Origin of the sequence: Niastella caeni (genome assembly GCF_004834005.1) — a bacterium.
Taxonomy (GTDB): Bacteria; Bacteroidota; Bacteroidia; order Chitinophagales; family Chitinophagaceae; genus Niastella; species Niastella caeni.
The window spans coordinates 593,375-708,717 of sequence record NZ_STFF01000001.1; the positions used below are offsets into that span (position 1 = coordinate 593,375).

A 115,343-nucleotide genomic window follows, 5' to 3' on the forward strand; every position below is an offset into this window, starting at 1 on the left:
CTGCCACCAGATCTGAAAGCGACGGTTTCACCAACGTAGCAGCCGTTAACACCACCGTAACTACTGAATCTGCATTAAAAACTGCTATTGCCAATGCCAAGGCAGGTGATATTATAACTGTTAGTGGTACTATCAGATTAACCAGCACCCTGCAGTTGCTGAATAGCGGCACCTCCAGTTCAAAGATCAATTTTACCGGCGGCACGCTCGATTGCTCGGGCATTTCATCGGGCTGGGGTGTAAAATGTAATGGCAGTTACTGGAACATTACCAATATGACCATTAAAAATGCACCGGATTGCGGATTGGTATTCCAGTCTGGCGGTTACAATTATGTGTCTAATATAACAGCAACCGGTAATGATGATTCCGGTATCCAGATCTACAACGGTTCGCATCACAACAATGTTGTAAACTGCAAATCAAATGAAAACTACGATGCTGCCAATGGCGGAGAAAACGCCGATGGTTTTGCGTGCAAATTATCTGGCGGCGCCGGCAACAAGTTCACCAGCTGCACAGCCAATCACAACTCCGATGATGGCTGGGACCTGTATGGACAACCTTATTCTGTTACTATTACAGGTTGCGTAGCTACCAACCATGGCTATGGAAGTAATGGCGATGGGAATGGTTTCAAACTGGGCAGCGCCGGTCAAAACGTACCGCACACTGTAACCAATTGCACAGCCAACAATAACAAAGCATGGGGCTACGATGGTAATGGAAATACCGGTCACATAACAATCACCGGAAGCGGCGGCTCTGGTAATGGATCAGGATTAATGACACGGATCTATTGATCAACCGTCGGCTATAAAGGATATATTCAAAAAAATAAACCCCGGGACGGCGGGGTTTATTTTTTGTTGCAGGTTACAAGTTTCACGTTACAGGTTGGGATTCCCGATTTTTTTTTCCTTGCAACCTGAAACCTGCAACTTATAACTTGAATTTTGTGTTAGCAATTGTGCCTTATTGTGCCCCTGCCTCTTTTAATAATGCAACGATCTCCTGCGCTCCGGCCCTCTTTGCATGATCTAATGCCGTTTCACCATTCTCATCTTTGATTGTAGGATCAGCATTTGCAGTTATCAATACTTTCACCACCTCGGTATGCCGGTTGCGGCAGGCCGCCATTAAAGCTGTGGACTTGTAAGTTGTTTGGGCATTCACCAACGCGCCATTATCTATTAACAATTTGGCAAGATCGGCATAGCCCTTAATAGCAAGTATCATCAGTATGGTTTCCTGGTCCTGCATACTGAAATTCACATCGGCTTTGCTGGCTATCAGCAAACGGGCTTCCTCTATATGATTATTCAGGCAGGCGTATACCAATGGCGTTAATTTTTCCTTGCTAACTGCATTCACCGTAGCATTATGTTGCAATAATAAGGATAGAATAGGTTGATACCCATACGTGGCGCTGTACATCAACGGTGTTACGCTGTCGATATTTACGGCATTTACATCAGCCTTATTGTCGATCAGGATGCGCGCAACATCTGTATGTCCTTTTGTAGCAACTATTGATAAAGGCGTTTCACCAAACTTATTCTTGTCTTCGGTATGAGCGCCATTTTTGATCAGCAGACGCACAATGTCTTTTTCACCCAGGATAGCAGCCTGGAACAAGGGTGTACGGCCTTCCGTATCTTTCTTATTCACGTCAATGCCTTGCTTCAGCAAATGATCAACACTGGCAATGTCGTTTTTGGTTATGGCGTCAAACAGGTCATTATCAAAATGACTGCAACCAAAAAATAAGAGACAAATAAAAGCAATTATGGATGTGATTATTTTCATTATACGTACGTTGTACATCACCCCAGTAATCTACAAAACAATTCCTATTCGAACAATCGGAATTGCCAACAACGATCAGGAAAAACCAGCGCTTAAAACAATTAATCTCCGTTAAAATAGTATAAATTTGGTTTAGCATCTTTTTGTAACTTCCAATATATCTCCCTGTAAAAGCTATACCCTCACAAAGATCTACCCGAAGTACCTGGTGAACGGGTCATATAGAAGGTTCCTGCAGTATTGATTTCAGTATTATGCCATTATGAGGTATTGGTTTTAACTAATATCAAAACAACGCCATGAAACAGTATATCAACATCACCACATGCTTCTTTGCAGCCTTTCTTTTTTTTACCTGCAGCACTGGTTGCCACAACTATTATGAATCGCTGTTAATAGCGCCATCAGACAAACAGGCTATGAAAAAGATCGATAGCCTGAGGTTTGCATACAGGTCTTTTATTTTACGCAACGTAAATGAAGCGTATTTCATGAAAAACCTTCAGATCAAAGCCGATCATACCGCAATGACCTGTACTTTAGATACACTACCGCCCGAACACAAGCTGCATCTCCGGAACGGTATACGCAACAACAGAAGGTATAAAAGATCTGACCCAACCCATCGGAGTGTTTTAAACGAAGTGCACTTTTTCATTGAGCGCGATAATGCTGCAAAACCTGGACCCTATACGCTTGCACTCAACCAGGTATACAGGATTGAAGTAATACAAAAAGACAGGGAACGCACTACCGGCAGCTATGCAATAGGTGCCATTGGTTATACGCTTGGCGCCATGGCCCTGGTTGCCGCCATTGTAGTTGCCACAAAAAGTTCCTGTCCTTTTGTAAGTGCTTATGATGGCAACCAGTTCACGCTACAGGGCGAAACATATGGCGGGGCTATTTACCCACAACTGGCCCGACACGATTACCTGCCGTTAAAAATGGCGCCAACTCCCAATGGCAACTTACAACTGAAAATAAGTAACGAATTGCAGGAACGGCAGTATACCGATATCGCTAATCTGCTGGTGATCACCCATAACAAACACTCAAGGATCCTGGCAGATGAAACAGGCCATCTATACAGCATTGAAAAACCCCAATTACCAGTCAAGGCATTGTTGAACAATAAACCAATAAATACAATTGCATTGAAGCAACATAACGACCAGGTTTTGCAATTTATGGATGACACTACATTCACCAACGGGCAAAATGAATTGGAGTTGCAGTTCAATAAGCAGGCAGGCATAGGCAATGCAAAGCTGGTACTCTCACTCAAGAACTCGTATTGGCTCGACTACTTATACGGCGAACTGGCCAAAGGCTTTGGCCGGTATTATTCCATTTATATGAAACAACAAAACAAGAAAACGCCCGATGAGTTATTACAATGGGTAAAAGCACAACGAATACCATTGCACATTTCAATTAAAACCAATTCGGGCTGGAAAGACATTACCCATCTTACCACCATTGGTCCGGTAGCTACCCGCGAAATTGTAGTGCCGTTGCCTGATATCACACCAACAGAAACATCGCTGACCGTAAAACTTTCCAGCGGGTTTATGTTCTGGGAAATTGATTACGCAGCCATCGATTATACACCCAATGACCAATTTACTACGAACGAGTACACGCCAGTTAGCGCAATTGATGAATTAAACAGGAACGTACTGCCGGTGCTGCAAAAAGAAGATGGACTGTATTGTGAACAACCAGTTCCAGGTAATGTAGCCACGTTAACATACAACTATATCCCGGTGCAGGACACCACGCAAATGCAAACTTTTATTCTGCATACAAAAGGATATTACACCCATGTTCGGCATTTCAAGGGTGGCATCAATAAACCATTCTTACAACAGTTTAAGCAACCAGACGCCTTTACTGCATTCAGCAGGCAACGCTATAACCAGATCAACCGTGCGCAACTGGTAGCTTTCTCCAAACAATAAAACCCCTGTTATGCAAACAATCACTGTTGATAAAACCATCACAACCATAACAGCAGGCGCCGGGTATAATTTAAAAAACAAAGTAAGCAATGGAGCGCCAGGTATGGTGAAACGGTTATTGATCAACTGGGCCATAAAATGTAATATCTTCTGGCTGGCCATATTATGGTTGCGGCGCCCAGGTACCATATGGAAAGTTTATCGCAAGATGATCAAAACCAGGAACGCCATCTGGGATGGCAATATGACTAAAATATACAAAGTTGACGGCCGGTATCATTACAGTCTTTACGCACCGGGCTGGCCCTCGAAAGCCTACAATAATGTAATTAAAAGAGAACTGCTCCGGCATACGCATCCCGATCTCTCTGCAGAAAAGCCTTCCTTTATCTTTCTCGCCATTACCCGTAAATGTCCCATGCGCTGCGAGCATTGCTTTGAATGGGATAACTTGAACCAGAAAGAATCGTTTACCAAAGAAGATCTGCTGCAAACGGTGAAACTATACCAGCAACAGGAAGTACTACAGATCCACTTCAGTGGCGGTGAACCGATGGTACGCATTAAAGACCTGCTCGACATCATTGCTTTTACCAGTAAAAAAAGCGAATGCTGGGTGCTTACCTCCGGCTTTAACATGACAGCTCAAAATGCCCGGCTGCTGAAACAAGCCGGGTGCCGCGGTGTGGTGGTAAGCATCGATCACTACATACCTGAATTGCACAACCTGTTCAGAGGGCACGCCCATTCTTTTAGCATGGCCGTACAAGCCGTAGACGTGGCTAAACGCGCAGGCCTGGTTACCGCATTAAGCGTATGCGGTACCAGGCAATTTATTACCCAGGGAAGCCTGTTACCATATATGGATTTTGCGCGGCAACTCGGTGTTCAATTTGTGCAGGTATTGGAACCGGTACAAATTGGCCATTACGAAAACCAGCAGGTGCTGCTGGAAGAAACCCATATACAGCAATTGGAACAGTTATTCCTGCAGGTAAATCACGCGCCGGAATACAGGAAATATCCCACCTTACTGTATCATGGATTTCATCAACGGCGAATAGGTTGCTTCTCTGGCAGTCGTAGTGTGTATATCGATTCAGCCGGCGATGTGCATGCCTGTCCGTTTTGCCATACCAGATCATTCAACATCATCGATCATATCCGCAGCGGGCAACATGCATTACCACAGAAAGAAAATCAATGCCCGCGTTTTGGAAGAATAGCGTAACTATCTGACCACCGCTATCGCTTATCCATGAACCCGTTACCTGGAAAGCAGGGATGCAGTAACCGGCCGGGTTGTCATTGGTATAATTGAAAATCGGTCTTTCATTTGGATAATTCCAGTATTTGATGCGATTACCTGAGGCGCCGCTTTTATTCAGCAGGGTAACGTATGCCCAGATGCTCGAATACTGTGCAATCTGCGCGATGGTCATTACGTACTTACCTGCATATATAATAGACTTTAACTTATTTTATAAAGAAACTACCCGTTTGCCTGATATCACTTGAAGACGCCCCCACCATCACACTGAACTCTCCGGGCTCTAACACAAACTTCATTTCACGGTTATATAATTTCAACTCGTCGCGGGGAATGGAAAAAGACAGGGTTTTGGTTTCGCCGGGTTGCAGGTGCACCCGTTCAAAACCTTTCAACAGTTTTTCATACGTAGTCACCGAGCTCAATACATCGCGAATGTATAGCTGCACTACTTCATCGCCGGCCAGCTTGCCGGTGTTGGTGATATCAACCGTTACGGCAATTGGCTCGTTGGCTGTTTTGCCGGTATTTATTTTCAAATTGCTATATTCAAAGCTGGTGTAGCTTAATCCAAAACCAAAAGGATACAACAAGCCTTTGATCCTGGCATGCTCGCCTTCATCTGATTGTGCATTGGGTTTGGAAGGGAAGTTCAAAGGAATTTGTCCAACCGATTTGGGAAAGGTCAGCGTGAGCTTGCCACCGGGGTTGTAATCGCCAAACAACACATCAGCAATGGCAGTACCTCCTTTTCCGCCGGGGTAACCTGCATAAATAATACCATCCATATACTTGTCGATCCAGTTAATGGTCATGGGTTGTGAACCGATCAACACCACCACTACCGGTTTGCCGGTTGCCCTGATGGCTTTAACCAGGTTGAGCTGGTAACCGGGCAGGTCAAGGCTGGTGCGGCTTTTGCTCTCGCCACCTGTTTTGGTATTTCCGCCTAGAACGACAATGGCGAGCTGCGCCTGCTTTGCAACCTGAACAGCAGAGTCGAGCATAGCCTGCTCCGCAGCATCCATCGGTTCGGGCAATATTTCACTTTCGGGCCAGCGTTTGTCAACCAGGTCAACGCCTTTGGCATATAACACTTTATCAGCACCCAGCTTTGCCTGTATGCCCTGCAGCACATTTACGCTGGGCGTATGCGATGGACCGTAATGCGTATGTGCATAATCGTCGTTGGTGGCATTGGGACCTACCACCGCTACTTTCTCTAATCCTTTTGACAGCGGTAAAATATTATTCGCATTTTTCAGCAACACGAGGCTTTCACGTGATGCCTGTAAAGCCACCTGCTGGCTGGCCTCGTTATTGACCAGCTTTCTTGTTTCGGCGGCACTTTCTATATAAGGATGATCGAACAGGCCAAGCCTGAACTTCACCTTCAATACATCGCCTACGCGACGATTGAGGGTATCTATAGGTATACGACCTTCTTTCACCAGTTGTCGCAGGCAAATGATAATGCTATCGGGCGGACGGAATGTAGTGCGTACATTCATACCAGCCATAAAGGCCTGGTAAACGGCTTCTTTTAAATTAGCGGCCACATGGTGTTTGCTGCTCAGGTATTCGAGGGCTTCGCTGTCGCTGACCACATAGCCGGTAAAACCCATTTCAATCCGCAGCCTTTGTATCAACCAGTAATTACTGCCCGAAACAGGAATACCATCGTAATCGTTATAAGAGCTCATCACACCCATGATGCCGGCTTCCCTGATCACCTTTTTGAAAGGATACAACAGGATGTTTTCTACTTCCCGTGGCGCTACCTGCGGATCTGTGCGGGCCTGTCCTTCCCGCGCTCCTTTATTGGCGCTGTACACCGCAAAATGCTTGGCGGTAGACGCCACCTTTCCATTATGCTGAATGCCTTTCGCCATGGCAACACCCAAAGCGGCAACAAGGAAAGGATCTTCGCCAAACGTTTCTTCGAGGCGACCCCAGCGTTGGTCACGCGCCACATCGAGAATGGGCGCATACACGTTGGTGTAACCCAGGGCACGGGCTTCGCGGCCGGTTATTAATCCTTCCTGATACACCAGGTCTTTGTTCCAGGTCATACCCATATTGAGCTGTGTAGGAAAACCGGTTGCCTCATAGGCTTCAATACCACGAATGCCTTCATTGGTAAAATCAACCGGGATACCGAGCCGGGTTTGTTCAATAAAAAAACGTTGGGTCTCATTCATTGCCCAAACATGCTTTTCCATATCCGTTGCCAGGTCCAACGTCACCGTCTTGTTAGAACCAATATATCCGTTCAGGTGCTCGTCGATATTGGCAATGCCGTCTTTCCAGATGGCGTTTTTCCATTCAGGTGTTGGCAGGGAATCTTTCAGCACCCGGCGCCAGCCATACAGCGTAGCCATCTGGCAGGTCTTTTCTTCCACTGTCATTTTCGACAACAGATCGGCTGTTCGGGCATTTACTGGTTTGGAGGGATCTTCATAAATATCTTTTTTCCCGTTCTTATTCAGGTCTATCCATCCATTCTTGTAAATGGAGGCAAGTGGTTTAAATGATACAATGCCGATAAGAACCAGGCAGGCAATAAACGTTTGTTTTCCAGCTTTCATAATATGACGATGTGGGAAAACAAATATATGTACAAAGCACCCGCACAAGCATATTATGTTACGCTAACGTTTGCGTATGCAAGTAACCAGTAATAAAATGCAAATAGAACTTATAATTTATTTAACCAATGTTACCGTTCCCCGGGCCACCTTTACATCCTCCCCTTCCAACTGGTATTTACACATCCAAACAAACACGCTGGCGCCCTGGGTATTGGGTCCGTTGCGGCCATCCCAACCCTTTTTCGGATCAGTAGAATAATACAGTCGCTGTCCCCACCGGTTGTAAATGGAAAACTCGTATGCTTTTATATTGCCCAATAATGTTGGCTTGAACACATCATTCTTCCCATCGCCATTAGGCGTAAAACCTGATGGCACATACAAGCCCATAAGGCAATCCTTAGGTTGAATAAGTACGGTATCGATGCCTGTACAGTTATGTACATCTGTTACCTGCAACCAATACATACCGGTCGGGCTCACTGTTATAACGGGAGAAATAGCGCCATTGCTCCATAAGTATTTATTGAATGACCGGAAAGGTTTTACATCCAATTTTACATAAGAGCAGATAATGGTATCGGCAGGAAGAAATTTTGACGGCGAAGCTAATAAGCGGTTAATCTCTAATGTATCGCTGTCAATGCAACGATTATTATCGGTAACCCTTACATAGTACTTGCCCAGACCGGTCACGGTTATGGAAGAAGCGGTTTCGCCATTCTGCCATAAATAAGAAGCGAAATTACCGGCCTGCAAAGTGCGCGTACTGCCTTCACAAAGCGTATTATTATTTCCCAACTCAACATCCGGATTATTAAATACATTTATCCTGATGGTATCTCCCGATTTACATCCTTCGTTTGTTGTTGCAATTACAGCATAATTTCCTGTGGCGCCAACTGCAAGCGTTTGGGCGCTGGTTCCGCCGCTCCATTGATATTGAGCAAAACCTGCACCGGCATCCAATACCACGTTATTACCCATACAGATACCCGTATCACGGCCCAGGTTCACAGGCAACGAATGATATACCGAAATATTTATAGTGTCATACGCAAAACAGCCTGGTGTTTTTTCAGCCATTATCGTGTAGGTAGTATCGGTGAGCGGATTAACTATAGCCACCTGTGTATTGGCGCCACTGATATTATAAGCAGGGCCCCAGCTATAATTTATAAACCCGGCAGGCGCCTGCAGGCGCAGCGTATCATTATTACATTTTGTTCTATCGGGCCCAACATAAAAAGGAATAGGAGGCGCCTGTGTAACATAGATCGTATCGCTCAATATATTGCTGCACGAATCAGTTACTTCCACCCAATATTTCCCCGGCTGGATTACCTGTAGCAATGAGTCGGTGCTGCCATCCTGCCATTTGTAAGTAAAGAATTTCGGACCGGCACGCAGGGTAGTTGTATTCTGCGGACAGATCTGCTGATCAGGGCCAAGGTTCAACGGCGGCGTTTTGCTTGCGGCAATAACCACAATAGAGTCCTGCACCGGGGTACAGCTTAAAGGATTGGTTGCATAGATCACATACCTGCCAAAAGCCGGAAAGCGAACAGTGACCGAAGTACCGGTTTGCGAAAGCGTTTGTACGTTTGACGGGATCGTCCATTGAGTAGGTTGCCCGCAGGACTTGTTCTTATGCGTTACATACGTATAGGTATTGGTCAAATTACAGATAGACCGCTGACCGCTTAGCTTCAAATAGCTGCACGAATCAACGTAATCAGGACATTTAAAACGCATTTCCGGAAAGAAGGGCTCCCAGGGAATGTTGATGCCTGAAACGGTGAAAGCAGCATTCCTGTCAATCGTCCATTGAGTAGGTTGAACTGTAACAGGTATGGCAGGCGATACAAACTGCTGCCTGGTAAACCAGCAATTGGTGGTCGTATTGCTACCGGATGAATCTATTACTTTCAGTGACATCAACCAACCGAGACCATTTGCATTTAATGCGCTTCCTATTTCATCGCCGCCTAATGCATAACCGTCTTTAGGCGCTGATGCGTTAAAATAAAACCTCGGCGCGCCGGCGCCGCCATGTGTTTCTACCCATTCCGCTTTATAGGTAGAATCAAATTTCACCATTCGGTTACCATAAGAGATATAAGGTTGCAGACTTAACGAGTGCGTACCGGAAGAAAGCAGGTAAAATGTTTTACCGGAGCGAACGAGATGGCTGCCACTTGAATTGTAAGGCCCGACAAGAGAATTGGGCGCATATGATTCGCCAACCGCCTTTGCCAATAGTACCTGACCCGACGTATCGATGCGCATCAAACCTCCCAATGAAGGCGTATTAACCAGGTTGGTGCCAACGCCAAGATTAATGATCAGGGTTGAATCGACACTTATTATTTCCCGCAGGTTCATGGTACCGGAAGATTGCTCATACTTTTTCGTCCATACAGTTTGGCCATTATTGTAATCCATCTTGGTAAGCAATCCGTCATAATGATAAGAGTCTGACCCAATAGTACCACCTATGTACAGGAAGTTATCCTTTATGGCTATATCCTGAAATATGCCGTTTACATTTTGAAAATAGGCAATCTCTTTTTGCCAGATGATCCCTCCTGCACTGTTTAACCTGATCACTGCCCATTGAGCGCCGCCATAGGGAATGCCAGTCACCACTACGCCGCCATCGGGCATCGCTTCCATGCCGCGACTGAATAAAGCAGTGCCGTTTGCATCCATCAACATTTCGGCCCATAGCAGATTTCCGTTTGCATCAATTTTGGCAATAAACCGTTTATAGTCAACTTCACCCATTAGAAAAAACCCGCCACCAGCCGCCTCCTTTACCATATTAATTACCGATGAGTACATCGTATTGGAGGGCATTTTCCGGCTCCATTCAACGCAACCTTCCTGCTTTGTTCTGATCAACATAGCCTGTTGCATTTCGTTATAATACCAGTAATAGTACCGGAAGCCCGCCATTAAATAGCCACCGCCATTTACAGCAATCAGGCCGGTTATATCATGGGTACGCTCCCCATAACCGTATAGCCTTCTTGAATTATCTGCAGCGGTGGGGAAAGTGCCGGGATAGAAATAATAAGCAACAGCCGTATCGGTACAGGTGCCATTATAAGCAACCAGTTTCACCGTGGTAAGCCCTGGCGCAAATCCCGTAGTAACGGGCGTGTTCATGGGATACTGGTAAGGTTCAAAAATCAGGCGATAATCGGTGGCATTGATGCTGGCGCTGGAAAAACTGACGCCGGTAGGAACTGTAATAACGGAGTCATTGCCCGGTACAAGCACCGCTTTTACACCACATGGATTGGTGTTTTGTCCGTAAATAGCAACTGTAAAAACCAGGAAAAAATATAGAATGCAGGCAATTATTTTTCTACACATAACAAGGGATAGCAGGCTTTGGGTTTTTGGTTATGTAAAAATATACAATGAGGACAGATTATACAAAAGACCGCAATTAACCACCCATACATCAATGTTAAAAAATATTCACCCCTCAAAGCCCTGGTACAACAAATTGATATTTAAAATAATAAAAGTCCCCCATCGCTGCTTTTGACATATTGGTACATGCTAGATTATACTATTCTCTAAGGGTAAACGTTTATTATATGGATCACCGCTGCTATTGTTAACTTAAAAGCCAACGTCGCATCATGAAAAATTTATTCTACCCAGGTGAAAGTTGATCATTCACCAAGCCGCCCACCTAAAACTAGTCTTCATTTTAGCTTTTATCACAACCCGTGTAAGTTGATCTTATTCGCCTGTAAGTAAACTTACATCCAATTCGCATGCTCTGTCATTAGCCCCCTGATGAAAATGGCGCGGCTGGGACTGTTGGAAAGAATTACGGAGCTGGATATTAGTGTTAACCTGAGAAGCCAGACAAACCCTCAAACTGCCAACTTCGTTATTTCACCAACCATGTTGCCGCAACAGGCAGCTAAATTTAAATATGTGGCAGAGTCAACCATCCGCAATGTGCCCGAAGCACAACGGTACGGTATAACTATATGGGGGGTGAGCGACGCAGATTCGTGGTTACGCAACCGGTTGCCGTTTCACACGAAAGATTATCCGCTGTATGGGATGAGAACTATAACAAGAAAGAAGCATACACAGAATTCAATGCCGGCTTACAATTGAAATAATTATAGCAGATGGTGTACATACGGTAGGGGTTAAATATAGCCGGCCTTTGAGGGAGTTGACAACATTAAAGGCAGCTATAATCAGGGGTGTACCAGATTTGGTACACCCTCTTTTTTTATGGCACCTGATGATGAAGTTGGGGGTATTCCGGAGCTTACCTGCATTCCTTTCGGCTTACAACTTACAGCTTTTGGTTTACAATCACTTATTATTTCAAGAGGCATAATTTCAAATTAATTATTGTTTTACGATAATTAATTATACATTTACAGCATAAAATTAAATTCTGCAATGAATTCTGTTAAGGTCGTTTCCAAAATATTGTACTATATCGCCCGGGTTTTATCCTTTTTTTACTTTGTCTGCGTTGCGCTTTCGCTGCTGGCATTAACCACTACCTGGGGATTGCACATCAGGGAAGGCGGAAAATATTTTTCAGTAAACTATCCTTTTACAAATACGCATTTTTTAAATGGCGACTATAATATTATCTATATCATCTTTTTCTTTTTGCTGCCAATAAGTTTGTATGGGTTGTTCTTCTTATTACTTGGTAACGTGTTTAAAGTGTTTTTTCAACCACGGCTGTTCACCAGTTATGGCGTACAAAAATTGCGTTTGTTTTATCTGGCCAATTGCATCATTCCTGGCCTGATGGTGTTAGTCACCAGTTTCTTTGCGGAGTTCGAATCAGAAGCGATGGTGCTGGTGGTGTTGCATTTCACATTGGGTGTGTTTGCTTACTTTTTAGCCGCCATTTTCAAACAGGGAGTAAAATTGCAAAACGAACAAGACCTATACATATAGCCATGCCAATAGTAGTAAATATAGATGTAATGCTGGCAAAGCGAAAAATGCAAAGCAAGGAATTGGCTGAAACACTCGGCATTACACAAGCGAATTTATCCATCTTAAAAACGGGAAAAGCAAAAGGCATCCGCTTTGATACATTAGAGGCGATCTGCAAAGCGCTGGATTGCCAACCGGGCGACATCCTGGAGTTTGTGCCCGACAAAGAATAAATCACGTACATAAAAACTGGTCTTAAAAAAACGCCATTAAATGGCGAAGGGAAAGCTATTGCCTGAAAAAAAGAAAACATCATGAACACATTACAAATTAAAAATCTTTCTAAAACCTACGCCAACGGTGTAAAGGCGCTCGATAACCTTTCGCTGGAAATTGGCAATGGGATGTTTGGCTTGTTAGGGCCGAATGGAGCGGGCAAATCAACCCTGATGAAAACGATTGCCGGCTTGCAGTCGGCCGATCATGGCGAAATCATTTTCAATGGAGAAAATATTTTGCAGAACCCGCTGTTCATCAAAAAACAATTAGGTTACCTGCCGCAGGATTTTGGCGTGTACCCAAAACTTTCTGCCTTTCAATTGCTGGAACATCTTGCCGTGTTGAAAGGCGTACCTAAAAACGAAAGAAAGGAACAGATTCTCGCGCTGTTGCAAAAAGTAAATCTATACGAGCACCGCAACAGTGAAGTGCATAGTTTTTCCGGTGGTATGCGCCAGCGCTTTGGCATTGCACAGGTATTACTGGGCAATCCGCAGATCATTATTGTAGATGAACCCACTGCCGGTCTTGACCCCGAAGAAAGAAACCGCTTTAATAACCTGTTGAGCGAAATAGGAGAACAGTTAATTGTTATCCTCTCCACCCATTTGGTGGAAGATGTGCGGAGCCTTTGTTCACAAATGGCTATTATCAATAAAGGTTGTTTAATTGCCAGTGGCGCGCCTGCGCAATTCATCGAACAATTAGCCGGAACCATCTGGAGCAAAACCATTGATAAAAAAGACTGGCAACGGTATGCAGACAATTACCGCATCATTACTTCGCAGTTAAATGCCGGCCGGTTGAACATCCATGTTCATGCAACTACCCAACCAGGTAACGGTTTTACAGCAGTAGTTCCCGCGCTTGAAGATGTTTATTTCACTCAACTTGTAAATGCGCCACAACATGTTTAAAGAATACTTTTTTTCAGAATCCCGGTTTTACTTCCGCAAATGGTGGTTCTATGGCCTGTTGTTAGCCTTTTTGTCATTGGGATTATTAACCAGCCAGGTGGCTAATTTTTCATTCCCGGGTCTTTATGTCAACTCGCCCTGGGTGTTAATGTATATCATAGGGCTTTTATCACTCCTTAATATTTTCATCATTACCATTCTCGCTGCACAAATCTTATTCAGGGAGAAAGACAGCCAGTTCGACGCCATTCTATATGCAACGCCCATGTGTAAAAGCCATTTCCTATTCAGTCGCTTTACACTCATTGTAGTTGTTACGTTGTTATGCTTTCTACTCTTACTTTCCGGACTAATGATGGGCCACCTGTTACGTGGAAATGATCCAGAAAAGTATACGTCCTTTCACCTGCTGAATTACCTGCATCCGTTTGTGGTATTGGTGTTGCCGAATGCATTCCTTTGCGCAGCGATTGTTTGTACAGTGGCCTGGCTAACCCGGAACAAGCTCATTATGTATTTGTCAGGATTAGCTATTTATATTTTCTACATGGTGGGATCTTTGTTTTCCAACTCACCGTTATTTGCCGGCGCCTCCCCACCCTCATCAACAGCAATGGCACTGGCCGCTAAATTAGATCCTTTTGGTTTGGCTGCCTTTTTAGAACAAACACAGTATTGGCCAGTGCAGCTTCGTAATACACAATTGATTGAAGGGAAAGGCAATTTCTTATTCAATCGCTTATGGGTAATTATTTTTTCCCTGATTGTACTTTTTATTAGCTACAGCAGTTATCGTTTCAGGGAAGGGAAAAAAGAAAAAGCAAAAAAGAAGGTTATAGCAAACGAGAAAAGCACAATAGCCATTGACTACAAACCAGTAGCCAGCAGTTATTCAAACACCGCCTATAGCCTTACAACCTTTTTGAGTTTTGTAAAACTGGATATCCGTTTCATAGTAAAAAGCATCTCATTTATCCTGATGCTCATTTTATGGGCTTTCTTTTTAGGTATGGAAATATACAGCGACATTGATGGCGGCATCCGATTACCGCAGCGATATGCCACCTCGGGCTTAATGGTAAAAAACATCATTGGTACTTTTCCATTCTTTAGTATAGTGGTATTATTATTTTATAGTGTGGAAATGCTTTGGCGCAGCCGCCAGGTTAAAGTAGCGCCAATGGAACGAACCACACCGGTTAGCGAAGCCATTATCCTTGGCGCCAAGTGGACAGCTTTGGCTATAGTACCGATCTTATTAATTGTTTTCTGCATCCTGATCGGTATAGCCTTTCAATTGTTATATCACTATCCGTTTATAGACTTTGGCGCATACGCTTCTTTATTTTTTGTATTGGGCGTACCGGCATTATTGTATGCAAGTATCATCGTGAGCATACAGGCAATGGTAAGAAAAAAGTATGCAGGACTGGTAGTAGCCGCATTATTCCTGTTGATCACCAATTCACCTGTAGGAAGTAAGCTGGGACTGGCTCATCCCCTGTTTCGCTTTGCCAGATCATTTGTGGGGTATTATTCAGATATGAATGGGTATGGCGCTTACCTGCAGGCATTTGGCATAAAGATGTTGTATTGGCTGGCATTTACAATTATAGTGGGTATGGTGGCAGCCAGGTTGTGGGGAAATACCCGAAAAACTTCATGGATCAAAAGCAAGAAGCTGTTAAAACCTGTTGGCAAATTTGTATTTGGGTCCTGTGTTGTGTTGATGTTTATCACCGGAACAATTATCTACAATAAAACAACAATAACAACTGATGAAGATGAACTGAACTGGCAGGCGCAATACGAGCAGTGGTATAGGAAATACCAGCACATTGCTCAGCCCACGATCAGCCGTGTTCATACCAGGATAGATTTATATCCAGAGAACAATAATTATATGGTTACGGGTGAGTATACCCTGGTAAATAAGAACCCGCAACCATTGGATAGCTTGTTATTGTATTGCAACCCGGATGTTGTTTTGCAGGATGTAAAAATTGAAAAGGCCACACTGGTGAAGAAGGACAGTGTATTTGGACATTACAGTTTTCGGTTGGCAACATCCCTGCACCCCGGAGATTCCATTACAATGCAGTTTGCGATGCATTACCGTTGGTCGCCGTTTAACCGGCATGCCGCCTTCAACGCCATTGTAGAAAATGGCGCCTTTATGCGTATTAGTCGTTATTACCCGGTATTCGGTTATCAGCCAGGCAATGAAATTGAAAACGGAACAGAGCGCAAAATAAGACAGTTAGCGGCAGCTACGCCTTTAAAAAAGCTGGAAGAAAAAGACAGCGCAGCCTACAATTATGGCTTTATACAATTCGACGCGGTCATTTCAACCAGTGGCAATCAAACGGCCATTGGTACCGGCGAGCTGAAGCGAAGCTGGAAAGAAAAAGGCAGGAACTACGTTCACTACCAATCGCCTGTTGCCATACCATTCCGCTTTGCCGTTTCATCTGCGGAATATGCCGTTAAAAAAGCCACCCAAAACGGCATTGCCATTGAAGTGTATTATCATCCTGGTCACCATGAGAATGTTGATCATTTAATAGAAGAAGCCAAAAACACAATTGTTTATTGTGAGAAGAATTTTGGCAAATACCCTTTTAAGACCATACGCTTTGCGGAGATCTCCAGGTTTACGGAAGGCTTTAATGCTACGGCCTACCCTGCTGTCATTTTTATGAATGAGGGCGTAACCTTTCATGCAGACTTAAGAAAAGAGAAACTGCGGGATGTGATCAATGAACTGGCAGCACATGAACTGGCGCATGAATGGTGGGGAACGGCACAGATAGCGCCGGAAGAGCGGGAAGGTTCAGTTATGCTTACCGAAACCCTGGCCATGTACACAGAACTGATGCTCTATAAAAATACACACGGCATAGAAGCGATGAAAGAAGTAGTGCATATGCATAAAGACCTTTACGAAAAAGGGAAGCCATTCGGCACTGAAGAACCATTGTACAAAGTAAAGCCAGGCAATATTTACCTTTCCTACAATAAAGGGCTTGTAGCCATGCACCAGTTATACGAGTTGATAGGCGAAGAAAAACTTAACCTGGCATTGAAGAACTTTATTACAAAGTATGCTTACCCTAACCATCCACCCACTACCATTGATCTGATAAATGAGTTTTTATTGGTAAGCGACCCGGCGGTGCATAGGAAAATCAAGGGGGTGTTTATGTGATGAGGGAAAAGTTTTTATTTTATTAATTTACAGTATGTTCCTATTCAAAGTAGAAGAAAGATTTATGCTGACAGGACGTGAACTTATTTTAGTATCCGGTCTTGGTGATCAAAAAGCGCACTAATACTTTTTAACTGCGTTAACGACAAGTGGCAGGCAAGAGATATCAAATGTAACAAACGTTGTTTCGATCGGATTTGTATAAAAGAAAGTCTTTTTTGGAGAAGTTGCACAAATGCTGTTGGGGTTAATTTTGATTTCAGTAGAATGATTATCACTGCCTGGTAACTATGGTGATTTCTAACATTGTTTGACCTAATTAAGAAAAAATGAATTTTGTTTTTCGATTTATTGTATTTGTATGTCCGGTCTTTTGTTTCGGACAATCTGTAAAAAATTTTGAAAGGCTGGCAGACAGGGTGAATGTTCATTTTCAAGATGGCACACTAAGTATTCAACCACTAACCGAAAATGCTGTCAGGGTAAAATTCTACAAGCAGGTATCAGATTCTCTTGAAGAACTGGTATTCATTCCGAGGTCAGATGAAACAAAATACCAGCTAACGGAAACGGCATCTGCCATTAAGATAAAGACGAAGGACATTATTATAACAGTTGACAGGAAAAACGGCCACCTCACCTATGCCGATAAGCAAGGCAAAGTGTTTCTTGCAGAAAAAGCCGGCACTCGGAAACTCATACCCGGTACGGTCTCAGGTGAGCCTTGTTATCAGGCGGAACAGAGTTTTGTGTCACCCGATGGGGAATACATTTATGGGCTGGGACAGTTCCAGGATGGGCATTTCAACCTGAAAGGGATTACACGCCGCCTTACCCAGGTAAACACCCAGATCTCTATTCCGTTCATTTATTCCAGTAAAGGTTATGGATTGCTTTGGCATCAATACGGACTAACAGATTTTAATCCTGCGGATAATTTTGTTAGTCTCACAAAACAAGCAGCTTCCCCAGATAGCAGCAACATGATAGAAGTAACTACTGATGCGGGAACGCAAAGGGTACAGCAAAGTCAGTCTGCATATAAAGGAACTTTTTCAGTAACAGAGCCGGGAGAATATGTTATCATGCTCGATTTGGGCGGCATGGGTAACCGTCATTTTGTGATTGTAGATGGCAAACCCTGCATTGACCAAACAAACCTGTGGTTGCCGCCAACCGTAAGCGCTAAAGTATTTTTGAAAGCAGGAACACACTCGATACAGGTCATTTGTAAATCTGACAATGAACCTACCATCTCCTGGAAGAAAATTGATAACCTCACTGGTTTCCGTTCACCTAATGCCAAATTAGTAGATTATGTGGTTTTTTACGGAACCGGGGCAGACAGTGTAATCAGCACCTACCGGAAGTTATCGGGCCAGGTGCCGATGCTGCCGCTTTGGGCCTATGGGTTCTGGCAATGCCGCGAACGTTATACCTCTGGTGATCATCTGGTGCGAACTGTAAAGGAATTCCGGAAAAGACAACTTCCCATGGATGTGATTGTGCAGGATTGGCAATATTGGGGCAAGTATGGCTGGGGCGTACCAAAGTTTGATGAAACCAATTATCCTGAACCTGCAAAATTCATTAGGGAGCTTCATTCCCTGAATGCTCATTTCAATATATCGGTATGGGAGAATATTGATAAGGCCTCTTCGACTGGCAAGGAGTATGTAGCCGGCGACCTTTACATCCCCGGTAGCAGTTGGATTGACATGTTAAATCCCAGGGCTCGTATTAAACATTGGAATACGATGAACCAGAACCTGTTTTCCCAAGGCGTAGATTCGTGGTGGATGGATGCCGTTGAACCGGAGAACGACGCTTTAAAAGGTAAAAAGACTTTTTTGGGATGGGGAGATTTTTACCGGCTTACATACCCTTTGTTTGTAAGTAAAGCGATATATGATGGGCAACGTAGTACAACTGCTGATAAAAGAGTGTGTATTTTAACCCGTTCGGCCTTTCCGGGTCAGCAGCGATATGGGATCATCAACTGGTCGGGCGACATTGGGAGTGACTGGGATGCCTACAAACGGCAGATTGTGGCCGGGTTGAACTACACGATCACCGGCTTTCCTTATTGGACAACCGATATCGGCGGTTTTTTCCGCCCCGAAAAAACGCAATACACCGATACCAGTTACCACGACCTGTTAACCCGCTGGTTTCAGTGGGGAGCACTTAATCCTGTATTCAGGATTCACGGTTATAAAACTGAGACAGAGCCCTGGAAGTTCGGAGAAGCAGTTGAAAGCAATATGAGAAAGGCCATGAATTTGCGTTATCGGTTACTACCCTACATATACTCCGAAGCCTGGCAGGTTTCAAAGAAGGGTTCTACAATTATGAGGCCACTGGTGATGGACTTTAATGATGATACAGCCGCACTCAATCAGTCATTTGAATTTATGTTTGGTAAATCATTGCTGGTAGCCCCAATCACGGCACCTGATGTTTCCCAGTGGAATGTATACCTTCCAAAATCAAATGGGTGGTTCGACTTCTGGACCGGCAAACGTTACCCCGGCGGCCAGACGGTAAAAGCCACTGTACTTAAAGACAGAAGCCCGTTATTTGTGAGGGCTGGTTCAATAATTCCATTAGGCAAGCCTGTTCAGTTCTCGGGCCAGTTGCCGGCCGATACAGTGGAAATTCGTATATACAAAGGAACTGATGGTACATTTGACCTGTATGAAGACGAGGGAGATAATTACAATTACGAAAAAGGAAACTATACAGTAATACCTTTTGCATGGAATGATAAAAGCCAAACACTCACCATATCAAAAAGACAGGGGAGTTATCCCGGTTCCATAGATAACCGGGTTTTCCAGATAGTTCTTGTAAGTGAATCGAATGGAACCGGTATAGAAAGCAGCAAAATAAAAAAACAGATCAGCTATATTGGAAATAAAGTTATGATTCGTTTGAAATAAAGCATTCAATTATCGCTACAATAAGCCCCTTCAAATCCAATGATATGAAGGGGCTTTTTTCGCTAAGTAACTTAAAAATAATAATTTGGTTTGCAAAAATGGTTTCCTGCTAAAAGTAGCGGATAATAGCCGTAATTGCTGATGAGCAAGTAATTTTCACTATGCGTTCCCGATCCCAATAGATTTGATATCTGACAGGAAGATTTAATATTTTTACGATTCAACGGGAAAACATGATAAACTGGTGGGCCATTGTAATGTTACTGGCGCCTGTGCAGGGTATTTTATTGAGTGTAGCTCTGCTTATCCAGGCAAAAAAGAGAGAGGTTTCCAATATCTTTCTGGCATTAATGCTGTTTATAATTTCACTGGAGCTACTTACTGCCTTAAGTATTCAAATGCATTACATGCCATTTCCTTTCTGGCTGCTGGAATCCTACCTGGTTTTACCTCCATCGGTGCTGCTATTTATTCAAGCCAATGCCAACCCCAATTTTCAGCTTAACAGGAAACAATTGTTGCTGTACGTTCCGGCTTTAATTGAAATAGTGGTAGAAACAACAAACTATATCCGTTACCGTATGACGGGTAAATTTACTGCACTGCTTGAGATAAAAGCATGGTTCATCATTACTGAACTTTTACCCATACTATGTATGGTAATCGTATTGTTTATTTATGTGCGCAAGTTAAGTGTCATCACCAAACAAACCCGTTCGATCTAAAAAGTAAGCTTCCCTCCAACCAGGTTATTCCGGCTATGGAACAATTTTACCGGCAATCGTTTGACGAATATATTTTAATACCTGGCCTCACCATTCCCAGTGGAATGGCATTTGCTTCAGGCTATACAACTGCCCATGGAAAAACGAGGATATTTAACACATTTGGTCCGTTTGCACTGCAACAATTTACAGCTGCCGAAGCCATCAATATGGGCTATGCGGATGAAAAACATTTGCGGGAACTGACCATTCATGAATTTGGCCATTCATTTACAAACCCGGTATTGGATAAAATACCCCGCCAACAGATCGCTGAAACAAAATCATTATACGATACCATAAAAACGGCGATGGAAAATCAGGGGTACAACACCTGGAAAAGTTGTCTGTATGAACATTTTGTAAGGGCAGGGGAGATCATCATTGCCCTCAACCTGGGAAAGAAAGAAGATGCTGAAAAATTAAAGGTGTATTACATGCAGGATCGGCAATTTATTTATCTGCCGGTAATCCTGGCTAGACTGGAACAGTATAAAAACAACCTCAATATAACATACCAGGATGCGGTCAACGCCACGATGGAAAAACTAAAAGCACTTGTTAACAGCAAACCGATTTATTAAGCGATACCTGTGTGAAGTGGGCCATAATTGGTTGCTAATTGTAGCAATAAGAGAATGGTTAACTTTCACATGGTGCGGTTTTAATTAGGGTGGAATCTGGAGCAATATATACTCTTTTTTGAAAAGTTTGATTTCATTAATTTTGGATCATGGCCATCAAAGTGGTATCTCAAATTCCAGGTTTAGATATTGAAGACCTGAAATTGAAAGGGTTTAAAGTTCACGAACTGCCTGCATCCGTAAATGTCCCTGTTTCATCTGGCAGGCGTGATTTTTATAAAATGGGCCTGGTAAACGGCGATATGACAATTTCTTATGGTGATAAGATACTAGAAATAAATGATACAGTTCTATTTTTCGTAAACCCCAATGTACCTCATTCTGTAGTCCGGCGTTCTAAAAAGACAAATGGCTACGCCTGTCTCTTTACCGAAGTTTTTATGACCAGCAGAGAACGAACGGAGGTATTGAAAAGATCTCCATTATTCCAGATTGGCGATACGCCAGTTATTCCGCTCAATAGCGAACAGGCCGCGTTTATGACAGGCATTTTTAAGAAAATGCTGGCCGTACACAATGGCAACTATACTTACAAGGGAGAACTGATCAAGAGCTGTATAGAACTGATCATTCACGAAGCATTGAGGATACAGCCTTCGCACAACGCTCCACAATTCAAAAATGCAGCTACCCGGATCTCTCATTTGTTTATAGATCTGCTGGAAAGGCAATTCCCGATAGAGCGTGCCGATGAACCTCTCCAACTGAGAACTGCGCATGACTTTGCTTCAAATCTTTCTGTACATATAAACTACCTTAACCGCTCGGTAAAGGAAGTTACCGGCAAGCCTACTTCTGTACACATTGCAGAGCGTATAACCGCCGAAGCGAAAGCCTTATTGCAGCATACTGACTGGAGCGTGGCAGACATCGCCTACGCGCTCGGCTTCGAATATCCCACCTACTTCAATAACTATTTCAAGCGGGTGACTGGTACTACCCCCCAATCGCTCAGAAAGAAATAGGTTTGAAAATCATACTTATTGGTTTGATTGTCATTAGCTGTATGTGCTGATTTGCCGGAACTTTGCAGTATAATTTTAATAATTACTGTATGAAAATTTTAGTCACAGGTGCTACCGGAAAGGTCGGCAGCAGATTTGTTCCACGCCTATTGGCAAACGGTTATCAGGTCCGCATCCTTGCGCGTGATGCAGCTAAAGCATCGGTATTTACTGAGTTGGGTGCTGAAGTTGTTACGGGTGATTTAAATGACGCAACAACTTTGCCACCTGCCGTTAAGGATATCGATGCGGTTATACACATAGCAGCATTCTTCCGGAGCTTTACTGATAACGAAGGTATTATAAAGACAAATCATGCAGGAACCGTAGCGCTTGCAAGTGCATCGGTTGCAGCAGGCGTAAAAAGATTTGTTTTCACGAGTACAAGCAACGTATATGGATCAGAGAACTACCGTCCTGCAAAGGAGGATGATTTACTCAATATAAATGATCCCAGAGCGTACTCGAATAGCAAAATCGCTGCAGAGAAAGAACTTATGTCTTTCTATAAAAACAAAGGCCTGGATGTACGCATATTGCGCTTAGGTTTTGTATACGGCGATAGAGATCCGCATATAGAAGAAATAATACCTGTTTTGAAAAAGTGGAAACGAAACCGGGCATATAGAATGCACATGGTCCATCATTTAGATGTTGCTCAGGCTTTACTTATACTGCTTCGTACCGACGGGCTAAATGGTGAAATTTTCAATCTGGCAGATGATGCGCCGATCAGTTTGTATGAATTGGTCGATTCTTTTGGAATGATAGCCGATACTTTTGACTCAACGGAAGCGTCATTGGGTAATCCATTTGAAGGGATAATGGATATCTCAAAGCTCAGGAATAAGACGGGATTCAGGCCGCTTGTGCCAAGTTATTATGTGGCATGTGATCTGGATATATTGTAAAAGTAAGGTAGCACACGTTCCTTTCAGTCAGATGCCTGCCTGCTGAATAGCTTTTTACTCTCCATTATGCCCTAAAATCGCTAAAAATCGTAAAAATCGGTCGAACCGGACAAATTTTCAGACTATTAAATAGTCAAACTTAAATTGATCCTTCAAATAATGAAGTTCATCAGGAAAAGTCACGCGATTTATTATACATCTCTATGTAAAATCTACTTTTGAATCATGATTCTCACTAAAGGATACTATGTAAAACATATTCTTATTTTTTTCTTCGCCACATTGCTTTATGCTTTGTGTCAAATGCTTTTCAGTAACATGCTGATGAAGGAAGAATTGTGGAATCGTTTTCATATCCAGTTTTCTGCTCATTACCTGGTAGTTCTTACTATGTGTATAGCAGATTATGTATTATTACTTTTCCTGAACAGATATTTGCCCTATTCTAAAAGTATATTCTACCGTATCCTTGCAGGTGTTTTGGGGCAAATTGTAATTTGCCTTATTCTATTAGCATTATTCAATTATTTCATATACAAAATACTTCTAATTCCAGAAGAAGGGTTGCCATCTTTCTCTGTTAAATTTGCATTTGGAATGGTAACCAATATGCCCATTCTCCTGATTTTTGAATTGATCTATTATTTCCGGTCTGAACAAAAGGCAATAGCCGATTCAGAAAAAGCAAAACGTGAAGCATTATTATTCCAGCATGAAACATTAAGATCGCAGATCAACCCGCATTTTCTATTTAATTCATTGAATGTATTGTCTTCATTAATTTATATGAATCCGGAGAATGCTAATAAGTTTACGAAAGCACTCTCAAAAACCTACCGGTATGTGCTTTCTCTTAGCCGCCAACCGATAGTTTCCGTTGCAGAAGAACTGGAAGCATTGAACTCATATATATTTTTGATGAAGATGCGATTTGAAAACTCTTTTACTTTTACGGTAAACAAAATAGCTGATCCGGAAAAGAATAGTATTATTCCGCTGACCCTGCAATTATTATTGGAGAACGCGTTCAAGCACAATGTAGCAACTGAGGACAGGTTATTGGAAATAGAAATTACGATTGGTAGAGAATATTTGACAGTAGAAAACAATATCCAGCTATCGAACGATGTGGAAAAAGGCGGGATCGGTCTGAAATATCTTGCGAAGCAGTATACATTATATGCCAAAGAGCTTATTGTTGAGCATACGAACCACCTGTTTATTGTAAAAGTACCATATATTGAATCATGAAGTATCTGATAGTAGAAGATGAGCGGTTTGCATACGAGGAATTAAAACGTATGATGACGGACTTACGTCCCGGCTATTCGCTGGTGAAACGAACTAATACCGTTATTGATACTATCGGATTTCTGAAAACATCTGTAGTCGATTTAATCCTTATGGATATCCGTCTTGCTGATGGCACCTGCTTCGAGATCTTCAACCACGTGGAAGTTACTACACCTGTTATATTTACAACTGCTTACGATGAACATGCGATCAAAGCCTTTAAGCTGAACAGTATTGATTATTTGTTAAAACCCTTCGATGAAAAGGAATTAGAAAAAGCATTAAGTAAATATGAAAACTTCTTTCATAGTAATACCCATAAAGCAAATGCTAAGCTTATTGAGCAGATATTACCCGTCAAAACGAGAAACCGCTTCCTGATATCAAAGGGGGAAAATTATCATTATATAGAAACGGTTGATATAGCTCATTTTTATAGCGAAGAAAAAGTAGTGTTCCTGCACACCTTCCATAACAAAAGGTACATCATCAATTATACGTTAGACCAGCTGGAACAACAGTTGGATAATCATTTGTTTTTCCGCGTATCGCGTAACTGTATCGGAAATGTGAAAGCCATCAAAAATGTAGCTAAATACTTTAACAGCCGGTTAAAACTTTCCTTTTCACCAGAATGCCCACATGAAGTGGTGGTAAGCCGCATACGTGTACCCGATTTCCTGAAATGGATGGACGGAATATCTTAAAGCCTGCTGCAAAAATTCCATTCTCTCCCTGCTGCATTTTATCCAGCCGATCCTTAAGTCTGTAGTTTATAACTTTCAGTTTTACACTGTTCATATTTCCTTTGTACAAACAATAAAAAAAGAAAATGAATTTTTGTAAAACGAATAAGAAACTATTCTTTTCCGCATTTCTGATTGTTGTTAGCTTAAGTGTAAACGCCCAGGTTGTATTTAAAACTGAATATTTGGGACAATCAGGCTATCGCGTATCGGATGGCGAAACGAACGAAAGAGTGGGAAACAGTAAAGGTTCGGCAATGGTTTACCAGGGGGGTGTAAATATTCCGCTGTCTGTAAAGCTTAATGATAATAACCGGCCAACAAGATGGTCATTAAATATGGGTGGCGCCTATGTAAAACTCAACAATAAAGATTTTACCGATCCTTTAGTGATTGATGAGATCCTGAATTTTGGCGTAAGCCTGAATCACCTGAGACCATTGAATGATAAATGGTCGATGATGGCTTTTGTTGGTGGTGGAATTTACATGCCGGGTACGAACTTCTCCAAAATGGGTATTGAAAATATATTAGGTAGTGCTGGTGTTATATTTATCCGGCACCTAAGACCCAATCTTGACCTCGGTGGTGGACTAGCAATAAATAACTCCTTTGGTATCCCAATGCTATTTCCTGCAGTTTATCTGAACTGGAAAACACACGGTAAATACACCGTTAAGGTATCCATGATCAGAGGATTGGAAGTGTCTGCAGGATATGATGTCAACAAAAACCTGGGGTTATATCTCATTGCCGAAATGAATGGACAAGCTGCATTGCTGGAGCAGGATGGAAAGAAAAAGATCTTCTCGCATGCCTATTTGGTAACAGGATTTCGTCCGGAAATAAAGCTGGGGAATAAATTATCTATCCCCGTTACCGTGGGGCTTAACGCCTGGCGACCTGCAGGAATAACAGACAGAAAGCTTAAAAGCATGTTCCAGAAGAATAAAGAATATTATTTCCAGGCATCACTTTATGCATCGATGGGTTTAAAAATGGGCTTTTAATTGGTGACGATGAAAAAGATGATACAAACCATTGCGTACAGGATCTTGTATGCGCTTTGCTATGCCGTAAGTATGATTCCGATGTCATTGCTCTATGTAATAGCGTCTTGTGCATTTTTCTTTACCTATTATATTTTTGGATACAGGAAAACAGTTGTCATACAAAACATGGCGCGTTCCTTTCCCGATAAGCGATATGCAGAAATTCATTGTATGGTGAAGAAGTTCTACAGCTGCTTTGCCGACTATTTTGCCGAGATCACAAAAAGCATATCTACCCCGGCAGTTGTTCTCGAAAAGAAGATCATATTTGAAAACCTGGAACTGGTTAACAGGCACGTGAGGGCCGGACGAAATGTAATTGCCTGCCTGGGGCATTGCGGTAACTGGGAGATGTTGAATTTTATGCCTTACAAACTTCCCCACGATATGTATGCCATTTACAAGCCCTTGCGGTCGGGGGTAATGAACAGGCTGATGATAAAACTTCGATCGCGTTTTGGCATGCAGCTGATACCTGATATGTCAGTAGTGCGTCATATGCTGAATAAAAAATCAACACCTGGCGTTTACTTGTTTCTGGCTGATCAATGCCCACGTATACAAGACGTGAAATACAAATTTGAGTTGCTGAACCAGGAGTCATACATCTTTTCAGGTATGGAGAAGCTGGCCCGAATAAGCGGATCGGCTGTCATTTACCTGCATATTACAAAGCTATCGAAAGGAAATTACAATATAACCTGCGTACCAGTATGCTCCGACGCAGCCTCTACGAATGAAGGCGAAATAACAAAAATCTATGTTGATTTACTCACAGAAAATGTCAAAGAAGAACCATATGGCTGGCTATGGACTCACAAACGGTGGAAACGGTAAAACAATGATCTATTTAATCTCAATCATATCAATAGTAGTAGCATTAATATTAATTGTTTGCACAATCTTCTTTTATGTTTTCCTGAAAGCATTTCATGAAGAAGACTAATTATATTGGTGCTGCTTTATACCGTAATTACCAATAAAACAGCCAAAGGTCAGCGAGGCGCTATTGTAGCCATGATCAAAGGTACCCAGGCAGACAAGGTTATTGAGGTATTACAGCGAATCAGCAAGCGATTGAGGCAAAGAGTGCAGGAAGTAACCCTGGATATGGCGGCTGGTATGCACCTGATCGTCAAACGCTGTTTCCCTTACGCACACCGGGTGGTAGACCGTTTCCATGTGCAACAACTGGCCTCTGAAGCAGTGCAGGAAATACGTATCAAGCATCGCTGGCAGGCTATTGATGAAGAAAATGAACAGATTGGGCTGGCTAAAAAGCAGGGAATTACCTATGTCCCACAGCTATTACCCAATGGCGACTCTCCCAAACAATTACTGGCACGCAGCCGCTACCTGCTTTTTAAGCACAAAGAACATTGGACATATTCTCAAAAACAGCGGGCTGAACTAATGTTTGAGCGCTATCCGGCAATCAGGATCGCTTATGATCTATCAATAAACCTCACGGGTATTTTTAACCATTGCAAGTGCAAAGAAGAGGCATTTAAAAAATTGGCTTTATGGTATAATGAAGTAGAAGCTGCAGGCATTGACTCTTTTAGATCCGTTGCCAGATCAATAGAAACGCACTATTTGACTATACTCAACTACTTCAACAACATAAGCACCAACGCTTCGGCTGAAGCTTTTAATGCCAAAATCAAGGCTTTCAGAGCCTCGGCAAGGGGTGTTCGAGATATTAATTTCTTCTTATTCAGACTCCAGAAAATCTATGCCTAAACAAATCAATCCCCCAATTTTTTCACTTGATCCAAAATTCCTCGCCTGAACAGCATTCCAGAAGATGATAAAAATAAACAAGGCAGCATTTCTGCTGCCTTGTCCAATTTAGTCGGGAGGACAGGATTCGAACCTGCGACCCCGTGGTCCCAAACCACGTATTCTACCGGGCTGAACTACCTCCCGAAACCGCGCTATTCCCTCTCAAAACCAAGGAAATATCGCTTTCCGTATTAATAGGGTTGCAAAAGTAAACATTCTACACTTTCCTTCCAAATTAAAGAAGGAATAGCGGACAAATTCCTATAAAACAATAATCTATGGCACCACAGTGATTTTTTTACCTGTTGTAATATCCGGTACCGGCAATAACACCCGGTACACAACCGGGGCATCAATCGTATATAAACCTGTTTGCAGCCTTAATGAATAATAACCGGTATCAATAGAAGCAGGTATGGTGAATTCTATCCCCTGTTCTGTAATAGTGTTTATTTTAACAGGATCATTTACCCGTGTTCTTCTGTTTCCCAGGAAAATGATCTAAAATAACCTGAGCCGTATTTGCGCTACCCAGCGATGAATGTAACTTTTATGCCTACCTGTTCGTAGAGGAAAACATAACAGAAATGAATTATGAAAAGAAAAATTTTTAGCATCCTCAAATGGACATTTTTGATACTCTTAGGCATATTTTTTTTCAAGGCTTGTATTCCTTCAAAACAGGATATCCAATCTATTAAACCAAGGCAATCAACTAAATATTGGAATCTAAAAACAGGTTCTAAAATTGCATACACTTTTATTGAAGGGAAGGGAAATAAAAAACCTTACCCTGTTATTTACTTACATGGAGGACCGGGTGGATATGTGCATTCAAAAGTTATAGAAGTTCTTGGGCAACTTTCGGAAGATGGATTTGATATTTATTTATATGACCAAATTGGGTGCGGTCTATCTGACAGGCTCAAAAACGTAAATGAATATACGGCAACTCGTCATCAAAAAGACCTTGAGGCTATTGTAGAGCTTTTAAAAGCAGAAAAAGTAATTTTAGTAGGACAATCCTGGGGAAGTGCTTTAGCAACTCTATTTACAGCGGACAATCTTAACAAAGTTGATAAAATAATACTTACCTGTCCGGGTGCCGTAAAACCAGTGCGTGATTCTGTGGAAAAATTGAAGGCCCCGGATAGTTTAAATCTCAAAGATCCATTAGATGTCAACAGCAGTGCGATTTCATTTGCATTGAAACCAAGATATATTGCAATTCGTGTTTGGGCATTTTTGGGAAAGAAAATAGCTACCGACGAAGAGGCTGATAGTTATCTCAACAAGATGGCAGCCGGTTTTACTAAAGGACTTGTTTACGACCCCTCAAAGACATTGCCTGAAGAAGGTGGTGGCGGCGGTTACTGCAACATTAAAACACCAACAAGTTATAGCAGGCTTGCAGACCCAAGACCCAAACTTATTAATAACAATATTCCTGTTTTGATAATAAAAGGTCAGTACGATAATATTCCCTGGGGCAACACAAATGAGTATAAAAACATCTTTAAAAACAGTCAATTAAAAATAATTGAGAAGGCAGGACACGATGTTTATATTGAAAAGCCTGACGAATACTTACAAACAATGAAATTATTTTTGAACATAAGTTCATGATAATAACAATAGCCAGGAGGAGATAATTTGCATTTGTTCGCTTTGGCAGGCAAGCTTGCCTCGCTTCCGGAAATCAGAAATGCCCCGCCAGTTGGCGGGGCATTTCTGTTACTTTGTTTGCGGAGAGGGAGGGATTCGAACCCTCGGTACAAGTTTAAGCTCGTACAACGGTTTAGCAAACCGGCCCTTTCGGCCACTCAGGCACCTCTCCGTTTCTGACGGGACGGCAAAATTAAGTGGAATTTCCCAATTAAAATCAATTGAATAGCGAAAAAATTCAGAAGTTTTTGACCGGCAGCCCCAGGCTGGATTGCCCCGGGTAGGCATTGAGTTTTCCAGAAGTCGCGCGGGAAACCTTATTATTCATTCAAACCCTGCTAACCGAAACGACCATTATACGCAGGCAGCCCCAATACCCCACCCTGGCTTAATTGTACTTTCACCTCTTCAAAATAAAAATCCTGCCCCGGCTTAATCGCAAGCCCCGCCCTATAGTACTTTCCCCTTCCCCAAAACAAAAATCCCTCCCGGCTAGCCGGAAGGGACCTCCTTCTATGGTATATCAGTATATTTACTACATAGCAGCGAGCTGAACCTTCTGCTGCAATTCCATTACGCTCTCGCGAAATGTACTGTCAGTATCCATCAGATCCTTTACCGTTTGGCAGGAGTGGATCACCGTGGTATGGTCACGGCCACCGAAATGCTCGCCGATGGTTTTTAATGAGTTTTTGGTAAACGCTTTAGCCAGGTACATAGTAATTTGTCTGGCCTGCACGATTTCTCGTTTGCGGGTTTTCTGAAGCAGTTTATCGTAAGGAACATCGAAGTATTCACATACCATTTTTTGTATGGTTTCGATGGTGATTTCCTTGCTGCTAGTTTTCACGAAATTACGGAGGACTCTTTTTGCCAAGTCTAGGTCTATTTCCCGCTTGTTAAGCGAAGATTGTGCCAATAATGAAATCAGCGCCCCTTCTAGCTCCCGTACATTGCTATTGATATTATAAGCCAAATACTTAATTACTTCTTTCGGCATTTCCAACCCGTCATTTTTCATCTTCCGCTCCAGGATCTCGATGCGGGTTTCATAGTCTGGCACCTGCAGGTCGGCACTTAACCCCCAACGGAACCGGCTCAACAACCTTTCCTGCACCCCTTCCAGGTCTTTGGGTGGTTTATCTGACGTTAATATCAACTGCTTGCCGCTTTGATGCAAATGATTAAAGATGGCAAAGAAAGCATCCTGCGACTTCTCAGCCCTGTTAAAGAACTGTACATCGTCAATGATCAATACATCTATTAATTGATAGAAATGTATGAAGTCGTTGATAGCATTGTTACGGCTATGGTCCTGGAACTGGTTAATGAATTTTTCAGAGCTTACATACAACACCACTTTGTTTGGATGCAGCCTTTTTGTTTCATTACCTATACTTTGGGCCAGGTGGGTTTTACCCAAACCAACACTACCATATATTACTAATGGATTGAATGAACTGGCGCCTGGTTTTTCGGCTACGGTTTTTCCGGCCCTCCGCGCCACACGATTGCTGTCGCCTTCAATAAAGTTCTCAAATGTATAAATGGGATTGAGCTGCGGATCAATCTGCATTTTTTTCAAACCCGGGATCACGAACGGATTCTTGACCGGATTATTTATAATGAGTGGAAAATCCATCTCATTACTTGAAAACGTTTTGTAGCCGTGTGTAGGAACATCCATAGTTAGCGGTTTGTTATTATGATTACCACTATCAACCATTATCCGATATTCTAGTCTGGCGTCCTTACCAAGTACTCGTCTTAATGTTTTTGCCAACAGATTAACATAATGCTCTTCCAAATATTCATAAAAGAATTGACTCGGAACTTGAATGATAAGTATATTGTCTCTTAGCTCAACTGGTTTAATAGGTTCAAACCATGTTTTGAAATGTTGCCACTCAACAATATCCTTTATTATTTCCAAACAATTACTCCAAACTTTTTCGGACGTCTTAGCCATTATACAAGAAGCAGTTTTATTATGTTGAGTTAAGTTCGTATTCATAATCATCATTGCGCACTCGTGTCTACTTCACAGGACAGTTGGGGAATCTCAAAAAGTTAAAAAGGGCGACGAATATCAAAATTTTTATTCGAAAAAAAAATTTTTTATTCACTAGTTTTTGACAATTCTACACTCTGTCTATTTATTAATTTATTTTATTTTTTACTGTCAAAATAATTCCCATCAATAATCTTCCTATGCAATTATTATGCGCAGACTTTAGTTACTGTTCCAACCTGTGAGAACCGGGTAATGCAAGCAATGAAGCGCAAAAAGCAGCAGATCTTATGTTCAACATTTCATCTCCTATGCTACCTGCTTTTGCGTCACTACTATTCTTAGCAGCGCTCATCTTTTTATTATATGCCCGGGAAAATTGGTTGTGCGGGCGTGCCGACCGTGAAGCACCTGGTTTACATTGAACGGATTTTATTGTGGTTTTGCAGGGAATGCGGATGAAGAAAGACAACAACGCAGTAGTATCAAAAAATGCTTTCTTCATATTATTTATTGGATGCTCTTGAAGGTACAAATTATTTGAAATGGAGGAAATATAAATCAGGTTTTTTTTATTTCTTGATCAAAATAATAAAACAATTAACAACATAGTATTAGTTGAAAAAAAGTTATAGATTAATTTTTTACCGCATTAGCCTTAAAATACACCTATATTGGTTAACACTTGTAAGCATAACATTAAACGGCCCAAGGTATTCAGGTATTTTATATAAAACAATAACACATACTGGTATAATTTAAAACGCTGCAAATACAAGTCTGTTCATTTATAAATCTTTACAACCAATACTTATAGATCATGGTAAAAAAACATGTCATTACACATTACAAACCGCTAAACAAATACACTGCTTTAGCACCCTTATATAATAATAAAGAACGTATCTTTTACCTTACTTTTACTTCCTGCCAATCGTGGAACACTTTTGTGATTTAGAACTTGTTACCTTTGCACTGTTCAATAATTTTTTAGGTTAACTACCTAACAATATGCAACAACGAATCACTTTAAAATTGCTTCCTTCCGAAGCAGCCGTAGCATCCATCGTACAACAATACGCTGCACAAACGATTGGAGTTCCCACATCCGCTATTACCGGCTATCACGTTATTAAACAATCTATTGACGCCAGAGGCAGGCAAACCTGGATCATGATGACCATCCTCGCCTTTGTAAATGAGCCATACCACGAGCGAACCATTAAGAAACTGCTATTGCAGAATGTGTCTAAAGCTACCCGCCAGGTGATCATTGTTGGCGCAGGCCCTGCCGGCTTGTTTGCTGCTTTAAAGTTGATAGAACAAGGTATTAAACCCATATTGCTGGAAAGAGGTAAGGATGTTCGCTCCCGTCGCAGAGATCTTGCAGTATTAAATAAACAAGGTATTGTAAATAGTGAAAGCAATTATTGCTTTGGTGAAGGTGGCGCCGGTACATATAGCGATGGTAAATTATATACCCGTAGTACCAAACGCGGCGATGTGGAACGGATATTAAATATACTGGTTCAATTTGGCGCCCATGAAAAGATCCTGTACGAAGCACATCCGCATATTGGCACCAATAAATTGCCTGAGATCATTACAGCTATCAGAGAACAGATTATATCATGCGGCGGAGAGTTTTTATTTGAACAAAAAGTAACCGATCTCTTAATACAGAACGATACTATTCATGGCGTTAAAACAGCCAGTGGTAATATTTTCAATGCAGATGCGGTGATCCTGGCAACCGGCCACTCTGCCAGAGATATTTTTGAACTTCTGTATAATAAAAATATCCTTATAGAAGCAAAACCCTTTGCGCTGGGAGTTCGTGTAGAGCATCCGCAAAGCATAATTGATAGCATACAATATCATTGTAGCACCCGCAACGAATTGCTGCCGCCTGCTTCTTATAGCCTGGTGCAACAGGTACACGAACGAGGCGTATTCTCGTTCTGTATGTGCCCAGGCGGAATTATCGCACCTGCATCTACCAGTGAGGGTGAACTTGTTGTGAACGGATGGTCGCCTTCCAAACGCAATAACCCGTTTGCTAATTCCGGAATCGTTTCCGCCGTTGAGTTGAAGGATATAATGAATTTTCAGAAAGCCCCCTCTTCTTTATCCCGCATAAAGGAAATGGGGCCTTTATGCGGGATGTATTTTCAACAAGCTGTTGAACGAAAAGCCTTTCAGTATGGCGGTGGGAAGTTTGTAGCGCCGGCTCAACGGATGGCTGATTTTACCCAGAAGAAACAATCCTCTTCCCTACCCGATTGCTCTTATTTACCAGGCATTGCATCTGCGCCGTTGAATGAAGTGCTGCCGCCTTTTATTTATTCATCACTGCAACAGGCCTTTATAGAGTTTGGCAAGAAAATGAAGGGCTATTTTACCAATGAAGCTGTACTCGTGGCCACTGAATCAAGAACATCATCTCCTGTTCGTATCCCCCGCGATGCAACAACGCAACATCCACAGATCAAAAAATTATTTCCCTGTGGCGAAGGCGCCGGTTACGCCGGTGGTATTGTTAGTGCTGCTATGGATGGAGAACGGGTTGCAATAAACGCCGAACGCATAATGCTTAACGCTTAACACACCTTCCTGCGATGGATGCTGACCGAATAAACTCAGATAGCCCGATATTCGGGTAAGCGTTCTGCGCTACGTGTACGGCGTCTTATATAGTGTGATTTCAACATTTGTTAATTGGGGAATGTTTTCTCAAACTGGGGAAATATCAATATTGAGGTCCAATGTCGAATGTCGAAGTATTTTCACTTCAACATTCGATATTCAATATTCGTTATTCATCTGTTTCCTTGTCCTGCTTAGCCATTAACAATTTCTTCTCTATTAGTTGGTTCTTTTTAAACGCCTCCATTTCTTCCTGCAGATCTCTTTTCACTTTTTTCTTTTCAGGTGATTGCACTCCCTTGTTCAAATTCGGACAACCGGCATCTACCCAACTGGTATACCAGAAGTCTGCCACCAGATTCGCTGAACTAATGAGCTGCTGATTAATGGTGTTGCCCAATCGCTCACTATATGCTTTTGCAAATGAAGATGTATAATTCTTATACTCCCTGCCATTCCGCATTTGCACCCGGTATTTTTCAGTGTCGCTAAATGACTTAGTGACTGCCTTTTCCTGTGCAAATACGTCTTTTAATAATTTATTCGACTGCCGGATAGCCCGCCAGATGTCTCTTTCAGGATGCTTCAGGTAACGCGCCTTGTGCCGGCTGCGCAAATCGTATTCCTTTAATTCAATCTCCGGCACCATCGTTTCCCATAAACTGTGCAAACCTTTCTGTCCGCTCAATTGTCCATCGTAATTTTCAGTAACATGCAATGGCACATGTGCATCACTAATATAATGGCCCAGGTCGGTTGCATAAAAAAGAATACTGTCTTTATTGCCACTGCGGAAAGCGGCCGTCAGCCGTTCTTTCATGGTAACTACATAATAAGGTAAATACCCGCATTGCGCTAAACTGTCCTTCCCATATTTCTTTACAGCTTCCGCCCAGCGCAAAGGCATTTTCCATGCTGCGCTATCGCCATACAATTCCAGGTCAATATAATGTTTAGGCGCCTCGGTTTTGTCTTTATTCCTTCGCTGGTCGGGCCGTACCGAATTCTTTACCACCTCATTCATATTACGATGGAAAAAATACCGCATCGCCGGCGGTAATTCATATATGGCCAGTTGATGAATGGTACGGTGCACCAGGAAACCCCAACTGCTACAAACAATGCCTGCCACTATTAATACACTACCCGTTACTATCAATCTTTTCATACGGATTAATTTGGGCGAAGTTGCATAAATAAAATGCGCGCCTGTAATAAATCTGTTTTTTTTGCTACTAATTAACTGTTTCGTTACCTTTTGCATGGCCACCGAAGCCTTAGCGAAGGTGACAAAGCACTTGTTTCAGCACACAACTTCAACCTGTTAGAGCTTGCCTCGAAATACCGGGGGCTATGCAATGTATGTTTGTTGCACTAACAAGCGACCTTACAGGTTTTAGATATGTATATTATCAAAAAGCTTGCATGCAATGAACAGACTGGAAGTTAAACATCTAAAAAAATATTATACTTCGCAGAAAGCGGTAGATGATATTAGTTTCTCCCTGGCGCCCGGCAGTATCTTTGGTTTATTAGGTCCCAATGGAGCCGGCAAAACTACTCTCTTAAGAATGATCACCGGTATTTTGTTCCCCGATGAAGGAGAGATCATATTCGATGGGAAAAAATTTGATCCTGATACTGACATCGCCTATATAGGTTATATGCCCGAAGAAAAAGGGTTATATAAAAAAATGCAGATCGGCGACCAGGCCATTTACCTGGCGCAGTTAAAAGGACTGAGCAAGGCAGCCGCCCTGGAAAGCGTAAAACACTGGTTCGTTAAATTTGAAATGCAAAGCTGGTGGAACAAGAAAGTGGAAGACCTGAGCAAAGGCATGCAGCAAAAACTTCAGTTCGTTACTACTGTACTGAACGATCCCAAACTCATAATTCTTGACGAACCTTTCAGCGGCCTCGACCCTGTTAATACCAACCTCATCAAGGATGAAATTTATAAGCTCGCCCAAAATGGCAGCAGCATAATTTTCAGTACCCACCGCATGGAGCAGGTGGAAGAAATTTGCGACCACATCATCCTCGTCAATAAAGGGCAAAAGATACTCGATGGAACGGTAAACGGCGTTAAACAACAATTCAAGGAAAACATGTTTGCCATCGGTCTTGAGAGCATACCGGAAAACATCAGCACACCGGCTTTTGAAGTTATTAGTAATAACAGGGACCATCAACTGTTATTGAAGATCCATGAAGGATATAAACCCAATGATGTGCTGCATTATTTTCTGCAACAACAGGTTGGCATTAATTCCTTTCATGAAATACTCCCTTCGCTGAGCGAAATATTTATAAAACTGGTAGAAGGCACGCCGCTTACCCGGCAATTTCAAACTGTAACTGCTTAATACGATATTGGAATGAATAAGATATTACTTGTCATACAACGTGAATACCTGGTACGGGTTAAGAAAAAATCTTTTCTGTTTACGACCATCGGCGTACCCATCATCATCATTGGGTTTTATGCTGTCATGATTGCAGTTGGCGTGAGCGGCGGGCCTGAAACAAATAAAATTGCCGTGATCGATGAGGCCAATTTGTTTAATGGTAATATTGATAAGGCAAAAGACGATGGCTCGGAATATGTTTTCATTAGCAATCAATCACCCGACTCGCTTAAAGTAAAGTATAAAAAACTGGGCTATGATTATTTTTTATACATCCCGCCCATAGAAGATTTTACCAAAAATGTCAGCAACATTCAATTGTTCAGCAAGTCGCCGGTTGCGATGAAGCAAAAAAGAAAAATTGAAAAAACGATCAATAGTATTATAGAACAAAAAAGACTGCAATCGGCCAATATTTCACGTGAGCAGTACCGTTCCATCAAATCAGATGTATCTATAGACAATAAAATTGTAGATGGTAAGGAAGAAAAGAAAGGGGTAGCTGCTGTTGCAACCATTGTATCATTCGTCTGCGGTATTCTTATTTACATGCTCATGTTGATCTATGGAACCATGGTAATGCGAGGGGTTATGGAAGAAAAATTAAACCGCATTGCGGAAGTAATGGTAAGCTCCGTAAAACCATTTCAATTGATGTTGGGCAAGATCATTGGCATTGGCGCCGTAGGGCTAACCCAATTTGCCATTTGGATTGTTCTGATCGTTGGCTTGCAGTTCATCCTGTCAATCTTTATTCCTTCATTTGATTTGAGCACGCTCCCCCAGACCGGTCAGGGCGCCGGCGCTATGGCAGAAAACGTAAGCAAAATGGACGCTTTCCGCATCGGATTTCATTCAGTTCCCTGGGGCCTGATCATCTTCAGTTTCATCTTTTATTTTATTGGCGGCTATTTGTTGTATGCCTCTTTATTTGCAGCCATTGGCAGCGTAGTGAGTGAAGATCAGAATGAAGCGCAGGCAATGGTATTTCCGGTAATGATGCCGATCGTTCTGGGCTTTGTAATTATGACGAAAGCCATTACCGAGCCCAATACTCCACTCGCAATTTTTGGCAGCATATTTCCGCTTACGTCGCCTGTTGTCATGATGGGACGTCTCATGTACAACGTGCCCATAAGCCAGGTGATCATTTCCATGCTGTTGCTGGTGTTAAACTTTATATTCTTTGCCTGGTTATCCGGAAAAATTTACCGCACCGGCATTTTAATGTATGGGAAGAAAGTTACCTGGAAAGAGATGATCAGGTGGACGGTGAGAAAGAGTTAGTAAGTTCCTGAGTTATTTAGTTATTGAGTTCTTCAGTTACTGGAATTCAAGAACTCAATAACATATGAACTGAATAACTCACGAACTTTGCAGCTATGCTTTACTTCATAGCTATAGTAACACCTGAAACCATCAACCAGCAGGTACTGGAATGGAAAAATTATATGCTGCAGCAGTTCAACTGTAAAGTGGCTTTGAAATCACCCGCGCATATAACCCTTATTCCACCTTTTCAAATGCCCGATAGCGCACAACAGGAAATGAAGGATCACCTGCAGTCGTTTGCTGCCGGCAAAGAAAGCTTTTCTATTCAATTAAAAAATTTTGCCGCGTTTAAGCCCCGGGTCATTTATGTAAACGTGCTGCCCAATGACCCCTTAAAAGAATTGAGAACCCAATTGGAAACAACCCTGCTGAAAAGCAGGCGCTTCCCTGTAAAAAAAGAAGATCGACCTTTTCATCCCCACGTTACCATTGCCAACCGCGATCTTACCAAGGAAGATTTTCCGCAAGCCTGGCAACATTTTCAATCAATAGCTTACGAAGCAACTTTTACCGCCGATGCCATTTCACTGTTGCGGCATAACGGTAAAATTTGGGAAATAGTCGCAAGCTTCCCTATTCTTAGTTCATATAGTTCTGAAGTTCATTAGTTATTGAGTTCCTTAATTATCCAGTCTGAACACACCTAATGAACTTACTAACTTAAGAACTCACAAACTTTTTGTGTGTTAAAAAAATCTTCTCTTTTAAAAAATCTTCCCGCCCCGTGCAACAATTTACGAAAAGCATCGTATTTTTATACGAAAGGCATCGTAATTAACTATTATTAAAATTAACAACCATGAAATTGCAATCACCATTTACCCGCTGGGGTACCTTGTCCATCCTTGCGCTGGCGGGCATTATCACCCTGCTGGCTTTTGAGGGCGGTCCGCTCCAACACCGCGTTATGGCTAACCAGGGAGCCGATACTTTACCGCAAAAAAGAAATAAAGTAACCCGCGATGATGCCAACCGCCGCGACCTGGATAAAGAATTACAAAACCTGGACAATGCCAGGGAAAACCTCGACAAGTTGAAAGAAAAGGACTGGAACGAAATAGAGCGCAAAGTGGAAGAGTCGATCCGCAAGATAGATCTCGAAAAAATTCAACAACAGGTTGAGAACGCCGTTCGCAATATTGATTATGAAAAGATCAATCGACAGGTGCAGGAAGCATTGCAAAAGATCGACTTCGACAAAATTCAACGTGACATCGACAAATCATTGGCTGATGTAAAAAACATTGATAGAGAAGAGATCAAGCGCGAAATAGAAAAAGCAAAACAACAGGTGAAAGAAGCCCTGGAAAAAGAAGATTGGAAAGAAGAAATGAAAGAAGCGCAAAAACATAGTAAGGAAGAAGTGAAGAAAGAACTGGAAAACGCCAAAAAGGAAATGGCGCGGGTAAAGGAAGACCTAAAACTCCAGAAATTAGATCTTAAGAAAGAACTGGATAAAGCCAGAGCAGACATCGATAAATCAAAAGCAGCATTGAAAGACTACCAGGAAATGATCTATGCTATGGAGAAAGATGGCTTACTGAACACTAAAGAAGATTACTCCATTCTATACAAAAACGGCGAACTGTTCATCAACGATAAAAAACAATCGCCCGAAGTTGCCGATAAATACAAAAAGTATATTAAGCCTAAGACGATAGCCATAAAAAAAGAAGATGGTGAAATGAAGATCAACTAATTCAACGTTTCGGATACACATTTTGATTAGTACCAGTTGCCAGCTACCAGGTACCGGGGCGCAATCCAATAGCAGTCTGATTATTGGCGGGCATTCTGCGCTAAGGTCCCGGCAACCGGAAACTGGCAACCGGTAACCAATTCACCATTGATCATTCACCATAGAACCCAATTAAACGAAAAGACCGTCCGGTAAACCTGGACGGTCTTTTATTAATGATTCTTTTATATTTTCATCATCCTTCCATCATGCGCAGGAAAGGATGAAATACATCGCTTTCATCATCATCAAGCTTTATATTCGTAATATCGAAATTCATTTTGAGGGAAACGCCTTCTTTAATGATGATCCCTTCGCGGCGGGTAGTTTTATATCCTTTCTTCTCCAATATTATTATCACCTCACCTGCCGGCATTTGGGGAACTTTGAAGTTTCCCGCCGCATCGGTGGTAACTTCTTTTTTCTCCTGGCCTTTTGGCGTGGAAATAGAAATGGTTACCCCCTGTACAGGCTTTTTCGTTGAAGCATCCGCTACACATCCTTGTATAACAGGCTCTGTCGATTTACGATTACCGTTATCGCCATTCGCTTTGGTTAACAAAGAAAGAGGCAATAACACTGCAAGCAACAGGTAAGTTTTTTTACCTCTCATAAAATTAGTGTTTAAAAGGTGGGTTTTCATCGAGACCAAATCTAAAGACATTATGCACGTACATAATGTTGCATTCCCTGCCTGAAGGTAATTAAAATATAAAGAATTTACCCAGTTAAGTCAGCTTTTGCCCCGGAATTATTTATTAAGATTCACCCAGATCGATCTCCGTATTATCGCCGATATTCAAACTGCGGCTTTCCCCTTTTACTTCGGTATCGCTACCAATGAGAGAATTAGTTAATACAATATCATAGAGATCTGCAAATGAGCCAATAATAGAATCTTTAATTATTGAATAATTGATAGTGGTTTGTTCGCCAATGGTAACGTTGGGACCCACAATGGAATTCTTGATATCACAGCCTTCCGCAACGCTAACGGGCGGAATGATGATCGTATTCTCAAAATTGTGATCGGGAGAAATGATGCCGCCAAACTTTTTTAGCAAAGTAGCGTTCGATTCCAGCAGGGTATCCTTCTTACCGCAATCGAACCAGTTCTGCACCTTAAATGGCTGAAAGCGGGCGCCATGCTGTATCATACATTCCAGGGCATCGGTTATACTGAATTCGCCCCGGCTCATAACCTGGTTGCGTATATTGCTTTCAAGGCAGTTGAATAAGAAGGAAGTTTCTTTGATGCGATAGATACCTACCAGGGCCATATTCGACTTGGGGATCTGTGGTTTTTCCACCACCCGGTTAATATACCCGTCTTCGCCCATTTCTACCACGCCAAAGTCCCGGGGATCATCAACCCGCTTTACACCGAGGGCCGAGCAGGGCATATCCAACAATTCTTTAATGTCATACTCACAAATGGTATCGCCCAGTACAATGAAGATCTCATCGTCGCCCACAATGTCTTTGGTAAGTTGAATAGCATGGCCAATACCGTGGCGTTCGCCCTGGGTTACAAACCAGGCTTTCAGCTCGGGGTATTTTTCTTTTACGTAGTCCTGAATTTTATCACCGAGATATCCTACTATAAAAACAAATTCATTTATACCGCCTTCGCGAAGCTGGTCAACAATAATACTAAGGATTGTTTTGCCGGCCAGGGGTATAAGTGCCTTTGGTTGCGTATACGTATGCGGTCGCAGTTTAGTACCTGCACCAGCTACGGGAATGATTGCTTTCATTTGAAAAATATTTGTTCTTCAGCCATCCCCGTCCGCCAGCTGGCGGAGGGAAACATCCAGGCTTTGTTTAATGCTACTGCCACTTTCTTTTTTACAAGCCCTCTGAAGCACTGGTTGTTTCTTGAAAAACAAGTGGTTTGTTTTTTCAAAGCCGTGAAAATAGTAAAAAATATTTTACCAGCGTTTGTTAGTTATAAAAAGGCATAAAGGCACAGAGGCATCGAGGCAACGAGGAATACAGGATAACATGCCCTATTTACTGCTGGTTGCCTTGCAGCCCCCTTGTTGCCTTTTTGCCTTGTTGCCTCGTTGCCTTGCCTTATATTTGCGCCATGCAAAAAGATACGCTTGTTTTTGACCTTCTGAGAAAAGAACTTGAACGTCAAAGAAATGGAATAGAACTCATTGCTTCCGAAAATTTTACTTCCTACCAAACCATGCAGGCCATGGGCACTGTACCCACCAATAAATATGCGGAAGGGTATCCCGGCAAACGCTATTATGGTGGTTGTGAAGTAGTGGATGAAATTGAGACACTGGCCATAGACCGCCTGAAAAAGATCTTCAATGCCAGTTGGGCCAACGTGCAACCCCATGCAGGCGCCCAGGCGAATGTTGCGGTATTTTTAGCGTGCCTGAAACCAGGCGATAAGATCCTGGGACTCGATCTGAGCATGGGTGGTCACCTTACCCATGGCAGCCCTGCCAACTTCAGTGGTAAAAACTACCAGGCATTGCATTATGGGGTTAATAAAGAAACCGGTTTGGTTGATTATGATCAACTGGAAGCCACTGCCAAAAAGGAAAAGCCCAAAATGATCATTTGCGGCGCATCTGCCTATAGCCGTGACTGGGATTATAAACGCATCCGGGCCGTAGCTGATGAAATCGGCGCCCTGGTGATGGCCGATATCGCCCACCCTGCCGGCTTAATTGCTAAAGGTTTGCTGAACGATCCGTTCGATCATTGTCATATAGTAACTTCTACTACACATAAAACATTGCGCGGTCCCCGCGGCGGTATCATCATGCTGCGCCATGATTTCGATAACCCGCTGGGCATTAAAGACCCGAAAGGGAATATCCGCCCAATGAGCGCGCTACTCGACCTGGCCGTTTTCCCCGGTATGCAGGGTGGACCGCTGGAGCATGTGATTGCCGCTAAAGCTGTAGCTTTTGGCGAGATCCTTACCGATGAGTTCAAAACATACGGTGAGCAGATCATTAAAAATGCCCAGGCCATGGCTGCTTCGTTTGTTAAACGCGGCTATAACCTCATTAGCAATGGTACCGATAACCATTTAATGTTGATTGACCTGCGTAACAAGAACATTACCGGTAAAAAAGCCCAGGAAACCCTCGATAAAGCACACATTACCCTCAACAAGAATGCCGTGCCTTTCGACGATAAGAGCCCATTTGTTACCAGTGGTATCCGCGTAGGGGTTCCTGCCGTTACTACCAGGGGCATGAATGAAGGACACATGGAAACAGTGGTAAGCCTGATCGATAAAATATTAATGGATACTGATAATGAAGCCACCATCACTGCTGTGAAGCATGATGTGCATGCCTTCATGAAACAGTTTCCGCTGTACCCGGAACTGGGGTAAGAGTATCAATGATGAATAGCACTTATGAAGAACTTAGTGCTATTATGTTACAGGTTACCAGTTACCGGGGAATACAATTTTCGCCGGCTTACTGCAGTAAGGCCCCGGCAACCGGCTACTGGTAACCGGTAACAATGCTTAATTCGAAGACCATAAGTTACATTGTCAAAATCATTGGCTACTACGACTAACAAATAATTAACCCATGATCCAACGTCTACAATCAGTTTGGTTATTGCTGGCCGCCGCTGCCGCATTTTGCAGTTTGAAATTCTCCTTTTACAGCGGTAATATGATCGCGGAAAATCAAAGCAAAACGTTTGCTTCGTTAACGGCCCAAAGCAATTTGCTGTTGCTGATCTTAACAGCAGGTGTAGGCATTGCATCGCTCATCGCTATCTTTTTGTTCAAGAACAGAAAGATGCAATTACGCATCGTTTTATTAACACTGCTGGTATCCATCATCAACCTGGTCATCTTCTTTACAGAAACAAAAAAGTTTGTAGCTAACGAAGGCGCATTCGATCTCACCGCCATATTCGCCATCTTCATTCCCGTTTTATTGTTCTTCGCTATCAGGGGTATTCGCAGAGATGAGAAGCTGGTGAAGAGTTTAGATAGGTTGAGATAGTTGCCGGTTACCAGGCACCGGTTGCCAGTTACAGGTTACATGTTTCAGGTTTCAGGGATCTTACTTCAAACCTCATGACTGCCTTTTTGCCTTTTCACGACTAACGAACTTAATAACTTAATAACTCAATAACTGAATAACTACTGCCTATTTCCCCAACTCCAGTTCATAAGCAATATACTTCCTCCCATCCTTCAACCGGGTAGTGATCACTTTTACGCGGATCGTTACCGTACCATTACTATATATAGTATGCTTCGCTTCTTTAAAATCGTACCTCGCCGTGGCATGGTAGTTATTCTCTAACAGCCAGCCGGCAATCTGTTGATATTCTTCCTTATTATAAGTACGGTACGTGATCAACCTGCTCGATAAGTTCCTGACTTTTGCTTCCATCAGCACAAAAGAGCGCACTACGGCATTGCCATCATCCTGCTTGTCGAACCAGGAATACTGGTATAAAGAACTGGTAGAATCAATATCTTTTTCCATTAACAAATACCCATCTTTCTTCAGGGTGGTATCAATGTGGTTAGGCGTCCAATGGAGCATATTGATGAGCGTGGGTACCGCCACCGATTGAGGAAAAGCACTAAAACCAGTGATTATCAACAACAAAGAAATTATGATTTTATACATTAGTTTGCTATAATTTTTGCAAAGTAATGCTTCTAATGCTTTTATAGTGTTAAAAGACAGTTGCCCCCCTATCAGTGAAAATCGGTTAAACCCGCTCGTAAAACTCCCAACGCACTCACAATCACAATTTAATCTCGCAAATGATTTTGAAATTTAACTATTTTTATTACCTTCGATTTCGCGTTCATCCCATCCCGTAGAAAATATAAAGAGATTTATACGTACAAACCATCTGATTGGTTTTCCCCCCTGACGCTGTAGCCATTTCCAATATCATTAGAATTTCCTACCTGTTGCATTTTCCCTGTTTGAAACATCTTGTTTTAATCCATATCCTATTTGAATCCCACCGGTTTAGGTATTTGATTATTCCCTGTTCCATTATCTGTCTAAAGCCCTAATGGTCCAACATCGTTGGTACTAACCGTTACCCGTATGTTCATCAAACATCGGAATAGCAATGTATTTTATTTTCTGAACCTAATAAATGTATGTATGAAAAAGTTTTACCTCTCAATCATGGCCTTAGTGGGCTTGGCCAGCACTACAAAAGCTCAAAACCCTGCTATATGTCCAACTGCAGTTGAAGCAAAATATTACACTGTTCCCGTAACACCTGCTTATTGCAAACTGTTCATTGGCGGCGGGCCTGCCGCAACGCCTGCCGATACTCCAGTAGTATCATTAATAGAACCCAGCGTGTTGGGTGGTCAGCCAATTCCCGATTTAAATGGTAACAATTTTACTAAGCTGTCTAATACCGGCGGAGCAACAGTTGCTTACAATTGCCAAACTATCGATCATATTGAAATAGATTTTAACGTTGGTGGTGTGCACTACACTTGTTCTTATCCCGTTGCTGCAGGTGGTGCGCTGCCCATCAAATTGTCTGCTTTCACGGGTCGCCTGGCTACCGAAACAGAAGCAACTCTTAGCTGGACTTCATCAATAGAAGAAAACAGCTTCCAATACGAAGTACAAAGAAGCGCTGATGGTAAGAATTTCGTAACGGTTGGTACCGTAAAAGCTGCGGGTACTTCTCTGGAATCTATTAAATATGCATTTAATGATCCGCTCCCTGGCGCAGGCGCTTATTTCTATCGTCTTAACATGATCGATATAGATGGTAAAAAAGAACTGTCGAAAGTAGTATACGTAAACAGCAAAAAAGGTGCAGGCATTGTTACTAAAGTGTTCCCGAATCCATTCAACAGCGAAATTCAACTGATCGGCGCTACTTCTGCTGATCTGAATACGCAAGGTAATGTTAGAGTGTTCAACACCAGCGGTCAACAGATCAACTTCCGCATAGTTGGTGCTAATGCAATCACTATCGATCCATCTGCACCTAAAGGCATGTATTTCCTGAAATTCAGAAACAGTACCAATACTTCTGAGCAGATCTTTAAACTGGTTAAACAATAAGTGGCGCAAGATTTGTAATGAGTAGAATCAGGGAGTCATTACACGACTAATAAATACCAAGTACAAACGTTTTTTTGTTACTATAGAGTAGCATTATTCCATGAAAAAAATCCCTCCGGTTGAACCGGGGGGATTTTTTATTTTTTAGGTCGTTAGTTATTGAGTTTTTTAGTTTAAAATTCACAGGTTAACTTACTATCTCATGAACTCAATAACTAATTAACTCACTTTTCCGTTTCAATATTCGACATTCACTATTCAATATTTACAGAAACTGTCCCGTATAACTCTCCTTCACTTTCTTCAACCCTTCCGGTACACCGGCATATACGATCTGGCCGCCGCCAACGCCGGCCTCCGGGCCCAGGTCAATGATCCAGTCGGCACTTTTAATAACGTCGGTATTATGCTCTATCACTAAAATGGAATGCCCCTGCTCAATGAGCGCATTGAAAGAGGTCAACAGCTTTTTTATATCGTGAAAATGCAAACCGGTAGTAGGCTCATCGAAGATGAATAAAATATGCCCCTGCCCCCTACCCTTGCCCAGGAAAGAAGCCAGCTTTACGCGTTGCGCTTCACCGCCCGACAGCGTATCTGACGACTGACCGAGCTTTACATATCCTAACCCCACATCGCTCAGGGGTTTTATTTTACTGATGATGTCTTTTTCATCTTTAAAGAATTCCAGCGCTTCATCCACACTCATCTCCAGCACCTCATACACGTTCCTTTCTTTATAGGTTACTTCCAGTACTTCTTCTTTAAACTTCTTACCGCCGCATACCTCACACGTAAGGTGCACATCGGCCAGGAATTGCATTTCAACAATCTGTTCGCCTTCTCCTTTACAGGTATCGCAGCGGCCACCATCAACATTAAACGAAAAATGCTTGGGTTGAAAACCGCGCATTTTGCTCAGCGGTTGTTTGGCATACAGGTCGCGCACTTCATCCCATGCCTTGATATACGTTACGGGGTTGCTGCGTGATGATTTACCGATCGGGTTCTGGTCTACCATTTCTATCTGCGATATATACTCAATATCGCCGGTAACAGCTTTGTGCATACCGGTCTTTTCAACCGGTTCACCCTTCAGTTTTTTAAGCGCCGGGTACAGGATCTGTTTAACAAGGGTGGTTTTACCGCTGCCGCTCACGCCGCTTACCACGCACAGGAGGTTCAGCGGAAATGTAACGTCAACGTTTTTAAGATTGTTCTGCCGGGCGCCTTCTACACTTACCGACCGGTTCCATCTGCGAACGGTGCGGGGCGCTTCAATTTTCAGATCGCCGCGCAGGTACTTTCCGGTAAGGCTGTTTTCGCTTTTAATAATACCATTATAATCGCCCTGGGCAACCACTTCCCCGCCGAGGTGCGAAGCCAGCGGTCCCATGTCGATGATATAATCGGCCTGCCGCATCATCATTTCATCATGTTCCACCACTACTACGGTATTGCCCAGGTCGCGCAGTTCTTTTAACACCTTAATCAGTCGCTCGGTATCGCGCGAATGCAAACCGATAGACGGTTCATCGAGTATATATAAAGAATTGGTTAAATTACTGCCCAGCGAGCGGGTTAACTGAATACGTTGACTTTCGCCACCGCTTAATGAATTGGCCAGGCGGTTGAGGGTAAGATAACCCAACCCAACATCGATCAGCGTTTTCAACCGGTGGTTTATTTCAATTAAAATACGTTTGCCTACCTGTTTATCGTATTCACTTAACTGCAGGTTGGCGAACCATTGGGTAAGGTCGCTTACCGGCATTTCGCACAGCTCACCAATATGTTTATCGCCCACCTTAACGTACAACGCTTCTTTACGTAAGCGATACCCATTACAATCGGTACATTGTGTTCTACCCCGGTAGCGCGACAGCAACACACGGTACTGCACTTTATACAGGTTTTGTTCTACTTCCTTAAAGAAGTCGTTGATACCGTTCACAAATTCATTGCCTTCCCACAGTATTTTATATTGTGTTTTGGAAAGGTCCATGATGGCTTTATGAACGGGGAAATCGAATTTGCGGGCGCCCCGGATGAACTGGTCTTTCCACAAGCCCAGTTTTTCGCCTTTCCAGGGGGCAACAGCGCCTTCATATACGCTTAACCGCTTGTCGGGAATTACCAGGTCTTCATCAATACCCAGCACCTGGCTGAACCCTTCGCAGGTTGGGCAGGCGCCAAACGGGTTATTAAAGGAAAATAAATTAGGTACGGGTTCTTCAAACTGCATCCCGTCGAGTTCGAAGCGGTTGCTGAAATGCAGTTTGGTGGCACCATTTATTTCCAACATCAATTCACCTTCCCCCTCATAAAAAGCGGTGCCGATGGAATCGGCCATTCGATGCCGGTCGTCTTCATCAAATGCTTTGGCCACGAGCCGGTCGACCAGTACATAAATATCACCGGTTAGTTTAGGTACAGCGCCGGTTTTTTGGCTGGCCGAATCGATCAGCTCTTCTATGCGCAAAATTTCACCATTATATAACCGTGAAAAGCCTTTTTGCATCAGGATATTCAGCTCTTCCAGCGGTTTGCGGTTTTTGTGTTGTTTGAATGGGATCAGCACAAGCACTTTATCGCCGGAGGGCCGGTTAGCGATGGCCTCAATAACATCGTTTATATCGTCCTTTTTTACCTCCCGGCCCGAAACAGGCGAAATGGTTTTGCCGGTACGGGCGAACAATAACCGTAAGTAATCGTAAATCTCCGTCATGCTACCCACAGTAGAGCGTGGGGTACGGGTGATCACCTTTTGTTCGATAGCTATGGCGGGGCATAACCCTTTTATATAATCCACATCGGGTTTTACCATCCGGGCCATAAACTGGCGCGCATAGGCGCTAAGGCTTTCCGCATAACGGCGCTGGCCTTCGGCAAATAAAGTATCTATGGTAAGAGAAGATTTTCCCGACCCCGACACGCCAGTGACCACAATAAGTTTATTACGGGGTATTTCTACCGATATATCTTTTAAGTTATGAACCCTTGCGCCTTTTATATATATGTTTTCAGCCTTTTTAGGCATAGTGCTTGCTAACGTATTAGCCTTTGTTGATACTGCCATAATATTAGAAATACAAATTTATTGTATAACAGACCTAATAGTAAATAGTTTCTTTAGCGGTTATTGGGTAAAAAAATCTAAATATTGCTTAAAGTTTGCTTTTTTCGAAAAAGTCTCTATCTTTAGTTAGTAATTTGTACAACGAAAACGAAAACTAAACACACCGCCTATCGCCGGACACTTCTACTCAGAAAAACCATTCAAAAAATAAAAATCCATTTAATAAATATCCTATCACCTTCAAAACCCGTAGAAGTTTATGAGTTCACTACGTAAAAAGACCGATCATGAGTTAATCCAGGATTTCCAGGATGGAGACTTGTATGCTCTTGAAACACTCATCCTCCGCCACAAGGAGAAAATGTACACATCAATTTTATTTCTTGTTAAGGACAAATATCTGGCAGAAGATATTTTCCAGGATGTGCTCATCAAGATCATTGACACCATTCGTGGAGGCCGGTACACCGAGGAAGGAAAGTTCCTTCCCTGGGCAATGCGTATTGCTCACAACTTGTGTGTTGATCACTTCCGTAAGGTAAAACGTACCCCTGCAATTAAAACCAGCGACGACAGGGATATATTCGAAGTGATTAATTTCACAGAAGACGGTGCTGATCAAAAAATGATGAAACGTCAGTCTTACGACCGCGTTCGTCAGATGCTTGATCTGTTACCAGATGATCAGCGCGAAGTGATTATTTTACGTCATTACGCCGATCTGAGCTTTAAAGAGATCGCGGCTTTGACGAACTGCAGCATCAACACTGCATTAGGCAGAATGCGTTATGGCCTGATTAACCTGCGCAAAATGATGTTACAAAAAAAGATCGCTTTGTAGTATTTTTACTTTAGTACGGGTACTTACAGAAAATTTAACAGCTTTCTGAAAAAGGGAACGGAATAAGCTAGTTAGATTTGCAGAAGAAGATTTGAGAAAGTAAAAAATATTGTCATTCTGGCCCTCCATCCGGGCCCATTTTCCTGAATTGCTTGCTTGCCGGAAGGCTGGAACAGAATGACGCCTAATTAAACACCTTGCTCAGGCTGAGCAAGGTGTTTTCTTTTTTATTAGGGTTGATTATAATGACCATTTGCTGAATTCAATATTCCGTTTGGCGAATTCGAGGATCAATTTTCCAAATTCTTTATCCAGTTTATCGTTTTCTATTTCAAATTTGCAGAATTGAACAATCAGTTTTTCGAATTTGATGCGCAGTTTGTTGAATTCGAGAACCAAATTTTCGTTTCTATTACACATTTGGTGAATTCCACAACCAATTGTCATTTTGCATGGCGTTTTTACTAATGTTGCCCCCTAAACAACCAAATGTGTTAACGAATACAACTAATTGACTGCTAAAATTGGTAAACTGATAGTCAAACTTTACAAACAGGGGTATAGCATTCTTCTAACAGACCATCCAGGTTGTGAAATTGGATGAAGATTTCTTGCGAAGGATTAGCAAATCTGACAAATGAAAGGATCCATTTTGAAAAAGAAGTAATGAATTCGCTATAAGGGCTGATAAAAACTAATAAAACTTCCTAAAATACAACAATCCCAAAGTAACACTTTGGGATTGTTTATTGATAATAGTCGTTAAACAAGCGTATAACGCACTATTTGGAGGCCGTTTGCGTGCCTTTCTTATAGGCATCAATGCCACATTCCAACCATTGCGCAAATTCCTTTGCACTCGGCGTATAACCCTTTGTTTTGGTCAGTATTTTTTCATCCGGACTTATAATGGCATATTGCGGCTGGGCAACGGCATCAAAATTTTCAGATTGGAAAGTTGCCCACTTGTCTCCCACTGTAATGATCTTTTTCTGAACACCTGATTTAGTGGTGTATTCTACCTGCTGTGTTGCCGGCAGGGCTCTTCTTTCATCAACATAAAGAGAAACTATAATAAACTTATCCTTGATCAGCTCTCCTACTTTTTCATCGGTCCATACATTTTCTTCCATCCTGCGGCAATTCACGCAAGCCCAGCCGGTAAAATCTATCAAAACCGGTTTGTTTTCTTTTTTTGCCAGTTGTAAAGCTTCTTCGTAATCATTTCGCAAGGGTTCAATACCCTTCTCGCAATTAACCGGATTCTTGTACAAGCTATAGCAAAGCGGTGGTGGAAACCCACTTATCAGTCGAAGGTTGGCACTGTGGGTATTGGTAAGGCCGGGTACAAAATACAAGGTAGCAACAGTAAAAAATACAATGAAAGCAATTCTTGTTTTACTGAATTTCTTTACCGGACTATCATGAGGAAACCTGATTTTGCCTAAAAGGTATAGAACTATCAAAATGCCAACAGCTACCCATATTCCCATAAATACTTCTCTCTTTAAAAAACCCCACTGCTTCACCAGATCAGCGTTTGATAAAAATTTCACTGCCATAGCTAATTCCAAAAAGCCCAGCACCACTTTCACACTGGTTAACCAGCCACCTGATTTTGGCAATGATTGCAGCCAGCCTGGAAACATGGCAAATAAAGCAAATGGTAATGCTAACGCCAAACCAAAACCAGCCAGACCTACAGTTAAAGGCCATGCACCTTCAGCAGCAGTTCCCGCTAATAAAGAACCCAGAATAGGACCAGTACACGAAAAAGAAACAATGGCTAATGTCAATGCCATAAAAAAGATACCACCGAGGCTGCTCATGCCTGACCGGGAATCAATTTTGTTAGCCAGGCCACTGGGTAAGCCAATTTCAAAATATCCGAAAAATGAAATAGCAAAGAACACAAAAATGAGAAAGAAGAATATATTCAGCCATACATTGGTTGAAATATTATTGAGAATCTCCGGATTTACACCACTAATAAGGTGAAATGGAATACTAAGCAAAATGTAGATCAGGAAAATAAAGAGCCCATATATCGTCGCATTGGCAATACCCTTTTTTTTATGCTGTGACTTTTTAGTAAAAAACGAAACAGTTAATGGGATCAGGGGAAATACGCAGGGGGTAAATAAAGCAATAAAACCACCCAGCATGCCCAGTAAAAATATACTGAACAACCCCTTGCCGCCTGTATCATCATCTCCACAGGAACTAACAGGATTTTTCAGATCGAAAGATTCCACCTTTACCTTTGAAGTAGTTGCCACCCCGCCTTCCAGGGGTACAGAAAAAGCATACGCGTTTAATGGATAGAACTCATCTCCTTTACCATAGGTAAATCGAAAAGTACCTAGTAATACGGCAGGTATTGAACCTTTGAATGTAATGGTTGCTGTAAATGATGCCGGTCCTTCATAAACTTTAAAGGAAGCATTATCAAAAACAGGGTTTTTGAATGCTTTACCTTCGCCTGTTTCCTTAAATGGTTTGTTGATTTCAATGGAAGAGTCGGCTAATTCAATCTCTACGGAGGGTACATCACTTATTGATTCATTGGCGCCATATAATTGCCAATTATTATTTCCAGCAGTGGTGAAAGTTAATTCGTATACTTTATCCTGAATTTTTTTACTGGATACTTCCCATTTATAAGCAGTTGAGTCCTGGCCCTTAACCGTGGAGTTCATTAGAATTAGTACTAATAAACTCCCTAAAAAATATTTCATATTAATGAATACTGGGTTGATTTTAAAAAACAAACGAGTTCTTTCAATAAGAACCCGTTTCTATAACTTAATAATTTGCATGAAGCAATGCTTTATCCGCCGATAGCAATTGAGAATGTTGTTTCGGCTGGTGGCAAACATTTTTCATCATTGCAAACCATATATTCTACTTTGCCGGCCAAATTTGTTTTACCGCCTTTGATCTTTACTTTTTGAATAAATTCAACTTTGTTTTCATAATAACGTACCTCACCACCCCATACTTCTTCGTTCTTCTTGATCAGCTTTCCGTTCTCTTTTACGGTTCCTTCAAATGCCAGCAACGGATTTTTAGTGAATGTAAATGATGTAGGAATAGGACCATCTACGCCTACACTTTGAGAATAAATATGCCAGTTGCTATTAACGGTTGCGGTCAACACAACTTCATACGTTTTGTCGGCAATCTTCTTTGACGAAAATGCCCATTTAACTTCTTTGTTCGACTGCGCCAACGACACAGCACTGATCATGGTTACCAAAAGTGAGAGCAGAGTTACCTTCATGTTGTAGTTTTTGTTACTTATATAAGACAGTTACCTGTCTCAAAAGTCTTAGAAAAAAACTTAATAATTACCTAAATATTGATCAACGCAGCTTTTTCAGTAACAACGGCCTTTGCATTAATGATCAACGATTTTAATACAATACGGCCATCTGTATTGCCTAATGCGTCTGATGTAGCCCTTTCCGGATGCGGCATCATCCCAAACACATTGCGTGTTTCATTACATATTCCGGCGATATTGCGAATAGCGCCATTTGGATTTGCTTGCGCAGTAATGTCGCCATTTTCGTTGCAATAACGATATATTACCTGGTTGTTAGCTTCCAGTTTATTAAGCGTTGCTTCATCGGCATGGTATCTTCCTTCCCCATGCGCAATGGGTATTTTTAACGCTTTGTCGGAACCCACGCCTTTCAAGTATACGTTCTTACAAATAAACTGTTGATTGGCATTACGTAATAAAACGCCTGGTAACAAATGTGACTCACATAATACTTGAAAACCGTTACAAATTCCCAGAACTTTACCGCCCTGCTGGGCAAATTCGATCACACTTTGCATCAATGGGCTGAACCGGGCAATAGCTCCGCAACGCAGATAATCGCCATACGAAAAACCTCCGGGCAATACGATACAATCCTCAGTTTTAAACATGCTGAGGTCTTTTTCTTTATGCCATAACATGATTACTTCCTGATTCAGATCATTTTGCAGGGAATCCTGCATATCACGGTCGCAATTAGAGCCGGGAAAAACTACAACACCAAATTTCATAGCGGGTATTTAAGTGAAGAGCAAAGATAGCATGTTTCCCGATACCCCCCAGCCTCCTACTATTGGCAAAGAGTTTTTAAAATCAGCTATAAGCCGTAAGCGATAAGCTGTTAGCAAATACAATTTCCGTTTTGCCTTTCGCTTACAGCTTATGGCTTGCAGTTTACAGCCTTCAATGTTCAGGCTTGTATATCTTGTTAATTATCAACAAATTAGAATTAAACTCAATTCAGCCAATAATTCAAATAAATGGCAAAACCGAAAAGGATCCAGTGAATGATCACAGACAGGCGGCTGGAGTTCATATAAAAATAAGCGGCGGCATGAAAGGCGGTGATGGGAACCGAACACAACATCCAACTGAGGTAAAACCCACGATTATTACTGCCGGCATCGGCCATTATGATAAGCATGGCCATAATTAAATACAATAACAACAGGCTCCAGCTTTTTCGAACATGAATGTACATTTTGTTCAGGTTGGCCTGTACAAAATACCCTCCGATCATAAAGGGCACCACCAACAAAATAATGCTGATGGTGATATATAATGAAGTAGGGATCGCCGGCAAGCCGATACTGAAAGTGGGCTTTATTTTATTCCAGTCCCATTGATTGCCCAGGTATAACACCAACGCCAGAAAATAATACGGCATGGTAATACCCAGCATATTGATGGCCCATTCGCGCAGGCGGAAAGGCCGCATAATAAACAGGGCCAGTAATATTAACGCAACAAATACAATAGCCGGCCGGTATATTAAAGTAACTATTCCTATCTGTACCCCGATACTAAAAATGGCAGGCGCCGGTTTTTGAATATTGGGCAGGGTGGTCATGCGGTAAAAGATCCAGATCAAAAAAGTATTGGCTAATAGCGGCGCCGAAAAATAATTCCACTCCACAAACAGCGAGGTGGTTAACAGGTGCGCCATGGCCGGCAGGTAATTGGGCCGGGGTAATAACTTTTGGTCGTTGCAAATGCGGTTGAATAACAGGGCCTGGCTGTACAACAACATAAAAGTGAGCAATACATACAGCACGGGCGCCATATGCAGCGGTTTTAAAAACCCAATCAGCCAGGTGTATAAAAAATGATCTTCCGGTTGTTGTATTGGACCGGCAGGGTGCAGAAAACGATTAAATTTCAGAATTAAACCATATACCAGTAATATGATGATATTACTGGAGGTTTTTTGCTTGAATATTCCTGTCACTCAAACAGTAATTTAAAATTCAATTTTGGCGAACGTAAGATAATTTCTGTACTGACAGGGAACAATCAATGAGCCGGCGCTGATCTGCTTGCCTAATCTGGGCATAAATTCCACCCCTCTCTCCAGGTTTTTCAATGTTGGATGGCGGGTGATCTTTCCTTCAGCGTCAATGCTATGATCGTTCAGTAAAAGAGTTCTGCGCTCGTATTTATTAAATAAAAAGTGCAATTCTCCTCCTGTGTTCATCAATGTATGTGAAATCAACGCATCTGTTTCGTCATCAAACAGCTCCTTGGCGATCACATTACTCCATTGCAATTTTTCATCTTTATCAAATGACAGCACCATGATATTTTCGGCATGGTACCGCGTGGCTGCAGAACCTCCATACCGGTTCCAGGGCGACCGCCAGGGACTATAATAGGGCGACCAGTAACTATAATCGAGTGGCGACGACCAGGGGTTGTTCCAATACAGATAATCCCATCTATTAAACGTACCGCCGCGCGATGTAGTATACATCGATTCAGCAGTAAGTATATAACCGCCATCGCGTTTTATTATAATATCGCTGATAAAATAATCATTAAAAGCTATCCGCAGATTGGCATCGGGCCCTTTTGCCTGCTTACGCAGGTCTTCGGTAAAGGCCACCAGGGTCTCCTTGAGAATGGAATCTGCTCCCTTATCCCAGATCACGGTATACAACCCTTCTACATTGCCCCGTTTTTGCTTATAATACAATGCCGAGAATAAATAACGCCTGTTAGTATTATCGATTTTGACCTTTACCTCATCAAGCACGCGTTCGTCTTTACTATTACCATTCAGATCGCGAACGGTAAATTTTTCTTCGCTTCTTTTTTTAGTGATCAATTGCAGGTTGCTGATATAATCGCTCCCGTTCTTTCGAACGAATTTGCCAAACACCATATCGCCTTCATTATCCAGCAGGAAGTCGGTAAAATAATCGTTCCGTTCTTCCATGGCCATGGTCATATGATGCTTATGCTGTAATTGCATTTCGGCATTGAAGAGCAGGGTGGTGAACAGGAAGTTTTTGGGATTGCGGTTATTGATCTTGAACACCATGATCTTTTGCTTGTCGTCGCTGTAGATGGTGGTGTATAATTTATTACTGGCCGCCCAGCCTATGCGGGTAGTGTCCAGTTCAATGGGATCGGCAAGGCGTTTGGCATTGGCATCGAGCTTAACGCCCATGCAATACACAATACTTCTGCGCTGGAACTGGTAGATCATCCAGACGTGATTGGCATATGGCACAAAATCAACATTGATCCAGCGATCGTCCATATAATCGACCTTTACCCGGTCGAGGAGCTTCATTTCGCTGTTATAAACGCTGATGGCGTTTTCGTTGCGGTTATTTTTAAATACGAGAACATTACTGCCTATTTTACCTATAATTTCAAAATCTGTACGACGGCTATCTTCCCGTTCCGGTTCAGAATAGGAGATTCTCTGGGCGGTGCTGATAAAAGGGAAAGCGGCCTGCAACAATACGACCAGAAGCAATTGGTGCAGGATTTTTTTGCATAATTTCATCATGGTGCTGCAATGCATGTTATATGCCAAATTACTGATTGTTAAACGGCTGCCCAAACTTTCGGTATAAATTTAAGCATTCATTTTTTTAAGCCTCCCGGCAACCAGAAACGCATAAAATTCGTCGGGGTAACGAATGGAAACATAAAACCGTGGAGAATTAATAATTTTACGTATACCTTTGTACCAGGCGCCCCGGATTAACCCGGGGTGTTATTATTTTTTAAAACCCTTTGATAACGGGATAAGCGACACTACCGTGGGCAAACAAATTAATAAAGTTACCGCTGCCTCCTTACTTATTGCGTTAGGAATTATTTATGGCGATATAGGAACATCCCCATTGTATGTACTAAATGCAATTACCAGCGGCCGGACGATCGATGAAAGTTTAATTCTGGGCTCTCTGTCCTGCATAATCTGGACACTCACCCTGCAAACAACCCTGAAATATGTGGTGCTTACTTTAAAAGCCGATAACCGCGGTGAGGGGGGAATTTTTTCGTTATATGCACTGGTTCGCCGGCAAAAAAGATGGCTGGTAATACCCGCCATGCTGGGGGGTGCGGCCCTGTTGGCCGATGGAATGATCACCCCGCCCATTTCGGTAACCTCCTCCATCGAGGGTTTGCGAAATATTCAGGGACTGGGCCGTATTGAAGATTCTACCATTGTATACATTGTTCTCGCCATTATAAGCGTACTTTTTTTTCTGCAGCAGTTCGGCACCGCATCCATAGGTAAAATGTTTGGCCCCATCATGATGTGCTGGTTCTGCATGCTGGCCATATTGGGGGCTACGCACCTGTTAGATGACATGCACATTTTTAAGGCGTTCAACCCGTACCACGCCATAGACCTGTTAACACACTACCCCAAAGGTTTCTGGCTACTGGGCGCCGTATTCCTTTGTACAACGGGGGCCGAAGCCCTGTACTCCGACCTGGGCCATTGCGGCCGGGAGAATATCCGGTACTCGTGGATCTTTGTTAAATCGTGCCTGATCCTGAACTACCTGGGCCAGGGCGCTTTCCTGCTCGCCAATTATTCTGGCAAACAGATCACCGCCGATATGATCAGCGCCGGGTTCAACCCGTTTTACAAGATCATGCCAGACTGGTTTGTGATCCCGGGCATTTTGATTGCCACCGCAGCGGCCATTATTGCAAGCCAGGCCCTCATCAGCGGGTCGTTTACGCTTATCAGTGAAGCCATGCGCCTGAACCTGTGGCCCAAATTGAAGATCAATTACCCCACCGAAGAACGGGGCCAGTTATATATTCCCGGCATCAACATGTTGTTATTCGTGGGTTGCGTAGGTATTGTGTTGTATTTTAAAAAATCATCACAGATGGAAGCAGCTTACGGGTTGGCGATTACCATTTGTATGATTGCCACCACCATGCTGTTTGCCAACTTCCTGGTAAGCCGCCGGGCCAAACCATTATGGATCTACCTGTTCCTGATCGTTTATTTGACCATAGAACTATCGTTCCTGTTTGCCAACCTCGAAAAATTCCCGCACGGCGGTTATGTTACCCTGTTGGTAGGCGGTGGGTTGTTCTTTGTGATGTACATCTGGTACCGCAGCCGCAAGATCAAGAACCGGTATGTGGAGTTTGTACGGCTCGAACATTATATACCGCAAATACAGGAATTAAGCAACGACAAAACCGTACCCAAGTACGCTACCCACCTGGTATACCTTACCAGCGCCAATAACCCCAAGGAAATTGAGCATAAGATCATTTATTCTATCCTCAATAAAAAGCCCAAGCGGGCCGATATTTACTGGTTTGTGCATGTTGACACGCTCGACGACCCGTATACCTGCGAGTACACGGTGGAGCACATTATTCCCAACGACATCATCCGGGTTGAGTTCAGGTTAGGTTTCAGGATGGAGCCGAAGATCAACCTTATGTTCCGCAAAGTGGTGGCCGACCTGGTAGCCAATAAAGAAGTGAATATTACCAGCCGGTACGAAAGCCTTGAACGGAATAATGTGGTGGGCGACTTCCAGTTTATTGTAATGGAAAAATACCTGAGCCAGGATATTGAGCTCCCCTTCTTCGAAAAAATGATCATGCGACTGTATTTTATGGTAAAAGAATACAGTTTGTCGGAAGAACGCGGGTTTGGCCTGGATGTGAGCAACGTGACCATCGAAAAATTCCCACTCATTGTTGCTCCGGTACCTAATCTTAATTTGAAAAGGGTTTTTGATAGCGAAGAAAGTTTGTAGCTGTCTGTTTCTTGTTTATGGTTTTTGGTTTCTTGTTCTTAATTTCGGAAAGCTGCCCAATAGCAGGCCTCACGCATAAAAAACCATAAACTATAAACAACAAACCATAAACTGCTTGCCTACTTTCGTTTACTATATCATCAGCAGCCTTCTGGTATTAAGCATTATTGCTTATTTGATACAGGACCGGTTTATTTTCAAGCCCGAAAAGCTGCCGCCCGATTTTCAATTCCGGTACGACGCCCCCTTCAATGAATTAAATTTCGATGTGTCGCCCGGCGTACGCATCAATGGATTGCATTTTTACCGCCCGGAACCCAAAGGATTGATCCTGTATTTTCATGGCAATACCCGCAGCATCAAAGGCTGGGCTAAGTATGCCCGTGATTTTTACCGCTACGATTATGATGTAGTGCTGGTCGACTACCGGGGATTTGGCAAAAGCACCGGCAAGCGCAGTGAAAAAGACATGCTGAACGATATGCAATTCGTTTATAATGTTCTGACCGGAAAATACCCCGAACACCACATTATTGTGTACGGACGAAGCATCGGCAGCGGGTTTGCCGCCAAGATAGCCTCAGATAACAAACCCCGTTATCTCATCCTGGATTCGCCATATTATAATTTTCGTATAGTGGTGAAACGGTTTCTGCCCATACTGCCGGTACAATGGGTTTTGCGGTACCACCTGCGCACCGATAAATGGATCCGCCATGTAAACTGCCATACGTATATCATTCATGGCACCAAAGACCGGCTGATCCCTATCAGGCACAGTGAAAAATTACAGCGCATCAACCCCAACAAGATCACGCTTATTCGTATTGTGGGCGGCCGGCATAACAACCTGCCCGACTTTCCGGAATATCACAATTTTGTAAGAGACATTCTCAAATATTAAATCAGTTTGTTGTTTGTAGTTTGTAGTTTGTGGTTGCCTTGCCAGCGCAGGCAGCCGGCCAATTCTCTCACTTCCCGAATCAAAGAACTACAAACCACAAACCATAAACCACAAACAACTATCTTGCATTCGCTATGAAAAAGATCGTCTTCCGCTGGTTAAAGGTTTTTATACTTATATATTGTCTTATCGGTATCGCCATATATTACGGACAGGATAAAATATTATTCCATCCGCAACCAGTGACGGCTCAATCGCAATACAGCTTTCCTTCCCCGTTTAAAGAAGTGAATATTCCCTATTCGAAAAAGTCGAACATCAATATCATTCAATTTGCGGCCAATCAACCGCAGCCCAAAGGCGTGGTGTTGTATTTTCATGGCAATAAGCAAAACATTGCCCGATATGCCAAAGCGGCGCCGGATTTTATTAACCGGGGTTATGAGGTGTGGATGATAGATTATCCCGGCTTTGGTAAAAGCACCGGCGAGTTTACTGAACAACAATTGTACGATTGGGCGCTGGTGTTTTATAAACTGGCGCAGGCCCGTTATTCGAAAGATAGCATTATTATATATGGCAAATCGATGGGAACCGGCATTGCTGCGCAACTGGCAACCAGGCGCGATTGCAAAGCCCTGATACTTGAAGCGCCTTATTATAGTTTTCCTTCGATTATCGGAAGCTGGTTGCCGGTGTACCCCGTCAATAACATGATCCGGTTTAAATTACCTACCTGGCAATATGTACAGGAGGTAACCAATCCCATTATTATATTTCATGGCACCAGCGATAATACCATTCCTTATCGCAATTCGAAAAAGCTGATACCGTATCTAAAACCTACGGATGAATTTATAACTATTGAAGGCGCAAAGCATAATGACATTGCCACGTTCCCAATTTATAAGCAGAAACTTGATTCGTTGTTGAAATGAAAAATTAAAAAGTCAAAGGCCCTTCATAATCGCAAACCTGTATTCACTTTCTCATTCCTCATTTTAAATTTTTAATTTCTTATTTCGCCTAAATAGGCACTACGTTCAGATCCTTATTCAACTTTATCTTATCCGGAATGGCCGCAATGATCTCTTCTTTTAGGGCTTCAATAAGGCGTTTCTTAACAAAATCCCGGTGCACTACAATACTCACTTCCCGCATGGGAGCCGGTTTTTTAAAATGCCTGATCAGTTGAAGCTGGCGGGCCGTCATATCGAGCGTGGTAAGTTCGGGCAGAATGGTAATGCCATCATTCAGTTCCACCATACGGCGAAGCGTTTCAATACTACCCGCTTCATACTCGAAATGCGTTCCCATTTCACTGGCCCGGCGCAATTCGCACAGGTTAACAATTTGCGAGCGGAAGCAATGCCCTTCTTCCATCAGCCATAACTTCTCCGGATCAATGTCCTGCGCCAATACATATGTTTTTTTATACGCTGCATTCTTGCGCGAAACATAGGCCAGCAGTTCTTCATAAAACAACACATGCTCTTTAATGCCATTTTCCTGCAACGGCGTTACCAGAATGCCTACATCTATGCGCCCTTCCCGCAGCCGGGTAATGATGTACTCCGTCATCAACTCCTGCACCACGAGTTTAATACCCGGGTATTTTTTATAAAAGCTTTGTATGAAGAGGGGCAATAAATAAGGCGCCAGGGTGGGTATAATACCAATGCGTAATTCGCCGGTAAGAATGCCTTTTTTGGTTTGGACCAGTTCGTTGATCACATTCTTTTCCGATAAAATACGACGCGATTGCTCAATGATCTCCACGCCTATTTCGGTGGGCACTACGGGTTGCTTACTGCGATCGAAGATCTTCACTCCCAGTTCCTCTTCCAGCTTTTGCACCTGCATACTTAAAGTAGGCTGGGTAACAAAACAATGCTCGGCGGCGGTAGCAAAATGCCGATAGGTATCTACGGCAACTACATATTCCAATTGTACAAAAGTCATGATAGATTTTATCTATTGTTCTATAATATATATCAATTTGCTTTATCCCCGAAATTATTGAAGTTTTGCTAAGTAATCTAATCTTCTTCATTAAAGCAGACAACAACGTAGAGATCTCTATATAGATAGTCACAGGAGTAAATTATAAGTCTTAGGTTAAAGTACGCCACACGATCCTTAGGAAGGACGGGTGGTTTTTTTTTCGTGAATGGTGAATGGCCAATGTTCAATGGTAAAGGTCCAACTTCAGCAGGGAAACTATGAAACTAAAAACCCCGAACCATCGGGGCAATTTGTGAATAATGAATCCGCCTTCGCGCTTCGGTGAAAAAGTCGTGCTATAACTGTATTTGCTTAAGCGTGTAGCTTGCCTTCCTCCCCTTTAGGGGCCGGGGGTGTACTAATCTCCTCCTCCACAACCACCGCATCCGCCACCACAACCTCCTCCTCCTCCTCCACTGCAACCACCACCACCGCCGCTGCAACTGCTGCATGAACCAGTTACGTTTGCTGCTTTTGTATGATCGATTACAGGGTACACACTAAAAATACCTGCCAGCACTATGCCATCGGAAAACCAGTTAATGGCATCGTTTCCATCCATGGCAAACTCACCAACTAACTTATCTCCGTACAGTGAACCCACGTCCTGTTGAAGCCTTGCCAGGACCTCCACCTTTTTAAAAATGATTGCTTTACGGGAAACCATTTTAGTTAGCGCCATGGAAGCAAGCACCAGCAATACCATTTCCCAGAAAAGATATCCTACATCTTTGCCATTGGCCAATCCCTGGAACAACCGGGCAATACCTACGGCATATGGGACCATCAATAAATGGTATCTTTTAAAGAAAGGCTCTTTGTGATAAGCCAGCAGGTACAACTTTTGTAACACCGGATGCATGTTGCTCTCATCATTATACCAGTTACAGGCGATCATGTCATAAGTAACACTGCTGCTTTCTTCATTTAAAAAACCTGCTATCAACGGGTTCTGTTCATTATCCGGCCTGTAGTAGCGGTTTCTATACACTATAAACTGTTTATCGGAAGTAAGACCTAATAAATTTCTACGTACCAGGTCTACGATCGCAGTCTGAACAGCCCGGTGCTTTCCATAAAGGAACTGAGCCAATTGATAAACAGTAGCGTCTGTGGGAAAATGGGTAGTAACAAGTTGATGTAATGCCCGGCCTTTTTCATTTTGAAGAATAACATAACAAATGATGCAGGTTATTGCCAGGAGCGGGAAGAAAACTAAAAACTGAGGGCCATCGAGCGAAAAAGGAAATAGATCTTTGTGCAGGTAAGCACTAACGGTAAGCGTGAACAATAACAACATTAAAATAAGAGCGATCACTTCATTTCTTATACTCCAGGTGGGTTCGGGAATTAACTCATACTCCGGAGGCGGTGGCCAAATGTCATTGGGCGGAGGTGATTCAAAAACGGATTGGTATAAAGTAAGCGTAGCTGCATACCAATCAAGGTGCTTGTGATCTTCTTCATCCCCTCCCCGGGATGGATAATGATGGATGTCTTTGCCAAGTGTGTTTTTACACAGATCGATCCAGTACGATTTAGTGTAAGTGAGGTGTAAGTGCCAGGCTTCATCTACAGCCTGTGAGGGGGAAGCGCCATTTGGAGAGATACAACATAAGAAGATGAATTTCCGGTATTCCTCAACAACCCGTTCAGTAAAGGTGGGCGACCATTTTTGCTTTGCAGATAATTTGCTGGAGAAGGTAATTTCTGCATTCGGGTCATCGAGGGGAAATTGTTGAATTGCACTCCAAAGGCCACTGTGTTCTTCAATTTTCATAATTCTGTCTTTGGTTACACAAAGTTATAACGGAGTTATGCAAACGTGCAAGCAACTATGTATTACCAAATTGTTAAGGAGCGTGGAACGTGTGAAACGTGAACACGGCTGCAAGCAGCAAGCCGAAGGCTGAAATACAAGTAAGCTTCATTTTAATCTGTTTTCGCTCTGGGCTTTTGCCTTCTGTAGTCCATTATCACATTAGCAAATTAGCACATTAATCTCCTCCTCCCCCACAGCCGCCACAGCCACTACCATCACTACCGCAACTGATGTTGCTGTAGCTACAACTGGTTACACCACCACAACTGTCAGCGCCTGTGCTGTTGTCGCCACCCGACTTGTTATCCCGGTTCCTCCAACCAGACACAAAAGGGCTGCGTGCAAGTGTTGCTGCCGGGAAAATGGCAAACATCGATGCCAGCATAAGCCCCGGCGGTAGCCAGTCTAACACGGTTTGTCCGTTGCGGGCATAATCATTTACCACTTCATCGCTGTGCAGTGTTCTATCTCCTTTATTATCCTGCAGCAGGTTTTTCACTCTATCAAAACACACCTTATCCGTTGAAAAATTATACTCCATAATCAGTGCGCCGATTATCAGGACTGCTATTTCCAGCAACAGGAAAAGAACAGGCCTGTCGTTATAAATGCCCTGCGTTACCCGTGCCAATCCTATAAATAAAACAATAAGTATAACCAGGTATTTCCTGAAGAATGATTCTTTTTGATCCCCCACCCAAAACAGTTGCGAGATTGCAGGATGTTCAAAATCTGTTTGCTTATACCAATCGTTTGCAATTACATCATATTCTACCGTGCTATTATCAGCCTTGCTCAATAAACCGGGAACAAGCGGGTTGTCTTCTTTTTCCGGCGCCTGATATCGTTGCCTCAGCGCAACTATTTTTCCATTATCGTTTACTTGTACCAGGTCACGCCGATAGAGATCTACCAGGCAGGTCTCTACAGCCCGGTCCTTGCCATACACCGCATAAGTAAGTTGGTAAATAGAAAGATCTCCGGGCGACCAGGCATCCACCACCTTTTTCAGGTACGCCAGTTTATTTTTCTGCAACAGGTAGTGTGCTATAAAAGCAGCCACTATGAGGAAGATGTAAAAAAGCAGGAACTGTTTTCCATTTATCGAAAACGGCGACGCTTCTCCGGTAAAAAAGTAATTGATGGCAAAAGGCAACAACAAAATCAACACTACAATCGCTGCCACTTGGTTATCTATGCGATATGGCTGTGCGGCAATTGTAATAGACTGTTTACTGGGTTGTGGCCAAATGTCAGCCGGTGGCCGGGTGCCGAAAACCGATTCATATAGTTGCAGGGTCTCTGCATACCAGTTTGAATGCTTATGGTTTTCCTTGTCGCCACCTGTTGAGGGATAATGATGAATATCCTTACCCAGGGTATTTTTACAGAAAGCATTCCAGTACGATTGGGTATAGGTAAGGTGCAGGTGCCAGGCTTCGTCTACCGCCTGTGAGGGAGATGCGCCTTTCGGAGAGATACAACATAAAAAAATAAACTTACGGTATTCTTCAATAACCCGTTCGGTAAAAGCAGGTGACCATTTCTGTTTGTCGGCCAGTTTTTTTGAGAACGTGATCGTGGCGTTTGGTTCGTCAAACGCAAACTGTTGAATGTTGTTCCAAAGTGGCTGGTGTTCGGGCAGATTCATTTGAATAGGATGGTTATTGTTGTGAATGGGGAATGGGGAAAGCTTCAAGCTGCACGCTGCAAGCTAAAAGCAAAAACAGCTTTGATCTCCGGATAACTTGTCAACCTATCAACTTGTCAACTTACTCCCTTTAGGGGCTGGGGGTTTACTCCTCCAAACTAACTTTCGTTTTCCCTACCTTCAACTTATACCCAACTCCCACTTTCAATGCGTAATTTTCTTTTTCATGGCTCACGGGAAAACCAAAACAAACCGGGTAATCATATTCCTTAACGATGTTATGAATGATCTCATACACGTTTTGCCCAAATGGCCGCTCGGTATCCTTTGTGTCACTAAAGCCGCCGATGATCAGTCCGGCCAGTTTATCCAGTTTACCGCTTCTTTTCAACTGCAGCATCATGCGGTCGATATTGTACAGGTACTCCCCAATATCTTCCAGGAAAAGGATCCTGCCTTTTGTTTTTATATCTGAAGGCGAACCTACCAAATGCGCCAATAACGCCAGGTTACCGCCTACCAGTTCGCCAATCGCTTCTCCTTTCTGATTAAACTCATGGCCCGCACATTCGTACTTTATATGTTTTCCTGTGAGCACATTCTTCAATGACTTCACAAATTCGTTGTTATAGCCGCCATCATTAAACGCACCGGCCATGGGCGCATGTAGGGTGGCGATACTATAATTGGAATAGATATGCGAATGCAGCACCGTTATATCACTAAACCCTATCACCCATTTGGGCTGCTTTTTAAATTTCTTAAAGCTGATGTGATCTATAATGCGGCTTAATCCATATCCGCCGCGGGCACATAGTACGGCATGTACTTCATCATCGTCGAGTATTTGTTGAAAATTGATCAGTCGTTCTTCATCGGTACCGGAAAAGTAAGTGGTGGAATGGCTGCCAACGGTAGTGCCCACCTTCACTTTATATCCCCATTGTTGTAATACATCAATGCATGTTTGCGCTTTTTCTATTGCCATAAACCCCGAAGGACATACCAATGCGATTGTGTTACCTGGCTGTAAATAGGGAGGAATTTTTACCATTATCTATTTATTTGTAAAGCCAAACGGCTAAATGTTACAATGAATATCCAAATTTAAGCAAACCTTTCTACCATCAAATTTCCCGCAACGTTGCTTCGGTGGTCGAAACGGTTAACCGATGAACGACCCCACATTTTAACGCATAATTATTTCGTTGATGCCCAACGGGAAAATCAAAACAAACGGGGTAATTATACTCTTTTACTTTATCAAGCACAATATCCTGTAACGTACGGCCAAATTCTTCACCAACATCATCGGGTTTTATCTTAAAACCGCCGACGATCAACCCGGCCAGTTTTTCCAGTTTACCGGTGCGCTTCAGGTTCCAGAACATACGATCGATGCTGTACAAATATTCCCCGGTATCTTCTACAAATAATATTTTATTGGTGGTGCGAAGGTCCGACTTTGTGCCGGCCAGGGTTTCAATCAGTTTCAGGTTACCACCAATAAGCGTGCCTTCCGCCCTGCCGGGTTTATTTTGTAAATGCACCGGCGCCGTATATTTCATTTTTTGCCCTGTTAACGCCTGTTTTATGGAGAGAATTGTTTCAATCTGGATGGGTTCCGCTTTATTCCAGTCGTCGGGAAAGCTATTGCACATTTTTGAATGGATAGAAGCAATGCCGTAATTCCGGTTCAGGTGGCAGTGCAATACCGTAACATCGCTAAAGCCGATGATCCATTTAGGCTGTGCGGCCAGTTTGGTGAAATTTAATTTATCAATAATACGTACGAAGCCGTAACCGCCACGGGCACACATAATGGCTTTTACTTTGGGATCATCGATCATTTGTTGAAAATCGCGCGCCCGTTCCTCATCGGTTCCACCAAACGTAAAATCTTTTTTGCCCACTGTATCGCCCACCTTAATGTTAAACCCCCACTCCACCATTTGTATCATGGCCGGCTGAATTTCTTCCAGGGTAATGGAACCGGCCGGGCAGGTTATGCCAACCGTATCGCCAGGTTTAAGATAGCGGGGTAGAATGGGCGCAGCCGGATCTTTTTCATCACTAACCAATGCAGACCAACCAGGAACAGGCAATCCGGCTACCAGGAATGAGGATAAAAAGTGCTTACGGTTCATGTAACGAATATATATTTTAAATATACCGGAAATCTATATCAGCCAATCTTGTCAAAATACTAATTTTATCTTCATGTATTTTCGCTTTATACAGGCAATTTTTCTGTGTATAGTGCTGATTGGCTGGGTGGCTTATCAAATATTAATACGCAAAAAACCCGTAGCCCAGATCAATGACGATGTCATGATGATTGCATTTTTTATAGCCGTGTGGACCGGTATCGTATTATGGCTGGTTTATTAACTCCCCTGAATTATCAATTCTTAAGAAATATGCCCCCAACCACCTGAAAACTGGAACCCGGTAACCTGCATATCGCGAGGTTCAACCCAAAACTGGAAACCGGAACCCGGAGCCCGGGAACTGGCGCCCGGTAACCAATTTTATCCCTTCCCCCCGAATAGTTATTTTTGCAATCCACCCTTCGCCAGCACCCGCTGCATAGCGATATGCTGTACAAGCGAGCGTGGCAAGGAACGATGATTAGCATTACTAAAGACGATCAAACAAAATGAGCAATTTTAAGCGCTATTTAGTCACAGCGGCCCTGCCGTACGCCAATGGTCCCGTGCATATCGGTCACCTGGCAGGCTGCTATTTACCGGCTGATATTTACGTGCGTTACCAACGGGCGCAGAAAAGAGATATTAAATTTATTGGTGGCAGCGATGAACATGGGGTGCCCATTACCATCCGTGCCATGAAAGAAGGCGTGAGCCCGCAACAAATTGTAGATAAATACCATGCCCTGATCAGGGAAAGCTTTGATCAGATGGGTATTTCTTTCGATATCTATTCCCGCACTTCCAACAAAGTACACCATGAAACGGCCGCCGCCTTTTTCAAAAAGCTGTACGACGATGGGCTGTTCGAGGAAAAAGAGACCGAACAGTATTATGATGAAAAAACCAATACGTTCCTCGCCGACCGGTACATTACCGGTACCTGTCCCGTTTGCGCCAACCCCAATGCTTACGGCGATCAGTGCGAGAAATGCGGTTCTTCATTAAGTCCTGAACAATTGATCAACCCGCGCAGCACCCTCAGCGATGCCGTGCCTGTAAAACGGAAAACCAAACACTGGTATTTTCCGCTGCAGAATTATGAGGACTGGCTGAAGGACTGGATCCTGGAAGGTCATAAAGAATGGAAGAACAACGTATATGGACAGTGCAAAAGCTGGCTCGATAGCGGATTGCAAAGCCGCGCCATGACGCGCGACAGCAGTTGGGGCGTGAAAGTGCCGTTGCCCGATACCGAAGGCAAAGTGCTGTACGTTTGGTTCGATGCCCCCATCGGTTATATTTCTGCAACGAAAGAATTAACTGAAGACTGGGCCGATTACTGGTGTAAGGAAGACACCAAGCTGGTGCATTTCATTGGGAAAGACAATATTGTTTTTCACTGTATCATTTTCCCGGCGATGTTGAAAGCGCATGGCGAATTCATACTGCCTGATAACGTGCCGGCCAATGAGTTTTTAAATATTGAAGGCGATAAAGTATCAACCAGCCGCAACTGGGCGGTATGGGTGCATGAATACATAAAAGATTTTCCGGGTTGTGAAGACGTGTTGCGGTATGTGCTGTGCAGCAACGCACCCGAAAGCAAAGACAATGATTTTACCTGGAAAGATTTTCAGGACCGCAATAACAGCGAACTGGTTTCCATCTTCGGCAACTTTGTGAACCGCGCCTTCGTGCTTATGCACAAATTATGCGGTGGTAAAGTACCGCCATTACATGCAGATGTACTGGACGAAGTTGACAAGAACCTGTTGGCCGAATTTGAAATTGCCAAAGGAAAAGTGGAAGAGAGCCTGGAGAATTTCAAATTCCGCGATGCGCTGTTTGAGGTTATTGACCTGGCAAGAAAGGGCAACAAATACATGCAGGAAAAAGAACCCTGGATCGTTGCCAAGCGCCTGACAGAAGACCCTGACGCACAAAAACTGATCGATAACTGTCTGCACATTTGTTTGCAGTTGACCGCCAACCTGGCAATATTGATCAATCCTTTCCTGCCCTCCACTTCTAAAAAAATGCTGCACCTGATGAAGGTGGTAGATAAATTATTGGATTGGGACAATGCCGGTAAAACAAAATTGCTAAGTGTTGGTTATAGTTTACGGGCGCCGGAATTATTATTCAGGAAAATAGAAAACGAAGAGATAGAAGCGCAGGTAGCCAAATTAAAAGCTGGTTTAATTAAACCAGTTGAAACAGTGAAGCCTGAGGCAGAAACAAAGAAGGGCGAAACCGCAGCAGCCGATGCTGGCGCTGAACCCAAAACAGTGAAAGAACAGATCCAGTACGATGATTTTGCCAAGCTCGATCTTCGGGTAGGCACCATTGTGGCTGCGGAGAAAGTGCCCAAGGCCGATAAGCTGTTAAAGTTGCAGGTTGACCTGGGTTTTGAAACCCGTACGATTGTTTCGGGTATTGCAGCACATTTTAAACCCGAGGACATCACCGGTAAACAGGTGGTGGTGGTAGCCAACCTGGCGCCCCGTAAAATGCGCGGCATTGAAAGCAACGGCATGATATTAATGGCGGAAGACAAAACAGGTAAACTGCATTTTGTGAATCCCGTCGATGCAATTGATAACGGTTCATCTGTTAGTTAAATAGATTATTCACCATTGTGCCCCACTTGTTTTGCGCAATGGCAAATCAAGTGGGGTTCATTTTTTAATACTAGTATATGAAACTCGGCTTCATTGGATTAGGCAATTTAGGTACGCCCATCGCAGAGAACATTTTAACAAGCGGGCATGAAGTATTTGTATACAATCGCACCGCTTCCAAAACAAAACCATTAACCGACAAAGGCGCAACGGCCTGTGCAACGGTAAAGGAATTAACAGCAGCCTGTACTGTTATTATCACCATGGTGTCGGACGATAAAGCTTTAAAAAGTATCTGCGAGGGTGAAGATGGCCTTATAAAAAATATGCAGCCGGGCAGCGTTCATATTTCCATGAGCACCATACTGCCGCTTACCGCCGAAGAACTTTCCAACCAGCATACACAAAACGGTTCTCACTACCTGGCGGCGCCGGTATTTGGCCGGCCTGAAGCGGCCCGTGCCCGTAAGCTGAACTTTGTGATGTCGGGCGGCGGAGCACATCGCCCCCAATTTGAACAGTTATTGAAAGATGCAGGCGGCGCCGGCGTATGGGATTTTGGCGATGTCGTTACTGCTGCCAACACCATCAAACTCTGCGGCAATTTTATGATAGCATCTGCCCTGGAAGCCATTGGTGAAAGCGTGGCACTGGCCGAAAAAAGTAACATCGATAAACAGAAAATGTGGTCGTTCTTTACGCAAACTATTTTCAACTCGCCTATTTATATCAACTACGGAAACATCATTGTTAACCGCCTGTTTGAACCGGCCGGATTCAGCATGCAGTTGGGATTAAAAGACGTGAACCTTGTATTATCACAGGCAGCACACGTACAGCATAAAATGCCGTTGGCCAATTTGCTGCAAAACCATATGCAACAGCTCATAGAAAAAAAGGGCCCGGAGGTGGATTGGAGTACGGTTTCGCAGGCAGCTGAAATCAATTGACAATTGGCAATGGACAATAGGCAAAGAATAATTTCGAATTTGCCAATTGCTTATTGCCCATTAAATGTTATTTATATCCTCAAGGAATCAATACAACTATAACATCCATTACATTCGTGTGCGTAGGTCCCGTAATAACATGCCCGCCCGCCTGGTGAAAGAAGTTCCAGGAATCGTTTTGTGAAAGATATTTTTCGGCATGTAACCCGTGTTTAGCAGCCAGCTGCAACACACCCGCATCCACAACCGCACCGGCGGCATTGGTAGGGCCATCGGTGCCATCGGTGCCGGCGCTGAGCAGCACCGGCATACCTTCACCGCCAGGAAAAGCCTTTTGCAAAGCAATTAACGCAGCCAGCGCAAACTCCTGGTTTCGGCCGCCTTTGCCCGGGTTCCTGATGGTTACCGTTGTTTCACCGCCTAATAATAAACAAGCCGGTCTCGGTCCCTGGTAATCTATTACCTGTTCCACCAGTTCCTGCGCTTTATCCTTCGCCTCCCCTTTCAACGCATCGGTAATAATAACGGGCTCGTAATGTAGCGACCGCGCCATGTCAGCCGCCGCATCCAGCGCCACGCGATTGGTACCTATGAGGTAATTGTAACTTTTTGTAAAAATGGGATCACCGGGCTTTGGCGTTTCTGCAACCTGCTTATTCAACCCCAACTGCAACCAGCGAATGATACTTACCGGTAGTTTATCTAACAACTGGTATTTGCGAACAATTTCCCAGGCATCGGCAAACGTAGAACGGTCGGCCACGGTAGGCCCGCTGGCAATACTATCGAGCGGATCGCCTATTACATCACTTAAAATAAAGTTGACAACCGTTGCAGGCCAGGCGGTGCGCATCAACTGCCCGCCTTTAATGCCGGCCGACAAATGTTTGCGCACGGTATTCATTTCTTCAATGGTGGCGCCGCATTGCAATAACCGGTTAAAGACTGATTGCAGTTCAGTTAATAATACCCCGGGCACACAATCTACCATCAGCGCGGATGCGCCGCCACTGATCAATGCAATCACTACATCCTTTTCATTTGCTTGTTTCAGCAATTTGAGAATTTCCCGGCCCGCCTGCAAACTGTTATCATCCGGCACCGGATGGCCGGCTTCTATGCAACGAATTCTTTTCAGCGAAAATACATGCTCGTACTTGGTAACTATAACGCCCTCGTCGATCCGGTCTCCCAAAATAATTTCCGCTTCCCGGGCCATGGCGGCACTGGCCTTACCGGCGCCTATAATAAATACCTTATTTATATCGGGCTGTTTAAAAAGCTGTTCGCCCAGGTGCAGTTGATTTTGCTGCCATCGCATATGCCTGGGCAGCAGGTACTGCGGTTGTACCGCCCGCACCCCTGCCGTAAATATTTTAAGCGCATCCTTCCGCATGGTTTATAGCAAGTTTTAACGGAAAGCCAGGAACTTAGGCTGGCTCCGGTTCCGGCCCAATTTCTTATTAACCTGCTAAATTATAAAAAGCACTTGGCAGGTGACGATTTTTAGTTATCTTTGAAAATAGTTGTTTAGCTAACTATTTTTTTATGACTAAACGAATCATTAAAAAAGTAGCTGTACTGGGTAGTGGTGTTATGGGTTCTCGCATAGCTTGTCATTTTGCCGGCATTGGCGTACAAGTGTTGTTACTTGACATGGTGCCTAAAGATGCTGTCGAAAGCGAAAACAAAACAGCCCGTAATAAACTGGTTAACGATGCCCTCCAGGCTGCTTTGAAAAGCAATCCTTCTCCTGTTTACACGAAAGACGTGGTGAAAAAGATCACCACGGGCAATTTTACCGATAATATAAGTAGTATTACCGGGTGTGACTGGATCATTGAGGTAGTCGTTGAACGACTCGATATAAAACAACAAATCTTTGCAGAAGTAGAAAAGTACCGAACCCCAGGTACGCTCATCACGTCCAACACGTCAGGTATTCCTATTCACCTGATGGCCGAAGGCAGAAGTGATGATTTTAAAAAACATTTCTGCGGTACTCACTTTTTTAACCCGCCCCGTTATTTACGGTTATTAGAGATCATTCCAACACCACATACAGATGCTGGTGTAGTTGATTTCTTAATGCAGTATGGCGATCTGTACCTGGGCAAAACTACCGTGTTGTGTAAAGACACACCGGCATTTATTGCCAACCGTATTGGCGTATATGGCATTATGGCCATCTTTGGGCTGGTTGAAAAAATGGGATTAACCGTTGATGAAATTGATGCATTAACAGGTCCCGTTATAGGGCGGCCTAAATCAGCTACGTTCAGAACGGCTGATGTAGTGGGCATTGACACGTTGGTGAAAGTGGCGAAAGGCGTGTATGAGAACTGCCCCAACGATGAGCACCGCGATACCTTTATAATACCAGCCTGGCTCGAAAAAATGGTGACCAGCAATATGCTGGGCGATAAAACCGGGCAAGGCTTTTTTGTAAAGAAGAAAGGAGAAAAAGGAGAGAAGGAAATTTATTCCCTCGACCTTACAACGTTTGAATACAAATCGCGGTCTAAAGCAAAATTCGCTACGGTAGAAGCGGCCAGGCCGATCGATGATCTTAAAACAAGATTAAAGGCATTATGTGCCGGTACCGATAAAGCGGGTGATTTCTATCGTCATTTTCATTACGGACTGTTTTCGTATATCTCACACCGTATTCCCGAGATCTCTGACGAGATCTATCGAGTAGATGACGCCATGATGGCCGGCTTTGGCTGGGAGATCGGCGCTTTTGAAAGCTGGGATGTATTGGGTATTGAAAGTACTGTGAAGAAAATGAAGGAAGCCGGTTATTCAGTAGCTGGCTGGGTAAATGAAATGCTGGAAGCCGGTGTAAAGGCTTTTTATAAAGTAGAGAATGGAAAGCGGCTGTATTATGATGTGGCCTCAAAATCGTATAAATCGTTGCCCGGTGGCGATGCATTTATCGTAATGAAAAATTTTGAGAACCAGACCGTATGGAAAAACAGCGCCTGCCGGCTCTACCATTTGGGCGATGATGTTTTAGGCCTTGAATGGTATACCAAAATGGGTAGCATCGGCGGTGAAGTGCTGGAAGGATTTCAGCAATCAATTGCCAAAGCAGAAGCGAAATATAAAGGAGTTGTAATTGCCAACGACAGCGCTAATTTCAGCGCGGGCGCCAATGTAGGCATGATTTTTATGCTTGCCATTGAACAGGAATATGATGAGCTGGATATGGCCGTTCGAATGTTCCAGAACACCATGATGCGGGCCCGGTATTCATCCGTTCCTGTGGTGGTTGCACCGCATGCGCTGGCCCTCGGCGGCGCTTGTGAGTTGAGTTTACACTCCGATAAAGTTTGTGCTGCCGCGGAAACCTATATTGGTTTGGTTGAGTTGGGTGTTGGATTGATACCCGGTGGTGGCGGTACTAAAGAATTTGTGTTACGGGCCGCAGATGAAATGCATGAAGATGAACCGGATACCATTACACTAAAGAACCGTTTTCTTACCATAGCCACGGCCAAAGTTGCTACTTCAGCGCATGAAGGGTTCGACCTGGGCATTTTACGCAAAGGAAAAGATGAAGTAGTGCTGAACCAGGGCCGCCGGATCGCAGAAGGCAAGAAGAGTGTGATTGAACTTTTTGAAAGCGGTTATGTTACACCTGTACAACGAAACGACATCAAGGTGTTGGGACGTTCAGCATTGGGCGCTTTATATGCCGGCATCAATGGCATGTGGCGCGCGCAGTATGCGACCGATCATGATGCAGTAGTAGCCAAAAAGCTGGCTTACGTTATGTGCGGCGGCGACCTGAGCGAACCCACTTTGGTATCTGAACAATATTTACTCGATCTGGAAAGGGAAGCCTTCTTATCGCTCTGTGGCGAGAAGAAAACCCTGGAAAGAATTCAAAGTGTTTTGAAAGGCGGAAAGCCTATCCGCAATTGATAATAGGCGTCACATGAGAAAACACACAGGCGTTCCCATACCTCGGGGCGCCTTTTTTATTAAATTACGTTGTGAAAGCTTCAAGACAAAAGCTCCAAGCTGCAAGCAATACAGAGGGTTTGCAATATAGAGCCAGACCAAACCGCGGTCAGCAACCACAAACAACAAACCATAAACTACAAACCGGCAATGGGTGAAGTCGAATTACATACTATTACCAATCAACTCATCATTCATTCTGTATTCTTCTTTTACGGAGATGCAGCCACTAATGATCTGTCCTGGCAAATAGCCGACGACATCAGCCAGCACTGGAATGAACCTAAAGCAAAGATCAAAATTGGCAGCGCCCTGTTCAATGTGCAGTTCGACATTGATGGTATATATGAACCCGACCTCGACCCCGAAAAAGTATGGTACAATGATAACCCCCGGTTCAATTTTTTTCGCATTGAAGAATTCGCCAACGGCAATATTTCTTTCGTAGATGGCATTGGCTGCAATACCGGTTATTTTAAACTGGATAATCTTTTACAAACTTCCACTACGGCCGCCCATGAATACGGTCATACCCTGGGGCTTGTTCATCCAATGAACCTCGATATAAGGGGCAAAGACACCCCTGGCATAATGTATCCGCGCGGCACCATTGTAGATCCACCGTTTCAATACGACCCCAATGCAGAAGCCGGTAAAGCCGGCGGTACCTTAAATCCCGTTCATCGAAAGGTGCTTATAAATGATATTGAAGAATTAAAGCTTCATAAGTTGTTGTTTACGAATGGAAGAGCGGTAGTAGGTGATTTTTCCAGCCTATATCATTCGAAGCATACCCCGCCAGTGAGTTAAACGGTTTATTGTTTCTGGTTTATTGTTTTTGGTTTTCCAGGGCGGGCAGCCCGCCAATATTCGGTCCTTCCGAATGAAAAAACAAGAAACCATAAACTTTCCTCCCTTGGTAATATTTGGCTTGTACCAACGACATACTTGTTGTACTTTATATTAAACAGGTATTATGGCTATTCTTACCGTAAATAATCTCTATAAAAATTACGGCCTTATAAAGGCATTAAAGGGGGTATCGTTTTCGGTGCCGCCCGGATCGGTTTTTGGCATCCTGGGCCCTAACGGCAGTGGCAAAACGACCTTGTTAGGTATTATCCTCGATGTATTAAAGGCCTCCGCAGGTTCCTATAAATTGTTCGATGAAGAGCCTACACACCTACACCGGCAACAGATAGGTACGTTACTGGAAACACCTAACTTCTACCACTACCTGAATGGCGTACAGAATTTAAAGATCGCGGCAGCGATCAAACAACGGGGTGCGGGCGATATTGATAACGTGCTGGAAATGGTTAACCTGGAACAGCGCAAGTTTTCAAAATTCAGTACCTATTCATTAGGCATGAAACAACGGCTGGCCATTGCCAGCAGCCTGCTGGGAGATCCTGATGTGCTGGTTTTTGATGAACCAACCAATGGACTGGACCCCGTGGGCATTGCAGAAACCAGGGAACTGATCAAAAAGCTGAGCAAGTCGGGCAAAACCATTATCATGGCCAGCCACCTGCTCGATGAGGTAGAGAAAGTTTGTACCCATGTAGCGATCCTGCAAAAAGGCACGCTGATCACTCACGGACATGTTGATGAAATACTGGTAACAGATGAAGTTGTAGAAACGGCCGCCACCGACATGCATCAATTGTACGCAATACTGCAGCAATACCCAGGCTCCAAAAAGGTTTATGCACACGAACAACATATCGAGTTGTCATTCACCGCAGGCACCGCATCACTCGAAGCGTTGAACCGGTATTGCTTTGATAACGGCGTAACCCTTCGTCACCTGCGGCTTCGCAAAAAGAGCCTGGAAACCAAATTTTTTGAACTTACCCAAACAACTAAATAGTATGGGCCAATTGCTATCTATAGAATGGATGAAGCTGAAGAACTATCGCGCTTTCTGGATACTGCTATGCCTTTATATTGCCACCATCTTTGGCGCCAATTATATTATATATAGAATACAGCAGGTAATATATGCTGAAAGGCAGGCAAAAGGTATTGCCACCATGGTATTGGGCGATCCACCCTACTCCTTTCCTACGGTATGGCAGGCCACGGCGCATGTGAGCAGTTTCCTGTTATTTATTCCCGGCCTCATACTCATCATTGCCATAACCAATGAATACAGCTTCAAGACCCACCGCCAGAATGTTATTGATGGCTGGACCCGCCAGCAGTTCATTGCTTCCAAAATAATAATAGCTACGTTATTCGCCGTATTATCAACGGTAGTTGTTGCCATTACGGCCGTGATATTCGGTTATATGCAAGGCGATGCCGCATTCAGCTTCGAAGGTTTTTCGTATATAGGCTACTTTTTCCTGCAGGCCATGAGCTATATTATGGTTGCGTTGCTGATGGGCGTTTTGTTTAAAAGAGGCGGACTGGCCATTGGCGTTTTCTTTTCTTATGCACTGGTGCTGGAGCAGATCATTGTGCTGATCCTAAACAGATATGCTAACTTTTCTGGTCGCTATATGCCGCTGGAAACAACTGATATGCTTATCCCATTTCCTCATATTCAGCGGGTGATGAACAAGCTAACCGCTAGCCCCCCGAATTATACCGCCATTTTTATTCTGGCATTGGTTTACCTGGCTGCGTATTTATTTATTGTGGTAAGAAAATTCCAGACAGATGACCTGTAGTTTATTTTTTGAGAAGATCGTCCAGCGCCGCATCCAGGGTGGGAAATAAAAACTGGAAACCGCCGCTTACGATCTTTTCACTGCTAACAGTGGCGCTTTTCAGTATTTCAATGCTTACTTCACCCAATATCAACTTCAGTAAAAAAGAGGGAATATATACAGGAATAAAAAAACGGCCTTTCATTTTTTTAGCCAGCGTAAGCATAAAGTTTTTATTGGTCACCGGTTGAGGGGCCACCGTGTTATAGATGCCGCTTTTCCTTTCGTTTTCTATATAAATTATAAATAACCGGCACAGGTCATCAATATGGATCCAACTGGTAACCTGGTCACCGCTTCCAAAAAACGGCGCAATACCTGCCCGTACGGGCTTTTGAAATTCCGCTAAAGCGCCACCGTCGTTGCTTAACACAATGCCACTACGAAAAATGACCAGGCGTTTATTCAATGCGGTTACGGGCTTAATGGCATCTTCCCATTTTACGCAGGTTTGGCCCAGAAAACCTTCATCGGCCGGATCGCCTTCATAAAAAGCGGGTTGTTTGGCGCTACGTTTATTATCATCGCCATACCAGCCAATGCCCGACATACTGATCACCGCCTGTACTTTGTTTTCATTTTCCTGTAAGGCCTTTACCAGCAGCGCACCACTTTGCACCCGGCTATCAACCAGTTCTGCTTTACGCTTTTTCGTCCACCGTTTATCAGCCACGCCGGCGCCGGCCAGGTTAATAATATAATCGGCTTTTTGCAACGCTTCTATATCGATAGTCTGCTTAGCCGGGTCCCACGCGGCATACGACACTGCGTCTGTGCCTGTCCGGGGATGGCGGCTTAAAATAATTACCTGGTGTTGCTTTGCGGTGAGGGCTCTGCTCAGGGCTTTGCCGATGGTGCCAGTACCGCCGGTGATAAGAATAGTAGCCATAATACAAAGTTAGGATTATTGTCGGTTACCAGTTACCAGTTTCAGATTACCGGATGGCAGTTACAGGTTACAAGTTACCGGTTACAAGTTTCAGGGATTTTGCCTTTTTCATTTCTCTGTTCCTCATTCCTCATCTTAACTTTCTTTAAAAAAAATCCCCCCGATTAGTCGGGGGGACTACAACTAAAAACAACAATCGCTGTGTTTAAACAATCGATTTAGACCCGGTGCCCTTGCTCAGTAAACCTTTACTCTAAAAAAAGGAACAAGTAGCACACTGGGTGGGACAGATACAAAACAACATTTATTAATCAGGTTTTTGCCCATCTAAAAACGTGTTCAATGTAGAGATCTGGGCATTATTATTTTCGTCGGTTTTCACTTCGTACTTGCTGTAGAAGTTTTCTACGCTAGAGATCGTGTTATACAGTTCCAAATTGCGGCGGATGTATGCCGGCACAGTTTCAAACTCGTTGTTAGGGTCTGCTCCATTAATATTGAACGAAAGATTGCGCAATTTCTGTATTCGTTCAGCAGCTCGGCGTTTTTGTTCTTCTGCTTCGTCTAGCATAGCCAGGTCCTCAACAGAAATGTTGCCGTTACTAACAGGGGGTTGAGAATGGTAGGCCCCAGGCACATCCGCCGCTGGAATATCATCTTTGAATACCAGGTGCAGATCATTGGAATCATCTTCCTGGATTGGTGCACTGGCATTCCGGTTTGGATCTTTCACAGGGGTGTGTTCAGATTTGGATTCATCTGCTTTTGGTTCTGCATAAATATTGGATGGCTTGGCCAAGTATCCTCCGGACGCTGCAGACGTCGAAGAACTATTTTGAGTCTTTTGAGGCTGTTGTTGCTGTTGCTTAATTGTTGAGGTATTTACCTGCTCAACGGGGTCGGATGGTTGCGAAAGTACCCATTCAATTTTTTCCGGGGCGCCATTTTTATCCACGCCATTGTCCACAGTAGTTTTACCAGTTTCCTCTCTCGTAAAAAGCTCTAACGGCGTGGAAGCTGTGGTCGCTTCCGTATCAATCAATTTAGGCGCCAGCTCAGGTTTGATAACCGGCTCCACCTTTTCTTCTTTTTTCTCGGCAACAGGTTGTTCCCTTTTTGCGGGCTTTTCCGGTTGTTGTTCTAAAGAAAGAATGATCTTGTCGTCCTTTTTAGGCTCCGCTTTTTTAGCAGCTTTCTTAAAAGGGTCTTTATGTTCAAAGCCGGTGGCAATAAGGGTAATACCCAGTTTATCGCCCAGCGAGTTGTCGTATCCCATACCCAGTATTACGTCGGTACCTTCTCCGGCCTGGTTTAACAGGTAGTTCTGAATGACCTCTACTTCATCCATTGTGAACTCATGATCGCCTTCAGCAGAATTAATATTAATTAAGATCCATTTAGCGCCACGGATATCATTATCGTTCAATAATGGTGAGCTCAATGCTTCTTCGATGGTACGCAACGCCCTGTCTTCCCCGTTGCAAGCTCCGCTACCCAAAATAGCTACGCCACCATTGCGCATTACGGTACATACATCCGCAAAGTCAACGTTGATCTGACCGGTGCTGTTAATTACATCGGTAATACATTTGGCGGCTGTTGCCAAAACGTTATCGGCTTTGGCAAAAGCTTCTTTCATTTTCAAATTACCAAACTGATGACGCAGCTTGTCATTACTGATCACCAGCAACGTATCAACAGATTGTTTCAGTTCTTTTATACCAAATTCAGCCTGCAACTGCCGCTTTTTACCCTCGTATGAAAATGGCGTAGTTACAATACCAACAGTAAGTATGTCAAGCTCTTTACATATTTTAGCAATAATGGGAGCGCCACCCGTTCCGGTTCCGCCACCCATACCCGCAGTAATAAACGCCATCTTGGTATTTACTTCCAAAATGCGCTTGATCTCTTCAAAGCTTTCTACTGTGGCCTGCTTGCCTATCTCGGGGTTGGCACCTGCACCCAGTCCTTGCGTAAGATGAGGTCCTAACTGCACTTTATTCGGCACATTGCTTTGGGATATAGCCTGTGCATCGGTGTTACAAATAATAAAATTTACACCCTCGATGTTCTGGCCAAACATGTGGTTAACCGCATTGCTGCCTCCGCCACCTACACCAATGACTTTGATGATAGATGATTTTTCCTTTGGTAAATCAAAATGAATCATAGCTTACTGTTTAACAGCCCCACCAGCCTACCCTCACTCGCTGTTGAGACCAGATTAAGAATAACGGGTTAGTTTAACAATTTTGCATGCCAACGGTTCGTGTTGTGTAGGCAAACTTTCCGTTGTCATGCCGGTACTTTTCATATTCCCCGGATTTTCTTTTCAATAGGTTGAATGTACGTGGTCTGTTATTAAAGTCTGTTACTTGTATTTTACTTGTGCCTTGAGTCCTTGGCTTTTCTTGTGCCTTGGACCTTGTGCCTTGTGCCTTGGACCTTGGACCTTGTGCCTTGTGCCTTGGGCCTTGGACCTTGTGCCTTGGACCTTGTGCCTTGGGCCTTGGACCTTGTGCCTTGGACCTTGTGCCTTGGGCCTTGGACCTTGGGCCTTGGACCTTGTGCCTTTACAAAGCGTGGTCTTCTTCTTCCTTGAACAATTCAATGATACCATCTTTGAACTTGCCCCAGAAGTCTTTTATTCCTTTCCGGTTCCTTACTTTTTGCGCCTGTGATTCTTCATCATCCATCACTTCTTCTTCAACCAGCTCTGCCTTGCGCAGGTTTTCAGGTATTTCCAATTTTCTGAACTGGTTCTCGAATTGTTTGCGATGATTTTCATAATCGCTGTAGCCTTTCAAAATAAGACCAATACAAGTTGAATAGGTTGGGCGGGCTAATTCTTCAATATGTCCTGCTGCCAGGTGTTCGGTCGGAAAGCCGATGCGGGCATTCAGGCCGGTTACATATTCTGTTAACTGGATGAGGTGTTTTAATTGTGAACCACCGCCGGTCAATACCACGCCACCGTTCAGCATGCGGTTATCTAAACCAACCTGCTTTAAGTGATAGGTAACGAAATCCATGATCTCGCTCATACGGGCCTGTATGATGTTGGCCAGGTTCTTTACACTGATCTCTTTGGCAGGCATTCCACGCAAACCAGGAATGGTAATGAACGCATTGCTGCGGGCTTCGTTGGCCAGCGCGCTACCAAACTGCACTTTCATTTGCTCGGCTTGTGTTTTCAAAACTCCCAAACCGGTTTTAATATCGTTGGTAATGTTCTCACCACCAAACGGTATAACCGCCGTGTGTTTTAAAATACCTTCATAGAAAACAGCCAGGTCGGTAGTACCACCACCAATATCAACGATGGCTACACCTGCTTCCAGGTCTTCAGTTCCCATAACGGCTGAAGCAGAGGCCAGCGGTTGCAACACCAGGTCCTTTGTTTTCAATCCACTTTTCTCTACAGCGCGGGTAATGTTGCGAATGGCATTTCTATCACCGGTGATGATGTGGAAATTAGCACCAATTTTCACGCCACCATAGCCAATTGGGTTAGGAATATTTTGAAAATTATCAACTGTAAACTCCTGGGGTATCACATCGATGATCTGATCACCGGCAGGAATGTACGTTTTGTACTGATCTGCTATCAACTGATCGATCTCCCGTTGCGAGATCTCATCATCGGTTTGATGACGCACAATGTCACCGCGGGTTTGCAGGCTTTTTATATGATGACCTGCAATACCTACGTATACTTCAGAGATCTCCAATCCGGGATTTGATGCGTAACAATTTTCAAGTGCCATGGTAATGGCCTTGATCGTTTCATCGATATTAAGCACTTGCCCGTGCTTAACACCGTTGGAGTTTGCCCGGCCAAAGCCAAGGATCTCCAACTTGCCGAATTCGTTCTTTCGGCCGGCAATCGCGGCAATCTTTGTCGTACCGATATCCAGTCCGACAATAATGGGTTGTTGTTCGTGTTGCATACTTATCCTGTTTTTAGTTGTTGTAAATGGGGTATCGTGAAACGGCAATCGGCAAAGGCTGTCCTAATTTTTCATCTGAATTACTATTCGAACATCGATTTTTCAATCTCTGATTTCCTACTTCCTGCCTCTGACTTCTTACTTCGTTTACCTATTTCACCCTTTTATCAATTATTCTTATTTACTTTCTTTATGTGCCACTTTTCACCCCAATCACTTGTCGCGCGTATCGTACGTTCAGCGTTTGGTACACATCCATTCCTGTTTTGCTCAACACCTGTTGATAAAACAACAGCAACCGTTTAAACTTCTTCTCATAATCGGTACCGTCTCCAAACTGAATGATATGGTTGCCTACCACGGGTATCATTTCAAATGTGCGATCTGCCTGGATGTCTATTTGCGAAACCTGCGCCATCCAAAATTCATCATGCATCAGGTAGTCGCTTATATTAATTATATCCCGAACCAACACACTATCTGCTCCTTTCAGTTTATCTCTTTCCGAAGGAAAGCCGGTAAAAACCGGTAAGCGGGCTGAAAATTTATCCGACAACGGTAATCTTTCGCCACTGCTGTCAATGTAAAAGCTATTGCCTGTAACGGTGAATAACCTGGCCACGGGCACGCGTTCTTCTATGCGCACCTGCAATACCCGGCTATTATCAAAGAACAACTCTGCATCCTTTACCCACACATTATTCTTCAACTGGTTCTCCATTCTGCGCAGGTCAAAACTTTTTACTGACCGGCCCTGGACACCCCCCTGCACGATCAGCAGCGCCGCTATATCTTTTTTATCGAGGAACCATTGGTCAGCTTTTCCTTTGATGCTGATGGCATATCCTTTACAGCTCTTATTGTTCTGTACGTTCATTGCCGCTACCAGCAATACCATAGTGCCGGCTGCTACACACAGCCAGAAAGACACTACAATTAATTTCCTGATAGAGCGTTTCTTTTTCATCTGAACATTTTAATTGTCGGTTGGCCAGATGGATCTTACCATGACAAAATTTTCATTGCCTTAAATGTCATAATGAAAATTTTTCATGGACGATTCATTTCTTTATTTCGATTCAATGATCGCTTTGATCGGCTGCACCAGCGTATCAATATCACCGGCGCCGGCTGTGATCAATAACCAACCATTCCCAGTTTTAGTTGCCTTGCTCCGCACCTCTTTTATATATGCCAACAATTCCTCTTTATTCAACACCTGCCTGTTCTTATTCTGCATCTTGTTTAGTATCGTATTGCTTGTTACTCCTTCTATTGGTAACTCTCTCGCCGGATAAATGGGCAACAGCACTACTTCATCGGCCATATCCAATACTTCTGCAAATTCAGTGGCCAGGTCCCTCGTGCGGGTGAACAGATGCGGTTGAAACACCACCGTACACTTCATGTTGCCAAACAATCCTTTTGCACCGGTTATTAAAGCCCGCAATTCTTCCGGGTGATGCGCGTAATCGTCAACAAATGTTACTTCGGGTGTTTTGATCACATATTCAAATCGCCGTCTTACTCCCCTGAATGCTTCTACTGCCGCTTTAATTTTTTCATCAGCAATTCCCAGGCGATGTGCAATGGCAATTGCTGCTATTACGTTTTCTATGTTATGTAAGCCTCCCATATTCAACACCACATTCAACAACCGCCAATCTTTCACCTGCACATCAAATTCATAAGTACCATGATGCATTTGAATATTACAGGCATATATATCGGCTTCGGTATTTTTCAAATGATAAGTGAAATGGTTCGGCGCTTTCAATTCCTTTCCTCTCGGCAAACCATGCTTGCTTATCAATAAACCACCGGGCTTTATTTTTCCGGCAAATTCAATGAACGCTTCTTCCATGGTAGCGGGTGTTCCGTAAATGTCCAGGTGATCGGGGTCCATGGCGCTGATCACCGCTACATCCGGCGTCAACCGTAAAAAACTGCGATCGTATTCATCAGCTTCCACTACACAGGTATCGCGTTCATGGCTCCAGTAATTGCTGTTATAGTTTACGGCAATTCCGCCCAGGAAAGCATTACAACCATATTCACTATGCCGCAGGATATGCGCCACCATGGTAGTAATGGTTGTTTTACCATGGGTTCCTGCTACACAGATATTAAAAGAACTTCTGGTTATGGCGCCCAGCACTTCACTTCGTTTCAACAACGGATAGTTGTTTTGCTGGTAGTACAACAACTCGGTATGTTCCTTCGGCACTGCCGGCGTATACACTATTAATTGTGCATCTTTTGGCGCCAGATCCAGGTTATCTTCATAGTGTACCGGAATGCCTTCACTGGTCAGTTGCTTTGTAAGCAGGGTTTCGGTTTTGTCGTACCCACTTACTTCTTTTCCGTGAAACTTGAAATAGCGGGCCAGCGCACTCATTCCTATCCCACCAATGCCTATGAAATAAACTTTCTTTATGTCTTTTATGTCAACCATGTTTTGTGAATCGTTAATCGTGAATAGGTAGTCTGCAGTGATTTCTGATTTCGAGATTTTTCGATTTTGTGATTTGAAATACAAATACCGACTAAAATGAAATCCCGAAATCGCTAATTCAAAAATCTCCAAATCACCACTTCTTACCTCTTACTTCCTACCTCCTACTTCAGCCCTATATTATCCTCAATATTTCTCTCGCAACAACCTCATCTGCATTTGTGATTGCCAGCTTCGCTATATTCTCTTTAAGCATGTTCTGTTGTTGTTCATCATGAGCCAGGGCAATTACCGTTGGCACCAGTTTCTCTTTCGCTTCGCTGTCCTTTATCATTAACCCGGCTTGTTTGTTCACCAGGTTTTGCGCATTGGCCGTTTGGTGATCTTCTGCTGCAAATGGAAAGGGTACAAACACCACTGGTTTCTTCGCCACACATAATTCAGCCACCGACATGGCGCCAGCTCTTGAGATCACTACATCTGCGGCGGAATATGCATACTCCATTTGGGTTATAAAACTATTGGCCCAGATGTTCTTATTCTCCACGGCCAGTGCACTGGCTTTCTCTGCATATGGTTTACCGGTTTGCCATATCAACTGCACATTATTCTTAGCAAATGCAGAGATGCTGGCATCGATAGCTTCGTTAATTCCTTTTGCACCCAGGCTGCCGCCGGTAACAAACACCGTCTTCTTTGCCGGGTCCAATTCAAAGAACTCAATACCGGCGTTTCTGCTAATGGTATTGTTCACAATATTCTGCCTTACCGGGTTGCCGGTGATCATGATCTTTTCTGCCGGAAAAAACTTTTCCATGCCATCGGTAGCTACGAATATTTTACTGGCATTTTTACCCAGCATAATGTTCGCCTTACCGGCAAATGAATTGGCTTCATGAATGAAAGTGGCAATTCCCTGGGTCTGCGCATAACGCAATACCGGAAAACTGGAATAGCCACCCACACCAATGACCGCATTGGGTTGAAATGATTTAATAATGCTTCGTACCTGCCAGAAACTTTTTATCAGTTTGAATGGCAGTCCGATATTCTTAATCAAAGAACTTCTGTTAAACCCTGCTATATCCAGCCCTTTAATATTGTATCCCGCTTGCGGCACTTTTTCCATTTCCATTTTTCCTTTGGCGCCAACAAATAAGATCTCGATGTTGGGTTGCAGCTTACGCAAGGCATGTGCAATAGCCACAGCCGGAAAAATGTGTCCGCCTGTTCCTCCTCCTGCTATGATTATCCGGCCGCCCCTAACCCCTCCGGTGGAGGGACGCTGGTTGCCTAATACTTTATTTTGCGACTCGCTCATGTGCGTTGTTTAATTTTCTTTATTCCCCTCGTCAAGCAAAGGCTTCAATGCTCTGAGTTTTGCCGCCTTCTCTTCAGTAGTTTCTACCTTTTCCTTCTTCCTGGTCGCTTTCTCCTTTTTAACCTTTACCGGCGTTTCCTCTTCTTCCTCCACCTCCTCTTCTCCTTCTACGGCCTTTGCATCTGCAGCTTTCTTTTTCACTTTGGCTTCCTTCGCTTTTGCATTGTCAGCATCTACCGGCGCTTCCAACTGTTCAACATTTCTCGCTACACTCAGAATGATGCCAATGGCTAAGCAGGTGAACAAAAATGAACTTCCGCCCATACTTACTAGCGGTAAGGTCACCCCTGTTACCGGGAACAAATTCACGGTTACCGCCATATTGATCAGTGCCTGTATCACCAGGGTAAAGCTTAACCCCAACGCCAGAAATGCCCCAAAAGCATAAGGGCATTTTTTGAATATTCGTATACTTCGTAACAGGAACAGCAGGTATACAAATAAAATAAAACCGCCTCCTATCAGTCCATATTCTTCAATGATGATCGCAAAAATGAAATCCGAATATGGATGCGGTAAAAAGTTGCGTGTTTGACTATTACCTGGTCCTAGTCCCAGCAAGCCGCCTTTTGCAATGGCGATCTTTGACTGGTTTATCTGGTAATTCTCATCTTTATCTACCTGCTTGCTGTCATAAATAAAGTTCTGCACGCGGCTTATCCAGGTAGGCACCCGACCTACTTGTATAAAGAATGGCAGTTCGCTACATTTCTCTTCCTTTTTATCATAGAATGCCACGGCTATCATCACCAGTATGGCAACCGGTATGGCAGCAACGCCCATCGTCAGCAACAGGTGTTTGGTGCTTGCCCTGCCTATAAATAATAACAACATGCTGGTAGCGGCTACCAGCAATGCAGTTGACAGGTTGGCCGGTGCTATCAATATACAGATGATGGCCACCGGCATTATGACCGGGATAAACCCTTTTTTAAAATCCTTGATCACTTCCTGCTTCTTGCTTAACAAGCGGCTCAGGAACATGAACAACGCCAGTTTAGCCAGGTCGGAAGTTTGAAATGTTAGATTAATGATAGGTAGCCGAATCCACCGGCTACCTTCATTTAATTTTAACCCAAAGAATAATGTGTATATCAATAAGGGGATCGACAGCATAAATAAAATGCGCGCCACCCTTGAATACAAAGTATAATTTACCCGGTGCGAAAAATAAATAATAGCTAACCCCACAGCAGTAAATATTACCTGTTTGAACAGGTATACCTCTGTGTTGCCGCGGTTATACTTGTAAGCTAATAACCCGGTTGAACTATATACCGCCAGCATCGACACCAATGCCAACAAGACCACAATGGCCCAGATAACTTTATCGCCCCGGGTTTTGCTCAGCAGGCCGCTTTGCGCCTGCCCGCCCGCAGGCAGGTTTGGCTCCTTTAACGATATGTCGTTTGCGCCTGTCATTTATCTATTAACTGAAATATCTTTACCAGTGTTCTTATAATTCCCTTACCGCCTTCTTAAACTGATCACCCCGATCTTCATAATTCTTGAACAGGTCGAAGCTCGCACAGGCCGGACTTAACAAAACGGTGTCGCCCGGACTGGCAAAATGAAACGCAGCTTTTACTGCTTCATCGGCACTGCTGGTGTTTACCATCAGTTGCACATCGCTTTTAAAAGCCTCATGGATCTTACGGTTATCGGTACCCAAACACACAATCGCTTTTACTTTCTCCCGAACCAGGTCTGTAAGGATAGAGTAATCATTTCCTTTATCTACGCCACCCAAAATCAAGATCGTAGGCCGATCCATACTTTCCAGGGCAAACCACGTGCTGTTCACGTTGGTAGACTTGCTATCATTGATGAACTCAACCCCGCGTATGGTGCTCACTGGCTCCATTCTGTGTGCCAGCGATTCGAACGTTTGAACGGCTACGCGGATCTTCTCTTTGCGAATCCCCACCGTTACGCCACCTAAACTTGCTGCCATCGTGTTGTTCTGGTTATGTTTGCCCTTTAATGTAAAATCGTTCACATTCATCTGCATTCTCTCATCGTCAACTGCTACAGTCATCTGTCCGTTCCTGATAAAACCGCCCTGGGGTAATTCTTTGCTCATACTGAATGGTAATGGGTTAGATTTGATGGAATATTTCTCTAAATATTGCATGGTTACCGGATCATCGGCACAGTAAATAAAATAGTCCTGCTCCGTTTGATTCTCTGTTATCCGAAACTTACTGTGTATGTAATTTTCGAACCGGTAATCATAGCGATCTAAATGGTCTTCTGAGATATTGGTGAGTATAGCTACATCCGGCCTGAACGTATGGATATCATCCAACTGAAAACTGCTGATCTCTGCCACGTACCATTCTTTTGGATCTTCAGCAATTTGCTTTGCGAATGAATACCCGATGTTGCCTACGAGCGCACAATCCAAACCACCTGTTTTACAAATGTGGTACATCAATGACGTCGTAGTGGTCTTTCCGTTACTGCCGGTAATGCCAATGATCTTACTGTTGCCTTTGTAGCGGTATGCAAATTCTATTTCACTGATCACCGGTATCCCTTTCTTCCTGATCTTCTTTACGAGTTCGTTCTTTTCAGGAATGCCCGGGCTTTTCATCACTTCATCCGCATTCAGGATCTTCTCTTCGGTATGTTGATTTGCTTCCCACACTATGCCATGCTTGTTCAGTTCTTCCTGGTACTTCTCCTTAACCGGTCCACCGTCTGATACAAATACATCATACCCTTTTTGCACGCCAAGGATGGCAGTGCCAACGCCGCTTTCGCCGGCTCCAAGTATAACCAAACGCTTACTCATGTAATTACTAACTCCATTTATGCCGCGCCTTCGGCGCGGTTCCTTATATTGTTACCATTCGGGTAATTCGGATTAAAGGGGGTTCTTCGATAGTTTGAATTCTTACTGTCCTACCACACTCTACCTACTACTATGATTGGTTTTCCTTAAGTGGAAATTCAGAGTGATGGTTTTTCAGTAATCTGGTCACTATATTTTTAAGGTACCGGCTAACCGGTCTCGCTACTATTATCTTATTTTCAGGGTTACGATCGCAAACACGATGCACAGAATGGTCACGATCCAGAATCTCGTAACGATCTTCGATTCATGATAGCCCAGTTTCTGATAGTGGTGGTGCAGCGGGCTCATCAGGAAGATCCGTTTACCTTCACCATATTTCCGTTTCGTGTATTTGAAATAAGTTACCTGCAGGATCACGCTTAAGTTCTCAACCAGGAACACACCGCAGAAAATAGGTATCAGCAATTCTTTTCTAACAATAATGGCCAGCGCCGCAATGATACCGCCTAGTGTTAAACTACCTGTATCACCCATAAACACCTGCGCCGGATATGCATTATACCACAGGAACCCTACGCACGCCCCGATAAGCGCTCCAATGAATATAGACAACTCACCCAGGTTGGGGATGTACATGATGTTCAGATATTCGGCAAACCGAAGGTTACCGCTGGCATAGGCAAAGATGCCCAAACACGCACCGATGATCGCACTGGTACCCGTGGCCAACCCATCTATACCATCGGTTATATTGGCGCCATTCGATACAGCGGTTACTATAATGATCACTATGATCACATACAATATCCAGGTCAAAGAGCGTAAGCCAGCCGGCAATAACTTTGAATAGTTAAACTCGTGCGACTTTACAAACGGAATGGTTGTAATGGGCTCATCGGCTATTACAAATACCTTTTCTTTATTGTCCAGTGGCACATGACGGAAATTCGTTGTATCAGCCGGCAACGTATCGCCGGTATATTCGCGCCACACTTTTGTATTGTTGTTAAACAACAGCGTCATCGCTACCACAAAACCCAATACCACCTGTCCTAATATCTTAAACCAGCCGGCCAAACCGTCTTTATCTCCTTTCTTATAAGCGATCCCTTGTTGCTGTGCCAGCTTTTTGGCCCGCAGTTTCAGGTAATCGTCAATAAAACCGATCAGTCCCAACCATACAGTTGCAAAGAGCATGAGCCGGATATATGCTTTGCTTAAGTCGGCCAGCAATAAGGTGGGCACCAGAATGGCCAGGATGATGATAAAACCACCCATGGTTGGTGTTCCTTTTTTTTGTTGTTCGCCGGCTAACCCCAGATCACGAACGGTTTCACCTACCTGCTTTCTTCGCAGGTAATTGATGAACTGCTTTCCAAACACAGCAGATATCACCAGTGACAGGATCACTGCCAGCAATACCCGGGATGTAATAAACTGAAACAGTAAATTACCCGGCATCTTAACCCCCAATTCCTTTAACCAATCAATTAAATGGTACAACATGTTGGTTTATTTTAGGTGTATACGACCTCATCTCATTTTTCATACAGCTCGAACATTTCCCGCATCACCTGCTTATCGTCGAAAGGATGCTTTACTCCTTTTACTTCCTGATATTTTTCATGGCCTTTTCCGGCAATCAACACAATGTCACCGGGCTTTGCCATGCTTACAGCCAGTTTAATGGCTTCTTTACGATCGGGTACCGAAACATATTTTCTTTTGGCGGCTGTGTTAAGCCCCGTTTCCATATCGGCCAGTATCTGCAATGGGTCTTCACTGCGTGGATTATCTGATGTGAACACCACTTTATCACTGTGCTCACAGGTCACTTCCGCCATCACCGGCCGCTTTGTTTTATCGCGATCGCCGCCACACCCTACCACCGTAACGATCTGCTCATGTCCTTCGCGCAACTTTTTAATTGTTGCCAGCACATTCAACAAGGCATCTGGCGTATGGGCATAATCTACAATGCCAATTATTTTCTGGTTGGGCGAAATGATATAATCGAACCGGCCTTCTGCTCCGGTAATTTCACTCAGGCACCGCAATACTTCCAGTTTATCTTCACCCAGGCAAATCGCTGCACCGTATACAGCCAGCAGGTTGTAGGCATTGAATTCGCCAATGAGCCTGAAATGCACTTCCTGCTCGTTGATGGTCATTACCAAACCCGTCAGCCTGTTCTCCAGTATCTTTCCTTTGAACTCCGCCATTGTACGCAAGCTGTACAGGTATTTGCGTGCATGTGTATTTTGCAACATCACCTGTCCGCGCTTGTCATCTGCATTCGAAATAGCAAACGCATCGGAAGGCAGCGAATCAAAAAACAGCTTCTTTACCCGGATGTACTCATCAAATGTTTTGTGATAATCCAGGTGATCGTGAGTGATGTTGCTGAACAGGCCGCCTGCATATTTCAACCCGGTTATGCGATGCTGGTGTATGGCGTGCGAACTGGTTTCCATGAATACATGGGTACAGCCGCTGTTCACCATTTGTTGCAGCAAGGCATTCAGGTTAATGGCATCAGGCGTTGTGTGCGTAGCCGGTACTATTTCATTTCCAATATGATTTTGCACCGTGCTCAACAATCCACACTTATATCCCAATGATGTAAAGAGCTTGAATAATAAGGTAGCAATAGTGGTTTTACCATTGGTACCTGTTACACCGATCAGTTGTACTTTCTCTGACGGCTGCCCGTAAAAGTTATGTGCCATATAACCCGCGGCAGCGGCACTGTTCTCAACCTGCACGTAGGTCACTCCTTCTTTAAGGTGGGCCGGCATTGTTTCACAGATCACTGCTGTGGCGCCTTGCTCTACAACCTGGTCAATAAAGCGATGACCATCTGCCGCAGAACCTTTTACTGCAATGAATACCGACCCGGCACTTACTTTTCGTGAATCCAACTGCAGGTCTCGCACTGGTATCCTGGTATTACCATGTACAGAGCGAATGCTTACTTTATATAATATATCCTGCAGCGTCACGTTATATATTTACTAATTCAATTCTAAAACCACCGTTTGATGATTGCTCACATAAGAACCCGCTTCAATACTTTGACTGGTCACTTTTCCTCTTCCCCGGAACACCACTTTCATTTGCCTGTTCTCCAACAGGAACAATGCATCTTTTAAACCCATGCCGCGCATCTCGGGCATTATATTTTTTGTTACTTTTCTGTTGTTTATCACCGGTTGATGATTCACCGCATACACGTGGCCCCATTCATCTGCCTTTGCCGAATCGCGGTATTTCATTTTCATTTTCTCCAATACTTCTTTAATATCTTCCGTTGCGCCGGCATATAAATAATAGCTGCTGTCTTTTTTCAGCACCAACTGCTTCAATCCTCTGCTTTGATCCGCATTCAGCGCGTATAATTTATCAGCGATCTCTTTAAATACCGGTCCTGCTATTTTGGCACCATAATAAACTGGCGCAAAGGGTTTGTTACGGATCACTACAATACAACTGTATTGCGGGTGGTCGGCCGGAAAATAACCGGCAAACGACGACTGGTAAATATGATCTTTATATCCTCTGTCACCGTTGGCCATTAAGGCAGTACCGGTTTTACCTGCTACCGTATAAGGCGCTCCTTTAAACAATTCCGTTCCGGTTCCTTCGGTGCAAACACCTTCCAAACATTCGCGTAACAGTTTTAATGTTTTGGCGCTGCAAACTGATTCTTCCACTACCTGTGGCTGATTCTGTTGAATGGCCACTCCATTTTCCTGCACAGCATTTACCAGGTAAGGTTTCATCATCTTACCACCATTGGCAATTGCATTGTACAACATCAATGTTTGCAAAGGGCTTACCATTACTTCATACCCAAAACTCATCCACGGCAGAGAGGTTGCGCTCCATGATCTTGATTTGGGTGTTTTTATAACAGGCTTTGTTTCGCCCAACAGATCAATACCTGTTGTTTGATCAAATCGCAGCTTCTTAATGTGATTTATAAAACGGGTCGGATTCTTGGCATAGTAGGTCATGGTTAACTTGGCCATGCCAACATTCGAGCTGTGTTCAAACGCCTGCTTCACCGTTGCATCTGTACCATGATCTTCTGTATCGTATACGGTCCTCCCATTCACATTCCAGCTTCCGCCCTCCAGGTTTACATGTTGCTGCAAAGTTACTAACTGATCTTCGAGCAGCGACAACATCGTAGCCAACTTAAAAGTAGAACCTGGTTCAGAGGCCTGAATGGCATAATTGAAACTCTCCCAATAACTGCCATCGCTTCTCCGGCTAAGGTTGGCAATGGCTTTTATTTTTCCGGTAGTTACTTCCATCACAATACAAGTGCCATATTCACATTCGTTTGCAGTTAATACATTCAGTAATGCGTTTTCTGCAATGTCCTGAATGTTTACATCCAGGGTTGTGATGATGTCCTTTCCGTTTTGCGGCTCAATTTCCGATCCGTCTACAGGCACAAATACGCCGGCCGCAATTTTTCGCATCAGGCGTTTCCCACTTTCTCCCCGCAATTGATCGTCATATGTCTTCTCCAAACCCACGTTCATACTGCGCATGTTACCGCCGCTGTCAATGTATTCGCGTGATAACCCGATGGTCCTGTTCGCCAGCAAACCAAACGGATTCAAACGTTTATCTTTTACTTCTGCAATAAAACCGCTTTTGTCTTTTCCCAACCGCACCAATGGCAAACTACGCAACTGTTTATATTGCTGAAACGTAATGTTCTTTTTTAACAAATAATACCGGTTCTTCTTTTGATAACCGTTTTTTAATTCGCGACGCCAGGAGGCTTTGCTTTTGTCGGGGAACATAGCAGCCAGTCCAATACACAACGAATCGAGGTTATTTTCAAACCGTGCTCCATTCTTCTGCCGCAAACCATCTGCCGCGAAATCAATATAAATATCAAAATAGGGTGTTGAAGTGCTGAGCATGCGTCCATCTTCGCTGTAAATGGTCCCGCGCTGCGCATCTATCTCCACGAATTTTTGTTGTTGATCTTTTGCCTGTTCACGCCAATAAGCTCCCTGCACCTGTTGAATATAAACGGCACGACCCAGTATCACCACACTGAACACTACTATGCCCAAAAAGCACAGGTACACGCGCCATAATATGTCCTTTTTTACTTCCACTTTTATTAACAGTAGTAAGTGGTGAGTGGCTAGTGGGAAGAACCCCGAAATTTTTGGCTTTCCTACTTGCTTATCTACTCCTCACTCGGCTATTCTCATATTTCAACTTGTTAACCCCAACTACATCGTCAAGCTTAGTCAATTTTTCAACTTGATCAATCCAGCTTATCATCTCTTATTTTTACTTTCCCTATTCCTCGTTTCTTTCCCTACTTGCTATTAACTACTTGCTACTCGCGGTATCTACCAGCACCGCCGGTGGTACTACCAGCTCTTTCAATCCCAGTGGCTGTACTGCTTTGGCCAGCTCACTTTGCTTGCTGCGGAACATCACTTCACTCTTCAACGTTTTGTATTCGTATTGTAACTCTTTCAGCTCGCGGTTCACTTTGTTAATGCTGCGAACCGTATTATCGGCATAGTGACCATTATAGATATAAATGACCGCAAGCGCCGACAGGAACAGGAAGAAAGGAATATTCTTCACAATCCACCTGTACCCAAACAACCTTTTGCGTTGTTTTTTCCTGCGTGATATTTCTTTTTCTTCACTCATTTTTTAATCGAATAGCGGTCAGACAGGTACTATCCGCCTAACCGCTATGAAAGCTTAATTCACGAGGTGTTCTTCAGTAGAACATTGCAATTTTTAATACCCTTTTATTATGAGAATAAGAACTCTGTTGGTGAATGGTCAATGGCGAGTGAGTGAATTGATTTCCTAAATTCCAGCCTCCCTCTTTTCTTCAACTTCTTCATTTTTCATCTTTTCCTACTTCTTATCTCTTACTTCAACCTTTAACTTTTCTCATTTTTTAACTCTTCATTTTTCATTTCCCGCTTTCCCTTCAACATCCAATATTCAACATTCAATATTCAACATTCAATATTCAATATTCGATATTCGATATTCAACATGCGTCTTTCCTTCCGCATTCCTGTTCTTCATTTCATTTCTAATTTCCTTCTACTTTCTCCGCTACTCTCAACCTGGCACTTCGCGCACGCGGGTTCCGTTTCATTTCAGCTTCGGTTGGAACGATTGGCTTTTTTGTTACTGCTTTGAGGGGTGGTGTTATGGTCTGCCGACCAAACGGGTCAACATCCACAGCTTCTTCTTCAAAATGTCCTTTGCGAAAAAAATTCTTTACAATCCGGTCTTCCAGGGAATGAAAAGTAATGATGGCTACACGGCCGGCGGGTTTTAACAGGGGGGGAACCTGTTGGAGCATTTCTTTCAATGCGCCTAGTTCATCATTCACTTCAATGCGTAAAGCCTGAAATACCTGGGCAAAGTACTTGTTAGGATTTCCTTTCACCACGGAGTGGAGCGCCTGCTTGAAATTGGAGATGGTTTTAAGCGATGCGGTTTTTCGAACCTGAACAATGGTTTTGGCCAGTGTTTTTGAATTGGTGACCTCGCCATACTGTTCAAACAACTTATGCAGTTGTTGTTCACTGTAGGTGTTTACCACTTCAAAAGCGGTCAATTCCTGCCGCTGGTCCATTCGCATATCCAGGTCACCTTCAAACCGGGTACTAAACCCACGGTCGGCGGTATCGAATTGATGGCTGCTAACGCCCAGGTCGGCCATAATACCATCTACCTGGGTTATTTTATGCAACCGGCAAAACCGCTGCAGGTGCCTGAAATTGTGCTGAACAAAAATGATACGATCATCATCGGGCACATTTTTTCGGGCATCTGCATCCTGGTCAAAAACAACCAGCCGCCCTTCAGCATCTAACTGTTTTAAAATTTCCAGGGAATGGCCGCCGCCACCAAAGGTACAATCAACATACACCCCGTTAGGGCGAATGCTCAATCCGTCGATCACTTCCTGCAATAAAACCGGTACATGGTAAACAGGCTCACTCATAACATTACATTACAATTGTGTAGTATTTTGACCACCCATTACCCGCTCTGCCAGATCGCTGTACTTTTCCGGTGTAAAAGACTCAAAGAACTGTTGGTACTTACCTTTATCCCAGATTTCAATTTTATTTATAACAGAAACCAGTACTATATCTTTTTCCAGCCCGGCGTGGGCTTTTAAATTAGGTGGTATCAACATCCGCCCGGCTGAATCCAACTCACCTAGTGTTGCACCCATGGTAAAATATCTCAGGAACTCCCGGTTTTCGGCTTTGTATTCACTAACTTTACTCAATTCGGCTAATATGGGATCCCAATTTTTTTTAGGATATAAAGTCAAACACTTTTCAAAACCACGAGCTATGACAAACTGGTCACCTGCATCCTCCGGTAACTGCTTTTTAATGCCTGCCGGTAGGAGAAATCGTCCCTTTGCATCAAGGGTTGCCTCGTATTCTCCAAGAAAAACTATCATTTACAATGAGTTGCACCTGTTTGTCTAATACTTACACAAAATAACACTTTTTCCCACTTTCTTTCCCGAATTGTGAAAAATTATTTTTTCCACAAGGATTTTTATTTGTATACTCGTGAGCTACAAGGCATTCCATCAATTTTTGGCCTGTCGAACAGCGAATTAATGTGCATAAGCATGTGGATTAATGTGCATAATGGTGCATAAACTGTGAATTAAGCCTCTTTGGGAGATTTAGCTGCTATTTTCTGAAGAGTTGCCTACTATTTTCGCCAATCGATCACTGTATTTGCCAGAAAAAATCACCCAAACACCCCTCAATAGGTGGTGGTAAAAAATGTCAATTCCATCCTTTATTTCCAATATGGTGGTAAAAAATGTCAATTTTATAGGGCTTTCCCTGGTTGGTGGGAAAAAAGGGGAAAGGGCAGATGTGCTAATGAATACAGCGGGTAGGAAGTAGCGAGTAGGAAATGCAAGAATTATATGAGGATAGCCGCATGTGGTGCATGACAAATAAAAATCCTACTAGCTATTCACCACTAGCTGCCAGCTGATTCCCGATTCACCATTCACCATTGACCTACATAATTTTCAAATTATAAATCGCTACCATTATGCCTGCAGGTTACTCCGGCACGCCCCTTATCAAAAAATTGGGCATTATGCCTTCCATGAAAGTGCTGCTGATCAATGCACCGGCAGATTATTTCAACTGGCTGCATACCGATATCCGCTCCCAACTGGCCGCACCGGCCGATGTTCCCGATCTCGTTCATGCATTTGTTACCTCCACTGCCGCATTCGTGGCCGTGTTTAAAAAACTGATCCCGGTTTACAAAGCCAACCCCACTGTTATTATCTGGTTTAGCTGGTACAAGAAAAGCGCCGGTTTCGCTACCGATATCACGGAAGACACCATCCGCAATTATGCCTTACAACACGACCTGGTTGATATAAAAGTATGCGCCGTCTCTGACCAATGGAGCGGATTGAAATTGGTGGTAAGAAAAGAGAAGCGAGTAGTGAGTGGTAAGTAGTGAGTAGGAAAATGCAAGGAAATAATATGAGGATAGCCGCCTGTGTCGCGTGACAAATAAAAATACAACCAGATACTAGCTGATTCACCTTTCACCATCCGAATCGCTTTGGCTCTACTTCCATTAGGTTATCGTTTGGTTGTGGTCGAGAAGCAAGCCCTTCAAACCTTCAGCTAATACAATAAAAAAAGCCTCCCGGAGGGGAGGCTGCACTAATCAAATACCATTAACCATTAAACCTTATCCTATGCCACCAAGTTACGAAATAATTGAATACGCGTCAATATTTTGTTGGAATAAATTAAAAACTAAATCCATATCAATTTCTCTCTAATCATCTTAATCTTTCTCTGTTTTTTTTAGTCAGTTTCACCACCCACAGGTCATTTAAAGCTGTAGTAAAATTCCGTTTTCTGACCCGCCACTGCCTGTATTTGCAGCTTTCCAATGGCCACTTCCCCGCCCCGCATTTACACATTGCACTTTTACGCCTATCCCCTACCTTTGCCCCTCATCAAAACAGCGGCAGTTAGCCGCATGCCCGATGCACCCAAAAGATCTATCAGTTCACGATTTTACCTATGAGCTGCCGGAACATAAAATTGCCCGGTACCCTCTCGCCGAAAGAGATAGCTCGCGCCTCCTCATCTATAAAGACGGCGCTATTTCTGAATCTGTTTACCGCGATATTCATCAGCAGCTAACGCCCGGCTCCCTCCTGCTTTTCAATAATACCAGGGTGGTAGAAGCCCGCCTGTTATTCCAGAAGCCAACCGGTGCGGTAGTTGAAATTTTTTGCCTGGAACCGCCCCCGCAATATGCCGACATGACCACTGCCATGACCCAAAAAGGGCATGTTACCTGGATCTGCCTCATCGGTGGCGCTTCGAAATGGAAACCGGGTCAAATACTGGAAAAACGGATGGAGTGGAACGGACAGGAAATCACCCTGTATGCCCGGTACCTGGGCAAGGAAAAAGACAGCTTTTCCATTGAACTGTCATGGACGCCCGATTCGCTCACCTTTGCTGAAGTATTACATGTTGCAGGTAATATTCCGCTTCCGCCTTATATAAAACGTACAGTAGAACAAACAGATAACGAACGGTATCAAACCATTTATGCCAATACGGAAGGCTCGGTGGCCGCTCCTACTGCCGGTTTGCATTTTACCGATACCCTTTTTGAACAGCTGAACCGGAAGCAGATCCGCCGGGAATATGTGACCCTGCACGTTGGCGCCGGCACATTCAAACCGGTGAAAAGCGATACCATGAGCGGGCACCCGATGCATGCCGAGTTCATCGATGTTTCTACCCATGCCATTGAATGCATTCTGCAATACCTCAATAAACCGATCACGGTGGTGGGCACCACCTCATTGCGAACAGTGGAAAGCCTGTATTGGTTGGGGGTAAAAATTGCCCGCCAACCCAATTTGCCTTTGGAAGACCTGGTGGTTCACCAGTGGGACCCGTATGAATTGAATGGAATGCCGGTTACGGCAAAAACAGCCCTGGAAAGCTTGCTGCAGTACCTGCATGCCCGGCAACTGAACCGCATCATTACCAAAACCTCTTTGTTGATCGCCCCGGGATATACCTTTCAAATTCCCAGGGCGTTGGTAACGAATTTTCACCAGCCGCAGTCGACGCTGTTATTATTAGTGGCCGCATTTGTTGGGCCCAACTGGCGAAAAATTTATTCGTATGCGTTAGAACAGGATTTTCGATTCCTTAGTTATGGTGATGGTTGTCTGCTGTTTCGGCCGTAGCTTTTTCTTTTAACAATGGAATTTCCAGGGTAAATGCCGATCCTTTGCCCAGCACACTATCTACCTTGATCTTTCCGTCGTGGGCATCAACTACGGTTTTCACATAGCTTAACCCAAGGCCGAACCCTTTTACATTATGGATATTACCGGTATGCGCGCGATAAAATTTCTCGAAAATGCGGCGCACCGTTTCTTTGCTCATTCCAATACCATTATCTTCTATTCGTATGCCGATGGCTTTATTGGTATTATAAGTAGCTATTTTTATTAACAGGTTCTCTTTTGAATATTTAACCGCATTGTCAACCAGGTTCGAGATCAGGTTGCGGAAGTGTACAGGATCGGCTTCCACATAATCGAAGCGGGCATCGAGGCTCAGTTCAGCGCGGGCGCCTTTTTCTTCCAGTTGCAACTTGTAATTATCCATGATCTCATGAATGAGATTATGTACATGTAACGGCAACCGGTTCAACGTAATTTCCTGACGGTCCATAACAGCAGCCTGCAGAATGGTTTCCACATGCTTGTTCATACGCTTGTTCTCTTCCTTAATAATACTGCTGAAGTAGTTCATTTTCTCGCGGTCCTGGGCTACTTTTTCATTACGCAGGGCGTCAACTGCCAGCGAAATGGTGGCCAGGGGCGTTTTGAACTCATGCGTCATATTATTAATGAAGTCGTTCTTTATCTCACTCAGCTTCTTCTGGCGCAACAATGCATTTACCGTAATATAAAAAGCCGTGATAATCATAAGGGTGAAGAAGATGGCGCCCACGATCATCGAGCGCATTTCACTCAACACGATCTTTTTAATGTTGGGCACAACCACGGTCATGGTTTCTTCGGGAACCAGGTTTTCGAGGTCGCTGCCGCTGGGGGGTTGAAACAGATAATACAACACCAGGTTGCGGTCGCTGGCGGTATCCTCAACCTGTTTCAGAAATTCCCGCGATTTTATTTCGTAAGAAAGCAGATTTACATTGGAAGTAATGGCAAACTCAAACTTTACATTTTTCAGGTCCTGCGCCGCAAAGGCTTTACGTAATTTTTCCGCAACTTCCTGTTCGGTAAATTTTTGTGCAATGGTAGGCGGCTTCATCAGTTCCATTTTGAACTGTTCTGAAGGCCAGCTAAAATCGGGATGGGTACGATAGCTTTTGAGGGAAGGCAGCGAGCCTTTCTGCTCCATCAATACCATGCCCACATCATTGATACCACGAATGAGTTTGTATTTAAACTCTTCATGTTTATCAACCAGCATGGTACGAAGCCAACTGTACTGAACGTAAATAGTTCCTATCAGCGATAAGCTGATCAACACAATAATAACAGGAAAAATTTTCCTTAACTGCAAATTATATGGTTTTAATAACGCCGCTGTTGTCATTATCTACGGTTATCCTTTACAACTTTACTCTTCTCCTATTAATGGGAAAGTACAACATCCCATAGCAGATAATTTTAACCGGCAAATTTAATAAACGAATTTAGTAACCCCCTATGGCACAGATTTAGTACCCTATAGTTTAACTTAGATTTACCAAGTTAGTCACGCAATTTAGCAGGACTAACTTAGGAAAGTTTTATTGAATCGCTAATTTTTTTGAACAATCATTTTGGATAGTCGTTTTAAGTGCTAATTTAGAATATGGTAAATCCAGGACCAGGTACATTACTTATTGCTGAACCTTTTTTAAAGGACCCTAATTTCAGCCGCACAGTGGTTTTCTTATGCGATCACCAGGATGAAGGCAGCTTCGGTTTTGTGATAAACCGGGTTTTCGGCCACACCCTGAACGAGCTGATGAACGACCTGGACGAACTGAAATTACCCGTTTTTTACGGCGGGCCGGTTCAAATGGACACCATACACTTTTTGCACCAATATCCCGACTTAATTCCAGGCAGTTACGAAGTGCTGGACGGTATTTATTGGGGTGGTGATTTTGAAACAGCTATTACCCTCATTAAGGCCGGATCGATAGACACCACAAAGATCCGATTTTTTATAGGCTATTCGGGCTGGGGCAGCGGCCAGTTGAATGATGAATTAAAAGAGAAATCATGGCTTACCGCCCAGGCTACCCGAAAGCTCGTCTTTCACCGCAAGGCCGATGAAATATGGAAAGAATCGCTCAGGCACCTCGGCGGCGATTATGAAATGATGGCCAATTTCCCTGTAGACCCACAATTGAATTAGGTGAATGGTGTATAGGTTCCTCTATTTTCAGAATTCCCACATAATTCTACCTCATAAACTGGCAAAAGGCCATAATCGTAAGTCTGCGACAGAAGATTATTTAAAAAAAAAGCCTGCCCGCATTACCGGGCAAGCCATGATATTCATGAGGCCTGGCATTGACCATTCACCAGTGACGCTGATCAATGCAAGGGAAACTTTACACCAATGCCTGCTCCCCAGTTATTTAGATTATCAATACCACTGACCTTATAAGGCATATAATTATAAGCGCCGAACACATGAATTCCAGCCGGGCCCTCCTTCCTGAACGGAATAAACAACCCTACTTCCGGCCGCGCCGCAAATTTGAAATCAGATCTTGAATTTTCAAACTCGCCCAGGTATTGATCAAATGCGATCATGTTACCACCAACGCCAATCCCAATATACGGTTGTACTGTTTTACCGGGCATAAAGCGATATTGGAACTGGGCCAGCAAGGGAATGGTTTGAATAGAATTCGTTATCACGGCCGACACGTCTCCCCCTTCTTCTAACTTATACACGTCGCGGGGAAATTTTTGATAGAAATCCTGGAACCCCGTCCCCAACCCCACCGAGATCTTGTCGGTAATATTATACATTACGTTGGCCGTCCACCCGCGGAAGGAAGCGTTATCAACCGCATCCGACTTGAAACTTCCACCAGGTATGCCAATAGAATAATTTACATCGAGTTGCAATTCCCTTTCCTGAGCCTTTGCATTAAACGGCAGGGTTGACAAAAACATCAAACTGATTATCAATAGCCTATCCGTAATCCTCTGCGTTTTCATATCTGTAAGCTTTTATATTCTTGATTGAAAATAGAAATCACGATACTTTAAAATAACTGCTTTGATCAAAGAGCGCCTGCACCCCTTTTGCAGCGGTTGAAACACTAAAAACGCCCGAACCCCTGATAAGGCCATTCCATACATTGCTTATTCTGTTGGTTTGCTTGGCGTCCCTCAAATTGAAAATGTCGATCGACAGCGCTCCTTCGGTAATGGAATAAGTGCCGAAATAATATGAAGGGAAGTAGTAGCCATACCCGCCGTATCCCCAGTAATAGGGGTCCCAGTAGGAACCATAATATGGGTCCCAGTACCCGCCATAATCAAATACCCCGGTGCTGGTATTATAAATACGGCTGATGGTGATACCGAGGTCGGGATTTTGGTCCTTGCCCACCAGCGTATAACCGCGTTGCACAAGGTGGTCTTTAACCGCGTTGATATAGGCGGCATCTACATCGGTGCGCACTTTTCCTTCCAATTTGTTGTTGCTGATCACCGCTACCGAATCGGCAATACTGAACGTTCGAAACGAAGAAAAACTAACCGAATCGGAGTGTTTGGTAATATAAATTAGCCCTTCATCACCTTCCAGGTTTTTGACAGGGTCTTTCCTGCAACTGGTCAATGCCAGTATGCCTGTTGCTAATAGCACGGGAATAACTATGTTCTTCATACTTGACTGATTTTAACATTCTGGATATAAGATGGAAACAACACCTTTTCCTGAATGTTTTGCAATTACCGTTCCTTAACAGGTTACTAACATGATACAAAAACATTGAATATGACGGGGTAAAATCAACGGATCGCTTCCGAAGTCATTCCTCGTTTCATGTTCGTTCCTGCTCCATTCTTTGACTACCCAAACACTACCTATTTACTACCCTACCCATTTACTACCCCTTTGCCTGGGAATGGGTAGTTTAGGTACGACCCAGATACGAATCTGGAACGATGCAGGGGTAGTACAGAAGTGTTAAAGGTCAATGCCGCGTTGGAACATTAAGGGAAAACCGGCATCTGGCAACCAGCGCCCCGGAAACAGGAAACTGGTAACCGGCCCCCTCGTTGCCTTTATGCCTTGTTGCCTCGTTGCCTTTCCTTTATTTTTGCCCTATTAAAGGAACTGTCGACATATTAGCCAATCCCATTGAGTACCTGAAGGGTGTGGGGCCGCAACGGGCCGACCTGCTCAAAAAAGAGCTGAACATATTCACCTTTAAAGACCTGCTCGAACTGGTTCCCAACCGCCACATCGATAAAACCAAAGTGAACCTGGTGCGCGACATTACCCCCCAAACCGACTTCATTCAAATTGCCGGGGTGCTCAAAAGCAGCGGCCTTATGGGTGAAAAAAGAGGCAAACGGCTGGTGGCGGAAATAAAAGACGCCACCGGTACGCTGGAACTGGTTTGGTTTCAGGGCATTACCTACATTCAGAAAATGCTCACCGTAGGCCAAACCTACCTGGTTTACGGAAAAGTAACGTTCTTCCAGGGACAACCCCAGATCACGCACCCCGAAATGGAGGTCTACAACCGTGAAAATAAAGAAGGCAAAAGCACCCTGGAGCCCGTTTACCCCAGCACAGAAAAGCTAAAAAGCCGGGGAATGGGGGGAAGACAGATAGGGCATTTTACAGAAACTTTGATTAAATTGTTACAGGAAAATAACATTCCTGAAATACTACCGGAATCAGTATTGCAACCCTTGCAACTGATGCCTCGCTTCAAGGCCTTTGTGAACGTGCATTTTCCATCAGACCCCGAAACATCGCAGCAGGCAATAAACCGGTTGAAATTTGAAGAATTTTTCATTGCACAGATACGCATGGGACTGTTGCGGCAGCAACGGCACCGCTATTCAAAAGGAGTAGTGTTTAGCCAGGTAGGCGAAATATTCAACCGCTTTTATGAGCAATACCTGCCTTTTGAGTTAACAGGCGCCCAAAAAAGAGTAATAAAAGAAATAAGACGCGATACGGGCACCGGCAAACAAATGAACCGGCTGTTGCAGGGAGATGTAGGAAGCGGTAAAACCATTGTAGCCCTGCTGGTATTACTACTGGCCATCGATAACGGCTACCAGGGTTGCCTGATGGCGCCCACCGAAATTTTGACCCAGCAGCACTTTAACAGCATCACCAACCTGTTAAAAGACCTGCCGGTAAACGTGCGCATGCTTACCGGTTCAACGAAAATCCGTGAACGAAAAGAAATATTACAGCAGTTGGAAGAAGGTACCATCCATTTTTTAATTGGCACCCACGCCCTGCTGGAAGATCCGGTTAAATTTAAAAACCTGGGACTGGCCATCGTTGATGAACAGCACCGGTTTGGCGTAGCGCAACGGGCCCGGTTATGGAAGAAAGCGACCGTGCCACCACACATACTGGTGATGACCGCCACCCCCATTCCGCGCACCCTGGCCATGACGGCGTATGGCGACCTCGACACCAGCATAATAGACGAACTGCCACCCAACCGTAAACCTATTTTAACCGTACATCGATATGAAACGGTTCGCAGCCAGGTAATGGATTTTATTAAGGCAGAAATTACGAAAGGACGACAGGCATATATCATATTTCCGCTCATTGAAGAATCAGAAAAACTGGATTACGAAAACCTGATGAAGGGGTATGAAAACGTGCAGGCCTATTTTCCAGAACCAAAGTACTGGATCAGTATGGTGCACGGCCGGCAAACCAACGAGGTGCGTACTACCAATATGCAACGTTTTAAAACCGGCGATACGCAGATCATGGTTGGTACAACGGTAATTGAAGTGGGGGTTGATGTTCCCAATGCTAGTGTAATGGTCATAGAGAGTGCCGAGAAATTTGGCCTTTCACAATTACACCAGTTACGAGGTCGGGTGGGAAGAGGAAGTGAAAAAAGTTTTTGTATCTTATTATCTGGTTCAAAACTGAACAATGAAGCCCGGGAACGGTTAAAGATCATGTGTGCTACGAATGACGGTTTTAAGATAGCAGAGAAAGATCTTGAACTGCGAGGCCCCGGCGATATTGAGGGCACCCGGCAAAGCGGCGCATTGAATTTTAAACTGGCCAGCATCGTTCAGGATAGAAAGTGGCTCGAAATTGCCCGCGAAATGGCTGAACGTTTGCTGGACGATGATCCCGACCTGGCTTCGGCAACAAATTTGCAGCTTAAAAATTACCTGCAGGCACTACAAGGCAAAACCGCCTGGAGCAAGATTTCGTAGGTAATTAAAGCACCATAAACCAACACTGCTTCTTATGCAGTTTATAATTTGCCTTTTCAGTGTAAATTGTAAACTACAAACTGCTTACTTGATACTTGAATTAAGGTCTGTTAAAAAGTAGTAACTGATACTTTGTATTTAATTCCATCTCCTGCTATTTAGATCGTATGCTGCAAGGGCTTAATATGTATTAAAAAATATTATCCGGGCAGGTAAGAATAGAAAAAGAATAAACGTTATATTATAATAATTTGAAAACTGACAGGCATTGGGCAGAATTAGTTTAATAGCACTTGTTCTTACCATTATAGCCCTTGGAACGTTCGCCCAGGGGAACCCATCTACCTTTGAGTTTACCGAGAACAAAGGCCAATGGGAAAGCAAAATAAAATTCAAGGGAGAATTGCCGGCCGGTGATTTCTACCTGCACCCGAATGGTTTTACGGTCGTTCAGCATAATACCAGCGATCTGGAACGGTTCTTCCACCGCCAACATGGTTCTGTTGGGGAGAATACTTCTTCTTCTACCCAGGCCAATGCCCGGCAAGGAAAAAGCAAATATCAACCGCAAAAACCGGGCAACGATCCCAATAATGATTTACCTGCATTCACCATTCGCTCCCACGCTTATCAGGTTCAGTTTGTAGGCGCTGCCGCCAATGCCGAAATTGTGCCCGACAAAGCATTATCTACTTACAGCAATTATTTAATTGGCAACGATCCTACCAAATGGGCAACAAATGTAAAGATCTACCAGGCGGTGCTGTATAAGAACGTTTATCCCAACATCGATGTACGTTACTATTCAGAGAACGGGCAATTAAAATACGACCTCATTGTAAATCCGGGCGGCAATGTGAGTAACATCCAAATGCGGTACGAAGGAGCCGATAAGCTATTGATAAAAAATAAAGAACTCATCATAAAAACATCTGTTGGCGATGTAAAGGAACTCTACCCCTACTCTTACCAATTCGACCAGATAAAGGGCAAACAGGAAACTACCTGTTCGTATGAGCTGGCTGATAGTAAGACGGTGCGGTTTAAAGTAGGCAACTATTCAAAAACGAGCACGCTCATTATTGACCCTACGCTTATTTTCTCGTCCTTTACCGGCAGTAGAGCAGGTCAATATGGTTTTACGGCCACTCCAGGTCCTGACGGGTCGCTGTACTCGGGGGGTATTGTATTCGGTAACGGTTTCCCGGTTTCACCCGGCGCTTATCAAACCTCTTACCAGGGCGGTTCGGCCAATGGCGGTGTAGACATGGGCATATTTAGGTTCAGTCCCGATGGGTCGCAACGCATGTATGCCACCTACCTGGGTGCAGAAGGAAATGATTACCCGCATAGTCTTATCAGTGATGCGCAGGGCAACCTGGTGATTATGGGCAGAACCTATTCATCAAGATATCCGGGTACGCTGATAGGCCCCGGTGGCGGCGCCGATATAGCCGTTACCAAATTAAATGCAGCCGGCACCGCCATCATCGGTTCGCTTCGCATTGGCGGCACCGGCGTAGATGGCGTGAACGTGAGCGACCTGCAGGAAGGCGGCTCTATTAATTTGTCTTCTACCCTGCGCTTTTATGGCGATGATTCGCGCAGCGAAGTTACTCTTGACAATAACGGCAATGTGTTTGTAGCAGCTCAATCGCGCTCAACTGATTTCAGAACTACCAGTGGCGTGTTTCAAGCCGGCCCGGGCGGCGGGCAAGACGGCCTGATCCTCAAAATAGATCCTAACTGTACAAGTGTTACCTGGAGCAGTTATTTAGGCGGTTCCGGCGATGATGGCGCTTTTGTAATAGCCGTTAACCCCAGCAACAACGATATTTACGTAGGCGGCGCTACCGCCAGCCCTAATTTCCCCGGCGATAAAACCGGCGTTTATCAAAGCACCAACCAGGGCGGAACAACGGATGGCTTCGTGGCCCAGATCTCGAACGATGGTTCTTCCATCATCCGTAGTTCGTATATGGGTACCGGTTCTTTCGATGCTGTGTATGGCATCAAGTTCGACCGGCTTTCCATTCCCTATATTATGGGTGTTACCGAAGGCTCCTGGCCTATTATCAATGCAGCCTATAATGGCGGCAATTCGCGGCAGTTTGTTTGTAAGCTGCGACCCGATCTCTCTGGCTTTGCGTATTCAACCACGTTTGGTAATGGTGCTGCCCGGCCGAATATTTCTCCCGTTGCCTTCCTGGTTGACCGCTGCGAGAATGTATACATTTCCGGTTGGGGCGGCTGGATCTCCACCAATGGGCGCGACCCCTTCAACATGTCGGGCGTAGCCGGAATGCCAACCACACCAGATGCATTAAAAACAGTTACCGATAACCACGATTTTTATTTTATAGTTATTAAGAAAGATGCTGCGTCCCTGTTATACGGCAGCTTCTTTGGCCAAAGCGGCGGAGAGGGAGAACACGTGGATGGCGGAACCAGCCGCTTCGATGCCCAGGGTGTAATTTACCAGGCCATTTGCGCCAACTGTTTCGGGAGTTCGGTAGGCAACATTTCGGTGCCCTACCCTATTACGCCCGGCGTATGGGGACCAGTAAACGGAACAGGCACTTCGAACTGTAACCTGGCCGCAGCCAAGATCGCGTTCAACTTTGCCGGGGTAGCCTCCGGACCCAGGCCTTATTTCAACGGAGTGGTAGATTCCCTGGGTTGTGTGCCCTTCACCGTTACCCTGAAAGACACGATACTGAATGCCAAAAGTTACGAATGGTCGTTTGGCGATGGTACGCCCGATGTAATTACCTCGGCCCTGGAAGTAACGCATACATTTTCAGCTATAGGTTCGTACCGGGTTCGCCTGATCGCTATCGATTCAACTACCTGTAACATTCGGGATACAGCTTATGTAACCATTCAAGTGCGCGACGATAAAGCCAACCTGGCCTTTTTAACCGCCAAATTGCCGCCTTGCCAATCGCTGTTATACCAGTTTGATAACACCACTACCTTCCCGCCCACCAAACCCTTTAAAGCCAGCAGCTTTACCTGGGATTTTGGCGATGGTACCCGGGTAACGCCTGCTCCGATATCAATACAACATTCCTATGCAGCGGCTGGAACCTATAAAACCAGGCTTATTCTCAACGATACGGCGTATTGTAACTCGCCCGACTCCGTTGAAAAAGAATTGCGGGTATCGCCATTGGTTGATGCGCGGTTTGAAACACCGCCTTCGGGTTGCGCGCCTTATACTGCTATTTTCAACAATACGTCACTGGCAGGCCAGCAGTTCTTCTGGGACTTTGGCGATGGCACTACTTCTACCGAAGTAAACCCGGTGCACGTGTACAACAATATTGGCAACTATCGTGTTTCACTGGTAGCTATTGACAGCAGCACCTGTAATATCATTGACTCAACTTTCATGGATATTGGCGTGCATCCGCTGCCAACGGCCAATTTCAGCTTTGCGCCTATTCCGCCACAAACCAACAAACCAACCGTGTTCACCAATTTATCGAGCGGCGGAACCCGGTATGTATGGTTGTTCGGCGATGGCGATTCAACCGTTAAAACAACGATGGATACCGTAGGCCATCAATACAATGAAACAGGCACGTTCAATGCCTGCCTCGTTACATTTAATGAGTTTGGCTGTAGCGATACCCTGTGCAGCCCGGTGGAAGCGATCGTTGATCCCCTGCTGGATGTGCCCAATGCCTTTACACCAGGCCGCTTTGGCAGGAACAGCTTTATTAATGTAAATGGCTTTGGGATTGCGAAAATGACCTGGCGTATTTACAACCGGTGGGGACAAATGGTGTTTGAAACCAATAATAGAAAGATAGGCTGGGATGGCACTTTCAAAGGCCAGCCTCAACCGATGGATGTATATGCATATACCCTGGATGTTGAATTTTCTGACGGAAGAAAGCTTAGGAAGACGGGGGATATTACGTTGATCAGATAGTTCCCGGTTACCGGCTACCGTTTACCGGGCAATACAGGCATCAGTAAACAAGAAACAGAAGGAAGTAGGAAAAGTAATGAAAAATGAAGAAGTTGAAAGGCAGAAGTGAGGGTGGGAATTAGGAAACCCACTCACCATTCACCTTTGGCAAATAATACGTTAAAGCTTCATAAAAGCTTTGAAGTACTACAACAAATTGTAATTTTAGACAGGTGGTTTATGAAGAAAATTATATCTAAACAAACAGTGTGGCCTCCTGTGACCCGGGTAACAATAAACCGATTATTAACAAAGGTGCTGCTGCCGGTATCCTGCGTATTATGCTTTTGCATGCCCGCAGCAGCGCAGGACCTGCATTTTTCGCAATGGTTTAATTCCCCGCTCACAACCAATCCGGCCAATACGGGCTTTATTCCCGATGCCGATTACCGGTTGGGTGTTAATTACCGCAACCAGTGGTCAACGATCATGAGTGTACCGTACAAAACAATGAGTATCTGGGGCGATGCACAGGTTTTTCGCGATCGTATTGAAAGCGGCTGGCTGGGGTTAGGCGGCGTTATCTTACGCGATGTTGCCGGTTCAGGCAGTTTAACTTCTACCAAAATATATGGTTCGGCAGCCTATCATCAAATGCTGGGCATAGCGCATTTATTGTCGTTCGGCTTTAATGTAGGCTGGGCCAATAAGCGCATCAATACTACCGATCTTAAATTTCCCGACCAGTTCGATGGCAAGTTCTTCGATAGCAACCTGCCTACCAGCGTAGTGCTCGATCAACCCAATGTAAATTACTTCGATGTGCAGGTGGGCGTGAACTATGCCTACTTCCCTACCGATAGATTATATTTGAACGGCGGTATCTCGGTTATGCACCTTAACCAGCCGCGTGAATCTTTCTTTACAAGCGATGCCTCAGACTACGATTCCCGCGTTCCGCGCCGGTATAATGCATTTGTGAACGCCAGTGTAAAACTGAATGAACAGATCATTGTGAACCCTATGGCTTATTACAGCACTACAGCCAAAACCAGTGAACTGGTTGCCGGCGGTAATGTTCAGTACAATTTGTCGGGCGATGGAGAATCGCAATTGTTCGGCGGCCTGTACTATCGCCCCGGAGATGCTGTTATTCCTATGATCGGCTTTGAATGGAAGACCATCAAGCTAATGTTTACGTATGATGCCACCACTTCATCCCTGAACCGGTATAATCATTCCCGCGGTGCTTTTGAATTTGCCTTGTTACGTCACGGGTTCTATAATGAATATAATGGGGATAGAAGGCAGTCTATGTGTCCATCGTTCAAATATTAAGATTGGCAGCGGCTTCCGTTTTCAGTATCATTGCAACCTTCCTATAAATTACACTTTGAAAACACGAATTTTGGTTAAGAAAAGTCTGATCGCTGTAGCCCTGTGCATTACAGGCGTTACACAATTGGCCGCCCAGGGCCCTTCTACATTTGAATTCGTTGAGAATAAAGGACAGTGGGATAACCAGGTACGATTCAAAGGCGATTTGCCTACCGGTAACTTTTACCTGCATAAAAACGGTTTCACCGTTGTTCAACATAATACCACCGACCTGAAGCAGGTTTATGATAACCATAGCGAGTCATTGAATAACCTCAAAGGGCAGCTTACCGGCAAAGGCATACAGGCAAAGAACAATACCACTCCGCGTAGGCTGGATTCTACATATACCTTACGATCGCATGCTTACAAAGTGCAATTCATTGGCGCTGCCGCCAACCCCGAAATGGTCCCCGACAAAGTAATGCCCGGCATCAGCAATTATCTCATTGGTAAAGATCCTTCCAAATGGCGAAGCAAAGTAATAAGCTGCCAGGCGATCCTGTATAAAAATATTTATCCCAATATCGATGTACGGTATTACTCTGAGAGCGGCCGTTTGAAGTACGATATTATTGTGAACCCCGGCGGCGATGTGAACAATATCGTAATGCAATACGACGGGGCCGATAAACTATCAATAAAGAACCGCGAACTGGTTATTAAAACAAGTGTGGGCGAGGTACGTGAATTGTACCCTTATACCTACCAGTTCGACAATGTGCATGGCAAACAGGAAACATCCTGTTCTTATAAACTGGAAGGAAAGAATACGGTGCGGTTCAAAACAGGCGCCTATTCAAAAACCAGCACGCTGGTGATCGATCCTTCCATTGTATTCTCTTCCTTTACCGGAAGTACGGCTAACGAATTTGGTTTTACGGCCACACCCGGGCCCGACGGATCATTATTTTCAGGCAGTATTGTATACGGTGCCGGATTCCCTACCTCGCCCGGGGCGTATAAAACAACGTTTACCCTCGGCGGCGCAAGGGGTTGTGATATCGGCATTTTTAAATTCAGTCCCAATGGCGCCAACCGCATTTATGCCACTTACATTGGCGGTAGTGCCGATGATTATCCACACAGTTTGTACAGCGATGCACAAGGTAACCTGGTGGTCCTGGGCAGAACCTATTCTACCGACTATCCCGGCACCCTGGTGGGCTCAGGCGGTGGTTGCGATATGGTTGTAACCAAATTAAACGCCGCCGGTTCGGCATTAATTGGCTCTTTACGTCTTGGCGGCCCGGGTAACGACGGGGTGAATATTGAAGACCAGATGGAGAGCAACGACCATAAGACCAACTCGCTGCTCACGCATTATGGCGACGATTCGCACAGTGAAGTGATCCTGGACGATGCCGGTTACATTTATGTAGCCGGACAAACGCAATCAGATTTTCCGATGATCGGGAATGGTTTTGAAAAAAACAGGAAAGGCTCCCAGGATGGCGTTGTACTTAAAATAGCGCCCGATTGCAACAGCGTCATCTGGAGCACCTTTTTAGGCGGAGCGGGCGACGATGCTGCGTTTGTATTGGCATTACGGCCAAACACAAACGAGATCTATGTGGCCGGCGCTACTTCCAGCAGTGATTTTCCGGGTACCGTGGCGGGCTTCAGGAACGGGGTTATCAATGATACCCTGGTTGGTGGTATAGATGGCTATGTGTCTATCATTTCAAACGACGGCACTACACTGCAACGAAGCACTTATCTGGGCACCCAACAGGAGGACCTGATATTTGGCATTCAATTCGACCGGAACTATTTTCCCTATGTATTGGGCTCAACCCGGGGCACCTGGCCGGTGATCAATGCCGCCTATAGTAATGCCGGTTCCAGGCAGTTTATAACCAAATTGAGACCTGATCTTACAGGCATAGAATATTCAACCATATTCGGAAACGGCGCCAAGCCGAACATTTCACCGGTAGCGTTCCTGGTAGACCGTTGCGAGAATGTATATGTTTCCGGCTGGGGTGGCTGGATGACGCCAGACAATGATCCGTATGACATGGGTGGCGTGCGGAATATGCCTGTTACACCAGATGCATTAAAAACGGTGACAGACGACCGGGACTTTTATTTCATTGTTCTGGAAAGAAATGCGGCTTCGTTGTTATATGGCAGTTACTTTGGGCAGGATGGCGGTTTAGGCGAGCATGTGGATGGCGGCACCAGCCGCTTCGATGCACAGGGTGCTATCTATCAGGCCATCTGCGCCAACTGTTATGGAAGCCCTGCCAATTTGCCCATTACAAGAAACTATCCTACAACTCCGGGAGCCTGGTCCTCAGTAAATGGAACAGGGAACAATGGATGCAACCTGGGCGCGGTTAAAATACTCTTTAATTTTTCGGGCGTAGGCTCAGGCCCCAAAGCTTATTTTAACGGCATGTTCGATACAGTGGGCTGCGTTCCATTCGAGCTTACGTTCAGGGATACCGTGCTTGATGCCAGAAGCTATGAATGGAATTTCGGCGATGGTTCACCAGAAGTAAATACCACCAATTTTAATGTTACCCACACCTACAATAGAGTGGGCATTTTCCAGGTTCGCCTGATCGCTGTTGACTCTTCTACCTGTAATATCCGCGACACTGCTTATTTAAATATTCATGTGCGTGACGATAAGGCGAACCTTGCTTTCGACGTCACGAAATTACTGCCCTGTGAGTCGCTGAATTATGAATTTGAAAATACCACTACCTTCCCGCCCGGTAAGCCATTTAAAGCCAGCAGTTTTACCTGGGACTTTGGGGATGGTACCCGCATAACACCCGGCAACTTAACGGCCCAACATTCCTATGCGTCGCCCGGCACGTATATAGCGAAACTTATTTTGCATGATACGGCGTATTGTAATTCACCAGACTCCATAAGCCAGGAATTACGCGTATCGCCATTGGTTGATGCGCGGTTTGAAACCCCACCCCAGGGCTGCGCACCCTATACCGCGGTGTTCAACAATACTTCCCTGGCAGGGCAACAGTTCTTCTGGAACTTTGGGGATGGCACAACGTCAACCGAAGTAAACCCCACCCATGAATATGTGAACGTGAACACCTATCATGTAACCCTGGTTGTTATTGACAGCAACACCTGTAATATAATTGATTCCACTTCAATGGATATAACCGTATATCCGTTACCCATAGCCGACTTCTCGGTTTCTCCTGTACCACCGAACGTAAACCAACCTGCCATTTTTACCAATTTGTCAACCGGCGCAATAGAGTATCGCTGGTTCTTTGGCGATGGCGATTCTGTTATAAAGAAAACAGCCGACACGGTACACCATCAGTATAATGCTACCGGCACCTTTGAGGCCTGCCTGGTTGCATATTCGGAGAATGGTTGTAGCGATACCGCCTGCAAACCCGTGCAGGCATTGATCAATCCCCTGCTCGACGTACCCAACGCCTTTACGCCAGGACGCTTTGGCCGCAACAGCTTTGTAACCGTAGCCGGTTTTGGCATTGCCAAAATGAACTGGAAAATTTATAACCGTTGGGGAAAACTGGTGTTTGAAACCCAGGACCGCCGCATAGGTTGGGATGGCACGTATAAAGGCCAGCCGCAACCCATGGATGTGTATGCCTATACGTTAGACGTAGAGTTTTTTGACGGGAAGACGTTACGTAAAACAGGCGATATTACCCTGATAAGATAATTACAGGTTACCAGTTTCAGGTTACAGGGGTTTGTATTCCTTGTAACTTGCAACCTGCAACTTGTAACATGCCATTCACCATTGACCATTCATCTTAACGATGTTGTTCATAAGTATTAGCGGCAACCACCCCATGCAACATTGTTATTTCCTCCTGCGTAAGCATTGGCGTTTCCAACGTTCTTACGGCCTCTTCCAACTGTTGCAGGGTGCTAAGGCCGGCCACGGCTGCTGTAACCGCCGGATGTTGTAACGCATACCGCATGGCCGTTTGCGCTGCATTGCGTTTATTATTTGAGATGGCATGAATAGCGGCAGCCGCTTGTTCAACCTGTTGTGGAGCATAATTCAGATAAGCTTTCATTGGTTTATTAACCAATAGGCCTTGTGCCACGGCCCCTCTTGCCAATACGCCGAGGTTATTTTCCTGCAGTAACGACAGGCAGGTTTCTTCGGGCCGGCGGTCTAATAAGCTATACTGCATCATTACGCTCACGATATTCGAGCGTTTAATATATTCACGGATTACATTGGGACGAATAG

General features: G+C 43.9%; 85 protein-coding genes and 2 tRNA genes (2 of these 87 running past the window's edge). 45 read left to right on the forward strand and 42 right to left on the reverse strand.

The window, feature by feature from the left end:
* A protein-coding gene (locus tag FAM09_RS02355) for a right-handed parallel beta-helix repeat-containing protein (protein WP_136575472.1) crosses the window boundary here: on the forward strand, positions 1-803 show its 3' portion. 100 nt of this gene lie to the left of the window's left edge; the window shows 803 of its 903 coding nt (coding positions 101-903); its start codon lies off the left edge, out of view; its stop codon occupies positions 801-803.
* Between the two features lie 172 nt (positions 804-975).
* Here FAM09_RS02355 and FAM09_RS02360 read toward each other — a convergent pair whose 3' ends face one another.
* Positions 976-1,809: an ankyrin repeat domain-containing protein gene (locus FAM09_RS02360; protein WP_166437003.1), complete on the reverse strand. Its 834-nt coding sequence runs from the start codon at positions 1,807-1,809 to the stop codon at positions 976-978.
* Positions 1,810-2,108: 299 nt separating this feature from the next.
* Here FAM09_RS02360 and FAM09_RS02365 point away from each other — a divergent pair, with 299 nt between their 5' ends.
* Positions 2,109-3,773, forward strand: coding sequence for a hypothetical protein (locus FAM09_RS02365; protein ID WP_136575474.1), 1,665 nt, complete (start codon positions 2,109-2,111; stop codon positions 3,771-3,773).
* Positions 3,774-3,783: 10 nt separating this feature from the next.
* Entirely contained in the window at positions 3,784-5,004 is a 1,221-nt protein-coding gene (locus FAM09_RS02370) for a radical SAM protein (RefSeq protein WP_136575475.1), read from the forward strand.
* Here the strand turns inward: FAM09_RS02370 and FAM09_RS31510 are convergent.
* The 3 genes from FAM09_RS31510 to FAM09_RS02385 form a co-directional block, all read right to left on the reverse strand.
* The gene (locus FAM09_RS31510) at positions 4,925-5,239 is read right to left on the reverse strand and encodes a right-handed parallel beta-helix repeat-containing protein (RefSeq protein ID WP_394347799.1); all 315 of its coding nucleotides are present in this window, start codon (positions 5,237-5,239) and stop codon (positions 4,925-4,927) included. The two genes, FAM09_RS02370 and FAM09_RS31510, sit on opposite strands and share 80 nt — an antisense overlap.
* Before the next feature lie 10 nt (positions 5,240-5,249).
* Positions 5,250-7,631, reverse strand: coding sequence for a glycoside hydrolase family 3 N-terminal domain-containing protein (locus tag FAM09_RS02380; protein WP_136575476.1), 2,382 nt, complete (start codon positions 7,629-7,631; stop codon positions 5,250-5,252).
* Positions 7,632-7,748: 117 nt separating this feature from the next.
* Entirely contained in the window at positions 7,749-11,015 is a 3,267-nt protein-coding gene (locus FAM09_RS02385) for a gliding motility-associated C-terminal domain-containing protein (RefSeq protein ID WP_136575477.1), read from the reverse strand.
* Between the two features lie 435 nt (positions 11,016-11,450).
* On the opposite strand from FAM09_RS02385, the gene FAM09_RS02390 reads away from it, so the two are divergent.
* From FAM09_RS02390 to FAM09_RS02460, 15 genes are all read left to right on the forward strand, one after another.
* Positions 11,451-11,783 (forward strand): endo-1,4-beta-xylanase, encoded by a 333-nt coding sequence (locus FAM09_RS02390; protein ID WP_136575478.1) that lies wholly within the window; start codon positions 11,451-11,453, stop codon positions 11,781-11,783.
* Between the two features lie 297 nt (positions 11,784-12,080).
* Positions 12,081-12,596, forward strand: coding sequence for a DUF2975 domain-containing protein (locus FAM09_RS02395; RefSeq protein WP_136575479.1), 516 nt, complete (start codon positions 12,081-12,083; stop codon positions 12,594-12,596).
* Between the two features lie 2 nt (positions 12,597-12,598).
* Positions 12,599-12,811 carry a helix-turn-helix domain-containing protein gene (locus tag FAM09_RS02400; RefSeq protein ID WP_136575480.1) on the forward strand — a complete coding sequence of 71 codons (213 nt, stop codon included), beginning with the start codon at positions 12,599-12,601 and terminating at the stop codon, positions 12,809-12,811.
* A gap of 81 nt (positions 12,812-12,892) precedes the next feature.
* Positions 12,893-13,774: an ABC transporter ATP-binding protein gene (locus tag FAM09_RS02405; RefSeq protein ID WP_136575481.1), complete on the forward strand. Its 882-nt coding sequence runs from the start codon at positions 12,893-12,895 to the stop codon at positions 13,772-13,774.
* A complete protein-coding gene (locus tag FAM09_RS02410) occupies positions 13,767-16,982 on the forward strand; it encodes a M1 family aminopeptidase (RefSeq protein WP_166437004.1) in 3,216 nt (1,071 codons plus the stop codon). The genes FAM09_RS02405 and FAM09_RS02410 overlap by 8 nt, the downstream gene beginning before the upstream one ends.
* Before the next feature lie 329 nt (positions 16,983-17,311).
* Positions 17,312-19,924, forward strand: a complete 2,613-nt coding sequence (locus FAM09_RS02415) for a glycoside hydrolase family 31 protein (protein ID WP_136575483.1) — start codon at positions 17,312-17,314, stop codon at positions 19,922-19,924.
* 233 nt (positions 19,925-20,157) lie between these two features.
* A complete protein-coding gene (locus FAM09_RS02420; RefSeq protein WP_136575484.1) occupies positions 20,158-20,649 on the forward strand; it encodes a hypothetical protein in 492 nt (163 codons plus the stop codon).
* Between the two features lie 35 nt (positions 20,650-20,684).
* The gene (locus tag FAM09_RS02425; RefSeq protein WP_243751565.1) at positions 20,685-21,272 is read left to right on the forward strand and encodes a DUF4932 domain-containing protein; all 588 of its coding nucleotides are present in this window, start codon (positions 20,685-20,687) and stop codon (positions 21,270-21,272) included.
* Between the two features lie 149 nt (positions 21,273-21,421).
* Positions 21,422-22,297, forward strand: a complete 876-nt coding sequence (locus tag FAM09_RS02430) for a helix-turn-helix domain-containing protein (protein WP_136575486.1) — start codon at positions 21,422-21,424, stop codon at positions 22,295-22,297.
* 89 nt (positions 22,298-22,386) lie between these two features.
* The gene (locus FAM09_RS02435) at positions 22,387-23,247 is read left to right on the forward strand and encodes an NAD-dependent epimerase/dehydratase family protein (RefSeq protein ID WP_136575487.1); all 861 of its coding nucleotides are present in this window, start codon (positions 22,387-22,389) and stop codon (positions 23,245-23,247) included.
* A 609-nt stretch (positions 23,248-23,856) separates the two neighbouring features.
* On the forward strand, positions 23,857-24,498 hold the full coding sequence (locus tag FAM09_RS30980; RefSeq protein WP_208025466.1) for a sensor histidine kinase: 642 nt from the start codon (positions 23,857-23,859) through the stop codon (positions 24,496-24,498).
* On the forward strand, positions 24,495-25,247 hold the full coding sequence (locus tag FAM09_RS02445) for a LytR/AlgR family response regulator transcription factor (protein ID WP_208025467.1): 753 nt from the start codon (positions 24,495-24,497) through the stop codon (positions 25,245-25,247). The genes FAM09_RS30980 and FAM09_RS02445 overlap by 4 nt, the downstream gene beginning before the upstream one ends.
* A 125-nt stretch (positions 25,248-25,372) precedes the next feature.
* Positions 25,373-26,296 carry a DUF6268 family outer membrane beta-barrel protein gene (locus FAM09_RS02450; RefSeq protein ID WP_208025468.1) on the forward strand — a complete coding sequence of 308 codons (924 nt, stop codon included), beginning with the start codon at positions 25,373-25,375 and terminating at the stop codon, positions 26,294-26,296.
* A gap of 9 nt (positions 26,297-26,305) precedes the next feature.
* Entirely contained in the window at positions 26,306-27,175 is an 870-nt protein-coding gene (locus tag FAM09_RS02455) for a lysophospholipid acyltransferase family protein (protein ID WP_208025469.1), read from the forward strand.
* 117 nt (positions 27,176-27,292) lie between these two features.
* On the forward strand, positions 27,293-28,081 hold the full coding sequence (locus FAM09_RS02460; protein WP_243751566.1) for an ISAon1 family transposase: 789 nt from the start codon (positions 27,293-27,295) through the stop codon (positions 28,079-28,081).
* Between the two features lie 112 nt (positions 28,082-28,193).
* Here the strand turns inward: FAM09_RS02460 and FAM09_RS02465 are convergent.
* Positions 28,194-28,267, reverse strand: a tRNA-Pro gene (locus FAM09_RS02465).
* Positions 28,268-28,717: 450 nt separating this feature from the next.
* Between FAM09_RS02465 and FAM09_RS02470 the strand changes: the two genes are divergently transcribed.
* Positions 28,718-29,749 (forward strand): alpha/beta hydrolase, encoded by a 1,032-nt coding sequence (locus tag FAM09_RS02470; protein WP_136575490.1) that lies wholly within the window; start codon positions 28,718-28,720, stop codon positions 29,747-29,749.
* Positions 29,750-29,869: 120 nt separating this feature from the next.
* Here FAM09_RS02470 and FAM09_RS02475 read toward each other — a convergent pair.
* The 3 genes from FAM09_RS02475 to FAM09_RS02485 all read right to left on the reverse strand — a co-directional run bounded on the left by FAM09_RS02475 (position 29,870) and on the right by FAM09_RS02485 (position 32,304).
* Positions 29,870-29,960 (reverse strand) — tRNA-Ser (locus FAM09_RS02475).
* 363 nt (positions 29,961-30,323) lie between these two features.
* A complete protein-coding gene (dnaA, locus tag FAM09_RS02480; protein ID WP_317130673.1) occupies positions 30,324-31,811 on the reverse strand; it encodes a chromosomal replication initiator protein DnaA in 1,488 nt (495 codons plus the stop codon).
* A 214-nt stretch (positions 31,812-32,025) separates the two neighbouring features.
* The gene (locus FAM09_RS02485) at positions 32,026-32,304 is read right to left on the reverse strand and encodes a hypothetical protein (RefSeq protein ID WP_136575492.1); all 279 of its coding nucleotides are present in this window, start codon (positions 32,302-32,304) and stop codon (positions 32,026-32,028) included.
* A gap of 506 nt (positions 32,305-32,810) precedes the next feature.
* Here FAM09_RS02485 and FAM09_RS02490 point away from each other — a divergent pair.
* Entirely contained in the window at positions 32,811-34,403 is a 1,593-nt protein-coding gene (locus FAM09_RS02490; RefSeq protein WP_136575493.1) for an NAD(P)/FAD-dependent oxidoreductase, read from the forward strand.
* Positions 34,404-34,614: 211 nt separating this feature from the next.
* On the opposite strand, the gene FAM09_RS02495 is transcribed toward FAM09_RS02490, so the two are convergent.
* Positions 34,615-35,613: a zinc dependent phospholipase C family protein gene (locus tag FAM09_RS02495; RefSeq protein WP_136575494.1), complete on the reverse strand. Its 999-nt coding sequence runs from the start codon at positions 35,611-35,613 to the stop codon at positions 34,615-34,617.
* 262 nt (positions 35,614-35,875) lie between these two features.
* Here FAM09_RS02495 and FAM09_RS02500 point away from each other — a divergent pair, with 262 nt between their 5' ends.
* The 4 genes from FAM09_RS02500 to FAM09_RS02515 all read left to right on the forward strand — a co-directional run bounded on the left by FAM09_RS02500 (position 35,876) and on the right by FAM09_RS02515 (position 39,884).
* The gene (locus tag FAM09_RS02500; protein WP_136575495.1) at positions 35,876-36,811 is read left to right on the forward strand and encodes an ABC transporter ATP-binding protein; all 936 of its coding nucleotides are present in this window, start codon (positions 35,876-35,878) and stop codon (positions 36,809-36,811) included.
* 12 nt (positions 36,812-36,823) lie between these two features.
* On the forward strand, positions 36,824-38,140 hold the full coding sequence (locus FAM09_RS02505) for an ABC transporter permease (RefSeq protein ID WP_136575496.1): 1,317 nt from the start codon (positions 36,824-36,826) through the stop codon (positions 38,138-38,140).
* A 95-nt stretch (positions 38,141-38,235) separates the two neighbouring features.
* Positions 38,236-38,793 carry an RNA 2',3'-cyclic phosphodiesterase gene (gene thpR / locus FAM09_RS02510; protein WP_136575497.1) on the forward strand — a complete coding sequence of 186 codons (558 nt, stop codon included), beginning with the start codon at positions 38,236-38,238 and terminating at the stop codon, positions 38,791-38,793.
* A 191-nt stretch (positions 38,794-38,984) separates the two neighbouring features.
* Positions 38,985-39,884 (forward strand): hypothetical protein, encoded by a 900-nt coding sequence (locus FAM09_RS02515; protein ID WP_136575498.1) that lies wholly within the window; start codon positions 38,985-38,987, stop codon positions 39,882-39,884.
* 235 nt (positions 39,885-40,119) lie between these two features.
* On the opposite strand, the gene FAM09_RS02520 is transcribed toward FAM09_RS02515, so the two are convergent.
* Positions 40,120-40,536 (reverse strand): carboxypeptidase-like regulatory domain-containing protein, encoded by a 417-nt coding sequence (locus tag FAM09_RS02520; RefSeq protein ID WP_166437005.1) that lies wholly within the window; start codon positions 40,534-40,536, stop codon positions 40,120-40,122.
* Positions 40,537-40,681: 145 nt separating this feature from the next.
* A complete protein-coding gene (locus tag FAM09_RS02525; RefSeq protein ID WP_136575500.1) occupies positions 40,682-41,680 on the reverse strand; it encodes a sugar phosphate nucleotidyltransferase in 999 nt (332 codons plus the stop codon).
* Between the two features lie 332 nt (positions 41,681-42,012).
* On the opposite strand from FAM09_RS02525, the gene FAM09_RS02530 reads away from it, so the two are divergent.
* Both FAM09_RS02530 and FAM09_RS02535 read left to right on the forward strand, forming a co-directional pair.
* Positions 42,013-43,293, forward strand: coding sequence for a serine hydroxymethyltransferase (locus FAM09_RS02530; RefSeq protein WP_208025470.1), 1,281 nt, complete (start codon positions 42,013-42,015; stop codon positions 43,291-43,293).
* Positions 43,294-43,498: 205 nt separating this feature from the next.
* Positions 43,499-43,924, forward strand: coding sequence for a DUF4293 domain-containing protein (locus FAM09_RS02535; protein ID WP_136575502.1), 426 nt, complete (start codon positions 43,499-43,501; stop codon positions 43,922-43,924).
* A gap of 147 nt (positions 43,925-44,071) precedes the next feature.
* Here the strand turns inward: FAM09_RS02535 and FAM09_RS02540 are convergent, their stop codons facing one another.
* A complete protein-coding gene (locus tag FAM09_RS02540) occupies positions 44,072-44,563 on the reverse strand; it encodes a hypothetical protein (protein ID WP_136575503.1) in 492 nt (163 codons plus the stop codon).
* 495 nt (positions 44,564-45,058) lie between these two features.
* Here FAM09_RS02540 and FAM09_RS02545 point away from each other — a divergent pair, with 495 nt between their 5' ends.
* Positions 45,059-45,988, forward strand: coding sequence for a T9SS type A sorting domain-containing protein (locus FAM09_RS02545; protein ID WP_166437006.1), 930 nt, complete (start codon positions 45,059-45,061; stop codon positions 45,986-45,988).
* A 265-nt stretch (positions 45,989-46,253) separates the two neighbouring features.
* Here FAM09_RS02545 and uvrA read toward each other — a convergent pair whose 3' ends face one another.
* Positions 46,254-49,067, reverse strand: coding sequence for an excinuclease ABC subunit UvrA (gene uvrA / locus FAM09_RS02550; RefSeq protein WP_136575505.1), 2,814 nt, complete (start codon positions 49,065-49,067; stop codon positions 46,254-46,256).
* Positions 49,068-49,326: 259 nt separating this feature from the next.
* Here uvrA and FAM09_RS02555 point away from each other — a divergent pair, with 259 nt between their 5' ends.
* A complete protein-coding gene (locus tag FAM09_RS02555) occupies positions 49,327-49,908 on the forward strand; it encodes an RNA polymerase sigma factor (protein ID WP_014223477.1) in 582 nt (193 codons plus the stop codon).
* A gap of 782 nt (positions 49,909-50,690) precedes the next feature.
* On the opposite strand, the gene FAM09_RS02560 is transcribed toward FAM09_RS02555, so the two are convergent.
* From FAM09_RS02560 to FAM09_RS02580, 5 genes are all read right to left on the reverse strand, one after another.
* Positions 50,691-52,607 (reverse strand): protein-disulfide reductase DsbD family protein, encoded by a 1,917-nt coding sequence (locus FAM09_RS02560; protein WP_243751567.1) that lies wholly within the window; start codon positions 52,605-52,607, stop codon positions 50,691-50,693.
* Positions 52,608-52,738: 131 nt separating this feature from the next.
* Positions 52,739-53,191 (reverse strand): protein-disulfide reductase DsbD domain-containing protein, encoded by a 453-nt coding sequence (locus FAM09_RS02565; RefSeq protein WP_136575507.1) that lies wholly within the window; start codon positions 53,189-53,191, stop codon positions 52,739-52,741.
* A 71-nt stretch (positions 53,192-53,262) separates the two neighbouring features.
* On the reverse strand, positions 53,263-53,967 hold the full coding sequence (gene purQ, locus FAM09_RS02570) for a phosphoribosylformylglycinamidine synthase subunit PurQ (protein WP_136575508.1): 705 nt from the start codon (positions 53,965-53,967) through the stop codon (positions 53,263-53,265).
* A 224-nt stretch (positions 53,968-54,191) separates the two neighbouring features.
* Positions 54,192-55,184, reverse strand: a complete 993-nt coding sequence (locus FAM09_RS02575) for a hypothetical protein (protein WP_136575509.1) — start codon at positions 55,182-55,184, stop codon at positions 54,192-54,194.
* Positions 55,185-55,196: 12 nt separating this feature from the next.
* Positions 55,197-56,753: a hypothetical protein gene (locus FAM09_RS02580; RefSeq protein ID WP_136575510.1), complete on the reverse strand. Its 1,557-nt coding sequence runs from the start codon at positions 56,751-56,753 to the stop codon at positions 55,197-55,199.
* 256 nt (positions 56,754-57,009) lie between these two features.
* Here FAM09_RS02580 and FAM09_RS02585 point away from each other — a divergent pair, with 256 nt between their 5' ends.
* The 3 genes from FAM09_RS02585 (at position 57,010) to FAM09_RS02595 (ending at position 60,837) form a co-directional block, all read left to right on the forward strand.
* A complete protein-coding gene (locus tag FAM09_RS02585) occupies positions 57,010-58,995 on the forward strand; it encodes a KUP/HAK/KT family potassium transporter (protein WP_136575511.1) in 1,986 nt (661 codons plus the stop codon).
* A 115-nt stretch (positions 58,996-59,110) separates the two neighbouring features.
* Positions 59,111-59,899: an alpha/beta hydrolase gene (locus FAM09_RS02590; protein ID WP_136575512.1), complete on the forward strand. Its 789-nt coding sequence runs from the start codon at positions 59,111-59,113 to the stop codon at positions 59,897-59,899.
* Positions 59,900-60,033: 134 nt separating this feature from the next.
* Complete coding sequence (locus FAM09_RS02595) at positions 60,034-60,837, forward strand: alpha/beta hydrolase (RefSeq protein ID WP_136575513.1); 804 nt, start codon at positions 60,034-60,036, stop codon at positions 60,835-60,837.
* Positions 60,838-60,925: 88 nt separating this feature from the next.
* On the opposite strand, the gene FAM09_RS02600 is transcribed toward FAM09_RS02595, so the two are convergent.
* The 5 genes from FAM09_RS02600 to FAM09_RS02620 form a co-directional block, all read right to left on the reverse strand.
* Positions 60,926-61,861, reverse strand: coding sequence for a hydrogen peroxide-inducible genes activator (locus FAM09_RS02600; RefSeq protein ID WP_136575514.1), 936 nt, complete (start codon positions 61,859-61,861; stop codon positions 60,926-60,928).
* 400 nt (positions 61,862-62,261) lie between these two features.
* Positions 62,262-63,683, reverse strand: coding sequence for a hypothetical protein (locus FAM09_RS02605; protein ID WP_136575515.1), 1,422 nt, complete (start codon positions 63,681-63,683; stop codon positions 62,262-62,264).
* A gap of 217 nt (positions 63,684-63,900) precedes the next feature.
* A complete protein-coding gene (locus FAM09_RS02610) occupies positions 63,901-65,376 on the reverse strand; it encodes a TIGR04222 domain-containing membrane protein (protein WP_136575516.1) in 1,476 nt (491 codons plus the stop codon).
* 145 nt (positions 65,377-65,521) lie between these two features.
* A complete protein-coding gene (locus FAM09_RS02615) occupies positions 65,522-66,430 on the reverse strand; it encodes a S66 peptidase family protein (RefSeq protein ID WP_136575517.1) in 909 nt (302 codons plus the stop codon).
* 73 nt (positions 66,431-66,503) lie between these two features.
* A complete protein-coding gene (locus FAM09_RS02620) occupies positions 66,504-67,523 on the reverse strand; it encodes a S66 peptidase family protein (protein ID WP_136575518.1) in 1,020 nt (339 codons plus the stop codon).
* Positions 67,524-67,596: 73 nt separating this feature from the next.
* Here FAM09_RS02620 and FAM09_RS30605 point away from each other — a divergent pair, with 73 nt between their 5' ends.
* The 3 genes from FAM09_RS30605 to FAM09_RS02630 all read left to right on the forward strand — a co-directional run bounded on the left by FAM09_RS30605 (position 67,597) and on the right by FAM09_RS02630 (position 71,100).
* Positions 67,597-67,767, forward strand: a complete 171-nt coding sequence (locus FAM09_RS30605; protein WP_153825437.1) for a hypothetical protein — start codon at positions 67,597-67,599, stop codon at positions 67,765-67,767.
* A gap of 268 nt (positions 67,768-68,035) precedes the next feature.
* Positions 68,036-70,150, forward strand: coding sequence for a methionine--tRNA ligase (gene metG / locus FAM09_RS02625; RefSeq protein ID WP_136575519.1), 2,115 nt, complete (start codon positions 68,036-68,038; stop codon positions 70,148-70,150).
* A gap of 77 nt (positions 70,151-70,227) precedes the next feature.
* Entirely contained in the window at positions 70,228-71,100 is an 873-nt protein-coding gene (locus tag FAM09_RS02630) for an NAD(P)-dependent oxidoreductase (protein ID WP_136575520.1), read from the forward strand.
* Between the two features lie 79 nt (positions 71,101-71,179).
* Here FAM09_RS02630 and FAM09_RS02635 read toward each other — a convergent pair whose 3' ends face one another.
* Positions 71,180-72,496 carry a glycerate kinase type-2 family protein gene (locus FAM09_RS02635; RefSeq protein ID WP_136575521.1) on the reverse strand — a complete coding sequence of 439 codons (1,317 nt, stop codon included), beginning with the start codon at positions 72,494-72,496 and terminating at the stop codon, positions 71,180-71,182.
* Positions 72,497-72,648: 152 nt separating this feature from the next.
* On the opposite strand from FAM09_RS02635, the gene FAM09_RS02640 reads away from it, so the two are divergent.
* The 4 genes from FAM09_RS02640 (at position 72,649) to FAM09_RS02655 (ending at position 77,747) form a co-directional block, all read left to right on the forward strand.
* A complete protein-coding gene (locus FAM09_RS02640) occupies positions 72,649-75,030 on the forward strand; it encodes a 3-hydroxyacyl-CoA dehydrogenase/enoyl-CoA hydratase family protein (protein WP_136575522.1) in 2,382 nt (793 codons plus the stop codon).
* A 189-nt stretch (positions 75,031-75,219) separates the two neighbouring features.
* Positions 75,220-75,879: a peptidase M10 gene (locus FAM09_RS02645; protein WP_136575523.1), complete on the forward strand. Its 660-nt coding sequence runs from the start codon at positions 75,220-75,222 to the stop codon at positions 75,877-75,879.
* A gap of 166 nt (positions 75,880-76,045) precedes the next feature.
* Positions 76,046-76,942: an ABC transporter ATP-binding protein gene (locus tag FAM09_RS02650; RefSeq protein ID WP_136575524.1), complete on the forward strand. Its 897-nt coding sequence runs from the start codon at positions 76,046-76,048 to the stop codon at positions 76,940-76,942.
* Between the two features lies 1 nt (position 76,943).
* Positions 76,944-77,747 carry an ABC transporter permease gene (locus FAM09_RS02655; protein ID WP_136575525.1) on the forward strand — a complete coding sequence of 268 codons (804 nt, stop codon included), beginning with the start codon at positions 76,944-76,946 and terminating at the stop codon, positions 77,745-77,747.
* A gap of 1 nt (position 77,748) precedes the next feature.
* Here FAM09_RS02655 and FAM09_RS02660 read toward each other — a convergent pair whose 3' ends face one another.
* From FAM09_RS02660 to mraZ, 14 genes are all read right to left on the reverse strand, one after another.
* On the reverse strand, positions 77,749-78,675 hold the full coding sequence (locus FAM09_RS02660; RefSeq protein WP_136575526.1) for a TIGR01777 family oxidoreductase: 927 nt from the start codon (positions 78,673-78,675) through the stop codon (positions 77,749-77,751).
* 307 nt (positions 78,676-78,982) lie between these two features.
* Positions 78,983-80,848: a cell division protein FtsZ gene (gene ftsZ, locus FAM09_RS02670; protein ID WP_136575527.1), complete on the reverse strand. Its 1,866-nt coding sequence runs from the start codon at positions 80,846-80,848 to the stop codon at positions 78,983-78,985.
* Between the two features lie 403 nt (positions 80,849-81,251).
* Positions 81,252-82,628 carry a cell division protein FtsA gene (gene ftsA / locus FAM09_RS02675; RefSeq protein ID WP_136575528.1) on the reverse strand — a complete coding sequence of 459 codons (1,377 nt, stop codon included), beginning with the start codon at positions 82,626-82,628 and terminating at the stop codon, positions 81,252-81,254.
* A gap of 190 nt (positions 82,629-82,818) precedes the next feature.
* A complete protein-coding gene (locus tag FAM09_RS02680; protein ID WP_136575529.1) occupies positions 82,819-83,595 on the reverse strand; it encodes a cell division protein FtsQ/DivIB in 777 nt (258 codons plus the stop codon).
* A 102-nt stretch (positions 83,596-83,697) separates the two neighbouring features.
* Positions 83,698-85,083 (reverse strand): UDP-N-acetylmuramate--L-alanine ligase, encoded by a 1,386-nt coding sequence (murC, locus tag FAM09_RS02685; RefSeq protein WP_136575530.1) that lies wholly within the window; start codon positions 85,081-85,083, stop codon positions 83,698-83,700.
* A 175-nt stretch (positions 85,084-85,258) separates the two neighbouring features.
* A complete protein-coding gene (gene murG, locus FAM09_RS02690; protein ID WP_136575531.1) occupies positions 85,259-86,404 on the reverse strand; it encodes an undecaprenyldiphospho-muramoylpentapeptide beta-N-acetylglucosaminyltransferase in 1,146 nt (381 codons plus the stop codon).
* 9 nt (positions 86,405-86,413) lie between these two features.
* Positions 86,414-87,886: an FtsW/RodA/SpoVE family cell cycle protein gene (locus FAM09_RS02695; protein WP_136575532.1), complete on the reverse strand. Its 1,473-nt coding sequence runs from the start codon at positions 87,884-87,886 to the stop codon at positions 86,414-86,416.
* A gap of 34 nt (positions 87,887-87,920) precedes the next feature.
* Positions 87,921-89,261, reverse strand: coding sequence for a UDP-N-acetylmuramoyl-L-alanine--D-glutamate ligase (gene murD, locus FAM09_RS02700; RefSeq protein WP_136575533.1), 1,341 nt, complete (start codon positions 89,259-89,261; stop codon positions 87,921-87,923).
* Positions 89,262-89,489: 228 nt separating this feature from the next.
* Positions 89,490-90,770: a phospho-N-acetylmuramoyl-pentapeptide-transferase gene (mraY, locus tag FAM09_RS02705; protein WP_136575534.1), complete on the reverse strand. Its 1,281-nt coding sequence runs from the start codon at positions 90,768-90,770 to the stop codon at positions 89,490-89,492.
* Between the two features lie 32 nt (positions 90,771-90,802).
* On the reverse strand, positions 90,803-92,266 hold the full coding sequence (locus tag FAM09_RS02710; RefSeq protein WP_136575535.1) for a UDP-N-acetylmuramoyl-L-alanyl-D-glutamate--2,6-diaminopimelate ligase: 1,464 nt from the start codon (positions 92,264-92,266) through the stop codon (positions 90,803-90,805).
* 12 nt (positions 92,267-92,278) lie between these two features.
* Positions 92,279-94,408 carry a penicillin-binding protein gene (locus tag FAM09_RS02715; protein ID WP_136575536.1) on the reverse strand — a complete coding sequence of 710 codons (2,130 nt, stop codon included), beginning with the start codon at positions 94,406-94,408 and terminating at the stop codon, positions 92,279-92,281.
* A gap of 223 nt (positions 94,409-94,631) precedes the next feature.
* On the reverse strand, positions 94,632-94,964 hold the full coding sequence (locus FAM09_RS02720) for an FtsL-like putative cell division protein (RefSeq protein ID WP_136575537.1): 333 nt from the start codon (positions 94,962-94,964) through the stop codon (positions 94,632-94,634).
* 400 nt (positions 94,965-95,364) lie between these two features.
* On the reverse strand, positions 95,365-96,288 hold the full coding sequence (gene rsmH / locus FAM09_RS02725) for a 16S rRNA (cytosine(1402)-N(4))-methyltransferase RsmH (RefSeq protein ID WP_136575538.1): 924 nt from the start codon (positions 96,286-96,288) through the stop codon (positions 95,365-95,367).
* A gap of 9 nt (positions 96,289-96,297) precedes the next feature.
* Positions 96,298-96,762, reverse strand: coding sequence for a division/cell wall cluster transcriptional repressor MraZ (mraZ, locus tag FAM09_RS02730; RefSeq protein ID WP_136575539.1), 465 nt, complete (start codon positions 96,760-96,762; stop codon positions 96,298-96,300).
* A gap of 617 nt (positions 96,763-97,379) precedes the next feature.
* Between mraZ and FAM09_RS02735 the strand changes: the two genes are divergently transcribed.
* Together FAM09_RS02735 and FAM09_RS02740 are read left to right on the forward strand one after the other, a co-directional pair.
* On the forward strand, positions 97,380-97,802 hold the full coding sequence (locus tag FAM09_RS02735; RefSeq protein ID WP_136575540.1) for a DUF3052 domain-containing protein: 423 nt from the start codon (positions 97,380-97,382) through the stop codon (positions 97,800-97,802).
* A 544-nt stretch (positions 97,803-98,346) separates the two neighbouring features.
* The gene (locus FAM09_RS02740; RefSeq protein ID WP_136575541.1) at positions 98,347-99,576 is read left to right on the forward strand and encodes an S-adenosylmethionine:tRNA ribosyltransferase-isomerase; all 1,230 of its coding nucleotides are present in this window, start codon (positions 98,347-98,349) and stop codon (positions 99,574-99,576) included.
* Here the strand turns inward: FAM09_RS02740 and FAM09_RS02745 are convergent.
* On the reverse strand, positions 99,539-100,963 hold the full coding sequence (locus FAM09_RS02745) for a sensor histidine kinase (RefSeq protein WP_136575542.1): 1,425 nt from the start codon (positions 100,961-100,963) through the stop codon (positions 99,539-99,541). The genes FAM09_RS02740 and FAM09_RS02745 overlap by 38 nt on opposite strands.
* Positions 100,964-101,224: 261 nt before the next feature.
* Between FAM09_RS02745 and FAM09_RS02750 the strand changes: the two genes are divergently transcribed.
* Positions 101,225-101,776 (forward strand): YqgE/AlgH family protein, encoded by a 552-nt coding sequence (locus FAM09_RS02750; protein ID WP_136575543.1) that lies wholly within the window; start codon positions 101,225-101,227, stop codon positions 101,774-101,776.
* Positions 101,777-101,958: 182 nt separating this feature from the next.
* On the opposite strand, the gene FAM09_RS02755 is transcribed toward FAM09_RS02750, so the two are convergent.
* A complete protein-coding gene (locus FAM09_RS02755; RefSeq protein ID WP_136575544.1) occupies positions 101,959-102,594 on the reverse strand; it encodes an outer membrane beta-barrel protein in 636 nt (211 codons plus the stop codon).
* A 37-nt stretch (positions 102,595-102,631) separates the two neighbouring features.
* The gene (locus tag FAM09_RS02760; protein WP_136575545.1) at positions 102,632-103,270 is read right to left on the reverse strand and encodes a DUF4136 domain-containing protein; all 639 of its coding nucleotides are present in this window, start codon (positions 103,268-103,270) and stop codon (positions 102,632-102,634) included.
* Between the two features lie 395 nt (positions 103,271-103,665).
* On the opposite strand from FAM09_RS02760, the gene recG reads away from it, so the two are divergent.
* The 4 genes from recG to FAM09_RS02780 all read left to right on the forward strand — a co-directional run bounded on the left by recG (position 103,666) and on the right by FAM09_RS02780 (position 114,800).
* Positions 103,666-105,825 carry an ATP-dependent DNA helicase RecG gene (gene recG, locus FAM09_RS02765; protein WP_243751568.1) on the forward strand — a complete coding sequence of 720 codons (2,160 nt, stop codon included), beginning with the start codon at positions 103,666-103,668 and terminating at the stop codon, positions 105,823-105,825.
* Between the two features lie 268 nt (positions 105,826-106,093).
* Complete coding sequence (locus FAM09_RS02770) at positions 106,094-109,765, forward strand: DUF7948 domain-containing protein (protein WP_136575546.1); 3,672 nt, start codon at positions 106,094-106,096, stop codon at positions 109,763-109,765.
* A 219-nt stretch (positions 109,766-109,984) separates the two neighbouring features.
* Entirely contained in the window at positions 109,985-111,082 is a 1,098-nt protein-coding gene (locus FAM09_RS02775; protein ID WP_136575547.1) for a PorP/SprF family type IX secretion system membrane protein, read from the forward strand.
* A gap of 70 nt (positions 111,083-111,152) precedes the next feature.
* Complete coding sequence (locus tag FAM09_RS02780; protein WP_243751569.1) at positions 111,153-114,800, forward strand: DUF7948 domain-containing protein; 3,648 nt, start codon at positions 111,153-111,155, stop codon at positions 114,798-114,800.
* A gap of 94 nt (positions 114,801-114,894) precedes the next feature.
* Here the strand turns inward: FAM09_RS02780 and FAM09_RS02785 are convergent, their stop codons facing one another.
* Positions 114,895-115,343, reverse strand: partial view of an aldo/keto reductase gene (locus FAM09_RS02785; RefSeq protein WP_136575548.1) — the 3' portion only. It continues 448 nt past the right edge of the window; only the last 449 of its 897 coding nucleotides appear in the window; the start codon falls outside the window, past its right edge; it ends in the stop codon at positions 114,895-114,897.

What these genes read in the sequence shown, in the direction of transcription:
- FAM09_RS02680 (WP_136575529.1), bottom strand. Translation starts at nt 83,595, where the DNA reads ATGAAAAAGAAACGCTCTATCAGGAAATTAATTGTAGTGTCTTTCTGG.
- FAM09_RS02405 (WP_136575481.1), top strand. Translation starts at nt 12,893, where the DNA reads ATGAACACATTACAAATTAAAAATCTTTCTAAAACCTACGCCAACGGT.
- FAM09_RS02555 (WP_014223477.1), top strand. Translation starts at nt 49,327, where the DNA reads ATGAGTTCACTACGTAAAAAGACCGATCATGAGTTAATCCAGGATTTC.
- FAM09_RS02395 (WP_136575479.1), top strand. Translation starts at nt 12,081, where the DNA reads ATGAATTCTGTTAAGGTCGTTTCCAAAATATTGTACTATATCGCCCGG.
- rsmH (WP_136575538.1), bottom strand. Translation starts at nt 96,288, where the DNA reads ATGAGTGAGCCTGTTTACCATGTACCGGTTTTATTGCAGGAAGTGATC.
- FAM09_RS02740 (WP_136575541.1), top strand. Translation starts at nt 98,347, where the DNA reads ATGCACCCAAAAGATCTATCAGTTCACGATTTTACCTATGAGCTGCCG.
- FAM09_RS02650 (WP_136575524.1), top strand. Translation starts at nt 76,046, where the DNA reads ATGGCTATTCTTACCGTAAATAATCTCTATAAAAATTACGGCCTTATA.
- FAM09_RS02565 (WP_136575507.1), bottom strand. Translation starts at nt 53,191, where the DNA reads ATGAAGGTAACTCTGCTCTCACTTTTGGTAACCATGATCAGTGCTGTG.
- FAM09_RS02615 (WP_136575517.1), bottom strand. Translation starts at nt 66,430, where the DNA reads ATGGTAAAAATTCCTCCCTATTTACAGCCAGGTAACACAATCGCATTG.
- FAM09_RS02515 (WP_136575498.1), top strand. Translation starts at nt 38,985, where the DNA reads ATGAAATTGCAATCACCATTTACCCGCTGGGGTACCTTGTCCATCCTT.
- dnaA (WP_317130673.1), bottom strand. Translation starts at nt 31,811, where the DNA reads ATGATGATTATGAATACGAACTTAACTCAACATAATAAAACTGCTTCT.
- FAM09_RS30605 (WP_153825437.1), top strand. Translation starts at nt 67,597, where the DNA reads ATGTATTTTCGCTTTATACAGGCAATTTTTCTGTGTATAGTGCTGATT.
- FAM09_RS02735 (WP_136575540.1), top strand. Translation starts at nt 97,380, where the DNA reads ATGCCTGCAGGTTACTCCGGCACGCCCCTTATCAAAAAATTGGGCATT.
- FAM09_RS02390 (WP_136575478.1), top strand. Translation starts at nt 11,451, where the DNA reads ATGAAAATGGCGCGGCTGGGACTGTTGGAAAGAATTACGGAGCTGGAT.
- FAM09_RS02775 (WP_136575547.1), top strand. Translation starts at nt 109,985, where the DNA reads ATGAAGAAAATTATATCTAAACAAACAGTGTGGCCTCCTGTGACCCGG.
- uvrA (WP_136575505.1), bottom strand. Translation starts at nt 49,067, where the DNA reads ATGGCAGTATCAACAAAGGCTAATACGTTAGCAAGCACTATGCCTAAA.
- FAM09_RS02655 (WP_136575525.1), top strand. Translation starts at nt 76,944, where the DNA reads ATGGGCCAATTGCTATCTATAGAATGGATGAAGCTGAAGAACTATCGC.
- FAM09_RS02445 (WP_208025467.1), top strand. Translation starts at nt 24,495, where the DNA reads ATGAAGTATCTGATAGTAGAAGATGAGCGGTTTGCATACGAGGAATTA.
- purQ (WP_136575508.1), bottom strand. Translation starts at nt 53,967, where the DNA reads ATGAAATTTGGTGTTGTAGTTTTTCCCGGCTCTAATTGCGACCGTGAT.
- FAM09_RS02385 (WP_136575477.1), bottom strand. Translation starts at nt 11,015, where the DNA reads ATGTGTAGAAAAATAATTGCCTGCATTCTATATTTTTTCCTGGTTTTT.
- FAM09_RS02490 (WP_136575493.1), top strand. Translation starts at nt 32,811, where the DNA reads ATGCAACAACGAATCACTTTAAAATTGCTTCCTTCCGAAGCAGCCGTA.
- FAM09_RS02610 (WP_136575516.1), bottom strand. Translation starts at nt 65,376, where the DNA reads ATGAATCTGCCCGAACACCAGCCACTTTGGAACAACATTCAACAGTTT.
- FAM09_RS02495 (WP_136575494.1), bottom strand. Translation starts at nt 35,613, where the DNA reads ATGAAAAGATTGATAGTAACGGGTAGTGTATTAATAGTGGCAGGCATT.
- FAM09_RS02745 (WP_136575542.1), bottom strand. Translation starts at nt 100,963, where the DNA reads ATGACAACAGCGGCGTTATTAAAACCATATAATTTGCAGTTAAGGAAA.
- FAM09_RS02695 (WP_136575532.1), bottom strand. Translation starts at nt 87,886, where the DNA reads ATGACAGGCGCAAACGACATATCGTTAAAGGAGCCAAACCTGCCTGCG.
- FAM09_RS02600 (WP_136575514.1), bottom strand. Translation starts at nt 61,861, where the DNA reads ATGACTTTTGTACAATTGGAATATGTAGTTGCCGTAGATACCTATCGG.
- FAM09_RS02380 (WP_136575476.1), bottom strand. Translation starts at nt 7,631, where the DNA reads ATGAAAGCTGGAAAACAAACGTTTATTGCCTGCCTGGTTCTTATCGGC.
- FAM09_RS02485 (WP_136575492.1), bottom strand. Translation starts at nt 32,304, where the DNA reads ATGAAGAAAGCATTTTTTGATACTACTGCGTTGTTGTCTTTCTTCATC.
- FAM09_RS02595 (WP_136575513.1), top strand. Translation starts at nt 60,034, where the DNA reads ATGAAAAAGATCGTCTTCCGCTGGTTAAAGGTTTTTATACTTATATAT.
- FAM09_RS02450 (WP_208025468.1), top strand. Translation starts at nt 25,373, where the DNA reads ATGAATTTTTGTAAAACGAATAAGAAACTATTCTTTTCCGCATTTCTG.
- FAM09_RS02360 (WP_166437003.1), bottom strand. Translation starts at nt 1,809, where the DNA reads ATGAAAATAATCACATCCATAATTGCTTTTATTTGTCTCTTATTTTTT.
- FAM09_RS02370 (WP_136575475.1), top strand. Translation starts at nt 3,784, where the DNA reads ATGCAAACAATCACTGTTGATAAAACCATCACAACCATAACAGCAGGC.
- FAM09_RS02530 (WP_208025470.1), top strand. Translation starts at nt 42,013, where the DNA reads ATGCAAAAAGATACGCTTGTTTTTGACCTTCTGAGAAAAGAACTTGAA.
- FAM09_RS02545 (WP_166437006.1), top strand. Translation starts at nt 45,059, where the DNA reads ATGAAAAAGTTTTACCTCTCAATCATGGCCTTAGTGGGCTTGGCCAGC.
- metG (WP_136575519.1), top strand. Translation starts at nt 68,036, where the DNA reads ATGAGCAATTTTAAGCGCTATTTAGTCACAGCGGCCCTGCCGTACGCC.
- FAM09_RS02410 (WP_166437004.1), top strand. Translation starts at nt 13,767, where the DNA reads ATGTTTAAAGAATACTTTTTTTCAGAATCCCGGTTTTACTTCCGCAAA.
- FAM09_RS02755 (WP_136575544.1), bottom strand. Translation starts at nt 102,594, where the DNA reads ATGAAAACGCAGAGGATTACGGATAGGCTATTGATAATCAGTTTGATG.
- thpR (WP_136575497.1), top strand. Translation starts at nt 38,236, where the DNA reads ATGCTTTACTTCATAGCTATAGTAACACCTGAAACCATCAACCAGCAG.
- FAM09_RS02455 (WP_208025469.1), top strand. Translation starts at nt 26,306, where the DNA reads ATGAAAAAGATGATACAAACCATTGCGTACAGGATCTTGTATGCGCTT.
- FAM09_RS02435 (WP_136575487.1), top strand. Translation starts at nt 22,387, where the DNA reads ATGAAAATTTTAGTCACAGGTGCTACCGGAAAGGTCGGCAGCAGATTT.
- FAM09_RS02415 (WP_136575483.1), top strand. Translation starts at nt 17,312, where the DNA reads ATGAATTTTGTTTTTCGATTTATTGTATTTGTATGTCCGGTCTTTTGT.
- mraZ (WP_136575539.1), bottom strand. Translation starts at nt 96,762, where the DNA reads ATGATAGTTTTTCTTGGAGAATACGAGGCAACCCTTGATGCAAAGGGA.
- ftsA (WP_136575528.1), bottom strand. Translation starts at nt 82,628, where the DNA reads ATGCAACACGAACAACAACCCATTATTGTCGGACTGGATATCGGTACG.
- FAM09_RS02420 (WP_136575484.1), top strand. Translation starts at nt 20,158, where the DNA reads ATGATAAACTGGTGGGCCATTGTAATGTTACTGGCGCCTGTGCAGGGT.
- FAM09_RS02425 (WP_243751565.1), top strand. Translation starts at nt 20,685, where the DNA reads ATGGAACAATTTTACCGGCAATCGTTTGACGAATATATTTTAATACCT.
- FAM09_RS02430 (WP_136575486.1), top strand. Translation starts at nt 21,422, where the DNA reads ATGGCCATCAAAGTGGTATCTCAAATTCCAGGTTTAGATATTGAAGAC.
- FAM09_RS02645 (WP_136575523.1), top strand. Translation starts at nt 75,220, where the DNA reads ATGGGTGAAGTCGAATTACATACTATTACCAATCAACTCATCATTCAT.
- FAM09_RS02520 (WP_166437005.1), bottom strand. Translation starts at nt 40,536, where the DNA reads ATGAGAGGTAAAAAAACTTACCTGTTGCTTGCAGTGTTATTGCCTCTT.
- FAM09_RS02525 (WP_136575500.1), bottom strand. Translation starts at nt 41,680, where the DNA reads ATGAAAGCAATCATTCCCGTAGCTGGTGCAGGTACTAAACTGCGACCG.
- FAM09_RS02470 (WP_136575490.1), top strand. Translation starts at nt 28,718, where the DNA reads ATGAAAAGAAAAATTTTTAGCATCCTCAAATGGACATTTTTGATACTC.
- FAM09_RS02720 (WP_136575537.1), bottom strand. Translation starts at nt 94,964, where the DNA reads ATGAGTGAAGAAAAAGAAATATCACGCAGGAAAAAACAACGCAAAAGG.
- mraY (WP_136575534.1), bottom strand. Translation starts at nt 90,770, where the DNA reads ATGTTGTACCATTTAATTGATTGGTTAAAGGAATTGGGGGTTAAGATG.
- FAM09_RS02605 (WP_136575515.1), bottom strand. Translation starts at nt 63,683, where the DNA reads ATGAAAATTGAAGAACACAGTGGCCTTTGGAGTGCAATTCAACAATTT.
- murG (WP_136575531.1), bottom strand. Translation starts at nt 86,404, where the DNA reads ATGAGCGAGTCGCAAAATAAAGTATTAGGCAACCAGCGTCCCTCCACC.
- ftsZ (WP_136575527.1), bottom strand. Translation starts at nt 80,848, where the DNA reads ATGATTCATTTTGATTTACCAAAGGAAAAATCATCTATCATCAAAGTC.
- FAM09_RS30980 (WP_208025466.1), top strand. Translation starts at nt 23,857, where the DNA reads ATGCCCATTCTCCTGATTTTTGAATTGATCTATTATTTCCGGTCTGAA.
- FAM09_RS02630 (WP_136575520.1), top strand. Translation starts at nt 70,228, where the DNA reads ATGAAACTCGGCTTCATTGGATTAGGCAATTTAGGTACGCCCATCGCA.
- FAM09_RS02500 (WP_136575495.1), top strand. Translation starts at nt 35,876, where the DNA reads ATGAACAGACTGGAAGTTAAACATCTAAAAAAATATTATACTTCGCAG.
- FAM09_RS02620 (WP_136575518.1), bottom strand. Translation starts at nt 67,523, where the DNA reads ATGAACCGTAAGCACTTTTTATCCTCATTCCTGGTAGCCGGATTGCCT.
- murC (WP_136575530.1), bottom strand. Translation starts at nt 85,083, where the DNA reads ATGGTTGACATAAAAGACATAAAGAAAGTTTATTTCATAGGCATTGGT.
- FAM09_RS02635 (WP_136575521.1), bottom strand. Translation starts at nt 72,496, where the DNA reads ATGCGGAAGGATGCGCTTAAAATATTTACGGCAGGGGTGCGGGCGGTA.
- FAM09_RS02540 (WP_136575503.1), bottom strand. Translation starts at nt 44,563, where the DNA reads ATGTATAAAATCATAATTTCTTTGTTGTTGATAATCACTGGTTTTAGT.
- FAM09_RS02640 (WP_136575522.1), top strand. Translation starts at nt 72,649, where the DNA reads ATGACTAAACGAATCATTAAAAAAGTAGCTGTACTGGGTAGTGGTGTT.
- murD (WP_136575533.1), bottom strand. Translation starts at nt 89,261, where the DNA reads ATGAGTAAGCGTTTGGTTATACTTGGAGCCGGCGAAAGCGGCGTTGGC.
- FAM09_RS02660 (WP_136575526.1), bottom strand. Translation starts at nt 78,675, where the DNA reads ATGGCTACTATTCTTATCACCGGCGGTACTGGCACCATCGGCAAAGCC.
- FAM09_RS02580 (WP_136575510.1), bottom strand. Translation starts at nt 56,753, where the DNA reads ATGATGAAATTATGCAAAAAAATCCTGCACCAATTGCTTCTGGTCGTA.
- FAM09_RS02400 (WP_136575480.1), top strand. Translation starts at nt 12,599, where the DNA reads ATGCCAATAGTAGTAAATATAGATGTAATGCTGGCAAAGCGAAAAATG.
- FAM09_RS02760 (WP_136575545.1), bottom strand. Translation starts at nt 103,270, where the DNA reads ATGAAGAACATAGTTATTCCCGTGCTATTAGCAACAGGCATACTGGCA.
- FAM09_RS02505 (WP_136575496.1), top strand. Translation starts at nt 36,824, where the DNA reads ATGAATAAGATATTACTTGTCATACAACGTGAATACCTGGTACGGGTT.
- FAM09_RS02365 (WP_136575474.1), top strand. Translation starts at nt 2,109, where the DNA reads ATGAAACAGTATATCAACATCACCACATGCTTCTTTGCAGCCTTTCTT.
- FAM09_RS02560 (WP_243751567.1), bottom strand. Translation starts at nt 52,607, where the DNA reads ATGAACTCCACGGTTAAGGGCCAGGACTCAACTGCTTATAAATGGGAA.
- FAM09_RS02750 (WP_136575543.1), top strand. Translation starts at nt 101,225, where the DNA reads ATGGTAAATCCAGGACCAGGTACATTACTTATTGCTGAACCTTTTTTA.
- FAM09_RS02535 (WP_136575502.1), top strand. Translation starts at nt 43,499, where the DNA reads ATGATCCAACGTCTACAATCAGTTTGGTTATTGCTGGCCGCCGCTGCC.